General features: G+C 63.2%; 105 protein-coding genes and 2 pseudogenes (2 of these 107 cut by a window edge). 73 read left to right on the top strand and 34 right to left on the bottom strand.

The features are described 5' to 3' along the window. The 9 genes from hutG to OYT13_RS12250 form a co-directional block, all read right to left on the bottom strand. A protein-coding gene (gene hutG / locus OYT13_RS12290) for a formimidoylglutamase (protein ID WP_017232151.1) crosses the window boundary here: on the bottom strand, window positions 1-265 show its 5' portion. The gene continues 698 nt to the left of window position 1, outside the view; only the first 265 of its 963 coding nucleotides appear in the window; it begins with the start codon at window positions 263-265; the stop codon falls past the left edge of the window. 26 nt (window positions 266-291) lie between these two features. Next, on the bottom strand, window positions 292-1,509 hold the full coding sequence (gene hutI, locus OYT13_RS12285; protein WP_261938550.1) for an imidazolonepropionase: 1,218 nt from the start codon (window positions 1,507-1,509) through the stop codon (window positions 292-294). A 7-nt stretch (window positions 1,510-1,516) separates the two neighbouring features. Further along, window positions 1,517-2,896 carry an amino acid permease gene (locus OYT13_RS12280; RefSeq protein WP_017232149.1) on the bottom strand — a complete coding sequence of 460 codons (1,380 nt, stop codon included), beginning with the start codon at window positions 2,894-2,896 and terminating at the stop codon, window positions 1,517-1,519. Window positions 2,897-3,037: 141 nt separating this feature from the next. Beyond that, complete coding sequence (gene hutH, locus OYT13_RS12275) at window positions 3,038-4,579, bottom strand: histidine ammonia-lyase (RefSeq protein WP_268566302.1); 1,542 nt, start codon at window positions 4,577-4,579, stop codon at window positions 3,038-3,040. 41 nt (window positions 4,580-4,620) lie between these two features. After that, the gene (gene hutU / locus OYT13_RS12270; protein WP_017232147.1) at window positions 4,621-6,300 is read right to left on the bottom strand and encodes a urocanate hydratase; all 1,680 of its coding nucleotides are present in this window, start codon (window positions 6,298-6,300) and stop codon (window positions 4,621-4,623) included. A gap of 162 nt (window positions 6,301-6,462) precedes the next feature. Next, window positions 6,463-7,218: a histidine utilization repressor gene (hutC, locus tag OYT13_RS12265; RefSeq protein WP_026131635.1), complete on the bottom strand. Its 756-nt coding sequence runs from the start codon at window positions 7,216-7,218 to the stop codon at window positions 6,463-6,465. A gap of 165 nt (window positions 7,219-7,383) precedes the next feature. Further along, window positions 7,384-8,541, bottom strand: a complete 1,158-nt coding sequence (locus OYT13_RS12260; protein WP_017232145.1) for a DSD1 family PLP-dependent enzyme — start codon at window positions 8,539-8,541, stop codon at window positions 7,384-7,386. 236 nt (window positions 8,542-8,777) lie between these two features. Then, window positions 8,778-10,055, bottom strand: a complete 1,278-nt coding sequence (locus OYT13_RS12255; RefSeq protein WP_051060065.1) for an MFS transporter — start codon at window positions 10,053-10,055, stop codon at window positions 8,778-8,780. A 78-nt stretch (window positions 10,056-10,133) separates the two neighbouring features. Then, window positions 10,134-11,108, bottom strand: coding sequence for a LysR family transcriptional regulator (locus OYT13_RS12250; RefSeq protein ID WP_017232143.1), 975 nt, complete (start codon window positions 11,106-11,108; stop codon window positions 10,134-10,136). A gap of 145 nt (window positions 11,109-11,253) precedes the next feature. On the opposite strand from OYT13_RS12250, the gene OYT13_RS12245 reads away from it, so the two are divergent. Together OYT13_RS12245 and OYT13_RS12240 are read left to right on the top strand one after the other, a co-directional pair. Next, the gene (locus OYT13_RS12245; RefSeq protein ID WP_268567833.1) at window positions 11,254-11,988 is read left to right on the top strand and encodes an SDR family NAD(P)-dependent oxidoreductase; all 735 of its coding nucleotides are present in this window, start codon (window positions 11,254-11,256) and stop codon (window positions 11,986-11,988) included. An 81-nt stretch (window positions 11,989-12,069) separates the two neighbouring features. After that, the gene (locus OYT13_RS12240) at window positions 12,070-12,279 is read left to right on the top strand and encodes a tautomerase family protein (RefSeq protein WP_268567832.1); all 210 of its coding nucleotides are present in this window, start codon (window positions 12,070-12,072) and stop codon (window positions 12,277-12,279) included. Window positions 12,280-12,306: 27 nt separating this feature from the next. Here OYT13_RS12240 and OYT13_RS12235 read toward each other — a convergent pair whose 3' ends face one another. Then, on the bottom strand, window positions 12,307-13,608 hold the full coding sequence (locus OYT13_RS12235) for an aspartate aminotransferase family protein (RefSeq protein WP_268567831.1): 1,302 nt from the start codon (window positions 13,606-13,608) through the stop codon (window positions 12,307-12,309). A 93-nt stretch (window positions 13,609-13,701) separates the two neighbouring features. On the opposite strand from OYT13_RS12235, the gene OYT13_RS12230 reads away from it, so the two are divergent. The 3 genes from OYT13_RS12230 to epsC all read left to right on the top strand — a co-directional run bounded on the left by OYT13_RS12230 (window position 13,702) and on the right by epsC (window position 16,383). Beyond that, window positions 13,702-14,592 carry a LysR substrate-binding domain-containing protein gene (locus tag OYT13_RS12230; protein ID WP_026131634.1) on the top strand — a complete coding sequence of 297 codons (891 nt, stop codon included), beginning with the start codon at window positions 13,702-13,704 and terminating at the stop codon, window positions 14,590-14,592. Window positions 14,593-14,775: 183 nt separating this feature from the next. Next, complete coding sequence (locus OYT13_RS12225) at window positions 14,776-14,904, top strand: hypothetical protein (protein ID WP_017232138.1); 129 nt, start codon at window positions 14,776-14,778, stop codon at window positions 14,902-14,904. A gap of 537 nt (window positions 14,905-15,441) precedes the next feature. Continuing rightward, a complete protein-coding gene (gene epsC, locus OYT13_RS12220) occupies window positions 15,442-16,383 on the top strand; it encodes a serine O-acetyltransferase EpsC (protein WP_261938553.1) in 942 nt (313 codons plus the stop codon). 71 nt (window positions 16,384-16,454) lie between these two features. Here epsC and chrA read toward each other — a convergent pair whose 3' ends face one another. Further along, window positions 16,455-17,690: a chromate efflux transporter gene (gene chrA, locus OYT13_RS12215; protein ID WP_442796489.1), complete on the bottom strand. Its 1,236-nt coding sequence runs from the start codon at window positions 17,688-17,690 to the stop codon at window positions 16,455-16,457. Between the two features lie 347 nt (window positions 17,691-18,037). Between chrA and OYT13_RS12210 the strand changes: the two genes are divergently transcribed. The 14 genes from OYT13_RS12210 to OYT13_RS12145 all read left to right on the top strand — a co-directional run bounded on the left by OYT13_RS12210 (window position 18,038) and on the right by OYT13_RS12145 (window position 37,469). Continuing rightward, window positions 18,038-18,727 carry a hypothetical protein gene (locus OYT13_RS12210; RefSeq protein WP_268567830.1) on the top strand — a complete coding sequence of 230 codons (690 nt, stop codon included), beginning with the start codon at window positions 18,038-18,040 and terminating at the stop codon, window positions 18,725-18,727. Window positions 18,728-18,729: 2 nt separating this feature from the next. Then, on the top strand, window positions 18,730-20,856 hold the full coding sequence (locus OYT13_RS12205; protein WP_268567829.1) for a deaminase domain-containing protein: 2,127 nt from the start codon (window positions 18,730-18,732) through the stop codon (window positions 20,854-20,856). Between the two features lie 166 nt (window positions 20,857-21,022). Further along, window positions 21,023-22,762, top strand: coding sequence for an ATP-binding cassette domain-containing protein (locus OYT13_RS12200; protein ID WP_268567828.1), 1,740 nt, complete (start codon window positions 21,023-21,025; stop codon window positions 22,760-22,762). A 317-nt stretch (window positions 22,763-23,079) separates the two neighbouring features. Then, on the top strand, window positions 23,080-26,841 hold the full coding sequence (locus OYT13_RS12195) for a nitrate reductase subunit alpha (RefSeq protein ID WP_268567827.1): 3,762 nt from the start codon (window positions 23,080-23,082) through the stop codon (window positions 26,839-26,841). Then, complete coding sequence (gene narH, locus OYT13_RS12190) at window positions 26,838-28,364, top strand: nitrate reductase subunit beta (protein WP_017234418.1); 1,527 nt, start codon at window positions 26,838-26,840, stop codon at window positions 28,362-28,364. The genes OYT13_RS12195 and narH overlap by 4 nt, the downstream gene beginning before the upstream one ends. 1 nt (window position 28,365) lies before the next feature. Further along, the gene (gene narJ / locus OYT13_RS12185; RefSeq protein ID WP_268567826.1) at window positions 28,366-29,091 is read left to right on the top strand and encodes a nitrate reductase molybdenum cofactor assembly chaperone; all 726 of its coding nucleotides are present in this window, start codon (window positions 28,366-28,368) and stop codon (window positions 29,089-29,091) included. A 24-nt stretch (window positions 29,092-29,115) separates the two neighbouring features. Next, window positions 29,116-29,799, top strand: coding sequence for a respiratory nitrate reductase subunit gamma (gene narI, locus OYT13_RS12180; RefSeq protein ID WP_017234420.1), 684 nt, complete (start codon window positions 29,116-29,118; stop codon window positions 29,797-29,799). Between the two features lie 73 nt (window positions 29,800-29,872). Continuing rightward, a complete protein-coding gene (locus OYT13_RS12175; RefSeq protein WP_268567825.1) occupies window positions 29,873-30,676 on the top strand; it encodes a peptidylprolyl isomerase in 804 nt (267 codons plus the stop codon). Window positions 30,677-30,686: 10 nt separating this feature from the next. Continuing rightward, window positions 30,687-31,955 carry an MFS transporter gene (locus OYT13_RS12170; RefSeq protein ID WP_017234422.1) on the top strand — a complete coding sequence of 423 codons (1,269 nt, stop codon included), beginning with the start codon at window positions 30,687-30,689 and terminating at the stop codon, window positions 31,953-31,955. An 82-nt stretch (window positions 31,956-32,037) separates the two neighbouring features. Continuing rightward, window positions 32,038-32,949 (top strand): LysR family transcriptional regulator, encoded by a 912-nt coding sequence (locus OYT13_RS12165; protein WP_017234423.1) that lies wholly within the window; start codon window positions 32,038-32,040, stop codon window positions 32,947-32,949. A 187-nt stretch (window positions 32,950-33,136) separates the two neighbouring features. Continuing rightward, entirely contained in the window at window positions 33,137-34,279 is a 1,143-nt protein-coding gene (locus OYT13_RS12160; protein ID WP_268567824.1) for a porin, read from the top strand. Window positions 34,280-34,304: 25 nt separating this feature from the next. Further along, window positions 34,305-35,675, top strand: coding sequence for an MFS transporter (locus OYT13_RS12155; protein WP_017234425.1), 1,371 nt, complete (start codon window positions 34,305-34,307; stop codon window positions 35,673-35,675). A gap of 38 nt (window positions 35,676-35,713) precedes the next feature. Beyond that, a complete protein-coding gene (locus OYT13_RS12150; protein ID WP_268567823.1) occupies window positions 35,714-36,394 on the top strand; it encodes a DUF4286 family protein in 681 nt (226 codons plus the stop codon). A 46-nt stretch (window positions 36,395-36,440) separates the two neighbouring features. Continuing rightward, the gene (locus OYT13_RS12145) at window positions 36,441-37,469 is read left to right on the top strand and encodes a zinc-dependent alcohol dehydrogenase (RefSeq protein ID WP_268567822.1); all 1,029 of its coding nucleotides are present in this window, start codon (window positions 36,441-36,443) and stop codon (window positions 37,467-37,469) included. A gap of 56 nt (window positions 37,470-37,525) precedes the next feature. Here the strand turns inward: OYT13_RS12145 and OYT13_RS12140 are convergent, their stop codons facing one another. Both OYT13_RS12140 and OYT13_RS12135 read right to left on the bottom strand, forming a co-directional pair. Continuing rightward, a complete protein-coding gene (locus tag OYT13_RS12140) occupies window positions 37,526-37,825 on the bottom strand; it encodes a DUF1488 domain-containing protein (protein ID WP_017234428.1) in 300 nt (99 codons plus the stop codon). Beyond that, entirely contained in the window at window positions 37,815-39,272 is a 1,458-nt protein-coding gene (locus OYT13_RS12135; protein ID WP_268567821.1) for an MBL fold metallo-hydrolase RNA specificity domain-containing protein, read from the bottom strand. Before OYT13_RS12135 ends, OYT13_RS12140 begins: the two co-directional genes overlap by 11 nt. A 285-nt stretch (window positions 39,273-39,557) precedes the next feature. Here OYT13_RS12135 and OYT13_RS12130 point away from each other — a divergent pair, with 285 nt between their 5' ends. From OYT13_RS12130 to OYT13_RS12110, 6 genes and pseudogenes are all read left to right on the top strand, one after another. Next, window positions 39,558-40,061 (top strand): universal stress protein, encoded by a 504-nt coding sequence (locus tag OYT13_RS12130; RefSeq protein ID WP_017234430.1) that lies wholly within the window; start codon window positions 39,558-39,560, stop codon window positions 40,059-40,061. A 4-nt stretch (window positions 40,062-40,065) separates the two neighbouring features. Next, window positions 40,066-40,533, top strand: coding sequence for a universal stress protein (locus OYT13_RS12125; protein WP_017234431.1), 468 nt, complete (start codon window positions 40,066-40,068; stop codon window positions 40,531-40,533). 168 nt (window positions 40,534-40,701) lie between these two features. Further along, window positions 40,702-41,346: a response regulator gene (locus tag OYT13_RS12120; protein WP_017234432.1), complete on the top strand. Its 645-nt coding sequence runs from the start codon at window positions 40,702-40,704 to the stop codon at window positions 41,344-41,346. A gap of 151 nt (window positions 41,347-41,497) precedes the next feature. Beyond that, a pseudogene (locus OYT13_RS25280) lies at window positions 41,498-41,875 on the top strand (cyclic nucleotide-binding domain-containing protein); the annotation flags it as partial. A 78-nt stretch (window positions 41,876-41,953) separates the two neighbouring features. Beyond that, window positions 41,954-42,286, top strand: coding sequence for a helix-turn-helix domain-containing protein (locus tag OYT13_RS25275; RefSeq protein WP_442796488.1), 333 nt, complete (start codon window positions 41,954-41,956; stop codon window positions 42,284-42,286). Between the two features lie 36 nt (window positions 42,287-42,322). Then, window positions 42,323-43,315, top strand: coding sequence for a zinc-dependent alcohol dehydrogenase family protein (locus tag OYT13_RS12110; RefSeq protein ID WP_039830436.1), 993 nt, complete (start codon window positions 42,323-42,325; stop codon window positions 43,313-43,315). Between the two features lie 6 nt (window positions 43,316-43,321). Here OYT13_RS12110 and OYT13_RS12105 read toward each other — a convergent pair whose 3' ends face one another. Further along, on the bottom strand, window positions 43,322-45,307 hold the full coding sequence (locus tag OYT13_RS12105; protein WP_268567820.1) for a PAS domain-containing sensor histidine kinase: 1,986 nt from the start codon (window positions 45,305-45,307) through the stop codon (window positions 43,322-43,324). A gap of 230 nt (window positions 45,308-45,537) precedes the next feature. On the opposite strand from OYT13_RS12105, the gene OYT13_RS12100 reads away from it, so the two are divergent. Both OYT13_RS12100 and OYT13_RS12095 read left to right on the top strand, forming a co-directional pair. Next, window positions 45,538-46,380 (top strand): universal stress protein, encoded by an 843-nt coding sequence (locus OYT13_RS12100; protein ID WP_268567819.1) that lies wholly within the window; start codon window positions 45,538-45,540, stop codon window positions 46,378-46,380. Between the two features lie 24 nt (window positions 46,381-46,404). Then, window positions 46,405-47,439, top strand: a complete 1,035-nt coding sequence (locus OYT13_RS12095) for a zinc-dependent alcohol dehydrogenase family protein (RefSeq protein WP_268567818.1) — start codon at window positions 46,405-46,407, stop codon at window positions 47,437-47,439. 50 nt (window positions 47,440-47,489) lie between these two features. On the opposite strand, the gene OYT13_RS12090 is transcribed toward OYT13_RS12095, so the two are convergent. Beyond that, on the bottom strand, window positions 47,490-48,356 hold the full coding sequence (locus OYT13_RS12090; protein ID WP_268567817.1) for a ribose-phosphate diphosphokinase: 867 nt from the start codon (window positions 48,354-48,356) through the stop codon (window positions 47,490-47,492). 38 nt (window positions 48,357-48,394) lie between these two features. Continuing rightward, window positions 48,395-49,999, bottom strand: a complete 1,605-nt coding sequence (locus tag OYT13_RS12085; RefSeq protein WP_268567816.1) for a thymidine phosphorylase family protein — start codon at window positions 49,997-49,999, stop codon at window positions 48,395-48,397. A gap of 423 nt (window positions 50,000-50,422) precedes the next feature. Between OYT13_RS12085 and OYT13_RS12080 the strand changes: the two genes are divergently transcribed. The 6 genes from OYT13_RS12080 (at window position 50,423) to OYT13_RS12055 (ending at window position 56,611) form a co-directional block, all read left to right on the top strand. Continuing rightward, complete coding sequence (locus OYT13_RS12080) at window positions 50,423-50,932, top strand: hypothetical protein (protein WP_268567815.1); 510 nt, start codon at window positions 50,423-50,425, stop codon at window positions 50,930-50,932. 86 nt (window positions 50,933-51,018) lie between these two features. Next, window positions 51,019-51,726, top strand: a complete 708-nt coding sequence (locus tag OYT13_RS12075; protein WP_261938574.1) for an ABC transporter ATP-binding protein — start codon at window positions 51,019-51,021, stop codon at window positions 51,724-51,726. Next, window positions 51,723-52,808, top strand: a complete 1,086-nt coding sequence (locus OYT13_RS12070; RefSeq protein WP_017234442.1) for an HlyD family secretion protein — start codon at window positions 51,723-51,725, stop codon at window positions 52,806-52,808. The genes OYT13_RS12075 and OYT13_RS12070 overlap by 4 nt, the downstream gene beginning before the upstream one ends. A gap of 31 nt (window positions 52,809-52,839) precedes the next feature. Then, complete coding sequence (locus tag OYT13_RS12065) at window positions 52,840-53,982, top strand: ABC transporter permease (protein WP_017234443.1); 1,143 nt, start codon at window positions 52,840-52,842, stop codon at window positions 53,980-53,982. 203 nt (window positions 53,983-54,185) lie between these two features. Then, window positions 54,186-55,223, top strand: coding sequence for an Acg family FMN-binding oxidoreductase (locus OYT13_RS12060; RefSeq protein WP_268567814.1), 1,038 nt, complete (start codon window positions 54,186-54,188; stop codon window positions 55,221-55,223). A 74-nt stretch (window positions 55,224-55,297) separates the two neighbouring features. Continuing rightward, a complete protein-coding gene (locus tag OYT13_RS12055) occupies window positions 55,298-56,611 on the top strand; it encodes an NRAMP family divalent metal transporter (RefSeq protein WP_410007541.1) in 1,314 nt (437 codons plus the stop codon). Between the two features lie 62 nt (window positions 56,612-56,673). Here the strand turns inward: OYT13_RS12055 and OYT13_RS12050 are convergent, their stop codons facing one another. After that, window positions 56,674-57,501, bottom strand: a complete 828-nt coding sequence (locus tag OYT13_RS12050; RefSeq protein ID WP_157211495.1) for a universal stress protein — start codon at window positions 57,499-57,501, stop codon at window positions 56,674-56,676. Window positions 57,502-57,815: 314 nt separating this feature from the next. On the opposite strand from OYT13_RS12050, the gene OYT13_RS12045 reads away from it, so the two are divergent. The 3 genes from OYT13_RS12045 to OYT13_RS12035 all read left to right on the top strand — a co-directional run bounded on the left by OYT13_RS12045 (window position 57,816) and on the right by OYT13_RS12035 (window position 59,526). Next, window positions 57,816-58,469, top strand: a complete 654-nt coding sequence (locus OYT13_RS12045; RefSeq protein WP_017234448.1) for a BON domain-containing protein — start codon at window positions 57,816-57,818, stop codon at window positions 58,467-58,469. A 66-nt stretch (window positions 58,470-58,535) separates the two neighbouring features. Next, window positions 58,536-59,009: a pyridoxamine 5'-phosphate oxidase family protein gene (locus OYT13_RS12040; protein ID WP_017234449.1), complete on the top strand. Its 474-nt coding sequence runs from the start codon at window positions 58,536-58,538 to the stop codon at window positions 59,007-59,009. A gap of 55 nt (window positions 59,010-59,064) precedes the next feature. Next, window positions 59,065-59,526 (top strand): universal stress protein, encoded by a 462-nt coding sequence (locus tag OYT13_RS12035; protein ID WP_017234450.1) that lies wholly within the window; start codon window positions 59,065-59,067, stop codon window positions 59,524-59,526. Window positions 59,527-59,587: 61 nt separating this feature from the next. Here the strand turns inward: OYT13_RS12035 and OYT13_RS12030 are convergent, their stop codons facing one another. Continuing rightward, window positions 59,588-60,547, bottom strand: coding sequence for a universal stress protein (locus tag OYT13_RS12030; protein WP_017234451.1), 960 nt, complete (start codon window positions 60,545-60,547; stop codon window positions 59,588-59,590). Between the two features lie 167 nt (window positions 60,548-60,714). Here OYT13_RS12030 and OYT13_RS12025 point away from each other — a divergent pair, with 167 nt between their 5' ends. After that, complete coding sequence (locus OYT13_RS12025; protein WP_261938579.1) at window positions 60,715-61,965, top strand: MgtC/SapB family protein; 1,251 nt, start codon at window positions 60,715-60,717, stop codon at window positions 61,963-61,965. Between the two features lie 125 nt (window positions 61,966-62,090). After that, window positions 62,091-62,519 (top strand): Hsp20/alpha crystallin family protein, encoded by a 429-nt coding sequence (locus tag OYT13_RS12020; protein WP_017234453.1) that lies wholly within the window; start codon window positions 62,091-62,093, stop codon window positions 62,517-62,519. A gap of 51 nt (window positions 62,520-62,570) precedes the next feature. Here the strand turns inward: OYT13_RS12020 and OYT13_RS12015 are convergent, their stop codons facing one another. Beyond that, window positions 62,571-62,948 (bottom strand): hypothetical protein, encoded by a 378-nt coding sequence (locus tag OYT13_RS12015; protein WP_261938580.1) that lies wholly within the window; start codon window positions 62,946-62,948, stop codon window positions 62,571-62,573. 31 nt (window positions 62,949-62,979) lie between these two features. After that, window positions 62,980-63,144: a hypothetical protein gene (locus OYT13_RS12010; RefSeq protein WP_017234455.1), complete on the bottom strand. Its 165-nt coding sequence runs from the start codon at window positions 63,142-63,144 to the stop codon at window positions 62,980-62,982. Window positions 63,145-63,609: 465 nt separating this feature from the next. Here OYT13_RS12010 and OYT13_RS12005 point away from each other — a divergent pair, with 465 nt between their 5' ends. Then, entirely contained in the window at window positions 63,610-64,257 is a 648-nt protein-coding gene (locus OYT13_RS12005) for a response regulator (protein WP_268567813.1), read from the top strand. A gap of 64 nt (window positions 64,258-64,321) precedes the next feature. Here OYT13_RS12005 and OYT13_RS12000 read toward each other — a convergent pair whose 3' ends face one another. Beyond that, complete coding sequence (locus OYT13_RS12000; RefSeq protein WP_017234457.1) at window positions 64,322-65,107, bottom strand: helix-turn-helix domain-containing protein; 786 nt, start codon at window positions 65,105-65,107, stop codon at window positions 64,322-64,324. Between the two features lie 367 nt (window positions 65,108-65,474). On the opposite strand from OYT13_RS12000, the gene OYT13_RS11995 reads away from it, so the two are divergent. From OYT13_RS11995 to OYT13_RS11950, 10 genes are all read left to right on the top strand, one after another. Continuing rightward, entirely contained in the window at window positions 65,475-66,101 is a 627-nt protein-coding gene (locus OYT13_RS11995; RefSeq protein WP_150564700.1) for a phosphoribosyltransferase, read from the top strand. A gap of 70 nt (window positions 66,102-66,171) precedes the next feature. Beyond that, complete coding sequence (gene polX / locus OYT13_RS11990) at window positions 66,172-67,962, top strand: DNA polymerase/3'-5' exonuclease PolX (protein ID WP_268567812.1); 1,791 nt, start codon at window positions 66,172-66,174, stop codon at window positions 67,960-67,962. Window positions 67,963-68,111: 149 nt separating this feature from the next. Beyond that, a complete protein-coding gene (locus OYT13_RS11985; protein WP_268567811.1) occupies window positions 68,112-68,486 on the top strand; it encodes a DUF883 family protein in 375 nt (124 codons plus the stop codon). Between the two features lie 13 nt (window positions 68,487-68,499). Next, on the top strand, window positions 68,500-68,877 hold the full coding sequence (locus OYT13_RS11980) for a TraR/DksA family transcriptional regulator (protein WP_268567810.1): 378 nt from the start codon (window positions 68,500-68,502) through the stop codon (window positions 68,875-68,877). Further along, window positions 68,874-69,683, top strand: a complete 810-nt coding sequence (locus OYT13_RS11975; protein WP_442796477.1) for a polysaccharide deacetylase family protein — start codon at window positions 68,874-68,876, stop codon at window positions 69,681-69,683. Before OYT13_RS11980 ends, OYT13_RS11975 begins: the two co-directional genes overlap by 4 nt. After that, window positions 69,676-70,944 (top strand): putative glycoside hydrolase, encoded by a 1,269-nt coding sequence (locus tag OYT13_RS11970; RefSeq protein WP_026132037.1) that lies wholly within the window; start codon window positions 69,676-69,678, stop codon window positions 70,942-70,944. Before OYT13_RS11975 ends, OYT13_RS11970 begins: the two co-directional genes overlap by 8 nt. A gap of 246 nt (window positions 70,945-71,190) precedes the next feature. Further along, the gene (locus OYT13_RS11965; protein ID WP_268567809.1) at window positions 71,191-71,694 is read left to right on the top strand and encodes a BCAM0308 family protein; all 504 of its coding nucleotides are present in this window, start codon (window positions 71,191-71,193) and stop codon (window positions 71,692-71,694) included. Between the two features lie 16 nt (window positions 71,695-71,710). Next, the gene (locus OYT13_RS11960; RefSeq protein ID WP_268567808.1) at window positions 71,711-73,516 is read left to right on the top strand and encodes an adenosylcobalamin-dependent ribonucleoside-diphosphate reductase; all 1,806 of its coding nucleotides are present in this window, start codon (window positions 71,711-71,713) and stop codon (window positions 73,514-73,516) included. 164 nt (window positions 73,517-73,680) lie between these two features. Then, window positions 73,681-74,334 (top strand): nitroreductase family protein, encoded by a 654-nt coding sequence (locus OYT13_RS11955; RefSeq protein WP_017234466.1) that lies wholly within the window; start codon window positions 73,681-73,683, stop codon window positions 74,332-74,334. 165 nt (window positions 74,335-74,499) lie between these two features. Further along, complete coding sequence (locus OYT13_RS11950) at window positions 74,500-74,706, top strand: dodecin family protein (RefSeq protein WP_017234467.1); 207 nt, start codon at window positions 74,500-74,502, stop codon at window positions 74,704-74,706. 34 nt (window positions 74,707-74,740) lie between these two features. On the opposite strand, the gene OYT13_RS11945 is transcribed toward OYT13_RS11950, so the two are convergent. The 3 genes from OYT13_RS11945 to ftsH all read right to left on the bottom strand — a co-directional run bounded on the left by OYT13_RS11945 (window position 74,741) and on the right by ftsH (window position 79,283). Then, window positions 74,741-76,357: a methyl-accepting chemotaxis protein gene (locus OYT13_RS11945; RefSeq protein WP_017234468.1), complete on the bottom strand. Its 1,617-nt coding sequence runs from the start codon at window positions 76,355-76,357 to the stop codon at window positions 74,741-74,743. A gap of 201 nt (window positions 76,358-76,558) precedes the next feature. Beyond that, window positions 76,559-77,365 carry a polyphosphate kinase 2 gene (gene ppk2, locus OYT13_RS11940; protein ID WP_017234469.1) on the bottom strand — a complete coding sequence of 269 codons (807 nt, stop codon included), beginning with the start codon at window positions 77,363-77,365 and terminating at the stop codon, window positions 76,559-76,561. Continuing rightward, window positions 77,337-79,283, bottom strand: a complete 1,947-nt coding sequence (gene ftsH, locus OYT13_RS11935) for an ATP-dependent zinc metalloprotease FtsH (RefSeq protein WP_268567807.1) — start codon at window positions 79,281-79,283, stop codon at window positions 77,337-77,339. The genes ppk2 and ftsH overlap by 29 nt, the downstream gene beginning before the upstream one ends. Window positions 79,284-79,505: 222 nt before the next feature. On the opposite strand from ftsH, the gene OYT13_RS11930 reads away from it, so the two are divergent. Both OYT13_RS11930 and OYT13_RS11925 read left to right on the top strand, forming a co-directional pair. Next, window positions 79,506-80,366 (top strand): TPM domain-containing protein, encoded by an 861-nt coding sequence (locus OYT13_RS11930; protein ID WP_268567806.1) that lies wholly within the window; start codon window positions 79,506-79,508, stop codon window positions 80,364-80,366. Further along, entirely contained in the window at window positions 80,360-80,866 is a 507-nt protein-coding gene (locus OYT13_RS11925; protein ID WP_268567805.1) for a TPM domain-containing protein, read from the top strand. The genes OYT13_RS11930 and OYT13_RS11925 overlap by 7 nt, the downstream gene beginning before the upstream one ends. An 18-nt stretch (window positions 80,867-80,884) precedes the next feature. On the opposite strand, the gene OYT13_RS11920 is transcribed toward OYT13_RS11925, so the two are convergent. The 8 genes from OYT13_RS11920 to OYT13_RS11885 all read right to left on the bottom strand — a co-directional run bounded on the left by OYT13_RS11920 (window position 80,885) and on the right by OYT13_RS11885 (window position 90,057). Then, window positions 80,885-82,279 carry a heavy metal sensor histidine kinase gene (locus tag OYT13_RS11920; protein WP_268567804.1) on the bottom strand — a complete coding sequence of 465 codons (1,395 nt, stop codon included), beginning with the start codon at window positions 82,277-82,279 and terminating at the stop codon, window positions 80,885-80,887. A 2-nt stretch (window positions 82,280-82,281) separates the two neighbouring features. Continuing rightward, the gene (locus OYT13_RS11915; protein ID WP_026132039.1) at window positions 82,282-82,953 is read right to left on the bottom strand and encodes a heavy metal response regulator transcription factor; all 672 of its coding nucleotides are present in this window, start codon (window positions 82,951-82,953) and stop codon (window positions 82,282-82,284) included. Window positions 82,954-83,075: 122 nt separating this feature from the next. Beyond that, on the bottom strand, window positions 83,076-83,999 hold the full coding sequence (gene copD, locus OYT13_RS11910; RefSeq protein WP_268567803.1) for a copper homeostasis membrane protein CopD: 924 nt from the start codon (window positions 83,997-83,999) through the stop codon (window positions 83,076-83,078). Window positions 84,000-84,004: 5 nt separating this feature from the next. Next, complete coding sequence (gene copC, locus OYT13_RS11905) at window positions 84,005-84,391, bottom strand: copper homeostasis periplasmic binding protein CopC (RefSeq protein ID WP_150549852.1); 387 nt, start codon at window positions 84,389-84,391, stop codon at window positions 84,005-84,007. 75 nt (window positions 84,392-84,466) lie between these two features. Continuing rightward, window positions 84,467-85,357: a copper resistance protein B gene (locus tag OYT13_RS11900; protein WP_232424651.1), complete on the bottom strand. Its 891-nt coding sequence runs from the start codon at window positions 85,355-85,357 to the stop codon at window positions 84,467-84,469. A gap of 17 nt (window positions 85,358-85,374) precedes the next feature. Further along, on the bottom strand, window positions 85,375-87,291 hold the full coding sequence (locus OYT13_RS11895) for a copper resistance system multicopper oxidase (RefSeq protein WP_268567802.1): 1,917 nt from the start codon (window positions 87,289-87,291) through the stop codon (window positions 85,375-85,377). A 246-nt stretch (window positions 87,292-87,537) separates the two neighbouring features. Further along, window positions 87,538-88,908 (bottom strand): APC family permease, encoded by a 1,371-nt coding sequence (locus OYT13_RS11890; protein ID WP_261938599.1) that lies wholly within the window; start codon window positions 88,906-88,908, stop codon window positions 87,538-87,540. A 228-nt stretch (window positions 88,909-89,136) separates the two neighbouring features. Next, on the bottom strand, window positions 89,137-90,057 hold the full coding sequence (locus OYT13_RS11885) for a LysR family transcriptional regulator (RefSeq protein ID WP_150608255.1): 921 nt from the start codon (window positions 90,055-90,057) through the stop codon (window positions 89,137-89,139). Between the two features lie 224 nt (window positions 90,058-90,281). Between OYT13_RS11885 and OYT13_RS11880 the strand changes: the two genes are divergently transcribed. From OYT13_RS11880 to OYT13_RS11815, 14 genes and pseudogenes are all read left to right on the top strand, one after another. Continuing rightward, window positions 90,282-91,742: an aldehyde dehydrogenase family protein gene (locus OYT13_RS11880; RefSeq protein ID WP_268567801.1), complete on the top strand. Its 1,461-nt coding sequence runs from the start codon at window positions 90,282-90,284 to the stop codon at window positions 91,740-91,742. 120 nt (window positions 91,743-91,862) lie between these two features. Beyond that, window positions 91,863-93,191 (top strand): NAD(P)/FAD-dependent oxidoreductase, encoded by a 1,329-nt coding sequence (locus tag OYT13_RS11875; protein ID WP_017234482.1) that lies wholly within the window; start codon window positions 91,863-91,865, stop codon window positions 93,189-93,191. Window positions 93,192-93,367: 176 nt separating this feature from the next. Next, window positions 93,368-94,321 (top strand): LysR family transcriptional regulator, encoded by a 954-nt coding sequence (locus OYT13_RS11870; RefSeq protein ID WP_268567800.1) that lies wholly within the window; start codon window positions 93,368-93,370, stop codon window positions 94,319-94,321. A 63-nt stretch (window positions 94,322-94,384) separates the two neighbouring features. Further along, complete coding sequence (gene tcuA, locus OYT13_RS11865; protein WP_261938601.1) at window positions 94,385-95,794, top strand: FAD-dependent tricarballylate dehydrogenase TcuA; 1,410 nt, start codon at window positions 94,385-94,387, stop codon at window positions 95,792-95,794. Then, window positions 95,781-97,004, top strand: a complete 1,224-nt coding sequence (gene tcuB, locus OYT13_RS11860) for a tricarballylate utilization 4Fe-4S protein TcuB (protein ID WP_017234485.1) — start codon at window positions 95,781-95,783, stop codon at window positions 97,002-97,004. The genes tcuA and tcuB overlap by 14 nt, the downstream gene beginning before the upstream one ends. Window positions 97,005-97,062: 58 nt before the next feature. Then, window positions 97,063-98,382 carry an MFS transporter gene (locus tag OYT13_RS11855; RefSeq protein ID WP_017234486.1) on the top strand — a complete coding sequence of 440 codons (1,320 nt, stop codon included), beginning with the start codon at window positions 97,063-97,065 and terminating at the stop codon, window positions 98,380-98,382. Window positions 98,383-98,982: 600 nt separating this feature from the next. Continuing rightward, window positions 98,983-100,257, top strand: a complete 1,275-nt coding sequence (locus OYT13_RS11850; protein WP_261938602.1) for a ferredoxin reductase family protein — start codon at window positions 98,983-98,985, stop codon at window positions 100,255-100,257. Further along, complete coding sequence (locus OYT13_RS11845; RefSeq protein WP_017234488.1) at window positions 100,254-100,643, top strand: cytochrome b5 domain-containing protein; 390 nt, start codon at window positions 100,254-100,256, stop codon at window positions 100,641-100,643. Before OYT13_RS11850 ends, OYT13_RS11845 begins: the two co-directional genes overlap by 4 nt. Before the next feature lie 42 nt (window positions 100,644-100,685). Then, the gene (locus OYT13_RS11840) at window positions 100,686-101,216 is read left to right on the top strand and encodes a DUF4087 domain-containing protein (RefSeq protein WP_268567799.1); all 531 of its coding nucleotides are present in this window, start codon (window positions 100,686-100,688) and stop codon (window positions 101,214-101,216) included. A gap of 292 nt (window positions 101,217-101,508) precedes the next feature. Next, window positions 101,509-102,799: pseudogene (locus tag OYT13_RS11835) on the top strand (IS701 family transposase); the annotation flags it as partial. A gap of 526 nt (window positions 102,800-103,325) precedes the next feature. Further along, window positions 103,326-103,616, top strand: a complete 291-nt coding sequence (locus OYT13_RS11830; RefSeq protein ID WP_017234491.1) for a tyrosine-type recombinase/integrase — start codon at window positions 103,326-103,328, stop codon at window positions 103,614-103,616. Window positions 103,617-103,669: 53 nt separating this feature from the next. Further along, entirely contained in the window at window positions 103,670-103,924 is a 255-nt protein-coding gene (locus OYT13_RS11825; protein ID WP_017234492.1) for an AbrB/MazE/SpoVT family DNA-binding domain-containing protein, read from the top strand. After that, a complete protein-coding gene (locus OYT13_RS11820; protein WP_017234493.1) occupies window positions 103,924-104,286 on the top strand; it encodes a type II toxin-antitoxin system PemK/MazF family toxin in 363 nt (120 codons plus the stop codon). Before OYT13_RS11825 ends, OYT13_RS11820 begins: the two co-directional genes overlap by 1 nt. 67 nt (window positions 104,287-104,353) lie before the next feature. Then, window positions 104,354-104,548: a YqaE/Pmp3 family membrane protein gene (locus OYT13_RS11815; RefSeq protein ID WP_017234494.1), complete on the top strand. Its 195-nt coding sequence runs from the start codon at window positions 104,354-104,356 to the stop codon at window positions 104,546-104,548. Between the two features lie 151 nt (window positions 104,549-104,699). On the opposite strand, the gene OYT13_RS11810 is transcribed toward OYT13_RS11815, so the two are convergent. Then, a protein-coding gene (locus OYT13_RS11810) for an IS3 family transposase (RefSeq protein ID WP_181762485.1) occupies window positions 104,700-105,898 on the bottom strand; the annotation gives its coding sequence in 2 pieces (ribosomal slippage) (window positions 104,700-105,583 and window positions 105,583-105,898; 1,200 coding nt in all). Between the two features lie 80 nt (window positions 105,899-105,978). On the opposite strand from OYT13_RS11810, the gene OYT13_RS11805 reads away from it, so the two are divergent. The 8 genes from OYT13_RS11805 (at window position 105,979) to OYT13_RS11770 (ending at window position 114,929) form a co-directional block, all read left to right on the top strand. Further along, window positions 105,979-106,314 (top strand): DUF2513 domain-containing protein, encoded by a 336-nt coding sequence (locus tag OYT13_RS11805; protein WP_268567798.1) that lies wholly within the window; start codon window positions 105,979-105,981, stop codon window positions 106,312-106,314. 19 nt (window positions 106,315-106,333) lie between these two features. Continuing rightward, a complete protein-coding gene (locus OYT13_RS11800; protein WP_017234496.1) occupies window positions 106,334-106,840 on the top strand; it encodes a superinfection exclusion B family protein in 507 nt (168 codons plus the stop codon). 21 nt (window positions 106,841-106,861) lie between these two features. After that, window positions 106,862-107,119, top strand: a complete 258-nt coding sequence (locus OYT13_RS11795) for a hypothetical protein (RefSeq protein ID WP_017234497.1) — start codon at window positions 106,862-106,864, stop codon at window positions 107,117-107,119. Window positions 107,120-107,241: 122 nt separating this feature from the next. Continuing rightward, window positions 107,242-107,940 (top strand): response regulator transcription factor, encoded by a 699-nt coding sequence (locus tag OYT13_RS11790; protein WP_017234499.1) that lies wholly within the window; start codon window positions 107,242-107,244, stop codon window positions 107,938-107,940. Then, the gene (locus tag OYT13_RS11785) at window positions 107,921-109,192 is read left to right on the top strand and encodes a sensor histidine kinase (RefSeq protein WP_017234500.1); all 1,272 of its coding nucleotides are present in this window, start codon (window positions 107,921-107,923) and stop codon (window positions 109,190-109,192) included. The genes OYT13_RS11790 and OYT13_RS11785 overlap by 20 nt, the downstream gene beginning before the upstream one ends. Before the next feature lie 119 nt (window positions 109,193-109,311). Then, window positions 109,312-110,709 carry a TolC family protein gene (locus tag OYT13_RS11780; protein WP_026132045.1) on the top strand — a complete coding sequence of 466 codons (1,398 nt, stop codon included), beginning with the start codon at window positions 109,312-109,314 and terminating at the stop codon, window positions 110,707-110,709. Then, a complete protein-coding gene (locus tag OYT13_RS11775) occupies window positions 110,706-111,770 on the top strand; it encodes a hypothetical protein (RefSeq protein ID WP_017234502.1) in 1,065 nt (354 codons plus the stop codon). Before OYT13_RS11780 ends, OYT13_RS11775 begins: the two co-directional genes overlap by 4 nt. A 39-nt stretch (window positions 111,771-111,809) precedes the next feature. Then, window positions 111,810-114,929 (top strand): efflux RND transporter permease subunit, encoded by a 3,120-nt coding sequence (locus OYT13_RS11770; protein ID WP_268567797.1) that lies wholly within the window; start codon window positions 111,810-111,812, stop codon window positions 114,927-114,929. A gap of 76 nt (window positions 114,930-115,005) precedes the next feature. Here OYT13_RS11770 and OYT13_RS11765 read toward each other — a convergent pair whose 3' ends face one another. Next, a protein-coding gene (locus OYT13_RS11765) for an MFS transporter (protein ID WP_026132046.1) crosses the window boundary here: on the bottom strand, window positions 115,006-115,343 show its final stretch. Its footprint extends 907 nt past the window's final position; the window shows 338 of its 1,245 coding nt (coding positions 908-1,245); the start codon falls outside the window, past its right edge — the gene reads right to left on this strand; the stop codon is at window positions 115,006-115,008.

Here is a 115,343-nt window from a genome sequence, read left to right as displayed (position 1 = left end):
CGATGTCGTGGGCGGGCAGGTTCGCCAGCGCCCGACGGATCGCTTGCGGACCCTCACCGGCGCCAACGCGTCCCTGGTTGCGTTTGACGCCCGCATCGCAGGCGAAGCCGAGCAGCACGGGCGCGCCGCCCGCCGCCGCATCAGTGCGCGCATCGATCTCGCGCACGACGTTGAACAGCCGGCGCGTGTCGCCACGCTCGCCGGTATCCGTGCGCCCGCGCCAGATCGGGGGATCGCCCGGCACCGATTGCCAATGAATTGCCATGCAAGTCTCCTGTGCGCCGTGCGAGATCAAACCGAGGTCAGGTCGCGCCACTCGCCGTGGCGTACGGTCCGAGACGGCAACTCGCCGCCCAGCCAGTAGGCCAGTTCCGCGGGTCGATCGATTTCCCACGCCACGAAGTCCGCCGTCTTCCCGGCTTCGATCGTGCCGTGCGTGCCGAGCATGCCCAGGGCTTTGGCCGCATTGCGCGTGACGCCCGCCAGTGCTTCTTCCGGGGTCAGACCGAACAGCGTGCAGGCCATGTTGAGCATCAAGCGTAGCGAGAGGGCGGGCGACGTGCCCGGGTTCAGATCCGACGCCACCGCGATGTCGACGCCGTGACGACGCAGCAGATCCACCGGTGGGCGACGCGTCTCCTGCAACATGTGGAACGCGCCCGGCAGCAGAACGGCAACCGTGCCCGCGCGTCCCATCGCGGCGGCATCGTCAGCGCTCATATATTCCAGATGATCCGCCGACAGGGCACCCATCTCGGCCGCAAGACTTGCGCCGCCGAGCGGCGAGAGTTGCTCGGCGTGCAGCTTCACCGGCAGCTTCAGTTTCTGCGCGCGCAGCAGCACGCGCATCACCTGCGACGGTGAAAAGGCAATGGTCTCGCAAAAGGCATCGACCGCATCGACCAGATGCTCCTCCGCGAGCTTGGGCAGGATGTCATTGCAGACGTAATTCACATACTCGTCCGCCTTGCCCGCGAATTCCGAAGGCACCGTGTGCGCAGCCAGGCACGTGGTCTTCACCGTGACCGGCAACGCCTCGCCCAGGCGACGTGCCACGCGCAGCATCTTGCGCTCGCTGTTCAGATCGAGGCCGTAACCCGACTTGATCTCGACCGTGGTGACGCCGTCGCGCATCAAGGCAAGCAGCCGTTTGCGCGCCGATTCGAAGAGCGCATCCTCGGTGGCGTCGCGTGTGTGCCGCACCGTGTGCTTGATGCCGCCGCCGGCGGCCGAGATGTCCGCGTAGCTCACCCCCTGCAACCGTTGCTCGAATTCGAGGCTGCGGTTGCCACCGAACACCAGATGCGTATGGCAATCGATCAGGCCGGGCGTGACCCACGCCCCTTGCAGATCGACGCATGCGTCGGTGCCCGAGGCGGAGCGCTCGCTGCGCGCGCCGACCCACTCGATATGCTTGCCGCATGTGACGATCGCGGCATCTTCGATGGCGTGGTAACGGCCGTCGCGCATCGTCGCGACGTGACAGTGTTTCCAGTAGGTCCGTTTCATGAGAGGCTCATTCCAGGCTCATTGGGCCGCGCACCTGCGCTTCCTTGGGTTTCACGCCGAACTGATAGGCCACCGACATCAGTACGATCCAGCCGGCACCGACATACAACGCGACACGGGTGTCCTCCATGAAGCCGAGCACCCCGATCACAAACAGCATGAACGCGATGGCCAGCGCCGGACCGACCGGCCATAGCGGCACCTTGAACTTGAGCGCGGCGACCTCCGTGGCAGAAAGGCGACGGCGCATCGCCACCTGCGAGAGCAGGATCATCAGCCACACCCACACCGTGGCAAACGTGGCAATGGACGCGATGATCAGGAACACGCCTTCCGGGATCAGGTAGTTGAGCACCACGCCGCCGAGCAGCGCGGCCGTCATCACCAGCACCGTGACCCACGGCACCCCATGGCGAGACATCGCCGAGAACGCGGCAGGCGCCTGACCCTGTTCGGCCATGCCGAACATCATGCGACCCGCGCCGAAAATGTTGCTGTTGATGGCCGAGATGGCGGCGGAAATCACGATCACGTTGAGGATGGCTGCGGCGGACTTGATGCCCAGCCCCGAGAAGATCTGCACGAACGGACTGCCCTGGCTGCCGATGCCCGTCCACGGGAAGATCGCCATGAGCACACACATCGTCAACACATAGAACAGCAGAATGCGCATCGGCACGGCGTTGATGGCGCGCGGGATCACGGTTTCGGGACTCTTGGCCTCCCCGCCGGTAATGCCGATGATCTCGATCCCGCCGTACGCGAACATCACCACAGCCAGCGACGCCACGAGTCCGCCCCAGCCATTGGGCAGGAAACCGCCGTGCGACCAGAGATTGCTTACCGCAGGGGCATGCTCGCTATGGAGTTGCACGCCCGCAAACAGAATCACACCGCCCCCCACGATCATCGCGACGATGGCGAGAATCTTCACCAGCGCCAGCCAGAATTCCATCTCCCCGTACACCTTCACGTTGCACAGGTTGAGCCCGCAGATCAGCATCACGATGCCAAGCACCCAGATCCATTGCGGCACGTCCGGGAACCAGAAGCCCATATAGATGCCGAACGCGGTCACGTCCGCCAGGCAGACGATGACCATCTCCAGAATGTAGGTCCAGCCCGTGAGAAACCCGGCCAGGGGGCCAAGGTTGTCGCTCGCATAGCGGCCGAACGAGCCGGACACGGGCTGGCGCACGACCATCTCGCCCAGCGCGCGCATCACCATGTACACGGCGGCGCCGCCCAGAATATAGGCCAGGATGACCGCCGGACCGGCCAGTTGGATGGCGGACGCCGAGCCGTAGAACAGGCCCGTGCCGATGGCGGAGCCGAGCGCCAGAAAGCGGATGTGTCGCGCGCTCAGATTGCGTTGCAGGTTTTTCAAGCTGTCTCCTGAATGCGTGATGAGCCAGCCCGCGATCGCGGGCGGCAAGGGAATGCGGGGGGACGGGCAACCCAGTCCCCAACCGCCGGTGGCGCGAATCGCAGTTCGCTTCGCCCCGGCGGGGGAAGAGGCCTGTGCGATTTAAGCGACTGGCGCGCTAGGCAACGTGCCTGAGGGCACCAGCGCACTGAGCTGGCGCTGGGCGATCAACGCGCTTGCGCCCTCGATGTCGGGCGCAAAATAGCGGTCCTTATCGTAGAACGGAACCGACTGGCGCAGGAGCGCGCGGGCGCGCTCAAGTGCCGGGGTCGACTTGACCCCCTCGCGGAAGTCCAGCCCTTGGCAGGCGCCAAGCCATTCGATCGCGATAATCCCCTTGACGTTATCGGCCATCTCCCAAAGCCGCTTGCCGGCGTTGGGGGCCATCGACACATGATCTTCCTGGTTGGCCGAGGTCGGCAGACTGTCGACACTGGCTGGATGCGCCAATGCCTTGTTCTCGGAGGCGAGTGCGGCGGCCGTCACCTGCGCGATCATGAAACCGGAGTTCACGCCGCCGTTGGCCACGAGAAACGCGGGCAATTGCGACATGTGCTTGTCCATCATCAGGGAGATGCGACGCTCGCTCAGCGCGCCGATTTCGGCCAGCGCGAGCGCGAGGTTGTCCGCCGCCATGGCGACCGGCTCGGCGTGGAAGTTGCCGCCGGAGATCACGTCGCCTTGTTCCCAGAACACGAGCGGGTTGTCCGACACCGCATTCGCTTCGACGGCGAGCACCTCGGCCGCCTGACGGATCTGCGTGAGACACGCGCCCATGACTTGCGGCTGGCAGCGCAGCGAGTAGGGGTCTTGCACCTTATCGCAGTGCGCGTGGGACTCACCCACCTCGCTCGTCTCGCCCAGCAGATGGCGGTACAGCGCGGCGGCATCGATCTGGCCACGCTGGCCGCGCGCGGCGTGAATGCGGGCGTCGAACGGGGCGCGCGAACCGAGCATCGCTTCCACGGTCAAGGCGCCGCAGACGCTGGCGGCGGCGAACATGTCCTCAGCTTCGAACAGACCCCGCAGGGCATAGGCCGTCGAGACTTGCGTGCCGTTGAGCAGCGCCAGGCCTTCCTTGGCGGCGAGCGTGAGCGGTTCAAGTCCGGCCACGGCGAGGGCTTCGCGGGCGCTGATCCACTGACCGCGATAGCGTGCCTGACCTTCGCCCAGCAACAGCAGCGACATGTGGGCGAGCGGGGCGAGATCGCCGGAGGCGCCGACCGAGCCCTTGAGCGGGATGCACGGGTAGACCTCGGCGTTCACCAGCGTAATGAGGGCATCGATGACCTTGCGGCGAATCCCCGAATAGCCGCGCGCCAGACTGTTGATCTTGAGCACCATGATGAGGCGCACGAGCGCGTCATCAAGCGGTGCGCCCACGCCGGCGGCGTGCGAGAGCACGAGTGAGCGTTGCAGGTTCTCGAGATCGTCTTTGGCGATGCGCGTCGTGGCGAGCAGTCCGAAGCCAGTATTGATGCCATAAGCCGTGCGGCCTTCGGCGACGATGTTTTCCACGCAGGCCACGCTCTGGTCGATGGCTGCGTAGGCGGTCTCGTCGAGCGTGAGGGCGGTCGGGTGTTGATAGACGTCGCGCAGTTGCGCGAGCGTGAGCGCGCCGGGCGTCACAAACAGGTGTGCCATGGACGGATTTCCTTGATTCGACAGTTTTTGGAGTATCTCGCTTACTTCGCGTCGCCCAGCATGGGCAGGTTCAGGCCATGTTCGCGCGCGCAGTCGACGGCGATGTCATAGCCGGCATCGGCGTGGCGCATGACGCCCGTCGCCGGATCGTTGTTCAGTACACGGGCAATGCGCGCGGCCGCCGCGTCGGTGCCGTCGCACACGATCACCACGCCCGAATGCTGCGAGAAGCCCATGCCGACGCCGCCACCGTGATGCAACGACACCCAGGTCGCGCCGCTCGCCGTGTTGAGCAGCGCGTTGAGCAGCGGCCAGTCGGAGACGGCGTCCGAGCCGTCACGCATGGCTTCCGTTTCGCGGTTCGGGCTGGCGACCGATCCTGAATCCAGGTGGTCGCGGCCGATCACGACCGGTGCCGAGAGTTCTCCTGAGCGTACCATTTCATTGAAGGCCAGTCCGAGCTTCGCGCGCAAGCCCAGCCCGACCCAGCAGATCCGCGCGGGCAGGCCCTGGAAGCTGATGCGCTCACGCGCCATGTCGAGCCAGCGGTGCAGGTGCGCGTCGTCGGGAATCAACGCCTTGACCTTTGCGTCGGTCTTGTAGATATCTTCCGGATCGCCCGACAGCGCCACCCAGCGGAACGGCCCGACGCCACGGCAGAAGAGCGGACGGATATAGGCGGGCACGAAGCCGGGGAAATCGAAGGCGTTCTCGACGCCTTCTTCCTCGGCCATCTGGCGGATGTTGTTGCCGTAGTCGAAGGTCGGCACGCCCATCGCCTGGAAGTCGAGCATGGCCTTGACGTGGACCGCCATCGACTGCTTCGCGGCCTTGACGACTTCGGCGGGCCTGGCGCGGGCGCGTTCGCGGTAGTCGTCCCAGGTCCAGCCGATCGGCAGATAGCCGTTGAGTGGATCGTGGGCGCTGGTCTGGTCGGTGACCATGTCCGGACGCACGCCACGGCGCACCAGTTCCGGCAGAATTTCGGCCGCATTGCCGCACAGGGCGATGGACACGGCCTGACCGGCCGCCGTGTATTTGGCGATGCGCGCGAGGGCGTCGTCGAGATCCTTGGCTTGCTCGTCGACGTAGCGCGTGCGCAAACGGAAGTCGATGCTGGTCTGCTGGCACTCGATGTTCAGCGAGCAGGCGCCGGCCAGCGTAGCGGCCAGCGGCTGCGCGCCGCCCATGCCGCCCAGGCCGGCAGTGAGCACCCAGCGGCCCTTCAGATTGCCGTCGTAGTGCTGGCGGCCGGCTTCGACAAAGGTCTCGTAAGTGCCTTGCACGATGCCCTGACTGCCGATGTAGATCCACGAGCCGGCGGTCATCTGGCCGTACATGGCCAGCCCCTTGGCGTCGAGTTCGTTGAAATGCTCCCAGGTCGCCCAGTGCGGTACCAGATTCGAGTTGGCGATGAGCACGCGCGGCGCGTCGGCATGCGTCTTGAACACGCCCACCGGCTTGCCCGACTGTACGAGCAGCGTCTCATCGTCACCCAGCGTCTTGAGCGCTTCGACGATCTTGTCGTAGCACTCCCAGTTGCGGGCGGCGCGGCCGATGCCGCCGTACACAACGAGCGCGTTCGGGTTCTCGGCGACGTCCGGGTCCAGGTTGTTCATGAGCATGCGCAGCGGGGCTTCGGTAAGCCAGCTACGGGCATTGAGCTGCGTGCCGCGCGGGGCGCGGATCGTGACATCGCGGTATCGGGTGACTTGGCTCACAACGTGTTCCTCAAATTCGGAGCGGAGAATGACTTGTACAGTATTGTATATACAAGTTGTCGTGAACTAGGGTTTTTACGTACGTCAGTGAGCCGAGGGGACGGCGTTACAGGGGATGGCCGGCGCTGGCTTATCGGTGCCTGATCGTTGGCTTGCCGGGGCTTATTCTGGCGCGCCGAAGCGGCCTTCGAGGCGGTGGCGAGAACCGGGGTGCAGCAGCCGGGCAACCGAGACCACGCGTTTGCCCGTCCACGTGCGCCGACGGATGAGCAGGCACGGTTCCGTGCGTGCGATGTGCAGCAGTTGCGCTTCTTCGGGGGTGGCCGTCACGGCTTCGACCACATGCTCGCCCGATGTGAGCGGCGAGAGCCGCTGCAGATAGGCGTTGGGCGTCAGTTGGGTGAAGTCTTGTTCGAGGTAGTGTGGCGCGAGCGTGGGATTGACGCAGCGATCCTCGATCTGCACCGGCACGTTGTCCTGGTAGTGAACGATCACCGAGTGGAACAGCGTTTCGCGCTCCTGCAGGTCCATCGCAAGCGCGCGTTCGGGGCCGGCGAGTTCTTCGCGCAGCAGCTTCACTTCGGCGCGATGGCGATGGCCATGCTCGGCGATCTCGTCCGCGATATTGTTGACGGCCAGCAGCGGGGAGTGCGATTTCGGCTCGGCTACGAACGTGCCGACGCCCTGCATGCGTACGAGACGTCCCTCGACGGTGAGTTCTCGCAGCGCGCGATTGACCGTCATGCGACTCACGCCCGAGAACTCGACCAGCTCGTTTTCCGAGGGGATGCGGTGATGCGGCGGCCAGGCGCCACTGTCGATCTGACGGCAAATGAACTGCTTGAGTTGCAGGTAGCGCGGTGCCGGCCCTTGTTCGTTGAGCGTTTCGACAGTCGGTTGGGCAGATTGACGTGGCACCTTGATGGCTTCTCCGGTCACTGACGTGCGGGTGGGAAAGCCTGAAGCATAAGCCAATCGCTCACTGCGGAGGAGAAAAAACGCGACCCGCTGCGCACGGCATCGGTCAAGGCGAAGCCGCGCCAAAGGTGCACTGCGGCGCGCCGCGAAGCGAGCCGAATCCGCTCACCAACCGTGCAATCTCGACCAGACCGCCAGCTCGCGATCTGGAGCGATGGCGTGGTATTCGGGGAATTGCGCGCCGGTGGCACAGGCGTGATTCGGCAGTATGCGCAACAGCGTGCCGATTGGGAATCGCGCGACGATGTCGAGGTCCGGCTCACCTTCGTGCGACAGAATGCCGTGTTCCTGATTGGCGCCGCTCAACTGGTACCCAGGCAGGAGGCTGCCGTCGATGCGGCACACTTGTCCGTAGCCGAAATCGCGTTTCTGCTTTTGTGTGCCGCGGTCGCGGCTCATGGCCATCCAGCCGGCGTCGACAATGGCCCAGCCCTTCTCGGGCTGATGCCCGATCACGGTCGTGAGCACGCTCAATGCCAGTTCGTCGGTCGTACACACGCCGATGTTATGCATGACGAGATCGAAGAACACGTATACGCCCGCGCGCACTTCGGTGACGCCATCTAAATGCGGTGCGGTGAGGGCAGTGGGCGTCGAGCCGACGCTGACCACCGGGCACGGCAGTCCGGCATCGCGCAAACGGGTGGCGGCGCGCACGCAGCCGGCGCGCTCCTGTTCCGCGATGGCGGCGAGCGCTTCGGGCGTGTCGACGTCATAGCTGGAGCCGGCATGGGTCATCACGCCGCCCAGCGTCGCACCGCCCTCATGCAGCACGCGCGCCACGTCGAGCAGCGCATCATCTTCAGGCGCAATACCCGAGCGGTGGCCATCGGTGTCGATCTCGATCCACACGTTGAATGTCTCGCCGAACTCGGCGCCGAATGCCACGATGGCCTGCGCGGAGGCGATGCTGTCCGTGAGAATCTTCAGGTCGCAGCCGCGGCGTCGCAACGCGAGGGCCGCCGGCAGTTTGCTCGCAACCATCCCCACGGCATAGAGGATGTCGGTCACGCCATCGTCGAAGAAGCGGGCGGCTTCCTTCAGGGTGGAGACGGTGATGCCGGCGGCTCCCGCTTCGATCTGAGCGCGTGCCACTTCCACGCACTTGCTGGTCTTGACGTGGGGACGAAAGCGCACACCCAGGGCGTCCATGCGGGACTGCATCCGGCGAATGTTGTGCTGCATGCGCGGCACGTCGATCACGGCGGCCGGCGTGTCGAGTGTCGGCAATGAGGGCGGGGGAAGGGGCGGCTTGGCGGTCATGGTGCGATGTCTCGGACGGTGGGGAGGGACATGGGCGCTGGCCACCGCCGTTGCGCATTCGCGGGATGGCAGGGCACAGCGCCGTCGTCGAAGGAGGCAGTGTAGGAACGATAGGGGGCCTCGTGGTTAAACGTCGCAACATCAAACATTAAGCGTCGGTGAATGATACCGATTGAGACCCTGCGTCGGGTCGAGCCGCCGGCGCAATCGGCGCCGCTCAGTGCGGCGTCACGCCGTCAGGCGAGTCGACGCGCGCCTTCGGCAGTTCGGGTTCGTGCGCCGTTCGCCAACAGACTGCAGGCAAGGAGCAACACTGCCGTCATGAAAAACACCGACGGCAGCCCGAACGCGACGGCAATCTGGCCGCCGACGACGGGCCCGATCACCTGGCCGCTGAATTGTGCCGACTGAAGGTAGCCGAGCATCTTGCCGGTATTGCGCTCGCCGACCGAGTGACGGGCGAGTTTGCCGATGGCGGGCAGCAGCCCCGCGAGCGTCATGCCCATGAGCACACGCAGGGCGGCCAATTGCCACCATGCGGTGACAAACGCTTGCGGCACCATGACCAGTGCCGTCGCGACAAGGCAACCGACGATAACGCGCCAACTCCCGACACGATCCGCGAGCGCACCCAAGCGGGCTGCGGTGAGCATGCTGCCCAGCGCCGAGCTGGCCATGACGACGCCGGCGACGCGCGTGAGGTGCGCGCTGTCAACGCCCAATTGCCCGATGTAGACGGTAATGATCGGTTCGATGGACATGTTCGCCAGCAATACCATCATGGCCGTGGCCAGAATGGCCGCGATGCTGCCGGCGTGCGGCGAGTGATCGTCGGTCGGCGTTACCGATGGGGCGTGGCGTTTCCCATCGCGCGACGCATCGAAGTCTTCGCGAACCCCGAAGATCGTGAGCAGTGCCGTGACCGCAATCATCGCACCGCCGGCGAAGAAGGTGCCACGAATCCCGAGCAACGGTGGCAGCAATCCGCCGACCAGCGGCCCGACCAGACTGCCCGCGAGGGCGCCCGTCGACAGCACACCCAGTGCCCAACCCGCGCGTTCACGCGGTGCCTGTGTGCCCACCATCACCGTCGACGCAGACGCATAACCCCCGACCAGACCGGCAATCAGACGCAACCCCACGAGTTGGTAGACATTGTGCGCGACGCCGATGAGTGACATCACGATGGCCATGCCGACGGCCGCGCGGATGAGCATTGGCTTGCGGCCGAAACGGTCCGCGAGGTGGCCCCAGAGGGGCGCGGTGACGGCGGTGCCGAGAAACGTCGCACTGAACGCTACGCCTGACCATTGAATGACGGCCGCCTCCGATGCAACGCCAAGCTGCTGGACGTAGAGCGGCAGGAATGGCAGCAACAGGCTCAGGCTGACCAACGTAGTAAACGATCCGAACACAGCAATAGTCAGATTACGGCGCCAGTACCGAATGTTGCGCTCGGCATAACTGGCGCCATCGGCTGCGTGGGCGGCATCGGCCGAGGCGAATTGGGACACGTCGACGGGGGGCTTCACAGGAACCTCAGCATTGCGCAAGGAATTGGCGTGGACCGTGGGAGCGGGCTACGACCGAGTCTAGTCCGAGCGCCGGGGGGCGGGAATGGCCGCCGCGCGGAAGTCAGTGTTGCGAAGCGCGGACGAATGCCCCAACGTTTGCAGCAAGTATTCGACAAAGACTCGGGCGCGAGACGGCAACGTCTTGCCGTGCGGGTACATCAGACTCACCGGGCGCGAGCGTCCCCCATAAGCGGCCAGCACCTCGACCAGACGCGCGGCGGCCAGATCTTCCTCAACGATGAAGCGGTAAGTCTGGAACAGCCCGGCACCGGCCTTCGCGAGTGTGACGCCCGAGAGCACGTCGTCACTGCAACGAAAGTGGCCATTCACGACATGCTCGATGTCGCGGCCCGCCTCGCGGAACAGCCACGGTATCGCTCGCCCCGTGCTCGGCAGGTCAAATTCGATGCAGTCGTGCTCGGCCAAGTCGTCAAGGGTTCGGGGTGTTCCCACGCGATTCAGGTAATCCGGGTGGGCGACGACCACGAGTGCGGCGTCTTCGAGCGGGCGCGCCACCATACTCGACTCGGGCTGGGCGCGAAAGCGGATGGCGAAGTCGAAGCGTTCCTCATGAAGGTCGACGTTGCGGTTGCTCACATGCACGTGCACCTTGATGCGCGGATATTGCGCCTGGAACGCGGGCAACAGCGGCAGCAGTCGATAGTGCGCGTAGGTCGTCGGCACACTGATACGCAGGGTGCCGGACGGCTGCGACTGGGCGCCTGAGACACGATGCTCAGCTTCGGAGAGCATGCCAAGGGCGGATCGGCATTCGTCGTAGTACGTGCTACCGCTTTCGGTCAGACGGATGCGCCGTGTCGAGCGGACAAAGAGACGTACCCCGAGGCGTTGCTCGAGCCGGGCGATCGACCGGCTGACGGCGGCCGGCGTCACCCCCGCCAGGTTCGCGGCCGCCGTGAAGCTGCCCGCTTCCGCTGCCAGGCAGAACAACTCGATGCTGCCGAGCAGGATGTCGCCGAATTGCCGCTGCATATCGATTCTTTACATCATGTAAAAAGACAAGTGTATTCGTATGTGTTTTTCGCGTCATCATTCACGAATAGAGTGGTGCTCAACCCGCGGGGCGTGTGGATGATCCGCCGTCCCGGCAGGCCACTTCAAGTCGAGGATAGACATCATGAACCATTCGGAACGCACGGCCATTATCACGGGTGCCTCAAGTGGCATCGGACTCGGGTCGGCGGAAGCTTTCCTGAAGGCGGGTTTCAACGTCGTGGGGACCGGGCGGAGCAGCGCTCGGCTCGACGCGGCGCGCACGGCGCTGGGGATGGGCGAGCGATTCCTGCCGGTCGCGGGCGATGTGGGTGACCCCAGGGTGGCCGAAGCGGCCTTCGCGCGCGCCATCGAGGCGTTCGGTCATGTCGATGTGCTCGTCAATAACGCAGGCATCTTCACGGCGAAGCCGTTTGTCGATTTCACACCGGACGAGATCGACGAGCAGATCGCCACGAACCTGAAGGGCGCGTTGTACTTTTCACAAGTGGCGGCGCGCCACATGAGCGAGCGCCGTCGCGGCGCGATCGTCAACGTGACCGCGTCGATCGCGTTGCAGGCGCATTCGAGTGTTCCCGCCTTGATGGCGGCCGCGCTCAAGGGAGGCCTCAATCAGGCGACACGCGCACTGGCGCTGGAGTTGGCGCCGTACGGTGTAACGGTCAACGCCGTAGCCCCCGGGGTCGTGGACACGCCGATGCATGCCCCTGAAACGCACGACGCGCTGGGGCAGATGCATCCGCTCGGACGCATTGCCGATGTATCGGACATCGCGCGGGCGGTGCAGTACCTTGTGCAGAGCGAATATGTGACGGGGACGATTCTTCCGGTGGACGGCGGTTTCAGCGCCGGACGCTGATCGACACGGCGCTTCGCCTTCGTTGTTCAAGGCACAGCGGTTCGGTGAATTCACCGGCCGCGGCCTCTTGAGGAGTCAATCATGCCGTTCGTCAGCATTCGTATCACTCGGGAAGGCAATACCGCCGAGCAGAAAGCACAGGTGATCCGTGAAGTCACCGAGACACTGGAGCGCGTGTTGCACAAGCCGCCGCACCTCACGCACATCGTGATCGAGGAGATCGACACGGATAACTGGGGCTATGCGGGACAAACCACGACGGTCGTGCGCCGTCAGTCGCCGACGGGGTGAGGGGGGGCCTTGACGACGCCCTCGACCTCATAGCGATCGCTCGATGGCCTGTCCGAGCAACGCCAGCCCGAGGTCGATCTCGTCTTCGCTGACGGTCAGCGGCGGGGCGATGCGGAACACGCCGCCCATGCCCGGCAGTTGCACGATGTTCATGCTCAGGCCGAGGTTCATGCACTCGCGTGTGATCTTCGCGCCGAGTCCGTCGGCCGGGGTTTTGGTGTGACGATCCTTGACGATTTCCATGCCGAGCAGCAGGCCGCGTCCGCGCACATCGCCCACGCATTCGAAGCGCTCCATCAGCCCCAGCAATCCGTTGCGCAGACGTTCGCCCATGACATTGGCGCGCGCGACAAGCCCATCGCGCGCGACGACGTCGAGCACGCGCAAGCCGACGGCGGCGGGCAGTGGATCGGAGACGTGGGTGGTGTAGAAGAGGTAGCCGCGTTCGTGGGCGCGTTCCTCGATCTCGGCGGACGTCACGATGGCGGCGAGCGGCAGTCCGGCGCCGAGGGTTTTCGAGAGCGTCAGGATGTCGGGAGTGACCCCGTGGCGCTCGAACGCGAACATCGTGCCGGTGCGGCCGATGCCGGTCTGCGCTTCATCGAGAATGAGCAACATGCCGCGTTCTTCGCACTTGCGCTTGAGGGCTGCGAGATAGCCCGGCGGCAGTTCGATGATGCCACCCGAGCTGAGGATGGGTTCCGCGATGAAGGCCGCGAGGTTGCCGCTGGACTGGCGATCGATCAGGTCGAACGCGTAGTCGAGTTCGGCGAGGTAGTCGTACTGACCGGCCGGGCCGAAGCGGGGACGGTAGGTAAACGGCGCGGGAATTGCAAACGAACCGACGGCGGCCGGCCCGACGCCTTTGCGTCCCGCGCTGTAGGTCGCTGCGGCGGCGCCACCGGTCATGCCGTGCCACGATTGGGCGAACCCGACGATTTCGAATTTTCCGGTGACGAGCTTGGCCATGCGAATGGCGGCTTCGTTCGATTCGGCGCCGGTGCTCAGCAGCATGACCCGGTCGAGGCCTTCGGGGGTGATGTCGGCGAGCCGCGTGGCGAGATCGACGACGGGCCGGGAGAGCATGCCGCTGAACAGGTGGTCGAGGGTACCGATAGACTCAGTGACGACGGCGACGATGTCCGGATGGCAATGGCCAAGCACGGCGCTCATCTGTCCGGAGGTGAAGTCGAGAATGGCGCGGCCGTCGGCGTCGTAGACAAAGCTGCCTTGCGCCCGCTCGATGATCATCGGCTCGAAGGTGCCGCCGTAACGGATCAGATGTTGCCGGGCGTTGCGCCAGAAGTCGGCGTCTTGGTTCTTGGACATGCAGGTGTCTCCGATGGGCAACGGCGATGGGGCGGGGCATTTACCGCTTGCAGTCTAGGCAGCGCTCTGATTTCATGGAAGCGAATAGTGCTAATGGAAGATAGAAGTGAGTCTAATATCTTGAGCCTGTCCCTGGAAATCGATTTGCTGCGTTCGTTCGTCGCCATTGCGCAGGCGGGTTCGCTCAGCCGTGCGGCGCAGCGCATCGCGCGAACGCAATCGGCGCTGAGCCAGCAGATGAAGCGTCTGGAAGCGATCGTCGATCAGCCGTTGTTGCAGCGCACGGGCCGCGGTGTGGCGTTGACGAGCCCTGGCGAGCGTTTGCTAGGGCATGCCCAGCGGATTCTGCGGGTACACGACGAGGCCATGGCGGAGATGTCGGGCCGGGGGTTGAGCGGCACGATTCGATTCGGGTGTCCGGACGATTACGCTGCCGCGTTTCTGCCCCATCTGTTGCGTGAGTTTGCGGTGGCGCATCCGCACGCGTTGGTGGAGGTGATTTGCGAGCCGACACCGCGCTTGATGGAGCAACTGTCGCGCCATACGTTGGATCTGGCGCTGATTTCGGTGCCGGACGGCGTGGACGATGAGGGCGTCATCCGACGGGAACCGTTGGTCTGGATCGGGAATCCGGGCCTGGAGGCGGTGCTTTCGAATCCCGACGTGGCGCTGCCGCTGGCATTGTCCGACCCGGATACGCTGGATCATATGGCGGCATGCGAGGCGTTGACGCGCGCGGGCAGGGCGTATCGCATTGCCTACGCGAGCAGCAATCTGGCGGGATTGACGGCGCTGGCACGCTCGGGGCAGGCGTTCGCGGTGATGACGCAAACGGCGGTGCCCCAGGATTTACGCATTGTTACAGGTGATACGTTGCCGCCATTGCCGTCGGTCGGGATTACGGTAAAGTTCGATCGCGCGCGTCCGAATCACTTGAGCGTGGCGTTTGCCGATCACATTCGGCGAACGCTGGCGGTGTTGTAGGGCGGGGACGTGGGGTTTTCATGTTTGCCCCTGTTCAGGTGAATTTGACGCACAATTGCGCATCGTTTTGAGGCGGGGGTAGTCGCTTCCCTGCTCATCAACAAGAAGCCGGGTTCCGTGCCCTGGGAGGCTCCGAGGGGGCCGGAAACTCGTGGTTATTACGTTTTTTGTATCGAGGTCGATATGTTGGCGCGTATTTTGGCGGTTTTCCTGGTGGTCGGTTCGCTGCTCTCGTTGGCAGGCTGCAATACGGTCGACGGCGTCGGGCAGGATATTTCAGGCGCGGCGCGCACCGTCAAGCGGGCCCTGTAAGGGGCTGGTCCGGGCGAAGGGGACGTTTGCGCCTTCGCCAAAATCGATCAGCATGCCGCGTCCACTCGGTTCAACGCCGGATCGCCCCACTGCGATCTGTAGGGAACGTTGAGGTGTCGGAATTGACGCTTCATACCTGGTATCTCCGCTTCTTCCCACGCGATGTACGCAACGATCGTCTGCCACTCGGCGCGTCCGTTGCGATGGTTGTCCGCCTCGTTGGCGCCTCTTTGACGCGTTTTGACGCGTTTTGACGCTTTCCACACCTGCCCCCCAGACGGACCGGGGCCCCTTTCCGCCTCTCAAACATAAACCCAACTCGCTGCAGAAAGGGGCCCCGGTCCGTCTCCCCTCCGCGCCCCCAGTCCCTCCACCCAACGACCCAAGCCCGGCACCGCCCAAATAAACCACTTCGCCACTGATGCTTTGGAAACCCGTTATCCTTCTTTGGTTGACGCGCTTTCGGGCGCCCCCGTTTCTTTCGCTTTCCGCCGACGACACCGTCCCCGGCACCCGCTTTTCAGGAGTTCCCCCCTCGTGGCCGCTTTCGACATCGACGATATCGTCTCCTCCCTGCACTCGGCTCGCCTGCGCTGGCGCGACGGCCAACGCCGCCTGCTCGAATCCGGTGGGCGCGATCTGCCCTCCCGTGAACACCTCGCCGCCATCATCGGCGCCCTCAAAGGCGTGCTCTTCCCCATGCGCCTCGGCCCGCCAGACCTGCACCAGCAAGGCGAGAACTATTTCGTCGGTCACACGCTGACCAGCGTGCTCAACGGTCTCGCCGAACAAGCCCGCATGGAATGGCGCCATAAAGCCCGCCACGACGCCAACCTCACGCCCGCACGCATCGAGGAACGCGCCCACGCCACCATCCAGCAATTCGCCCAACGGCTCCCGACAATCCGCGAATTGCTCGACCGTGACGTGCTCGCCGCCTATCAAGGCGATCCGGCCGCCGGCAGCGTCGACGAGGTGCTGATCTGCTACCCAGGCATTCACGCGATGATTCACCACCGCGTCGCCCACGAACTCTATCGACTGGAATTGCCTCTGCTCGCCCGTATCATCGCCGAGCAAGCCCATTCGGAAACAGGGATCGATATTCACCCAGGCGCCCAGATCGGTGCCGGCTTCTTCATCGATCACGGGACAGGGGTGGTCATCGGGGAAACCGCGATTCTCGGCGAGCGCGTGCGCGTCTACCAAGCCGTCACGCTTGGCGCCAAGCGCTTCCCGGCCGACGACGACGGCAATCCGCGCAAAGGCCTACCGCGTCACCCGATCGTGGAAGACAACGTGGTCATTTACGCCGGCGCAACGATCCTCGGTCGCGTCACTATCGGACAAGGCTCGGTGATCGGCGGCAACGTCTGGCTCACGCAAGACGTCCCGCCGTTCAGCAACATCACGCAAGCAAGATCGCGCACGGAAGCCGGCTCGCCCCCGGTGTCCGGCTGCGATAACGAATCGTCCTGACGCATCCCGCCTGGCCCACGCCGCGCTCGGATCGGTCAGGCGGTATTCAACATCGAGGCCCCTCAAGCCCGTCAGGCAAGCCCCGCCGCGCCGGCGACAGCGCATAGCGCAACCACGGCAAGCGGCGGCGCTTTCCACCGCGTCAACAGCACGAACGCAATCGCGGCTACCGCGAAATCGGCGGCGCTGTGCACGGCGCTCGTCCACACCGGGGAGTACAACGCCGAGGCCAATATGCCCACGACGGCCGCATTCACCCCGGCAAGCATGGCCGCCGTCGATGCACGCTCACGCAGCGCCTGCCAATGCGGCAGCGCAGCCACGACGAGCAACAGCCCGGGAAGAAAGATCGCCGCCGTCGCAAGCACGGCGCCAAGCCACGGATGCAGCGGGCTCCCCGAGCGCCACCCAAGGTAGGTCGCGAACGTGAAGAGCGGGCCCGGCACCGCCTGCGCCGCACCATACCCCGCCAGGAAGTCGCTGTTCGACACCCATCCCGTCGCCACCGTCTGCTCTTGAAGCAGCGGCAGCACGACATGGCCACCGCCGAACACCAACGCGCCGGATCGGTAGAAGCCGTCGAATATGGCCACGGACCGCTCGTCGGTGAGATGGCGCAGGAACGGCAACCCGGCCAGCAGCACGCAGAAGAGGATCAGCGCCACAGCGCCCGCTGTACGTGAGATTCGGAATCGCGCGGGCGAGGGCAACGGCGGTGCCGCCATCGCGTGGCCCGAGCGCAGCAGCAGAACCCCAAGCCCCGCGCCCAGCACGATCACGATGAGCTGCGCAAACTGGGTGGTCGTCAACGCGAGCACAGTCATGGCGGCCAACGCGATCCCCGCGCGGCGCGTGTCGGGACATAATCGTCTCGCCATGTCCCATACGGCCTGCGCCACGACGGCGACCGCCACCAGCTTCAAGCCATGCAGCACGCCATCGCCGACCGGACCGCCCAGGTGCGGTGCCACGACGGCAAAGACCAGAAGCAGCAGCACCGACGGCAGCGTGAACCCGCACCACGCGGCGATGCCGCCCAACCATCCGGCCCGCTGAAGGCCGATGGAAAACCCAACCTGGCTGCTCGCCGGTCCGGGCAGAAACTGACACAACCCCACCAGATCGATGAAGCTCGCGTCGTCGAGCCAGCGACGCTGCTCCACGAATTCACGCCGGAAATAGCCGATGTGGGCGACCGGTCCGCCGAAGCTGGTCAGGCCCAGCAGGAGAAACGCGCGGAGCACTTCGAGGGCCGCGCGCGGACGCGTGGCGGCGGGACCGGGGACGGTCTCGATGTCGGTTTTCAAGGGGGCCAACTCACGTTATCCAGCAGTACAAGGTTCGCCATCATAGCGCTGAGGCAATGACCTCAGCATGACGTGAGCACGCTGGGGGCATCGCAAGCCTACGCCACGCCAGCCGTGGACGCTGCCGCTCAGCGTTGCGCATGGTAGAACTGCCATTTGCGGCATGGGCGGCGATTTCCGAATTTCTCGCTAGCGGCGGTGGCGACGGTGAGGCCTGCCACAATCGCCGGTTCGTTTCAGCAATCGCGTCTGCGCGGGCCGCGTTAGCGTTCTCCCCCTCGCTGCGGATGTTGTCCTTCGCAATCTCGCGATGGTACAACGCCGCCGAATTCATGGAGAAACGCTGAATGACTCGATTGCATTACGCCATGCCGCACCACGCGCATCGACCGACCGCCAATGCGCACCATACAAGACGGGGCATCGCTCGCCCCGCATTCGTCGACGACTGGCGGGCCGGTCTGTCGATGCCCTGTCGTCGCCCTGTCCAGACGCAGGCGCCTCTGCGTCCGGCGCCGCAGCCGCTGCCGACCGGATCCGTCGCTCGCGCAGCGGTTGGCGCAACGCGCCGCGAGATCCCCAATGCGGCCTTCGCGCTGGGCTTGCTCGCCGTTGTCTGTACGACCGGCGTGGCGGTCGCGGCCGTCGCCCCGGGGGCATCCGTTGCCGGGCCACGGTCGATCAGTCGTAGAGAGGTTCGTACCGAAGCGGGTCCAGCCACCGCACCGATAGCCTTGCCGCATTCGGACACAGTGTCCGGCATTCATGCGTTGCTGCGTGTATGGCCTTACCGCCCCGACGGCGGTGGCGTGATGGCGCAGTGCCTGCCGGCGCCGCACGCCAGGTCGCTCGGTCGGCCGCCAGCGCCAGCCGACAGCCGCGAGGCCCTGAGAGCGGGGCTCGAAGCGTACCGAGGGGATATCCAGTGCGCTATCGTCGCGTTGATTCGGGAATCCGTCGCCGTATCGGACGCGCAAACGCGTGCGGCGTTTGCCGATGCCGAGGTCCTGCGCCCAACCCATTGGCCTCTCGCCTGACGATGTCCGGGCTTGAATGTCTGGCCGCCATGGTGCGCGCCGATACGCTCCACCAGGATGCCATCGCGCTGCTCCAGCACCTTTGGCCGGACAACCCCATAGAAGCCTCTACTCATGCCACGCCGACGCCGACGCCACCGCCGTTTCCGAGATTTATCAAACACGAGCCATTCTCCGGTCCGCTGGGCCGAGGCGTGCAATGGTCGTTGCCGCCGGATGTCTACGTGGAGTACCTCCCGGACCTGACGCAGAACGGCGTAAAGGTGTTCGACATCGACGGTGTCCTGTACGGCGCGACCGTGGCGCACTCGCGCAAACACGCGTCAGACCTCCGGCCACTTGAGGACATCCGTCGCGAGCGTGGGCCGGAGTCGCTGTGCCGCATCTCGCGGGGAACGGGGATCGACATCGACGGCATGTGTCTCGAATGCCACTCCGAGCGACCCGACGAGGTCACGGTCACGGAGCAGGGCGCAACGCTTACGCAGCATCAGCCAATGAACGCGTCGCCACTCGCTCGCCTGCGTGTCGCCGTCTATTCCCGTTTGTCTCGAGCGGAGGACGGTAGCCACGTGTTCTTTGCCTTTGGGCGTATGGGGCGTCTGGACGAGCATGGCGTGCCGCACGTCTCGCCGGACTCGCCACTCGTCGATCCGTCGGTGTATGCGCCGGAGCTGGACGGCGAATTGTCCTTCTATGAGCAGTCGACGACGGAGGGGCCGGTCGGTGGGCGTCGCGTGCGTCTCACGCTTGGCGACATGCGCATCGCGGCGCCATTCGGAACGTATCGGGACACGGATGGCGCGCTGCATGGTGTGGTGCAACTGACGAGCGACGTTTATTACCGCTTCGGGTTGCCCGACAGCGACGAGGGCGAATCGTCACGTTCGTCACGTCGGGTGCGCCTGCACTTGCGCGAGGCGAAGCACCGCGACATTCGCGCGTACCGCACGGCGCAGCACCATCGCGCGGCCGCCGAGAACGCGACGGTGCTGCCGACGATCGCCTACGGCGATGCGCGCACGTTTCTGCAGTTGTATCTCAAGCTCTGGCAGCAGGCGCCGTCTCCGGGGGACGTCTGGCGCGGGCTTGAGGACGTTTCACTGTCGGTGATCGAGGCGCGGCAAGCGATTCGCGACCTGACGCTAGCCATCGAACATCGGGTCGTCGCCGCCAGAACACCGCCGGCGTCGCCCGGCGCCAGCGGCTTTTCTCCGCCCCCCGGCATCGATGCGTCGTTGATGCCGATGTTCAACCGACTGTGGAGCCACTGGCAACACTATCCGGCGCAAGCCGAAGCGTTCATCAATGCGATCGCGAGGGACTTTGTCTCGCGTCCCGCCCCGTTGGCCGTATGGTCGCAGTTGCCCTTCGTCGGCGACGTGGAAACGACACGCGATGTGCTGTCGATCTTCGAGACGCTGTTTCCCGGCATGTCGGGGATCCAGGCGCTGGTCGGCGGCACAGCGCGCGCGGCACGCGATGTCGGCGACCGGATGCGCGCCGTCTCGCGCAACGCGAATATCGCGGTGGCGGAAGTGACGCTCGTCGACGGCACGAGAACGATTTACTACTGCCTGTCGGGACTCCAGCGCACTACGCTGCGTACGAACACGCCGAGCGTGCGCATCGTGGACGCGGGCCGGGCGTATGCGCGGCGGGACCACAATGTCATCGCCCAACGCCGCACAGCAGCCCGCTCGGGAGAGGAGGTCATTTTCACCGAGCCGCCCGAACTGCGTCTGGCAATGGCCGACGCGGACCTGCCGACGTTCAACGCCGCCACGGGCGGGGTGCGGTCCCGCACGCTCGATACGGAGCGGATGATTCTGGCGCAGATCTATGCGGATCACCCGGTGGGCGAGAACGTCGTTCGCTCGATCGTGCTGTGCTCGCGTCTGCCGTTCTGCGACTCGTGTGCCGTCAATCTCGCCATGGTGCCGTACCACTATCCCGACGCTGAGCTGCGCTTCTACTATGTGGCCCCATCGCCGCGCGATCGCCGAACACAACCCGATGCCACGCCGGCGCCCCTTGCGGTGACGGTGTCGGCCGCGCTGGCCGGGCAGGCGAGAACCCACGCACACGCGCGCGACCCGGATGATCGGCACGCGCATTCCAGCCTGTAAGCGCGACGCTTGATCGATTTTCCAATATATTGACCGCTCGCGACGCCGCTTTTGGCGCCACTTCTGGCACCCTTTGCGGCGCCTGACGACTTCCCGGTTCGCCGTCCGCCCGTCGAGGGGCATGCGGACCGGGGGCTGAGCCTAACGGCAAAGGAACGATGCACGCATGACGGTGCCCGACGCTCCAGCACAAGCGCCCGCCATCGGGTTGGGCGGTGCGGCGCGAGATCTCTACCGCGCGCTCTGGCGTCACGCCCACGGCGTGCGGCTGCATTTGCTCGGCGCCGCCGGCCTGTTGTCGGCTGCACAGTTGTTGCGTCTGACCATGCCGTGGCTGGCGGCACAGGCGATTAATGCGCTGCAACAAGGCGACATGACGACGGCGGGCCGCTGGATCGTCTATCTGGTCGGTGTCTATCTGGTGTCGTGGCTGCTCCACGGCCCGGGCCGGATACTCGAGCGCAACGTCGGGGTTCGCGTGCGTGTCCGGCTGGCCGATCAACTGTATGCACGGATCGCCACCGCACCGCTCGCATGGCGCGATGGCCGCCACTCGGGCGAGTTGCAGCACCGCGTCGTGCAATCCAGTCGCGCCCTGTCCGACTTCGCCCAGAATCAATTCGGCTATCTACAAAGCGCCTTCAATTTCGTCGGGCCGCTGGTGGCGCTCGCATTGCTGTCTCGCACCAGCGGTGTGATTGCCGTGACGGGCTATGTCGTCGTGGCGCTCATCATCCTGCGGTTCGACCGTGTTCTGATGCAGCTCGCGCGCGCAGAGAACGACGCCGAACGGCGCTACGCCGCCGCATTGCTCGACTTCGTCGGCAATGCGGGCACGGTGATCGGCCTGCGCCTGCAGGCAGCGTCTCGCAAAGTGCTGGGGCGTCGCATGGAGACGGTGATGGCGCCGCTGCGTCGCGCCGTCGTGGTGAACGAGGGCAAATGGTTCGCCGTCGATATTCTCGGCATGGGGCTGACTTGGATCCTGGTCATCGTCTACGTGTTGCAGTCGCGCCAGCCGGGGCAGGCGGTGTTGCTCGGCACGGTATTCATGATCTACCAATACGCACAGCAGGCGGCGACGGTGGTCGGCGCGATGGCGTCGAACTTCCAGAGCTTCGCCCGCATGCACACGGATTTCGGCAGCGCCGCGCCGATCTGGGCGGCACCGGGCGAGCCCGACGCGATCGCCCCCGCTGTCGTGCCTGATGCGCCGTGGGACACACTGACATTGCGCGGCGTGTCGTGGCATTACGCCGACGACACGCGTGGCGGACTTCATAGCGTTGACCTCGTGCTCCGGCGCGGCACCCGCGTGGCGCTCGTTGGCCCCAGCGGTGGCGGCAAGAGCACACTGTTGCGCACGCTCGCCGGACTCTATCTCCCGCAGCACGGCCAATTGCTGCGCGACGGCGCGTCAACGCCGTGGGCCGATCTGCGCACGCTGGCCACACTGATTCCGCAGGAAGCCGAAGTGTTCGAGGCGAGCGTGGAGGAGAACCTGACGTTTGGGGAACCGTCCGACGCGCAGTCCGTGCAGGCCGCCGTGCATGCGGGGGCATTCGACGACGTCCTCCAGCATCTTCCTGAGGGCCTGGCCAGCACCCTCAACGAGCGCGGCGGCAACCTTTCTGGCGGTCAGCGACAACGGCTCGCGCTCGCGCGGGGCGCGCTGGCAGCGCGAGGGAGTTCGCTATTGCTGCTCGACGAACCGACCAGCGCGCTCGACCCGCTAGCCGAGGCACGGGTATTCGATCGCCTGTATGAAGCGTTCCCGAACGCCTGCATCGTCGCGTCGGTGCACCGGCCGAGTCTGCTCGATCGATTCGACACCCTCGTGGTCATGGACGGGGGACGCGTTGTCGACGCCGGCCCGCGCGACGAGGTGCTGGCCCGACGGACCTAGTCCAAAGCGCTATATCAGCAAGGATATAGCGCTTTGCGCCGCCATCCGGGCGGGCAACGTCAAGCAGAAACGGGGCACGGCTTATATAGCACTACAAGAAATATCGACACGTGTTGAGCCAACGCAAACCTTCGATGCGACGCGCTTTACATGACGCAGGCGAAGGAGAATAATCGCCTCGTATTCGAAGACCCGACTGCGCAGTCGTTGCCTTAAGCCGGCGGGAACCGCCCCCCAACACTTCGGAATCGTGTGGCGTTCCCGCTTTCGCTCGCCTGTCGGCGCAGTCTTGCGCCGACTCATGCCAGGGAAACGCCATGAGTCATTTCGTTGACCGTCTTCGTTTTTTCACGTCTTCACGTCCCCAGTTCTCCGAGGGGCACGGCGCCACGACCGATGAAGACCGCCACTGGGAAGACGCTTACCGTCAACGCTGGCAATTCGACAAGATCGTGCGCTCGACGCACGGGGTCAATTGCACCGGGTCCTGCTCCTGGAAGGTGTATGTCAAAGGCGGCATCGTCACTTGGGAAACGCAGCAGACCGATTACCCCCGCACACGCCCTGACATGCCGAACCATGAGCCACGTGGCTGCTCGCGCGGCGCATCGTACTCCTGGTATCTCTACAGCGCCAATCGTCTCAAGTATCCGCTCGTGCGCAGCGCACTCGTGTCGCGCTGGCGCGACGCGCGCAAGTCGCTCGCGCCGGTCGAGGCGTGGGCCTCCATCGTGGAAAACGAGGCGTCACGCCGTGCCTATCAGGCCCGTCGCGGCCTCGGTGGCTTTGTGCGTGCCTCGTGGGACGAGGTCAATGAGATCGTTGCCGCCGCCAATGTCTACACGGTCAAGCGCTATGGCCCGGATCGCGTCACCGGCTTTTCGCCGATTCCGGCGATGTCGATGGTGTCGTATGCCGCGGGCGCGCGTTATCTGTCGCTGATTGGCGGCGTCTGCCTGAGCTTCTACGACTGGTACTGCGATCTGCCGCCGGCCTCGCCGCAAACGTGGGGCGAGCAGACGGACGTGCCTGAGTCGGCCGACTGGTACAACTCGACGTTCATTGTGATGTGGGGCTCGAACGTGCCGCAGACGCGCACGCCGGACGCCCACTTCATGACCGAGGTGCGCTACAAGGGCACCAAGATCGTGTCGATTTTCCCCGACTACGCGGAAGGGGCGAAGTTCGGTGACCTGTGGCTGCATCCGAAGCAGGGCACCGATGCCGCGCTGGCGCTCGCCATGGGACACGTGATCCTCAACGAGTTTCATCTGGCCGGCAAGAGCGATTACTTCATCGACTACTGCCGACGCTTCACGGACATGCCGTGTCTCGTTCGGATGGTCAAGCAGGGCGACGGCTACGTGCCGGAGCGCCAACTGCGCGCGGCCGACTTCGACGGCGCGCTGGGCCAACCGCACAACGCCGACTGGAAGACGGTCGTGATCGATGAGCTGAGCGGTGATTTCGTCGCGCCGGTCGGCTCGATCGGTTATCGCTGGGCACAGGGCGACGACGCCAACCAGGGGAAGTGGAACCTGCGCGAAGAGGGCCCCGATGGCAAGCCCATCCAGCCGTGCCTCACGCTGGTGAAGGGCCACGACGAGGTCGTGCCCGTGCTCTTTCCCTATTTCGGCAACCAGCCTCATGCGCATTTCACCTGCACGTCGCACGCCTCCGTGCAGCGCCGCAATGTCGGTGTGCGCCGCATCCAGACCACCGAAGGCGAAGTGCTGGTGGCAACCGTCTACGACCTGTTCATCGCGAACTACGGGCTCGATCAGGGCCTCGGCGGCGAACACATCGCCCACACCTACGACGACGATGTGCCCTACACCCCGGCGTGGCAGGAAGCGATCACCGGCGTCAAGCGGGAAGACGTGATTTCGGTGGCCCGCCAGTTCGCCGAGAACGCGCACAAGACGCAGGGCAAGTCGATGGTCATCATCGGGGCCGGTATCAATCACTGGTTCCACATGGATATGTCGTACCGCGCGATCATCAATATGCTGGTGATGTGCGGATGCATCGGGAAATCCGGCGGCGGCTGGTCGCACTATGTCGGCCAGGAAAAGCTCCGCCCGCAAACGGGCTGGACGCCGCTTGCGTTCGGGCTCGACTGGCACCGCCCGCCGCGCCAGATGAACGCAACGTCGTACTTCTATGCGCACACGGACCAGTGGCGTTACGACAACAGCGATCCGTCGGGTCTGCTCTCGCCGCTGGCGGACAAGACCCCGTTCCACGGACGCCCCATCGATTACAACGTGCGCGCCGAGCGCATGGGCTGGCTGCCGACGGCGCCTCAACTGCAGACCAATCCGCTCGATGTCGGCCGCTCGCTGCCCGACCCGTCGAAGGCGGGCCAGTATGTGGCGAACGCCCTCAAGGACGGCACGCTGCGCATGGCGTGTACCGACCCGGATCACCCCGACAACTTCCCGCGCAATCTGTTCGTGTGGCGCTCGAATCTGCTCGGGTCGTCAGGCAAGGGGCATGAGTACTTCCTGAAGCACCTGCTGGGCACCACGCACGGCGTGCAGGGCGAAGACATCGGCAAGAGCCACGGTGCCCGTCCGGAAGAAGTCAAATGGCGCGACGAAGCGCCCAAGGGAAAGCTTGACCTGCTCGTGACGCTGGACTTCCGGATGTCCACCACATGCATGTATTCCGACATCGTGCTGCCCACCGCCACGTGGTACGAGAAGGACGATCTGAACACGTCCGACATGCATCCGTTCATTCACCCGCTCTCGGCCGCCGTCGATCCGGCGTGGCAGGCGCGCAGCGACTGGGAGATCTTCAAGGGCATCGCGAAGCGCTTCTCCGAATTGTGCGACGGCCATCTCGGCAACGAGACGGACGTGGTGCTCGCGCCCATTGCGCACGATGCCCCCGGCGAACTCGCGCAGCCGTATGAGGTGAAGGACTGGGGCGCGGGGCAGTGTGACCCGGTGCCGGGCAAGACCGCGCAAGGCGTGGTCGTCGTCAAGCGCGACTATCCGAACACCTACCGTAAATTCACGTCGCTCGGCCCGTTGATGGATTCGCTCGGCAACGGCGGCAAGGGCATTCAGTGGGAGACGCACGAGGAGATCGACCTGCTCGGGCAGCTCAATTACAAGGTCTCGGAGGCCGGGGTGTCGAACGGCAGGCCGCGCATCGAGTCGGCGCTCGACGCCGCCGAGGTCATTCTCACGCTGGCGCCCGAGACCAATGGCGAGGTGGCCGTGCGGGCGTGGCAGGCACTCACGAAAGTCACTGGCCTGTCGCACAAGCATCTTGCCGAAGCCCGCGCCGACGAGAAGATCCGCTTCCGCGATATTCAGGCCCAGCCACGCAAGATCATTTCGTCGCCCACCTGGAGCGGGATCGAATCGGAGCACGTGTCGTATAACGCCGGTTACGTCAATGTCCATGAACTCGTGCCATGGCGCACGTTGAGCGGACGTCAGCAGCTCTACCAGGACCATCCGTGGATGCGGGCGTTCGGCGAATCGCTGTGCGTCTACAAGCCACCCATCGACACGGGCAGCTATGCGCACATGCTCGGCCAGCGCAGCAACGGCAATCCCGAAAAGGTGCTCAACTTCCTCACGCCGCACCAGAAGTGGGGCATCCACAGCACCTACACCGACAACTTGCTGATGCTGACCATGTCGCGCGGCGGACCGATCGTATGGATGTCGGAGGCCGACGCGCGCGAGTTGGACATCGTGGACAACGACTGGATCGAGTGCTTCAACGCAAACGGGGCGTTGTGCGCCCGTGCCGTGGTGAGTCAGCGGATTCCAAGCGGGGCCGTGATGATGTACCACGCGCAGGAGAAGATCGTGAATACGCCGGGCTCGGAGATCACCGGCACGCGCGGCGGCATTCACAATTCGGTCACGCGCATCAGCGTCAAGCCGACCCATATGATCGGCGGGTACGCCCAGCTTTCGTACGGCTTCAACTACTACGGCACTGTCGGCTCGAACCGCGACGAATTCCTGGTAGTGCGCAAGATGAATCGTATCGACTGGCTCGACGATACCGCCGACCAGGTGCTCGTGCCCCCGACCGGAGAACGCCAATGAAAGTGCGTGCGCAGATTGCCATGGTGCTCAATCTGGACAAGTGCATCGGCTGCCATACCTGTTCGATTACGTGCAAGAACGTCTGGACGAGCCGCGAAGGCATGGAATACGCCTGGTTCAACAACGTCGAGACCAAGCCGGGCATCGGCTATCCGAAAGACTGGGAGAACCAGAAACGCTGGCGCGGCGGCTGGACGCGCAAGGCCAACGGCAAGCTCGAACCGCTGCAGGGTGGCAAGCTCAAGCTGCTCGCCAGCATTTTCGCCAATCCGCATCTGCCGGAGATCGACGATTATTACGAGCCGTTCACATTCGACTACGGTCATCTGCAGACCGCCTCGGATGCGAAAGCCATGCCGGTGGCGCGGCCGCGCTCGCTGGTCACCGGCGAGCGCATGGAGAAGATCGAGTGGGGACCGAACTGGGAAGAGATTCTCGGCGGCGAGTTCGCCAAACGCTCGCAGGACTACAACTTCGAAGCGGTGCAGAAGGACATCTACGGCCAGTTCGAGAACACCTTCATGATGTACCTGCCGCGCCTGTGCGAACACTGCCTGAACCCGGCGTGTGTCGCATCGTGCCCCTCGGGCTCGATCTACAAGCGCGAGGAGGACGGCATCGTGCTCGTCGACCAGGACAAGTGCCGCGGCTGGCGCATGTGCGTGTCGGGTTGCCCGTACAAGAAGATCTACTACAACTGGCACAGCGGCAAAGCCGAGAAGTGCATCTTCTGCTACCCGCGCATCGAAGCGGGGCAGCCGACCGTCTGCTCGGAGACGTGCGTGGGCCGCATTCGCTATCTCGGTGTGCTGCTCTATGACGCCGACCGCATCAGCGAGGCGGCGGGTGTTGCCGACGAGAAAGACCTGTACGAGTCGCAATTGTCGGTCTTCCTGGACCCCAACGATCCGGCGGTGATCGCGCAGGCCAGGCTCGACGGCGTGCCCGATGCGTGGATCGAAGGCGCCAAGGCGTCACCGGTCTACAAGATGGCGGTCGACTGGCGCATCGCGTTCCCGCTGCACCCGGAATATCGCACCCTGCCGATGGTCTGGTACGTGCCGCCGCTCTCGCCGATCAACGCCGCGGCCAACAGCGGCGATCTCGGCATGAACGGCGCGCTGCCCGACGTGGCGTCGCTGCGCATTCCGCTGCGCTATCTCGCGAATTTGCTGACCGCCGGCGACGAAGCCCCGGTGAAGCTAGCCCTTGAGCGCCTGCTCGCCATGCGCGCGTTCATGCGCGCACGGCACGTCGACGGCGTGCAGGCCGACGACGTGCTGGCCCAGGCGGGTCTGTCCGTCGCTCAGGTGGAGTCGATGTACCGGTATCTGGCGATTGCCAACTACGAAGACCGGTTCGTGATTCCGACTGCCCATCGCGAATACGCCGAGAACACGTTCGACATGCATGGCGAATGCGGTTTTTCGTTTGGCAACGGATGCTCGTCGGGCAACGACACAGGCAACCTGTTCAACCCGGTCAAGAAGAACAAGCGGACCATTCCGATTCAGGAGATTTGAGATGTCCGCCTCCGATACCCCCCTCGGCTTGCAGTGCCGCCTGCTCGGCGCACTGCTGCATTACCCGGACGACGAAGTGGCCCTCGCATTGCCCGAGATCGAGCAGACGCTGCTGGGCAGTCCGCGCATTGGCGGCGCCGCGCGGCGTGAGCTCGACGCGTTCTTTGCCTACTGGCGCGAGCGCGATTTGCTCACGTTGCAGGAGAACTACGTGGCGCAGTTCGACCGTGGCCGCGTGACGTCGCTCTACCTGTTCGAACACGTCTACGGCGAGTCGCGCGATCGCGGGCAGGCGATGGTCGACCTCATGCAGACCTATGAGCGCAGCGGCATCTATCTGGCGCCCGGCGAACTGCCCGACTATCTGCCCGCGTTTCTCGAATACGTCGGGGTCCTGCCGGAGTCGGAAGGCTTGGCGCGTCTGAAGGACATCGAGCATCTCCTGCAGGCCATCGATGCCGGGCTCGCCAAACGCGGATCGCCCTATGCCGGACTCACGCGCGCGCTGCTCTGGCTGAGCGGTGCAACCGCGGCGCAGCGCGAGACGCAGACGCCGCCCGAACACATCGACGACGCGTCGCATATTCCGCGTGCGGCGGACTACGATGCCATCGACGCCAGCTATCAGGATGCCCCGGTGCGCTTCATGGGCGCGGGCCATCCGAGCGGGCAGGGCAATACCGTCGGTGAACCGATTCAGTTCCATGCGCGCCGTCCCGGGCGCTGAGTTCGGAAAGCAAGGAGTGTGACCATGCAAGCTTTCTTTCATCAGTTTCTGTTTGGCATCTATCCGTACATTTGCCTGACGGTGCTGCTCATCGGCAGCCTGATCCGCTTCGACCGCGAGCAGTATTCGTGGAAGAGCGATTCGTCGCAATTGCTCAAGCACGGCATGCTGCGCCTGGGCAGCAATATGTTTCACTGGGGCGTGCTGGTCGTCGTGGCCGGGCATTTTGCCGGATTTCTGGCGCCGCACTGGCTCGTTTCGCCGTTCCTGAACGCGTCGCAGCACCAGTTGATCGCGATGGTGGGTGGCGGAGCCGCGGGCGTGGTGGCCATCATCGGCCTGACGATCCTCATCGCCCGTCGCATCGGCACGCCGCGCGTGCGTGCCACGAGCCGCACGTGGGACATTGTCATCGTGTTCATGCTCTGGATTCAGCTCGCGCTCGGACTCGGCACGGTGTTGCTCTCCATGCGGCACATGGACGGCGCGATGTTCGAGCAACTGACCGATTACGTGAAAGGCATCGTGACATTCCAGCCGGGCGTGGCGACCTTGCTTGAAGGCGTGCCGCTGACCTATCGCGCGCATATCGCGCTCGGCTTCACGATCTTCCTCGTATCGCCGTTCACGCGCATGGTGCACATCTGGAGCGGTCTGGCGTCCGTGGTCTATTTGATCCGCCCGTATCAATTGGTGCGCAAGCGCTGAGGCGCGGCGTTAATGGTTGCACCTGAACGTCGATAAGCGTCGAATAACGTCCCTACGGCCAAGGACCCTCAACATGCAAACCTTGTTGGCAGATGCCCGCGCGCCGGTGCGCGTGAACGGTGTCGAGATCCCCACGAGCGCCATCGACGAGGCGGCGGCAGAACTTGCCGACGCGCCGATCGCCGGCGCCGATCCGACGGCCGATGCCGAGACGATGGCCCGCTACGCGCTCGCGATCCGCGAGTTGGTGCGCCAGCGTGCCGTCGAGTTGGGGCTGCCCATCGACGCCGACCGGCCCGATGCGATGGCCGATGCGGTGTTCGCGAAGGAAGTCGCGACGCCCGTGGCCACCGCCGAGGAATCGCGTCGTTATTACGAGCAGCATCGCGATCGCTTCACCAGCGGCGAACTGGTGCACGCCAGCCATATTCTGTTCGGTGTGACCGGTCGAGCACCGCTCGCGCTGGTGCGCGCCAAGGCGGAAGAGACGCTCAACGCGATCCTGCAAGCGCCCGACCAGTTCGAAACGATGGCGGCGGAGCGGTCGAACTGTCCGTCCGCGCAGGTGGGCGGGAGCCTTGGCCAGCTCGAGCGCACGAGCTGCGTGCCGGAGTTCGCGCAAGGCATTTTCGGTTCGGACGAGATCGGCGTTCTGCCGCGGCTGATCAAAACCCGCTTCGGCTTTCATCTGGTGCGAATCGATCACCGGGTGCCGGGTGCGCTGATTCCGTTCGAGGCCGTCCAGGACGACATCGCCACGATGCTAACGGCGCAGGTGCGCCTGCGCGCCACGCGTCAGTACGTGCAACTTCTGGCCGCGCAAGCCGACCTGGAAGGCGTGACGTTTGCGAGCGCCGACGGGCCGCTGGTCCAATAAAGGAGAAGGGATGGATATCGCACGCGTTGCCGCATCGCCATCGGTTGCCGGCAATCTGCCCGCGCCGGGCGCCAAGGCGTACTCGGTGTTGTTCGCGAGTACGTTCGCATTTCTCGTCTGTTTCGTGGTCTGGATGATGTTCGGCGTGCTGGGCATCCAGTTGCGCGAGGACCTTGGCCTGAACAGCACAGAATTCGGTCTGCTCACGGCGACGCCGGTGCTGACTGGCGCAGTGATGCGCCTGCCGCTCGGGATCTGGACGGACCGCTTTGGCGGGCGCCTCGTGATGACCGTGTTGCTGGTGACGTGCGCGATTCCCGTGTATGTCGTCAGCTACGCGACGCAGTTGTGGCAATTCCTCGTTATCGGGCTATTTCTTGGGTGCGTGGGCGCGTCGTTCGCCGTTGGTACACCCTATGTCGCGCGCTTCTTCCCGCCGGACAGGCGCGGATTCGCGATGGGTTTTTTCGGGGCAGGCACGGCGGGGGCGGCCGTCAACCTGTTCATCACGCCGAGCTTGGAGGCGGCGTACGGCTGGCGTGCGGTCCCACGCATCTATGCGGTCGTGCTGCTCGTCACGGCAGTGATCTTCTGGCTGGCGTCCGCGCCAGACCCGGGCGCGGGGAAGAAGGGCGGTTCGATCCTGGCGTCGTTCAAGGTTCTGAGCAATGCACGCGTATGGCGGTTGTGTCAGTACTACTCGATCACCTTCGGCGGGTTCACGGCGTTGTCGCTATGGATTCCCCAGTATCTCAAGGCCGAATACGGCATGACAGTGGTGATGGCCGCGGCGGTGGCGGCCGGTTTTTCGCTGCCCGGCTCGGTGCTGCGCGCGGTCGGTGGCGTGCTCGCCGACAAGTTCGGCGCGCACGCGGTCACGTGGTGGTGCCTGTGGGTGGCTTGGATCTGCCTGTTCCTCCTGTCGTATCCGAAGACCGATTTCGTGATCTACACGATCCAGGGACCGCAAACGTTCCACATCAGCGTATCCGTGGTGGGATTCGTGATGCTCGCGTTCGTGCTGGGTGCCGTGTTCGCTTTCGGGATGGCCTCGACGTTCAAGTACGTGGCGGACGAGTTTCCCGAGAACATGGGCGTCGTGACCGGTATCGTGGGGTTGGCGGGTGGCCTGGGCGGGTTCCTGCTGCCGATCCTGTTCGGCGCGCTGCTCGACATCGTCAAGATTCGCTCAAGTTGTTTCATGCTCCTTTATGGCGTCGTTTGGGTCTCGCTGATCCTGATTTATATCTCTGAAGTGCGACGCGCGAGGGTGATGTAGGCGGGCAGGGGTGGCGTTCGTGGGCGACGGGAGCGGCTATCTATACAATTCACCTCCATAAGAAGATGAGAGGTATGGAGCGATGGATAGTGTAGAGAACGTGCGAGCGTTCCTCGCGGTGGCCGACATGGGCAGCTTCACCGCGGCCGCGCGCAGGCTCGACGTGTCGGCGCCGGTGGTGACCAAGCGGGTCAGTGCGCTGGAAAAAGAGCTCAAGGTGCTGCTTTTCCAGCGCACCACCCGCAGCCTCACCCTGACGGCCTCGGGACGCGACATGCTGGGCGCAGCGCGCGAATTCCTGGCCGCCTACGAGCGACTGTCCGAACGCGCCGTGGTCGATGAACGCTCGCTTGGCGGGCGTTTGCGCGTCAAGGCACCTGCATCGTTCACTAACCACTTCCTCGGCAGGCTGCTCAACGCGTTCTTCCTGTCTCATCCCAAAGCCAGCATCGAGCTGCAACTGGCCAACCGCGCCGTCGACCCCGTGCTCGAGAACTTCGATTTCGTGATCACGGGCCTGCCCGTGACCTACGAGGGCGTCGAAGCATTCCCCTTGTGTCCGTTCAAGCGCCACGTCTACGCGTCGCCCGATTATCTGGCGCACCAAGGCACCCCCGAGCATCCGTCCGACTTGCCCGGCCATCGCTGCCTGCTCTACTCGTACCAGAACACCGTGCGCACGTGGACGTTTACCGATGCGCGTGCCGGCGACATCCAGGTCACTGTCGACGGTGGCTTCGCGACCAACGACATCGACGCCATGCACAACGCCTGCGTCGACGGCATGGGCGTGGCGATCCTGCCGCGCTATCGGGCGCGCGACAGCGTTCTGGCGGGTCGGCTGGTGCAGATTCTTCCGGGGTTCGGACTACCCGACTACTGGATCAAGGTGTTGCGTCCAGCGAACCATCACAATCCCAAACTGTTCCATGCGCTGCTGGATTTTCTCGTCGAAGGACTGGCGAGGCTGAAGGCGCAAGGGACCGACCTGTGAGCCCCGCCGCCGTATCGCTTGCCTCGCCCTGAGGGCGCAGCGCGATTATTTCCAAATCGCGTGTTCTGAACTTCCACTCCGCTGCTATGTCTGCGCGCCCCGTTCGGCCATGATCTGGCCGACCGGTGTACGGCATGCCCGATGCCCGGCGACATCCGACAGAAAATAAGAGATATAGGAGACAACCTTGAAGCACTGGATCGCTTGTCTGCCGCTCGCGGCATGCTCGCTGAGCGCGTTTGCGCAAAGCAACGTCACACTCTATGGCGCGGTCGACGCCGCCATGACCTACGTGAACAACACTGGCGGCAGCTCGGCCTGGCAGGCCGCGAGTGGCGGGCGCGCCGGTGACAAGTTTGGCTTGCGGGGTGTCGATAATCTCGGGGGTGGCCTGTCGGCCATCTTCACGCTCGAAGCCGGCTTCAACATCATGAACGGCACCGCGCAACCGGCCAACACGTTGTTCGGACGTCAGGCGTTCGTCGGTCTGTCCGACGCGCGACTCGGTACGCTGACCATCGGTCATCAGTACTCGATGACCAACGACTACTTCGTACCGCTGTCCACCTCGTTCATGTTTGCCGGGGGACTTGGCGCGACGTTGGGCGACATCGACGGCTCGTGGAACTACAACAAGATCAATAACGCCGTCAAATACGAGAGTCAGACCTACGGCGGTCTGAAATTCAGCACGATGTTCTCGTTCGGGAATGCGGCGGGCGATTTTGCCAAAGACCGGACGTACGGCGCAGGCGCTTCGTACACGAGCGGTGGCCTGTTGATCAGCGGTGCGTACATGAACATGCGCACCCCCGGCACGTCGATCTTCGGCGCGACGAGTGCGGCACAGCCCGGTGCCGCCTATAGCAACCCGGTCACCAACCCGATCTTTCAGAACTACGTCACGGCCACGAGCCAGCAGGTCGTCGGCGGTGGGGCGAAATACACGTGGGGTCGTTCGCAGGTCTCGGCCATGTACGAGAACGTGCGCTTTCTCGACATCGTGCGCACTGCGGCCAACCCATCGGCACCGCCCAACGCTGTCTTCAACAACTATCAGATCAACTACGGCTACAACCTCTCGGCGAACACAATGGCTGGCGTCGGTTACCAGTACAGCTTCGCGCCGGGTGGGCATTATCAGTCCGTCGAAGGCGGGGCCGCCTACAATTTCTCCAAGACCACCTACGTTTACGGAATTCTCGTCTGGCAGCACGCAAGCGGGCACGATTCAACGGGCAAAGCCGCCGTGGCCGACATCTTCGGGTTGAACGCGTCGACAACCCCCAACCAATTGGCCGTGCGCGTCGGATTGCGCAAGCTGTTCTGACGATATCGAAGGGGCCTGAACTCGCATGTCAAAGACTACTCATCTTCCGAACGCCCATTCGCCGCTCGATCTTCAGTCGTTCCTCGATGGACGCCGAATGTCGCGGCTGCAGTGGCGCGTCGTCGCCCTGTGCTTTCTGATTGTCGCCATTGACGGCATCGACATCGGACTGGCGGCATACATCGCGCCTTCGGTGCGGCGCGAATGGGGCCTGTCGGTGGCGCAACTCTCACCGATCTTTCTGTCGGCGCTGCTCGGCATGATGGCCGGCTCACTGGTGTTCGGACCGCTGGCCGACCGGCGCGGTCGCCGGCTCGTGTTGCTCGCGTCGGTCGCCACCTTCGGCCTGGCGACGTTGGCGACACTGTTCGCAACGAACGTTACCGAACTGTCGATCCTGCGCTTCGTCGCCGGCGCGGGCATCGGGGGGGCTTCGCCTGCCGCCGTCACGCTCACGGCCGAGTACGCGTCGGGCAAGCGCAAGCTGTCCATCATCACCTTGATGATGTGCGGCAACTCGATGGGGTCCGCCGTCGGCGGCGTGGTGGCCTCGCAGATCATCGATCGGCACGGCTGGCACGCCATGGTGCTCGTGGGTGGCGTGTTGCCGCTGTTGTTGTTGCCGGTCTTGTGGGCGCTGCTGCCCGAGTCGATGCGTTTTCTCGCACTGCGCCGCCCGCATGAGCAGGAGCGCCTCCGCGCGCTTGGACGCCGAATCGCGCCCGATGACGTGACGTTGCAGACGACCTTCGTTGCCCTTGAGACGAAGCCGAGCCGCTCGCCGGTGCGCGAGTTGCTGGTGGCGCCTTATGCGCGCGGCACGTTGCTGTTGTGGGCGACCTTCTTCATGGGACTGTCCGTGCTGTACTTGATGGCAAGCTGGCTGCCGACCATCATCACCAACGCCGGTGGCTCCATGCGCAACGCGGCACTCATCACCGCGCTGTGGTCCATCGGCGGTACGACCGGCGGTTTGCTGCTGGGACGCGTCATGGACAGTGCCAAGCCGACACGCGTACTGGGCGTGGCCTATGCCGTGGCCTTCGTCACCGTGATTTGTGTTGGCCAGACATTCGGCAAAGTTGCCATGCTCGCGCCGCTCGTATACCTGGCGGGTGTTTGCATCAGCGGCACGCAGGTTGGCCTCAACGGCCTTGCGGCGACGTATTACCCGACGGCGAACCGTGCCACGGGCGTGGCCTGGGCGACGGGCATTGGTCGCTTCGGCTCGATGCTGGGCTCCAGCATCGGCGGCATATTGCTCGGTTCAGGCATGGCGTATCCCGTGCTGTTCCTGATCGTCGGCATTCCCGCCTTGCTTGCCGCCTGCTGCATGTTTGCGATGCCACCGCTCCGGCGCGAGCCGGTACCGGTGCTGACGCCCGTGACGCGCTGAACGCGCGGCCCCTTTATCGACAACTGGACAAACGACTCATGGTATTTCCCGGCCCGGCGTTTCTGGCGCTCTGGAATGACGTTGCGCCCCAGCATGCGCAGGAATACAACCGCTGGCACATGCGTGAGCATGTGCCGGAACGCGTCGGCATCGACGGCTTCATCGAAGGGCGACGCTACCGGCACGCGGCGTCGGGGCAACGGGAATACTTCACCGCCTATGGCGTGACGGCTCCCGAAGTGTTCGAGTCGCAAGCCTATCTGAACGTGATCGATGCGCCGACACCGTGGTCTGCCAATATGCGCGACACGTTGACCCACGTTCTGCGGGCGCCGTGCCGCACGCTCGGTTCGGCGGGGCGCGGCACAGGGGGTGCGCTCGCGTGCGTCCGAATTCGCGCCGCAGCGCCGGCGGCACCCGCCCTAGCCGAGTTGATTACCGCCTGCGCCGCGCTCGACGGCGCGGTCGCCGCCCACCTGGGGGCGGTCTTCGCCGCGCAGCCGAATGCGTTCGCTCGCTGGACCGCGTCCGAGACGCCTACGCACGTCCTGCTTGTCGAGACGGAAGACCTGCAGGCCGCCGGCACCTTGAGCTCGGCGATTCGTGCCTTGGTGAACGACGCGCTGTCGGTCTCGCAGCCCCCCAGCGTCGACGTGTATTCGCTGATTTTTGCGATTGGTCACGCAGATGTCGACGACTCGCTACGCCGTGCCCGCTGACGCGCCGTCGGCAGTGACAACGAACGATGTTTTCCGGAGTTCCTCAATGAAAGCCCTGCAAAAAGCGAGCGCCGCCTTCGGTCTCGAGTGGCGCGATGTTCCCGAACCCGAACAGCCAAGCGCGCAAGAGGTCATTGTCGACGTGACTGCCGCTGGAATCTGCGGCAGCGACGTTCACATCTACGACTGGTCGGGTGGCTACGATTTCCTGCGAGGCGCGCTCCCGGTGACGTTAGGCCACGAATTCGCTGGCCGCATCGCAACGCTCGGTGCCGACGTCCACACGCTGCGCGTCGACGATGCCGTCTTCGTCATCCCCTCTGTCGAATGCGGCGTCTGCGAGCACTGCGTCGCCGGTCGCCTCGATGATTGTCGCGACCGTCGCGGTATCGGCATGCTGCGCGACGGTGCCTTTGCGCCGCGCGTACGGGTGCCGGCCGCGAATTGCCTGACGTTTCCGGCGGAGATCGATGCGAGTGTCGCATCGCTCGCGGAGCCCCTGTCCATTGGGCTGTCGGCGATCAAGACGGCGGAAGTGCGTGCAGGCGACCGCGTGCTGGTGATGGGCCCCGGGACGATCGGTCAGGCGATCGCGGTGCTGGCGAAGGCCCGTGGCGCGCAGGTGGCGATCGTCGGACATAACGACGCCGAACGCCTCGCAACGGCCCGCGCGCTCGGCATCGACGCGACACTGGATCTCGACGGTGCGCAAGAAGGCGCCATGCGCGCGGTGTTGGGCGGCAGCGAATACGACGTCGTTATCGAAGCGACGGGCGTTGGCGCAGCGGTGCAGGCCGGGCTTGATGTGCTACGTCCGTCGGGCGTATTTGTGGTGTGCGGGATTCACGGCAAGCCGATCAGCTTCGACGGCGCGAAGCTGGTCCGGATGCGCCATCAGATTCGTGGGACCTACCGTGCGGCACGCGCGACCTGGCAAGAGGTGCGCGACTTCCTTGTCGCGAATCATGTCTCGCTAGCGCCGATGGTCACGCACCGGCTACCGCTCGCGCAAGCGATCGAGGGATTCGAGATGGCGCGCCGGAAGATTGGGTCCAAGATCGTACTCGTTCCCTGACGCAGGGCGGCATGGGTGCGCGAAGTCCTCGCGCGTGCGAGCATGACTCGGGCACGCTAGCCATCCCGGGATGGCGGGCACTCCATGCCCCAGCGGAAATGGCCGCTGCGTAACAAGACCGGCGCGCCGAGGCAGAGCCCGAGATAGCGCTCGGTCATTTTTTCGATGGCCGGCCGATTCGCTCGGAATGCGGCCATCAGATCGTCGACGTTGCACGATTTCGCGCCAAAGTGATCCTCCAGCGCCTCGGCGGAGATGGCACACAGCACACGCTTGTGGTTAAGATCGGCCGCGAACTCGATCGTCAGGTCGTCGCCGTTATAGGCCGGCGCGACGTGCGGAAACTCAATCTTCATGACCCAACTCCTCGGATGCGCGCGGGCGGCGGTGGCGCTCGTCGGACTCGCCGGTCGCGGTGGGGGTGTGGCCAGGAATGGCTTCGTCGCCCTCCAGGTAGGCCTGTTCCATCGATTCCACGACATGGCACGGCCAGCCAAGGCGCTCTGCAATCCGCCGGCGGAGGCTGTCGGACGCGGCCGGCTCGCCATGATTGAGAAAGATGTGCCGGACCGGTTTGTCGAATTTCGAAAGCCAGGCGAGCGTCTCGTTGAAGTCGGCATGAGCGGACAGCGTGTCGAGCTGCACGACTTCGGCACCCACATGAACGTAATCACCGAAGATCTTGACCTCGCTGCCGCCGCTGACCAGCGTCGCGCCGCGGGTGCCGGGCGCCTGGAAGCCGGTAAAGAGCACGGTGTTGCGCCAGTCGCCTGCCATCGCCTTGAGGTGGTGCAGCACACGCCCGCCAGTGGCCATGCCGCTCCCCGCAATGATGACCAAGGGGACGGCGCGGGTATCGAGCCATTTCGACTGCTCCACACCGGAGACGAACGTCGCCGCGCCACACATGTCCGCGCATTCGACCGGGTTCAGCCGGTGATCGGTCCGGTGCGCCGCGTAAGTGTTCGTGACATTGATCGCCATGGGGCTATCGAGATAGACCGGCACGTCCGGAATGCCACCGGACGCCTTCTGCTTCGCAATCCAGTAAAGCAGGCTCTGCACACGACCGACGGCAAACGCCGGCACGATCACGGTGCCACCCCGGGCGAACGTTCGGTTCAGGATTTCCGCCAGTTGCGCACCGGGATCGGTCCGGTCGTGCAGCCGATCCCCATACGTCGACTCCAGCACCAGGAAATCCGGTGACTCGGGAACTGCCGGGGGCAGCATGATCGGATCGTCCTGCCGTCCCAGATCGCCCGAAAACAGCAGCTTCCGGCCACCGACATTGAACTGCGCCATCGCCGCGCCCAGAATATGGCCGGCATGCCAGAAGTGCAGCGTGATCTCGGGGGACACTTGAAACGGCGTATCGAATGGCAGCGGCTTGAGCAGCGCGATCGCGCGGTGTGCGTCTTCAGCGGTAAACAGCGGGAGGGCAGGCTGATGCTTGGATTTTCCGTGACGGTTCACGAACGCCGCCTGTTCTTCCTCGAGTCGCGCACTGTCGAGCAGCAGAATCTCGCATAAATCGCGCGTTGCGGATGTGCAGTAGACCGGACCCTTGTAGCCATAACGCGCGAGCACCGGCAGGTAACCGCTATGGTCGATATGGGCGTGCGTGAGCACCACGGCGTCGAGGCGCTGGACGTCGAACGCGGGCGCCGCCCAGTTGCGAGCGCGCAAATTCTTCACACCCTGAAAGGCGCCGCAGTCGATCAGAATTTGCCTGCCGGCGGCCGAAAGCAGGGTCTTGGAACCGGTCACGGTGCCGGCGGCCCCCAGGAAGCGCAACTGCATGAAAACACCTCGCACGATGTCCGGGAAGCCACATGGCGCCCGGTATTGGCAGGATAGTCCGCCGGTGCCGGATCAGCCCGCGACGTGGCCGTGGACGTTGATGTGTATCAAGGACCATGTTCGCGTTCGCCCATCGCTCGCTTAACTGCCGCTACCGTGTAATCGTCACGATGGCAGACGGTTGACTCGGCCCGCGCGCGAACTTCGCTGCTACCGCGTTTTTCGCGCTCGCTGTGCCCCGACCTGTCGTCGAGTTCACCCATTGACCTTAGTGAGGACGACGCAATGCCTCATCGAATCCTGCTTGCCACGGACGGTAGCGAGACGTCTTGGCGCGCCCTGCATGAAGCCATCCGATTCGCGATGCCCGACGACGTCGTTCGGGCGGTCAGTGTGATCGACGATCCTTTCGCCCACTATCAGGCGGCGTTCGCCTCTCATATCGATCTGGAAGCGGTCCGCGACGCCTTGATTTCAGAGAACCAGCAGACGTTGAGCGATACCTACAAGACACTGCGTGAAGAAGGGATCCAGGCCGACACGCGCTCCATCGATCTGCGCGCCTGGGGCGGCACGGTTGCCGACGCCATCATTCGGGAAGCCGAGCGGTGGCACGCCGATCTCCTGGTGCTCGGCACGCACGGGCGCAAGGGCGTGCGGCGGCTCTTGATGGGCAGCGTTGCCGAGCAAGTGCTTCGCCAAACGCATCGGCCTGTCATGTTGGTGACCGGGCCCGCCCCATCGCCGCAAGGCCCGTCCACGGCGGCAACCGCCACCGATCAGGGGTGAAATCATGTTGAAACGTATCCTGGTCGCCATCGACGGCAGCCCCACGGCCGATAAGGCGTTTGACTATGCGCTGGCGCTCGCCAAGGCGCGTGGCGCGCACCTGCACGTCGTGTTTGTCGTGGACATCCCGGTGGCCTACGTGGCCGATGCCGATCCGTTTCCCTTTATCGAAGCGATGCGGCTACAGGGCAAAGCGATTCACGATACGGCCACCCAACGGCTCAAGGGGGAGGGCGTTGACGGTGACGTCGAGATACGGGAACTCCTGCCGCTCGGGGGCGATGTCGCGCACCAGATCAACGTAGCGGCCGATGAAGACCAGGCCGATGTGATCGTCATCGGCACGCACGGCCGGCGCGGGGTTCAACGTCTGGCGTTGGGGAGTGTGGCGGAGAACTGCGCGAGACAGGCGCAGCGCCCCGTCATCCTCATTCCCCCGGCTGCGGCCGACGCGGGCAGTGCGGCGGCGTGAGTGTTCGTCGGTGGCGGTCGGCGCGGTCGCAGACGCTCGGCATGACGCGAAATGATCGCGAACGGCCCACGCGTGTAGAATTGGTCGGATGGATATGCTATCTCATACACCCGCGCGTATCGCGAAGGCGATACCTCCGAATCCAGTACGCGACACAGGGGACGGGGCATGACTCGCATTATCGTAGCGGACGATCACACGTTGGTCAGGGCCGGGTTGCAGCGCATCCTGGCCGGCAGCGAGAATCTGGAGATTGTGGGTGAGGCCGCGAATGGCGCACAAGCGATGGCGCTCCTCGAGCAGACCCCCTGCGATGTTCTGCTGCTGGATCTCTCGATGCCCGGACGTAGCGGCATCGACTTGATCGTGCAGATCAAGGCTTCGTTTCCTCGGCTGGCGATTCTCGTGCTTACCATGCACGGCGAAGAACAGTACGCCGTACGCGCGCTTAAAGCGGGCGCCGCCGGTTATATGACGAAGGAAAGCGCGCCGTCCGAGCTGGTGCTCGCCGTCAGGAAAGTCGTTGCCGGTGGCGTGTATCTGAGTCTGGCGATGGCCGAGCGGATCGCACAGGATCTGGCAAGTGCCGTTGGCGATACGCCGGGCTATCGGCGCCTGTCCGACCGGGAATTCGACGTGTTCCTGATGCTGGCGCGGGGTCTGAGCGTGAGCGATATCGGCGATACCCTGTGCGTGAGCGCCAAGACCGTGAGCACCTACAAGGCTCGCGTGTTGCAGAAGCTCGACCTCAGGAGCCAGACCGATCTGGTCCATTACGCGATCAAGCACAATTTGTTACGGGACAGCCTCTGACCGGGCGGTTTTACAGCGCGGTCTGTCAGCCACGGCCTACAGAGCGCCATCACGGCTGACAAAAGATCGCGTCGCGCGCTTATTTTCTTTCCGGTGTCCGTCTCCGATACTGAAGGCGTCGATTGCACAGGCCAGTCCGCCGGAGTCCGCCATGTATGCTTCCTTCCGCCCGCTCGATCCCGCCCCCGAGGCTTACGCACAGAGCATTCGCGTGCATCGGGCATTCAACGATATCGATGACGGTGTGCCCCGGTGCAGCACCTGCCTCCTGCGTCAGCTCTGCCTGCCGGAAGGCCTTTCCGATGCATCTGCTCGCGGCCTGGACGGCGTGACCCGGGTGCGTCGTACCATTCGCCGCGGTGAAGTGCTGTTTCGACCGGGCGACCCTCTCGAACATCTGTACGCCGTGCGTGCGGGCTCGTTCAAAACGGTCATCATGCATCCGGACGGCCGGGAACAAGTCACGGGGTACATGATGGGCGGGGAGCTGCTTGGGCTGGGCGCCATCGCCAGTGGCCGGCAGGTGTCGGAAGCGGTGGCGCTGGAGGATAGCCAGGTCTGCGCGATCAAGTTCGCGGATCTGGAAGCCGCTGCGGGACAAGTGCCCATGATCATGCGACAGATGCATCGGTTGATCGCGGCAGGCATTGTGCGAGAGCAGAACCAGTTATTGCGCCTGGGCACCGCGCGCGGCGAAGCCAGATTGGCCAGCTTCCTGCTGGACGTCTCGGCGCGGCTCGCCGCACGCGGGTACTCTCCCAGTTCGTTCCTGCTGCGCATGACGCGCGAGGAGATTGGCAGCTACCTCGGCCTGCAGTTGGAAACGGTCAGTCGAATGCTCTCGCGCATGCAGGCGCAGAATGCGCTGCGCGTCAGGCAACGCGAAATCACGCTGCTCGATACCAAGCGCCTTGGCGAGATGGCGGCCCTGTCGCATTAGCCGCGTCTTCCCCCCCCGTTTCCTTGGCACGCACGTATGCGAGCAATGCAGTTGTCGAAGCGGGACGGCACGCTCGCGCTCGTGGATATCCCGATTCCTGTCGCGGGGCCCACGCAGGTCTTGGTGCGCGTGAGCGTGTGCGGCGTGTGTCGCACCGACCTCCACGTCGTGGACGGTGACCTGCCGGACGTGCCCGACGCGATCATCCCTGGGCACGAGATTGTCGGGACGGTGGCGGCGCTGGGAGCAGAGGTTCGCGGACTGGAGATCGGGGATCGGGTCGGCGTGCCTTGGCTAGGCGCGACATGCGGCCAATGCCGGTTTTGCCAGAGTCATCGGGAAAACCTATGCGAGGCCGCACGTTTCACTGGATATACGCTTAACGGCGGTTATGCGGAATACGCGGTGGCCGAAGCCCGCTTCACCTTCAAGCTGCCAGCGCGCTATGACGACGCCACCGCCGCGCCGCTGTTGTGTGCCGGGTTGATCGGCTACCGGTCGCTGAGCATGGCGGGCGATGCACGACGGATCGGCCTGTACGGCTTCGGTGCCGCCGCCCATCTGATTGCCCAGATCGCCCAAGCCCAATCGCGGGAAGTCTATGCCTTCACACGCCCCGGCGACGAAGCGGCGATGGCTTTTGCGTTGGCCAACGGGGCTTGCTGGGCGGGCGCGAGCGACGCGCCGGCACCACGATGTCTGGATGCGGCGATCCTCTTTGCTCCGGTCGGCGATCTTGTCCCGCAAGCCCTTGCGGCTGTGGATCGGGGCGGCACCGTCGTGTGCGCTGGCATCCACATGAGTGATATCCCCGCGTTCCCCTACCGGCTGATTTGGGGTGAGCGGCAGGTCAGATCGGTCGCCAATCTGACGCGGGACGACGGGCTGGCGTTTCTGGCGCTCGCCGAACGAATCCCGTTGCACGTCACGACGAAAATCTACCCGCTCGAACAGGCGAACGTCGCCTTGAGCGATCTTCGTAGCGGCGCCTTTTCAGGTGCCGCGGTACTCCAGATTCGCGCGCCATAGCCGGATTCAGGCGTCGCGCGAGTGCGCCGGCGCCGACGTCTCCAGCGGAATCACGGTGGTGACAACCGTTCCGCCCTCGGATGGGCTGCGGACTTCCAGCGTGCCGCCCAGCAAGCGCGCCCGCTCGCGCATGCTGATGAAGCCGAGCGAATCGGATTTCGGGCGCGTTGGCGGCAGACCGCGACCGTTGTCGGAAATTCGAAGCCGGCATTCCCGGTCGCACGACAATTCGATCGTGACCGACGTCGCCCTGGCGTGTTTCGCGACGTTGTTGAGGGACTCCTGAACAATCCGGAACAGCGCCGTCGCGACCGGGGCGGGAATCGGGGGCAGACTGTGGGCCTCCGTAAAATCGACGGCCACGCCATACCGGCGTGCAAAGTCCCGGGTGTACCACTCGATTGCGGGACCGAGCCCCAAATCATCGAGCATCGGGGGGCGCAGGTCGGCGGCCATTTGGCGCACTGCGGCGACCATACCGTCGATGGATTGCTCGATTCTTTTGACATCGCCGCTGACGGGGGCCTGATCGCCCAGGGCGCGCTTGAGCAGCGCCGTGTCCATTTTCAAGGCAGTGAGCCGTTGGCCCAGGTCGTCGTGCAACTCCCGGGCGACCCGTAGCTTCTCTTCCTCCCGAACCGCTTCGAGACGGGCATTGAGCTTTTCGAGTTCAGTGCGAGACGTTTGCAGCGCGTTCGCAATTTGCCGTTGTTCGGTCACGTCACGCAACACCACCGTATAGAACTTGCCGGCCGCGTCGGCGCTTTGCGAAATCGACGCTTCCATCGGAAACTCCTCGCCGTCCGAGCGCAATCCCCAGAGCGGCCGGCCTCGCCCCATCAGGCGCTCCGACACGCCGGTCATGCCAAAACGCTCGATATGCTGATAATGCGCCTCCCGAAACCGCGCCGGGATGAACCGCGCGAGCGGCTCGCCGATCGCTTCCATGGCGCTGCATCGGAACACGCTCTCCGCCGTCGGATTGAAGATCTGAATCCGTTGCTGATCGTCGATGGTGATGATGGCCTCGCGCACGGATTGGATCACACTGAAAAGACGGCTTTCGGAGCGCCGCTTGTCCCCCGCGTCGCGTTCGCTGAGCCGTTGCGCGCGACGTCGCGCCAGCAAGGCGAGGGCCCAGGCGAACGTCGTCACCGCCGTCATGAACAGCCCCAGACCGAGGGCCCAATTGGCCACGCCGGCCCCGCGCAGCGAGGCAAATTCATTGGACGCGGTGAAGGTGAGAAACAGTGCGGGTTTTTCCCCGTACGGCAGACTCGCCTGCGTTTGGTAGTCAACGGGGGGGCGGGGCTCGCCGGGCGCCCGAGGGTAGAGGCTGTCGAAGATGGGGGTGGGTGGGTTCGTGCCGTCCCGGGTACTGACGGTCAACGCAATGTCATGGAGAAGCGGCCCGATGGCAACGTGTACGAGCGCGTCGATATCCGCAACGGCGTACGCGCATACCGACGGGCGGCTGGTGTCGGACAGGAAAATCCAATACGCGCGTCCCGTCGCCGGCGATGTCCTCGTAAAAAGGTTCCCTGTTGTTTTTGTACCAATTGGCAGTGCCATCGAACCGCTCGGACCGAACACCGTGTCATCGCCGATGGCGTAGGCGACGACGCGCTCGATGGTGTCGCCCGTGCGCTGACATCGGGCGAAGCTCACCAGACCGGGCAATCGCTCCGCCACCCGCATGTTTTGCGCATACGCTCCCCAGGCATTTTCGTCGGGGCGAGGCGCCATCGCCAGTCGGTCGAGCGCGCTATGCAAGGTGTCGCGATAAGCGGAGAGGGCGATCGCGAGCTTGTCCGTCGCGGCTGTTGTGCGCAAGTCGAATCGCGCGTCGACGTTGGCCTGCATCGTGGTGCGTACGGCGACCCAGTTCCATGCCGCAAGCGCGAGGCAGATCGAACACAGCAGGGCGAGGGTGATGCCATCGGTCTGCTGCGAAAGCGATTGTATTGCCCCGCGAAACGTCAACTTGGCCATGTACGTTGCCCCCTGTCGGTTCTCATGCCGAGGATTTCGTCTTTGTAGCACTGCTGGCGCAATTTTCCCATCCTAATCAATCCGTAAGGCATCGCGCCTGACAAGCGCAAAACCCCGGATCGCGGACGAAAAATCGGCGGCGGCGTCAAGTCAGGCCTTGATCCGCGTCAACGGAGGGGGGGCGGCGTCGAACTAGAGTACAAGGTGATCGCCCCCATTGGAGAGTCACCATGACCTACCGGACGCTGCTTGTACACGTCGATAACAGTCAGCAATCCCGCGCACGCGTCGAGCTTGCCGTGGACTTTGCCTGTCGGCTACCGGCCCACCTCACGGGCATCTACCTGCCGTTCCACATGCCACTGTTTTCCGACGTCACCGATATTGGGGGCATGGGGGTACCGCCACCGTCATCGCCGGAGAGCGACGCCAGGCGACTTGAGCAGGCGGAGCAGATGTTCATGGAGATCTGTCGCCGTCAGGCGGTCAGCCCCGAATGGCTGGCACCCCGGTTCGACACGATTCGCGAGATGCAAACCCATGCGCGCTATGCGGATCTGGTGATCGTCGGCCAGGAAGACCAAAGCAACCCCGAAACGATACCGGCCATGGGGTTCGTCGAGTCGGTCGTGCTCGCCGCTGGCCGGCCAGTCCTGATCCTGCCGTATGCGGGCAAGGTACCGCGTGCGTTCAATAACATTCTGCTCGCCTGGGACGGCGGGCGCGAATCGGCGCGCGCCGCCGCCGACGCCATGCCCTTCTTGCAGGCGGCGAAGACCGTCCATGTGATGCACGTCAGTCGAGGTGGCAAACCGGACGCCCTTGGGCCGATCCCGGGGCTCGATATCGCGATGTTCTTTGCCCGTCATGGCGTCAATGTGCGAGTGACACCCGAGCGCGGCGCCAACGACATCGCTGTGGGCGAGGATTTGCTCTCGCGCGCAGCCGACATGAATATTGACCTGATTGTGATGGGCGGCTACGGCCATTCGCGAATGCAGGAATGGGTGCTCGGGGGGGTGACTCGCACGCTGCTCGAAACCATGACGGTGCCGGTGCTGATGTCGCACTGACGCCATGCGAAATGGAGATTGCATATGAAAGCGCTGGTATTTCACGGTCCACGGCAAATCGCGCTGGAGGACAGACCCATACCCGAGTTGATCGCGCCGACCGATGCCATCGTCCGCGTTTCCAAGACGACGATATGCGGTACCGATCTGCATATTCTCAAGGGGGACGTGCCGACGGTGGAGCCCGGGAGAATCCTGGGGCATGAAGGCGTGGGCGAGGTCGTCAAGACAGGCGCAGCGGTGAGCGCGTTCAAGCCGGGCGATCGGGTGCTGATTTCCTGCATCTCCTCATGCGGGAAGTGCGAGGCTTGCCGCCGTGGCATGTATTCGCATTGCGCCGCCGGAGGCTGGATTCTCGGCAATCGGATCGACGGCACACAAGCCGAATATGTCCGCACGCCACATGCCGACACCAGTCTTTACCATGCGCCTGTCGGCATCGATGACGAAGCGCTGGTCATGCTCAGCGATATTCTGCCGACCGGATTCGAGTGCGGCGTGCTCAACGGCAAAGTCAAACCGGGCGACAGTGTGGCGATTGTCGGCGCAGGTCCGATCGGCCTTGCGGCGCTGTTGACCGCGCAGTTCTTCACGCCCGCCCAACTGATCGTCGTCGATCCGGATGCCTCGCGGCTGGAAGTGGCAACGCGACTCGGCGCCACGACGGTGCTGTCGCCCGGGCAAGCCGCCGAGGAGACCATCCGCAACCTGACCGGCGGGCGCGGCGTCGATACGGCCATCGAAGCCGTCGGCGTGCCGGCGACGTTCGAGCTATGCCAGGCGATCGTCGCCGCCGGGGGCGTCATCGCGAATGTCGGGGTGCACGGCAGCAAGGTCGATTTACACCTCGAATCGCTGTGGGACAGGAACATCAGCATCACGACCCGGTTGGTCGACACGGCGGCGACGCCGATGTTGCTCAAGACCGTGCAATCGGGACGCCTTTCTCCCGGCGTGCTGATCACCCACCACTTCTCGCTTGCCGAAATTCTCGACGCGTACCGGACGTTCGGCGACGCCGCGAAGACGCATGCGCTAAAGGTCATCATCTCGCCGTGAGGTGCGCGGCGCACGGCAGCGCGGATGTCTCGTCCGCCTGCCGCCGTCGATCATGGCGCGTTCGGAAGTGTATCGAGCAGGTCGCGCAACGCCTCGGCCAGCGCCGGCGTCACATCGATGGCGTTAGAGGCGTGCGCCACCGTGTTGGCCGTCACGACCCGGCTGGCACCAGCGGCGACGAGATCGTCGACGCTGATGCCGTCGAACAGTCCATGCACGGCAATGCAGATCGGGTTGCCAAAGCCGGCGCGAACCAGCGCCTTGACGGTGGCCACCATCGTTTGCCCGCTCGCCAGAATGTCGTCGACGATGACTGCCGTGCGTTTCGACAACGTCGCTGGCACCTGCAACCGGACACTGACCTTGGCGTCGGCCTCTCGGGTCTTGTGTGCGACGACCGATGGCGCGCCGATGCGCTCGCCGATCTGTGCCACCCACGCTTCGCTTTCGTCGTCCGGCCCCACGATAAGCGGATTCGTCACGTTCGCCGAGATCCACTCGGCCGTGGCGGCGACGGCATGGGGAGAGCGCAGCGGAACGGCATAGGCCGCCGAGAGCGACGGCAGCCGGTGCAGGTGCGGCTCAATCGTCACCAGGCCATCGATGTGGGCGCTGAGCAGCCGGCCGAAGCTGTAGGCGGACACGGATTCGCCCGGATGGAACCGGGCGTCCTGACGCAGATAGCACAAGTACGGCGCCACGAGGACGACGCTCCGCGCGCCGAGGTCTCGCGCAGTGTCCGCCGCGAAAATCAGGGGCAATATCTTGGCGTCGGGGCGGTGGAGCGCGCAGACGATGACGACCGCCTTCCCGCTCAGAGGCCCTTCGAGCGCCACCCGTTGTTCGCCATCCGGAAAGCGATGGATATCCAGGCGCTGCACCGGACAAGCAACGGCGTGAGCGAGCGATCGTGCCACGGACTCATCTCCGGGCATGGAATAGACCACGACATCCTTCATGATTCCCCCACAGCGACGATGGCTGGAAAGCGGCACGCGTACTCGTACGCGTAGTCGAGTTCTCCCTCGCTTTCCGCATAGATAGTGAACAAGGGCTGTCTCGAAACCACGTGGGTTCCGATGGGGGCTTCGAAGACCACCCCCGCCCTCGGCGCGGCCGGTGCGCCCGCCAGCTTTGCCACCCGCGCCAGATGGCGATTGTCGATGGCGGTGACCACGCCGCTGTGGCGGGCCGTTACGGGTTTGCTATGCCGCCCGACCAATGGCTCGCGCATGCCGCCCTGGGCCTCGCAGATTCTCTGGAATTGCCGCCATGCGAGCCCACTGGACAGAATGCGGTGTGCACATGCCTGGCCTTCGCCCGGCAGGGCCTTGCCGCCCATTTCCAGGAGTCGGCCGGCGATATCCACGCTCTTGTCCGCGAGATCGGCCGGGGCGTTGCTGCGATTTTGCAGCACGGACAGCACGTCGCGCGCCTCCAGACTGGGGCCGATACCGCGGCCGACCGGTTGGTCGCCGGCGCACACATAGGTCGAAACATCGAGTCCGAGCGCCCGGCCGATTGTGCGCAGCCGTTCGGAAAACAGGGTGCTGGCGTACTGAGAGCGAATCTTGGCGGTCAGGCCGACCGGCACGTCGATCAGCACGTGCGTGGCGCCGACGGCCAGCTTCTTCGACAGGATGGACGCCATCATCTGCGCTTCGCTGTCCAGATCGAGCGGGCGCTCCACCTGAATCAGAATGTCGTCGGCCGGGCTGAGGCCCGCCGCGCCGCCAAAGACGATGCAGCCCCCGACGGCGTCCACGACCCGGCGCATCTCGTCGGCACGCAGATCGACCGGGGCCAGCGTTTCCATGGTGTCGGCGGTCCCCGCGGGCGACGTGATCGCGCGAGACGACGTCTTCGGCATGATGAGTCCTTGCGATGACACGATTGCGACCACGATCGGTGTGGTGCGATTGCCCGGCAGGCCTCCAATGCTGTGCTTGTCGACGATGCAGTCCGCCTGCCAATGGAGGGTCTCGCCCGTAGCCACCATCGCGCGCGTGAGGGAAATGATCTCGTCGTCCGAGAGCCGATTCCCCGTGCATGCGGTCAGAAATGCCGAGATATGGATGGAGGAATAGCGGCCGGCGGCAATATCGCCGATCACCTCATCGAGTTCTGCGGGCGTAAACGCTTCGCCGAACATCCGGCCTCGCACGTGGCGAAAGGACTCGATCGGCGGCATGTGACGCACGCGCACCCATTCGCCCTCGGACACGTCGAGCGCGGCCAGGGCGGCTTCGCTCAAACCGATCTCGTCGAGTTCCACCCAATCGCCCGTCACGGTCTGTAGCGTTGCGACGACGCTTGCCGCCCCGTATTCAAGCTGCAGACGCGTCTGCGCCGCGAAACCTTCCGAGCGGCAGATCAGGCTATCGCGCCGAAGGTAGGCAACGGCCTCGCGCAATGTGTCGATTTGGACGCTGCGGGCGCGCAGCCGGCGTCCGGTGAACGGAAGGTCGGCGTGGGTATCGGCTTCTCCCGGCGACGAGCCTCGCAGGTCGGGACGACCGACGGCCTCTGCTTCCGGTGACTTCTCGATGTCGTCTGACACAGTGCGTATTCCTTGCAGAGCGCTACGGACGAGCGTCCCGTCAGCGCGGATTCAGGGCGGATATCAGCGGTGCCTTAGCTTCCCAGCGTAGTGCCGGCAGGCGCGGTAGGCGGCGGGTGTCCGGTGAGACGTTGACGTGCATCAAACGGTGCCTCTCCCCGTGTTTCTTGTGAACAACGCATCGGCCGACGTTGAGATATGTCAAGGCCTGGGCCGCGGCAACGGACTATCGTGGAGACATCGCCGGTTCCAACACAACCGACGCAAGCGACACCCGATCTTGCCGGTCCTCCGGCACTTGCGTTCGGATACGGCCCCGTTCCGAACGCAGGCAAGTTGGGTTTCTGCCCGCTTCGGCGGGCGATTTTTTTCGCGCGTTGCGGTCACGTGGTGTGACCCGCAATCCATTCGGGAGACGCGACGATGTCCAAGGCCCTGACTCCCCCCTTGAGTCTGTGCAAGGCGCAAGTGTTCGCGGCGCTCGATGCTCACAGGAACTGGGTTGAGAACGTGCAGTGTCTGCGGCAGATGCAGCTAAAGGCCGACGAAGGTCTGATCGAGGCCGACAAGGCGTTCGCCAGTGCACTGGAAAGTGCGTCGGATTTCAGCGCGCTCTTCAATAGCCAGCTTGCCTTCATAAATCAGCAGTTGGCAATGCAGAACCTGATCTGGCAAGGGCTGGTGAAAATGAGTGCCCGCGGGCCCACGGTCTGGGCCGAGCAGTACTCAGCGGCGCAGAAGGCATGGCAACAGGTGTTCTCCGAGACGGCAGGCGAGGCGATGGATACGCAAAGCCCCGCCAATTGGTGGACGGCGTGGGGCGAACTGACCCAAACGGCGATGAGCGCGTTCGGCTCACTCTCGGATCCGGTCGATCAGGGCGCGCCGAGGGCAAGGCCGGCGGCGTCGGCGCAAAACGCCGCGCGCGGCTGATCGGCGGCGGGGCGTCGTCGTTGATCGCGTGAGTCCCCCTCGCGTCCTGACGCTACGCTCGCTCGTCACCGTGGAAGCTCATCCATATGCCCGGCGCACCCGTCACCGAAGCCATCGTCGCCACCGGACTGACCAAAGGGTTCGGGGAAGGGCCGGCCCGCACGACGGCCGTCAATGCCGTCGACTTGGTCGCCCATTTTGGCGAGATGCTCTTCATCGTCGGACCGTCGGGAAGCGGGAAAACCACGCTCCTTAGCCTGCTCTCCGGCATCCTGCGTCCCGACGCCGGCAAGGTGTGGGTGGGCGGCAGCGATATCTGGACGTTGTCGAAAGACGATCTGGCGGATTTTCGGCTGAACACGATCGGATTCGTGTTCCAGGACTATCACCTGTTCCCGAGGCTGACGAGCGCGGAAAATGTGGCGATACCGCTCATTCTCAAGCACAGGAACTGGAACGATGCGCTCGAGGCGGCCCGCCAGAGTCTGGCGATCGTCGGACTGAAGGACCGTACCGAGGTGGTGCCCGTCAAGCTCTCGGGCGGCGAGCAGCAACGCGTGGCGATTGCCAGGGCGATCATCGGCGCCCCTCAGATACTGGTGCTCGACGAGCCGACGGCGTCGCTGGACGGCGATACGGGCCGGATGATCATCGCTTTCGTCAAGCAGAAGATCCTGGACCGGAACCGATGCATCGTCATCGTGACGCACGACGCCCGCATCAACGAATACGCGGACCGGATCATTCATATGGAGGACGGACGCATCGTCTCGGCGACTGGGGGGCTTTCGTGAAAAACCCATGGCTCTTCATTGTCTCCGGCGCGGGCATTCTTGCCGCCGTGCTGGGCGCTTACGTTTTCTCGATCGAGCGTAAGCCGGAAGCGCCCGTCTTCACGCCGGTGAGCAATCCGTATCCGGCCGCGATCTACGCGACCGGTATCGTGGAAAGCGAGCAGGGCGGGGGCGCCAATATCAACCTGTACCCGGAGGTCTCGGGCGTCATCACTCAGGTGCTTGTGCATGAAGGCGACAAGGTGCGCGCTGGCGCGACGTTGCTGCGTATCGACGATGCGGTTCAACGGGCCACGACCGAACAGCTGCACGCCCAGATGCTCGCAGCCGGTGTCGTGCTCGACCAACTGAAGGCTGAGCCAAGGAAGGAAACCCTGGCCGTCGCCAAGGCGCAGGTCGACCAGGCGCGCGCGAATCTGACGGCCGCGCAGGACCAGTACGACAAGCGGCGAGCCTCTTATGAGATGGACAACCGCTCGATCAGCAAAGACGTGCTCGATACGGCCCGCGACGCGGTCGGTCAGGCCAGCGCGGCACTGGAAGTCGCACAAAGCCAATATGCGCTGATTCGCGCAGGCGCGTGGCGCTATGACGTGGACAATCAGGCGCACCAATATGACGCGCTGTCCCAAGCCTATAGCGCGGCCAACGCCCTATTGCAGAAATATGCGATCACGGCCAAATCGGACGGCGTGGTGTTGGCACTGAACGCCACCGTGGGCAGCTATGTCTCCTCGCAGGGTGTCTACGATACGTACACGGCCGGGTTCGATCCCCTGATTGTCATGGGCGGGCCCCAAGACTATCTGGCGGTACGTTGTTACATCGATGAAATCCTGGTGTCGCGGCTCCCGGCGGCCGATCACATCCGCGCGCAGCTCTCCGTGCGAGGCACCGATCTGAAGGTACCGCTGGAGTTCGTTCGCGTACAGCCGCTCGTATCGCCGAAAATCGAGTTGGCCAACCAGCGCCGGGAAAAGGTCGATCTGCGTGTCCTGCCCGTCATTTTCCGGTTCAAGACGGCAGACTTGCCGAGGATTTATCCGGGACTGCTCGTCGACGTCTTCATTGGGCAGCAATGATGGGTGCCTCCGATATCCGGGGAGGGTGAGCATGCAATCCACCGGCATCATGCGTATCGGCTTCCGGTTGCTCGTGAACGACAAGGCCAAGTTCTCGGCCCTGTTGGTGGGCATCGTGTTCGCAGTCTTCCTGATGACGCAGATGACGGCGATGTTCGCGGGCATCCTGAACCGTGCCTACTCGACCGTCACGAATGTCGGCGCCGAGATGTGGGTCATCGATCCCGCGGTCAATACACCGAACTCCGCCTTTCCGCTGCCCAATTTCCTGCTGGACGCGGTACTGAGCATGGACGGTGTCAAATATGCCGCGCCGTTGTACATCGGTGGCGCGCAGGTCAGGCTGGCCAGCGGCGTCTACCAGTCGGTGAGCGTGGTCGGCCTCGACGATGCGAGTCTGTTTGGCCGCCCGCATATGGAAAAGGGGGACATTCTGGACATCTATGCCGACAACGCGTTCGTGGTCGTCGACGATCCGGAAATCGCCAAGCTGGAACATCCGGCGATCGGCACCACGTTCGAAATCAATGACTTTCGCGGCGTGGTCGTGGGCCTGGCGAACGTCTCCGCGAACGGTTTGAACGGCGTGCCAACGCTCTATACGACGTACAGCCGGGCCGTCGAATACATCCCGGGTACGCGCTTCACCATCTCCTACATTCTCGTGCAGCCCAAGTCGCCGGCGGCGATCCCGGCCATCAAGCGGCAGGTGGCCAAGCTGGGCTACATCGCGCTCACCAAGGACGAGTTCAATCAGCGCGTTGCGAACTTCTACACGTACCGGACCGGCATCGGTACCAATATTCTGCTCATGACCATCATCAGTTTCATCGTGGGGGTCTCCATTTCGGGCCAGACGTTCTATTCGTTCGTGCTCGAAAACCTGGACAAATTCGGCGCGCTGAAAGCGATCGGCGCAAAAGGCAGCGAACTGGTGAAGATGATTCTGTTCATGGCCGCATTTACCGCATTGACGGGATATGGCATCGGCGTGGGCCTGGTCACGCTGGTGATTGCCCTTGCCAAGCGCACGTTGCCAAACTACGCCGCCATCACCACGTTCTGGAATCTCGCGTTCTCCTTTACGATGGTGCTGCTGATCGCGGCGATTTCCAGCTATATCGGCATTCGCAAAGTGTTGCGGATCGAGCCGTTCGACATTTTCCGCGGATAAGCCCGCGGCGCCTCGCGGGCGGCGCTGTCGCCCATTGACGTTCGTCAATGCGCAATCGCGCCCATTGCACCAGACTTCAGGCAATACGATCAATACGCTTGAAACGCTCGATAAACTCAATAAGCTCGCTCACCAAGCGCCTGCCGGGCCGATTTCACGTCGCGCTACCCGTGTCGTCGTGCCCTAGACCAAAGGAGGTTTTCGTGCCCCGATCCAAGGACAACTTACGCCAGGCGTGGACCGTCGACGATCAGGCGTTCGCCAGAACCGCGACGGCCGCCGAGCGGCTGAGATTCTGCCTGCAATACGCCGTCCTCGCGCCCTCCACGCATAACACGCAGCCGTGGCGCTTTGTGATCAGCGACGACACGGTCCTGTTGTGTGCCGACCGCACCCGGGCGTTGCCGGTCAGCGACACGTATGACCGCGAGCTGGCGATCAGTTGCGGGGCGGCCTTGTTCAATCTGCGCGTCGCCCTCAGCCACTTCCGTTGCCCGTATGTGATCCGGATCATGCCATCGAGCGCCGAGCCCGACGTGCTCGCGAGTGTGCAAATCTCGGACGAGGGGTTCGTGGACGGACAGATTGCAGCGCTGTTCGCGGCCATCCCCAATCGGGTGACCAATCGTCAGGCCTTCGACCCGGCGCCGCTGCCGCAAGCGACGATCGCGTCGCTACAGGCGGCGGCCGAGGCGGAAGGCGCCCAACTCGCCCCGACAGCGAACGACGCGGAGCGCTTGCGACTGGCCGACCTGATCGATCAGGCGGATCGAATCCAACTGGGAGATCCGCGCTTTCGCCGCGAACTGGCATTGTGGATCAATGCCGCGCGGCGCGATGACGGCATGGCAAGCTACTCGGCAAGCGCGGCAAGCCTGCTCGACTTCGCGTCTCCGATCCTGGCCACCGTCGTGCGTACATTTGACGTCGGCGGCGGACTGGCGGCAAGCCACCGCCGTCTTGTGGAGGGTTCGCCCTTGCTCGTCTGCCTGGCAACGCGCTCGGACGACCCTGAAAACTGGCTGTTGGCCGGGCAGGCCATGCAGCGGGTGTTACTGACGCTCACGTCCCAGGGGTTTGATGCCTCGTTCCTCAACCAGCCGATCGAAGTCGAGACATTGCGCTCGGCCATCGGTGCCATGACAGGCAGCGGGGACTATCCGCAGATCCTGCTGCGCGTGGGCCGAGGCCCCTCGCAGGCCCACGCGCCAAGGCGCGCCCTGGAATCGGTGGTTTCGTAAGTGTGACGTTGCCCGAAATCACGAGTCCGCGCCAAGGGCAGGCGCGCGAGGCGTCTTGAGTCGCGAGGGCGGGAATGGGGCTGGAAACACAGGGTGAGCGGTCGTCGATGTGGCTACAGGGGCTGCGCAAACGGCTGAACGAGCATCCGCTCAGGCGCGTGGGCCCCGGGCTGATCACGGGCGTCGCGGACGACGATCCGAGCGGTGTCGTCACCTACACCCAGGCGGGCGCGCAGTATGGGCTCAACATGCTGTGGACCATGCCGCTCGCATTCCCCTTGATGGCGGCCATGCAGTTGATCTGCGCGCGCATCGGTCGCGTCACGGGCAAAGGGCTTGCCGCCAATATCGAGACGGCATTTCCGCCGATTGTCCTGCGCGGCGTGATCGTCCTGCTCCTCTTTGCCAATACGCTCAATATTGCGGCCGATCTGGCCGCGATGGGCGAGGTGGCGGAACTGACCAGCGGCATCGATCGACATTGGATGACCATCGGCTTCGCGCTCGGCTCGCTGCTCCTGCAGGTCTTCGTGCCTTACCACCGCTACGTTGTCTTCCTGAAATGGCTGACCGTGTCGTTGCTCGCCTACGCCGCCGTCCTGTTGACGGTGCATGTACCGTGGCGACAGGTGGCCATGCGTACGCTATGGCCCGATCTCACCATCGATTCGGCCAGCGCGGCCGTCATTGTGGGGGTGTTCGGCACGACTATCAGCCCCTATCTCTTCTTCTGGCAGACCTCGGAGGAGGTGGAGGAGATGGAACGGGACCCCACGGCGTTGCCGCTGAAGGACGATAACGTGGCCGCCGTTGCTGCCAGCGGCGAGCTTCGGCGAATCGGATGGGACACCTGGACCGGGATGTTCTACTCGGACATCACCGCCTTTTTCGTGATGCTGGCGACTGCCGTCACGCTCCACGCCAGCGGCATCCGGAGCATCGATACCGCGGCGCAGGCGGCTAGCGCGTTGCGGCCGCTGGCCGGCGACCTGGCGTATGCGCTCTTCAGCGTTGGTATCGTGAGCGTGGGTCTGATCGGGGTGCCGGTGCTGGCGGGGTCCGGCGCCTATGCGATGGCCGAGGCCATGCACTGGAAGGAGGGGCTCGAGCGCAAGCCCAGCGCCGCGCACGGCTTCTACGGCATTATCGCGCTCAGCATGCTCGCTGCCACCGCGATCCAGTATTCGCCGATCAGCCCAATGAAGGCATTGTTCTGGAGTGCCGTCATCAATGGCGTCGTGGCGGTGCCGCTGATGGTTGTCGTACTACTACTCGCGTCGAGGAAATCGGTGATGGGTCAATTCACGGCGCGTTGGCCCATTCTCGTCTTGGGCTGGATGGCTACCGGAGTGATGGGCGCGGCGGCTGTGGCGATGCTGCTGATGTAGTCGGTGGGAGATCACCGCAGCCGACAGCGCTGGCGCGCCGACGACTGCAGTGCGGGATCACGTCAGTGGGACAGCAGCACCGGCGTGGACATGTGCTTGAGCACCGTGCGTGTTGCGCCACCGAACACGAGTTCACGCGTCGGGCCGTGTCCGTAGGCGCCCATGACCAGCAAGTCCGCTTCGTACTCCTCGGTAACGGCCAACAACTGAACACCATCGCTGGCTTCGGTGTCCTGTCGGATCGACACCGGCTTCGCGCGCAATCCGTGTTTCTCCAGCAGGTGCACGATCTCCGTCAGTGACGGGTCGTCGCCCGCCGGGGAGCGGTTGATGCCGACGACGAAGATGTCCTGTGCGCGCCCGAGCAGTTGCCAGGCGTCGCCGATCGCACGTCTGGCTTCACGCGAGCCGTTCCAGGCAATCACGATGCGCCGGATTTCCTGTGGCAGCGTCACGTTGTGCGGAAGTCCGAGCACCGGTACGCCTGCCGAGACGACGATGTCGCCGATGCCATCGACACCGAGGGCGGCGACCCCACCCGGTGAGTCGGGTTGCCCGACGATGCACAGGTCGGTGCCTTTGGCAAAGTTCGACAGGATGGTCGTCGGCGCGCCGAACGGCGCATGCCAGTCTCCGGCGATGTCGTGTTCGGCACAAACCTCCTGGAACAAATGCTCGGCCGCGTGCAACGCCGTCTGAGCGCGCCCCTCCGTCCGGTAGTGGTCACCGGACGATTCGCGTTGTCCTGAATGCACCGCGCCCGGGCGGTGGGGCACGTAGATTCCCGCGAGACTGGCGTCATGGTGGCGGGCAAGCAGCCCGCTGAAGCGCAGCCGTGCCGCGCTCGTCGCGGTGTCGTCTATGTGGACACAAATTCTCCGTAAGCTCATTTCCTTCCTCCTCGCATGGGTCACCCGCGCATTCGCCTGCGACAAGACGGATTGCCGCGCAGGCATGTTTTGTTATAACGCGGCCCGCCCGCTCGGCGGCGAGATTCCCGCCATCGGGTTGATGCGAATCAAGCTCGCGCGGCTTGCGTGCGGCGCGTGACGTCCTGCATGAAATTGATGTCGGTCAAGCGCTGCCGAGAGAGGCCGGCAATGCGCCCACTCAGGCGCTAAGGTGAAAGAACCCGGCGCGATACCCGCAACTGTCAGCGACGTTTGCGATGGCGCCATCCCTATTCTGTGGCACGGAGTACCCCATGAAGACTGATGCTCAACTGCAGCGCGACGTGATGGACGAACTCGCGCGCGACACTAACGTTCATGCCAGCGAGATTGGCGTCGAGGTGCGCGACGGCATTGTCACGCTCTCGGGCGAGGTCGCGAGTTTCTTTGAGAAGTGCGAAGCCGAGCGCGTCGCGGCGCGGGTCGCGGGGGCGCGCGCGATTGTGATCGGACTGGAAGTCGTGCCGATGTCGAAGGATCGTCATACCGATGCCGATATCGCAAGAGCCGCGCTTGCCGTGCTGAAGTGGCACGCCGGCCTGCCGGACGACGGCATGCACGTCAAGGTCGAGAACGGCTGGGTGTCCCTGGCCGGCGACGTCGAGACCTACACGCAGCGCGTGTTGGCCGAGAGTGCCGTTCGTACGTTGCGCGGCGTCAAGGGCGTCATCAACGACATCAAGGTGCTCAGTGGGCCCCATCGCACGGAAATTGTCGGGCATATCGCCGCCGCGCTGGCGCGTCAGGCGCAGCGCGAGGCGCGCCACCTCGACATTTCCATCCTGGGCAATGGCGAGGTGCTGCTGACCGGCACGGTCCATTCGCTGGCGGAAAAGGAAGCCATCCGGGGAGCGGCCATGACCACGCATGGCGTATGCGCCGTCGTGGATCGGCTAACGGTCGAGTAAGCGCGCCGGGTAATGCCCATGGGGCGGCACACGCAACGCGAACACGATAGACGCAGGAGAAGCCTGATGAACGCAGACCTGGAGGCCGTCATCCTGGACGTGCTGGACTCGTGTCGGGAGTTGTCGCTCGCGACGCTCATGGCGGACGGGAACACGCAGTCCGATGTCGTTTGTTTCGTCCATCACGGACTCGACATCTATTTCGCCACCGGGCGCGATAGCCGCAAGATGGCGAATATCGAGCGCGCCGCACAGGTCTCGTTCTGTCTTTACAAGCCCTATGTGGGATGGCCGGACATCAAGGCGCTGTCGGGCCACGCCTTTGCCGAAATTTTGCCGGACGAATCGTCCGAGCGTGTACTGGCGATGCGACTGCTCGATGAGCGTTTTCCAGACGCGTGGACGCGCGTTCCCGAACACGGTTCGAGTCGCTCCACCATCGTGAAGCTCGAATGCTGGGCGCTTCAGGTGCTCGACTACAGCCGCGGGTTTGGTCACGCCGATATCGTTACCGTTCCATCGAAACGTCGCTGCGAATAGCGCGAATAGCCGTGGCGTCGGTGGTTGAAGGAATGCAAAACAAGGGGAAGAAATCATGTACCGCAACATACTGGTGGCTTTCGATGCCAGTCCGCCCTCGGAAACCGCGCTGATCCACGCCGCGAGGCTCGCCAAGGCGCTCGGGGCCAGGCTTCGCGTCGCTTACGTCGAAGTCGACCCGGCACTTTATTTTCCCTTGATGGCGGCAGCACTGCCGTCGGTGGCCGACATGCAGAACGCGCTCAACGCCGAGACGTTGGCCGTTCGGGAAGCGGCATTGGACATTCTGGCGCGCGAGGGTGTTGCGGCCGATTTCGCGACGCTACCGTTGATGGACAGCCATATGCACATTGCCGATCGCTTGCTGACGGAGGTTCGGCGGGTGGGCGCAGATCTCGTGGTCACCGGCTCGCACGGACGCCGCGGCCTCGCGCGCGTCACGCTCGGTAGCGAGGCCAACCGCCTGCTGCAGCGAGCCGACCGGCCGGTGCTCATTATCAAGTCGCCCGCGCCATAGCGCGTGCGTGGTGTGCGGCGGTGCGATCAACCCCGGGACGCGGGGGGCTCGCCCCGACGCGTCAGCCCGCCTGATTGACGACCAGCAGCGGGCGATCGATCGCGCGGGCAACCCGCTCGTTCTCATGACCGTTGAACCATGAGAACAACCCATGACGATCCTGCGCGCCCACGACGACGAGATCCGCCTCCCATTCCTGCGCTTCCCGGAGTAGGGCGGCGGCCACGTCTTCCGCCAGGCGCGTGTGCGACACACGGCGCTCGATGTTCCCCTTGGCGCCCAGTTCGGTCATGATCGCCGAGGCTTGCGCGAGTGCATTTTCAGCCCGGGGGACGGCGGGCGTTGGCGTGAGCAGGGATTCCTCCAATTCGGACACGTCGACCCCGCGGTCCTCGACATAAATAGCCAGCAGGCTCGAATGCGGCGGGGCCACCTGCATCCCCACGCGCACCGCGTGCAGCGATGCCTCGCTACCGTCGACCGCAAACAGGATCCGACGCGCGTGGTGCAGTGACGATTCCGTCGCTTTCTTGGGAATCATGAGGATGGCGCGGTGGGTGTGCTCGGCCAGTGCGGCGGAGACCTTGGTGCCCAACAGGGCGGCGATGCCGGCGGCCGGTTCGGCGCCGACGACCACCAGGTCGGCATTCCATTCGTCGGCCACTCGGGCAATACCCGCCGAGATCTCGCGATTGCCCAGCGCAGGCCCGAGCAGCCGCTTGTGCACCTGTGCGCCAGTACGTTGCAATACCGCCTGCGCGCCCTCCAGCGCCACGAGTTCGTCGCGGCGGAGTTCGTCGAACGCGGCGCTGACATCGGCCGGCGTACGGGAGTGGGGCGTCAGGTAGGCCTCGGGGTCCTCGAAGAATCCCAGGACCAGCACCTGCGTGTCCGGCGAACAGAAATGGCCGGCATACGGAATGGCGTTCAGCGACGCGCCGCTGGGATCGACGGCAACGAGGATCCGCTGGAATGGCTTGGGAAAGCCATGGGGCGACAGCAGTTGGGAGACAGGTTCCATGGTCGAAGTCGCCGGGCACGGCGATCCTTATCGATGAATCGTTAATAGCATAGACGGTACACAGGCAGCGCCATTGCGTTCGATCAACATCGCACGCCACGACGCGGCGCCGACGCTCCCCGTCACTTATGCTATACCGTGCACTGAACGAAATAAACGGGCGCGCGATGACCGAAGCCATGCTCGACATTTTGCCGTATGCGACCGCACTGGCGATCGGCTTGCTCATCGGTGCCGAACGTGAGCGGCGCAAGGGGGCGAGCCGCGAGCGGGCGGCGGCAGGCATCCGGACGTTTGCGCTGACGGCCGTGCTGGGGGCGGTCGCCTTGGCCTTGGGGGGCGTTTGGCTGCTGGCTGCGGTGGTGCTGGCGCTCAGCGCCGTGTTGATCGCCGCCTACCTGCGTCCCCACGACGATCCGGGGATCACGACCGAGATCTCGCTGATCCTGACGCTGCTGCTCGGTGCGATGGCGCAACGCCACCCCGCCTTGACGATCGCCATCGCCGTGGCCGTCGCGAGCGTGATGCAGGTGCGCTTTCACTTGCATCGGCTCGTGACGCGCGTCGTGACGGAAGCCGAGTTGCAGGATGTGCTTCTGCTCGCGGTGGCTGCCCTCGTGATTCTGCCTATCCTGCCGAATCGGCCTATCGATGTCTTCGACTCGGTCAATCCGTCCACGATATGGCGCTTCACCGTTGTCATGCTCTCCATTGCCGTGATCGGTCATTTTGCCCAACGCGCGCTTGGGCCGAACGCGGGATTACCGGTCACGGGGTTCGCTTCCGGGTTCGCGTCCAGTATCGCCACGATCAGCGCGATGGGCCTGCAGGCCAGGCAAAATCCGGCCTTGTTGCTGCCCGCCGTCGCGGGAGCCGCGCTCTCCAGCGTCTCGACCATGGTGCAGTTGGCCATTGTGATTGGCACGGTCTTCCCGACCGTGTTGCTCCATCTTGCGTTTCCGCTCGGCGCTGGCGCCGTTGCCGCGCTGTCGTACGGCCTTTGGGCGCTTTGGCGCGCGAACCGGTGCGCCACGCCGCAAATGGTCCACATTGGAACCGCCATCGATTTGAAGTCCGCGTTGGTGCTGACCCTGAGTGTGTCCGTCGCCATGTTCGCTTCGGGGGCACTCTCGCATTGGTTCGGGAAATCGGGCTTGCTGGCGGTCGCCTTGGTGGGCGGCTTGGCGGACGCGCATTCCATCGCGGCCAGTGCCGCCGCGCTGGCCGAACAGGGCCGGCTCAGCGTCACGGACGTTGGCCTTCCGATACTGGCCGGGGCCTCGACAAACGCCATGGTCAAGGGGATTGCGGCGTTCGTATCCGGGGGGCCACGTTTCGCGAAGCTCGTCGTTCCCGGCATCGTGCTGGTGATCGCCGCGCTCTGGCTCGGGTACGCCTTCGCGCCGTCGATTTCATGATCGACGCCGAGGTTTCTCTTGATGTCAGTCAATTCGTCGGCGCGCTCGCGATCTAGATTAGACAACGTGCGACATGGATCGCAGCCCCCTGGGCGCACTGCGCCCCTTACCCCACGGAGTCAGCTATGGCAAACCTCACCCGATTCGATCCATTGAATTTCGACGAGCCGTTCGAGAACCTCATTCGTAACGCGTTCTGGCGTCCGCTTGCGCTGGAGAGCTCGAAGCGTATGCAAATCAAGCTCGATGTCGAAGAGGACGACAAGCAATTTACCGTACGCGCCGATATACCGGGTGTGAGCAAGGAAAACATCAAGGTCGCGCTCGACGGCAATCAGGTGTCCATCAGCGCGCACCTCAGCAACACCACGGAAAAGAAGGACAACGGCAACTTCGTGCATCGGGAACGGTATGAAGGCGATATGTACCGCAGCTTCTCGTTGTCACAGGCGGTCGACCGAGACAAGGCCGTTGCGAATTATCGCGACGGGGTATTGGAACTGGTGCTGCCAAAGCGGGCCGATGCCGGTCAACGGGAGTTGACCATTCAGTAAGCCGCACAGGCGGTATGGGAGGGTGCCGCTCAGGCACCCTCGCGAGGCGGGCTAGTGCAGCGTTTGCGGAAGCGGGATGAACGCGACGCCGCGCGGCATATCTTCAAATTCGGGCGACCGCAGCCCGTCGATCACCTGACACGCATAATCGATCGCGCATCGGAGCGCGCGATAGGGGTCTGCGTCCAACCGCTCGTTCAATGTGATCTGTATCACAACGCCTTCAGTCGGCGTGCCATCCGACAGAGGGCCGTCGTGCTTTGCGGTTGCGCCGCGCACGATCGCCACAGGCAGATAGCGCCGGTCGTGGCTCGGTACGGCAAATCCACCGCAACCGACAAGTTGCGCGTGAGCTTCGATAACGAATGCCTTGTAATGTTGTCGCAGCGTAGACATGAGAACCTCATAAGCACTTGGGATCGCTGGCACGATCCAGAGGGATTGACGAGCGCGTCTGCATTCAGCATTTGTAATGCCTGTGCGAGGGAGGCGCCATGACACAAGTCAATTCGTCACGATGCAGCGTCTTGGAAACGTTGCGCAGGACCGCATCGACGCCAGCAGCGCCCCAAAAAACGGCATTCGGCTGCGCCAGGCGTGTGTTCGATGGATTGACGACTTTCATTCGCCAATCAGCTCGTCTTGGCGCTCGGATTCGCAGCGATTCTCCCGTGTACCGGGACGAACCGCCCGCTGGGTACACTTACTCGATGCAATAACGCCGGATCGTGCTTCCCATTTGTTGTTTGGAGGGTTTCCTCTCATCTTTTCGGCTGATACGCCTGCCGATCCTGGACGGTAATATCTCTTGAAAGCTGAGAGAAATACGCTTTAGTTAACAAAAGAACGGCTGCGGGTCGGAATAGCATTCGCAGACCGTTGCAAAAGCCAATCCCGAGCGGTGGGTGGTTTGCGCTCGTTGGTTGCCGCCCTATATCAGGGGCATAGGTCACTGAATGGCTCAAAATCGGTCCGATGCGGTTCATCCGCAATGTGCCACCGCCTCGCCGGTGTCGCTGGGTACGCGAATCGAAGGCTCTGCCGGGCAGCCTCTCAGGGAAACGGTTGCCACCAAATTCGGAGGCAAGGCATGACGCGTATCATGATCGCGGACGATCACGCCGTAGTGCGAGACGGACTCAAACATATCCTGGAGGGGGCGGGCGTGTTTGACGTCGTCGGCGAAGCGGCGGACGGCGCTGCGATCCCGTTGATGGTCAACGATTGCTCTCCCAACGTATTGCTGCTCGATCTGTCGCTGCCAGGAAGAAGCGGTCTGGAACTGATCCGGCTGCTGCGCGATTCCCATCCGGCGTTGCGCATACTGGTGCTGACCATGCATTCGGAGGAGCAGTACATCGTACGTGCTTTCCAGGCGGGGGCAGCAGGATACCTGACCAAGGAAAGCGCGGCGGAAGAACTCGTCACGGCCATCAATCATGTGGCCGTGGGCGGCACCTATGTCAGCCAGTCGATCGCGGGCAAGTTGGCATCGAGCTTCCAGGGAAATGGCGACGACGTGCCGCATCGGCGCCTGTCCAATCGCGAACTGGAAGTCTATCGTCGTCTGGTGCGTGGCGAACCGCTCACCACCATCGCCAATGCGCTGTGTGTCAGCCCCAAGACCGTCAGCACGTACAAGATGCGTCTCATGGAGAAAATGCAGCTGCCCAATGAGGTGCAACTGGTGCGCTACGCGCTTCGCCATCATCTCTTCGACGAGGGCGATAACCTCTGACGTCTACGCGACCAGGCTCGCATGGCAAGGCGTCGCACGTTCGACCGCCCTCATGTCGGCACCGTCAGCATGCGCCAAGCGCTTCGCGGTCCAGCAGCGTAATCCGCTTTCCCGCAACCAGAATCAAGCCACCGCGCTGAAACCGCGATAACGACCGGCTGACCGTCTCGAGCTTCATGCCGAGATGGCTTCCGATGTCTTCGCGCGTCATGCGCAATGTGAACTCGCGGGGCGAGTACCCTCGCTGCTCGAAGCGATTCGAAAGATTCAGAAGGAAGGTCGCGACCCGCTGATCGGCACTCATGCTGCCCAATAACACCATCTGCGCCGTCTCTCGGACGATCTCGGCGCTCATGAGCCGGTGAATATGCTGTTGGAGCGGCGACAATTCGCGGCACAGCACCTCCAGGGGCTGGAATGGGATCACACAGACGGCGCTATCTTCCAGGGCGAAGGCGTCGCAGGGATGTGACTCGGCGACGATGCCGTCCAGCCCGAGCAGTTCGCCGGGAAGATAAAATCCCGACACGTATTGGCGCCCCAGCGAATGCTGCGCCACGGTCTTGAACGACCCCGAGCGGACCGCGTAGAGACTCTGGAACGAATCGCCGGTCCGGTAAAGCGCATGGCCCTGCCGGACCATCCGCCAGGTACGCACGACAGATTTCAGGCGTGCCGCATCGTGGTCATTCAGCTTCGACGCAACACAGAGGTGTCGCAATACGCACGTACCGCACTGGGCGGGGGGATGCGAGATCAGCCCGCTCGACATGCCGTCATTGACCGTTGAAAACGCCTCGACGGCACCGAAGCGACGTTCGGCGTCTGCCAAATAATGTGATTCGTACATCGCCATCTCCCGGCCAGCCGTTGGCCTGCATGCACCGATTGCGCGCACCCGGGCGCCCAATGTTCCGGTTGTCTTCCTGCATGTGCCTACCCGCACTCGCGCGCTGTCTGGCGCTGCCCTCAAGGGGCATGTTTTGTCGTCGGGGTAGGGGCTTGAAACCAAGTATCGCGACGGCCGCGTCGGGGGGAAAGCAGGCGCGGCTGAGATCTTTGTAGGCAGACGCACGCCCGGTGTCAGGCAATCCTTACGCAGACCGTTTCGTGCGAACGCCTGACGGGAATGCTTGACCTTGGCTAAACCGGCGCCGCCCCCGATGACTAGGATGATCTTATGGGGGGCGCTTAGCCGCCGTTCGAGGAGAACGTCAATGCCATTTATCGACCGGGCCGATGCCGCACGCCAGCTAGCCAAGGCACTCAACGCGTACTCGGGCAAGCACCCGTTGATTTTGGCCGTGCCACGCGGTGGGGTTCCGATTGGCGCCATCGTGGCCGATGCCCTCGGCGGCGATCTGGACATTGTGCTGGTTAGGAAGTTGGGCGCCCCTGGCAATCCTGAACTGGCGGTCGGCGCCGTGGACGAGAGCGGCTGGACGTACCTGACGCCATACGCGAAGCTGGCGGGCGGCGAGAGTGCCTATGTCGAACACGAACGAATGGTGCAACTCGACACCCTCCGGCGTCGCCGGGCCCGCTTTACGCCGGGAAGACAGCGGACGAGCGCCGACGGGCGGTTGGCGATTGTCGTGGACGACGGCATCGCCACGGGGGCATCGATCATCGCGGCGTTGCACTCGGTGCGACAGCTTGGGCCAGCACGATTGATATGCGCAGTGCCGGTGGCCCCGCCAGATGCCTTGCGCGACATCGCGCCCTATGCCGACGAAGTGATCTGTCTGGAGACACCGGCCGATTTCAGCGCGGTGGGCGCCTTCTACCGAAAATTTCCCCAAGTCAGCGATGACGAGGTCGTTGCTTGCCTGCGCTCGCGCTAATGGCCCACGCCTCGCCTGTGCAATACCCGGTGTCCTGCGTGTCGCGCCCCATGTCTGCTGGAGTCAAGGCGTGAGAGAACCCTCCGAAAAGCCTGAAATCATCGCGAAGGAAATTGCCGCCACCGTGGTACCGCGCGCGGGCGTGACCAACGACCGGATCGTTGCGATCTTCGACGAAATCGCCGACCTCCTCGACGTCGAAAACGCGAATCCGTTCAGGGTTCGGGCCTACCGCAACGCGGCCAGGTCGATCGGTGCGCTGACCGAAGACGTGGGTGTCCTGCTGGCGCGCGGCATCGACCTCACGACACTGCCGGGCATCGGCGCCGATCTCGCGGGAAAGATGCGCGAGATTGCTGAAACCGGCGCAAGCGAACTACTGACGCGTCTGCGCCGCGAAACGCCTGGACAGATTCAATCGTTGCTCAGTCTGCCGGGCCTGGGGCCGCGTCGTGTACACAGGCTCGAGCACGACCTGGACGTGCATACGATGGAGGATCTGGCCGCCGCAGCCCGTGAACACCGCATTGGTACGCTGCCCGGATTCGGGCCGCGCACGGAACAGCGCCTGCTTGACGCCGTGCAGGCGCGGCTCGACCGGCACCGCCGCTTCAGCCTCGATATCGCGATGCGCGCCGTCGATCCCCTCATGGCATATCTGCGCGAGACCGGCACCGCGCAGGCGATGGCGGTCGCGGGCAGCTACCGGCGGGGCAGGGATACGGTGGGGGACCTCGACATCGCTGTGGCGTCTGGCCGGCCTCAAGCCGTGATTCACGCGTTCCTCGCCTACGATCAGACGCGATCGGTGATCTCCGCCGGAAGCACGCGGGCAAGCACGGTGCTGATGAATGACATGCAGGTCGACCTAAGAGTGGTGGCCGCGTCGAGCTATGGCGCGGCGCTCGTTTATCTGACCGGTTCGAAGGCGCACAACGTGGCGCTTCGCAAGATGGCGCAGGCACGCGGGCTGAAACTGAACGAATATGGTGTGTTCCGGCAAGGGCGAAAAATCGCTGGCCGCGACGAGGCGTCGATCTACGAAGCGCTCGATCTGCCATGGATTGCGCCGGAGTTGCGAGAGGACACCGGGGAACTGGAGGCGGCGCGCGATGGCACCTTGCCGCGCCTTGTCGAAGCCCGCGAGATCCGGGGCGATCTTCACGTCCACACGAACGAAAGCGACGGTGTCGACAGCCTCGAAGCCATGGCCGTAGCGGCCGGCCGTCAAGGGCTTCAGTACCTGGCCATCACGGATCACTCGCCGCGTCTGGGCATCACGCATGGGTTGAGCGCCAGCCGTCTCGCCGCGCAGTCGGACGCCATCGACGCGCTGAATGCAAAGGGCGGATTGCCGGGGATTCTCAAGGGCGTCGAGGTCGATATCCTGGAAGACGGATCGCTCGATCTTCCCGACGCTGTGCTGGGGCGGCTCGATCTGGTCGTTGGCGCGGTTCACAGCCATTTCGATTTACCCGCCGACAAGCAGACCGCGCGGCTGTTACGGGCGATTGACCACCCGCACTTCAGCATCCTCGCACATCCCTTTGCTCGTTTGATCGGCGAGCGCGACGCTTGCCGGTTCGACGCCGCCCGCGTTTTCCAGGCGCTTGCCGAGCGCGGTGCTTTCGTGGAAGCCAACGCACAGCCGCGCCGGCTGGACCTGTGGGACACCGGCTGCCGGCTGGCGAAGTCGATGGGTGTGCGGGTGAGCATTGCCTCGGACGCGCACCGCACGGCCGACTTCAACCATCTGGCGTTGGGCCTCATGCAGGCCAGACGCGGCTGGCTCGAGGCCGCCGACGTCCTCAACACCCGCCCGCTGTCCCGGCTGCGCGCCATGCTCAAAAAGACGATGTAGCCGTGGCGGGCGAGCGTCTGCCCTGAACCTCATACACGAAGATCACGCCGATTTGCGCCATGTCATGGCACGCCGTGCGCAGATGGCTATAGTGAACCTGGCCCGCGCCGACCACGGCGGCGCATTGTCGAATTCGATGGGAGCAAGAGATGAACGACATTCGGACTGAATTCATGAATCACCGTCAGACCTTGGTCAACGACGCTGAGGCCCTCCTTGCCGATATCAAGGCGTTGCTGCGTGATATCGCCGACGAAGCCAATCCGGCGTCCGATGAAGCGCGTCCCGCACGCACTGCCAGGCTTCAGCAACTGACCGCACAGCTCGATACGCTGCGCAAAACGAGCCGGCAGCGCGTGTCGGGATGGGCGCGAACCACTGACCATTACGTGCACGACCATCCCTGGCAGAGTGTAGCGGCCGCGGCATCCATCGCCGCGTTGGCGGCCGTCGCGGGCGCGGTGGTGGCCCCCATGATCGCTCGAGGCCGGCGTACGCCGTCGGATGCCGACCTGCGCCTTTGATGGGAGACCAACGATGGAAAGCCGCAAAAACCCGGGACTTGGCGCGTTGGAGACGCTGATGGATACGGAGGAAAAGCGCATTCAAAGCGTGATGGCCACCACCGAATCGCCGCTCGGCGAACGCTCGGCATCGGAGCCCCATGACGACGCCGACCTCGCGAACGAGGAAACCGCCGAACGCGTGCAAGATGCCATGCTCGATCGCTTTCGCCAACAGCTCTCGGATATTGAAGCGGCACGCGATCGCATACGCCGTGGCGAGTACGGCATCTGCATCGATTGCCGCCAGAGTATTCCGTATGCCCGGCTGAAGGCGTATCCGACGGCGAAGCGATGTGCCGCTTGTCAGCATCGCCACGAGCAACTTTTCGCGATCGATCACGCGAGGTGACCGGCGTGCGCAGGGGCGCTCGCCGCCGCGCGCTTGCCCTCCTGGCCGGCGGGCTGATGGGCTTGACGTGTGCTGGCATCACGAATGCCGCCCCCGCGCAACATGACGTCCTGATTCTCGTCTATCACCGCTTCGCGGAGCGCGTCACCGATTCGACCACGGTGCGCACGGAGACCTTCGCGTCGCAACTGCGCTTTTTCGAGGAGAACGGCTATCGGGTGGTACCGCTGGCCGACGTCATCGCCTGGCATGCCGGCGGGCAGGACAACCTGCCGCCGCGCGCACTTGTCCTGAGCGTGGACGATGGCCACCGGTCCGTCTACGAGGTGCTGTGGCCGATGTTGAAGGGGCGCTCGGTACCCGTCACACTCTTCGTCTACCCGTCGGCCATCTCCAATGCGTCCTACGCCATGACGTGGGATCAGTTGCGCGCGCTTGCGCAATCGGGGACTTTCGACATCGAGTCTCACACCGAATGGCATCCCAATTTCAAGACGGAGCGCGCGCGGCTGGCGCCTGCGGCTTACCGGCGCTTCGTGCACGATCAGCTTCGCCGTTCCCGCGATCGGATCGAGGCCGAACTGCATCGGTCCGTTCGTCTACTGGCGTGGCCGTTTGGCATTTACGATACTGAATTAGAGGCCATGGCGCGCGACGAGGGCTACACGAATGGGTTCTCTCTCGATGCGAAACCCGTCACGCCGCAGTCGAATGCCATGGCGTTGCCGCGATACCTCATGACGCAGCACTGCGGCATGACGTGCCTGCGCGGCATGTTGCGCAATGCACAAACGCATCATGATTAGCCGATGGATCGTCTGGAGCCTTTCGCTCCTGTGCCTGCAACCCGTGCCGCCGGCCACGGCAGACACCGTCGCAGCGACGGTCGTCGATGTGGCGACCCGCGAGCCGATTGCGGGCGCGACGCTCGTGAGCGGGGACCGCGCCTGGATAAGCGACCGCAAAGGCGAGATCGTGCTCCCCGATATGGCGCCGGGGGCGCCGATGGCCGTCTCGGTGCGCGCGCCGGGGTATGCGAGAGTGCAAGCCTCGCTGCGCGGGGGAGGTCGCGCGAGCGTTGCCATGACGCGCATCCACCCCAAAGCCGTCTATCTCTCCGTGTACGGCATCGCGAGCCGTGCATTGCTCGATGCCGTGCTGGCGTTGCCCGAACGTAGCACCATTAACGCGCTTGTCATCGATGTCAAAGGCGATCGCGGCATGACGCCGTATCGCAGTCCTGCGCGGGAAGGCATCGGTGCGCAGGCGCATGTGCCCGCGAATACGCCACGGGTCAAGGATCTGCCGGCACTGGTGAAATCGCTGCACGATCGCGGCCTGTACCTCATTGCCCGCATCGTGGTCTTCAAGGACGATCCTTTGGCGCGAGCCCATCCGGAGTGGGCGGTGCGCGATGCCGAGGGCAACGTGTGGCGTGACCGCGAACAGCTCCGATGGATCGATCCGACGATTTCCGCCGCATGGACGCACAATCTTGACGTCGCCGAGGAGGCGGCGCGCATGGGGTTCGACGAGATCCAATTCGACTACCTGCGATTCCCGGACGCACCCGGGTTGCAATTTCATGAGACCAACACCGCCGAACATCGGGTCGGCGCCATCACCGGCTTCCTGAGCGCTGCGCGCGAGCGTTTGCTGCGCTATAACGTCTACCTGTCGGTCGATATCTTCGGCTACGTCTGCTGGAACCTCAACGACACGGCGATTGGGCAGCAGCTCGAAACCCTCGCCGAGCAGGTCGATTACGTGTCCCCCATGCTCTACCCGTCAGGATTCACCCGGGGACTTCCGGGATCCGACCCGCCGACCGACCATCCGGGTGAGATCGTGTCGCGCTCTCTCGCGCAGGCGATGCGCCGCACCGGATTGCCCGGCGTGCGTTTCCGCCCCTGGCTGCAAGCGTTTCGGGACTATGCTTTCGATCGTCGTAATTTCGGCGCGGCCGAGATTCGTGCCCAAATCGATGCGGCCGAGGCGGCGGGGACCGACGGGTGGATGTTGTGGAATCCACGCAATCGATACGACCCGATGACCTTGCCGCGCTGAAGGCGCCGCGTGTGCCGATGGTCCATGCGAGAGGGACCTAGGCGCTCGCATGACGAGGCGTCGCGAGAGATGTCGCGCCATTTGATCCAGGCCAAGTTCTCGCGCGCGCAACCGCTTACTGTATCTATATCTGGCGGGCACTCATGGCGAGTCGCGTTGATGTCGACCGCCTGGCATGTCCCGGTGGCGTCTGCGGCGGACGCACCTTCGACACGAGCCTGCGCCAGCGTTTCAAGGAGTCACAACATGAAAGTCAGAGCTAGGTCTGCCATGGTCCGGCCCACGAGGTGGGATCGCTTTCCGGACGAGCACGTCCCCGACAGTTACAAGCAACCCTCAGCGTCCCCTGCACTCGCGGCTTGCCCGGTGTGTCACGCCGTCTACCTGCGCGGGCATTGGCAATGGCGCGCCGTCCCGCCCGATGCGGTCACCGTCACTTGCTCGGCCTGCCATCGCAGCGCCGACGGCGTGCCCGCGGCCCGTCTGGTACTGGATGGCACCTTCGAGGCCGCGCATCGACAGGAAATTCTCGGACTGGTGAATCACCGCGCGCAGCGGCTGCACCGCGAACATCCGATGGAGCGCGTGATGGCGATCACGTCGGACGAGGACGGTACGGCGATCACGACTACCGGAATGCACATTGCGCGCGATATCGGCAATGCCATTCACCATGCGTATGGCGGGAAGCTGGATCTCGACTACGGGCACGCGGAATCGGAACTTCACGTGCGCTGGCATCGATCCTGACGCAGGAGCCATCCCCATGCCGGTCATTCACGATTCGGCGTCGACGGTCTGCGATGCGGTGCTGGCGGATCGCTATCTTGCGCCGGGGGAGGCGGCGCGCGACGATGTCTTCCGACGGGTAGCGCGCGCGCTGGCCGAGGCCGAGCCACCGGATCGACGTGGCGATGCGGCACGGCACTTCTACGGCAACATGCTGCGGGGCGCGATCGGCGCGGGCCGGATCATGGCCAATGCGGGCACCGGCAAAAACGCCACGATGGTGAACTGCTTCGTGCACCCGATCGTCGGTCCGGACGTGCCCGTGGCGCGTCAGACCGACATCGCGCGCGCGCTCGCGCAGGCCACGACGACCCTGCGCATGGGCGGTGGTGTCGGGTACGACTTCTCGTCAGTGGCGCCCGCCGACGCACTGGTGTGTGCGTCGGATCATGGCACGGGCGATGTTTGCGACGTTATCGATCGGTTCGATCTGGCCTGCCAATCGTTGGCCTTGACCGATACGCGCGGCGGCGCGCAGATGGCGGTGTTGCGCTGCGATCACCCCGATCTGGACGAATTCATCAATGCCAAGCGCGGACGCCGGCGCTGGGCGACATTGAATGTGTCGGTGGCGGCGACCGCCGAGTTCATGCACGCCGTTGCCCGCGATACCGAGTGGCGGCTTCAGCATCGTGCGGCCCCCAATCGGCAACGACTGGCGGCGGGCGCGCATTTGCTCGATAACGGCAACTGGTGCTACGCCAGGGTCCCCGCACGGCAATTGTGGGCGCGGATCGTCGACGCGGCCCACGGAAGCGCCGAGCCGGGCTTGCTGTTCATCGACACGATCCGTGAATCCAATGACCTTGCCGACATCGAATCGATTGCCGCGACGAATCCATGCGGTGAACAACCGCTCCCGGCGTGGGGGAGTTGCGTGCTCGGTCCGATCGATCTGTCGCGGCGAGTCAGGCATCCGTTCGGCGTGGGGGGAATGCCGACGTTCGACTTTGCGGGTCTGGCACGGCTCGTCCATGTCCAGGTCAGAATGCTCGATAACGCAATCGACGTCACGCGATGGCCGTTACCGGAACATGGACACGAAGCCCGAAGCAAGCGAAGGATCGGCGTGGGCGTCACGGGGCTGGCCGATGCGCTGACGATGATGCGTGTGCGTTACGACGCGCCGCAGGGTAGGGACCTCGCCAGCGCCATCGGGCGATGCCTGCGCGACAACGCTTATGCGGCGTCGGCGGCATTGGCGCGCGAGCGCGGGGCGTATCCGCTGTTCAGCGGCGAGCGCAGCCTGTCGACGGGAAGCTTTGCGTCGGCGTTGCCGGATGCCGTGCGCGCCGAGATTGCGCGTTATGGGCTGCGCAATAGCCATCTGCTGTCGATAGCCCCCACAGGCAGCGTCAGTCTGGCGTTCGGCGGAAACTGCTCAAGCGGTATCGAGCCGGCCTTCGCCTTGGCGTACCAGCGTCAGTTGCGCTTGCGGCATCAGGCACCGCGCGCATACCGTATCGAGAATCACGCCTACCGACGCTTCCGTGCGTTGTGTGGCGAGCCGGCGGCATTGCCTGACTACTTCGTCACGGCCAGTCAGGTGAGCGGCGACGATCACCTGCGCATGGTGGCGGCCATACAACCGTTCATCGATGCCGGCATCTCGAAGACGGTGCTGGTCGCCAACGGGGTGTCACGCGAGCGAGTCGGAGATCTGCTGTATCGTGCGTGGCAATTCGGACTCAAAGGCGTGACGATTTTCCGACCTGAGCCTGGTGCGGACGAGGTGCTTTCGGTGTTGCCAGCGTCGGCAGGGCGCCCGGCATGCTTTTGCTGAGCGACACTGAATGAACCGAATGCGCTAACGGTGCAATCTGCGGCCCGGAGCCTGCTGCGGCTTCGCCCCTAGTTGACCCGTATCAAGGCCGACCGAGATCGGCTGCCTATGCTCGAAGCAGCCGGGCATGACCGCCCGCCATCGGTCTTTCGAGGGTTCCCACGATGAATGAGGCCAAGCTTCCTGCGTACGCCGTCGTGCGCAATGCATCTCCTGTTCCGCTCGCCAGTGAGTCACTGCCGCTCATAGCGCTGCCGCCGCCGAGTCTCGAAGGCGGCGCCAGCTTGATGATGTCACTGGCACGTCGCAAGAGCGTGCGAGACTTTGCGCCGACCGCGCTTTCCCGCCAGCAACTCGGCGATCTGCTGTGGGCGGCGGACGGCGTCAATCGCGCTGATACCGGCGGGCGCACTGCGCCGTCGGCGCGCGGCGTGAACGAGATCGACGTGTACGTCGCCCTGCCCGAGGGCGTGTATCGCTATGACCCGGCGTCGCACCAACTGCACCTCAAGCATGCCGTCGATGCGCGCAATCTCACCGGCTACCAGGACTTTGTCGGTCAGGCGCCGCTCGATCTGGTGTACGTAGTCAATCACGCCCGCGCCGACGCGTTTCCTCAGTCACAACGGGATTCGTTCGCCGGCATCGCCGTGGGCGCGATTGCGCAGAACGTGTCGCTGTACTGTGCGTCAGCCGGACTGGCGTGCGTCGTGCGCGGTTGGTTGAATCATCGAATGCTGGCCAACGCCATGTCGCTCAACGAAGACGAGATACCGGTGCTGGCCCAGACGGTGGGCCATCCGAGGGTGACGGGATAACGCAATCCGTGTCGCTGGCGTTGCTGGGCGGGGAAGCGGCGAGCGGATGCGTTTGACATCGGTCAACACGGCGCATGCGCCAGCGACCATGCTTGGCTCATGGCAGTCGCACACCTTGGCCGGGAGACATCCCACGAGCTGCCATGCACCTTTGCGAGAGCCGTCATGTCAAAAAACATCGTCAAAGTTATCGAAGTGCTCGCCGAATCCCCCAAGAGTTGGGAGGATGCGGCGACGAAAGCCGTCGCCGCGGCCCAAAAGTCCCTTCGCGATGTCAAATCCATCTACATCGAGGACTTTTCGGCCGAGGTGGCCGACGGCAAGATCGTCAACTATCGAATCACCGCAAAGCTGAGTTTCAAACTCGAGTAGTGGCAGGGCGAGCTTGCCTGGACGACCTCCGGCCTCACGCTGCCAGCCTTTTATCCCCAACCAGATAGGGGCGCTCGGTGATTCGCTGCGCTGCGGAGGCGGGCGCGGGCGCGATCTGGAACTCGGTTACGGCCTCTTGCAGGCGCGTTGCCTGCTCCTCCATGGACGAGGCGGCGGCGGCAGCCTCTTCGACCAGGGCGGCATTCTGTTGCGTCACCTCATCCATCTGCGTAACGGCACGGTTGACCTGTTCGATGCCCCGGCTTTGCTCGCTGGAGGCGGCGGAGATCTCGCCCATGATGTCGGTGACTCGCTTCACTGCCTGGACGATGTCCGTCATGGTCTGGCCCGCTTGCCCGACCAGCACCGAGCCTTCGCGGACTTGCTGAGCGGAACTCTCGATCAACGCCTTGATTTCCTTGGCGGCGGCAGCGCTGCGCTGGGCGAGGGTTCGGACTTCGCCGGCCACCACGGCGAAGCCGCGGCCTTGCTCGCCGGCGCGCGCCGCTTCCACGGCGGCATTCAGGGCAAGAATGTTCGTCTGGAACGCGATGCCGTCGATCACGCTGATGATGTCGACGACCTTGCCCGAACTGTCCGAGATGCCGTGCATCGTGCCGACGACCTGTCCGACGACATTTCCGCCGCGCTCTGCGATTTCCGAGGCATTCACCGCCAGCGCGCTGGCCTGCCGCGCATTGTCGGCATTCTGTTTGACCGTGGCGGTGAGTTGCTCCATGGACGATGCCGTTTCCTCCAACGACGCCGCCTGTTCTTCGGTACGCGCCGACAGATCGGTGTTGCCGGCGGCGATCTGGCGTGCGGCCGACGTGATCGATTCGGTACCGCCGCGAATACGGTCGACCGTGGACGAGAGGCTTTCCTGCATGGCGCGCATGGCGGCAAGCAGGCTGGTGGTATCGCCGGGCTGCGTTTCGATCGTCATGGCAAGATCGCCCTGGGCAATGCGCCCGGCAATCTCAACGGCGTAGTGCGGCTCTCCGCCCAGGCTCTTCTTGATGTTGCGAATGATCAACAACATCGCCGCCGAGACAATGGCGCCGAGCACGACCAGCAGTCCGGCCCATTCGGCGAGAGAGCGGTAAAAGGCGTCGTTGATGTCGTCGGTGTAGACCCCGCCTGTAATGCACCAGTCCCACGGCGCGAAGTATCCGACACGGCTGATCTTGCCAACCGGCTTATCGTGACCAGGCTTCGGCCATTGGTAAGTAAAGTACCCCCCTCCGGCCCGGCCGACGTTGGAGATCTCCCGGAACACGTATTGGCCCGACGAATCTTTGAAGTCGGAGAGGTTCTTGCCATCCAATTCCGGCTTGATGGGATGCATCACCACGTTGGCGTGGGTGTCGGAAATGGAGAGGTAGCCACTGTCGCCAAAGCGCATGGCGCGCACTTCGGCGATCGCATCGCGCTGTGCTTCGGCTTTGGTGAGCGTGCCTTTGTCGGCAGCATCTGCATATCTTTTGATCACGCTGGTCGCGGAATCCACGACGTTCTTGAGGCCGAGTTCGCGCTCCGCGAACATGGTCTGACGCGTGTTGATCGAGCCCCAGGCGCAAATGACCAGGAGGCTGATCCACATCAGGCCCAAGGCCAACAACAGTTTGGTGTTCAGGGTAAAACGGTGCACGACTACCTCCAGGACTGGCAGTGGGGGACAAGAGGTTGACTTTGGGAGCGCGGCATCGCGATGGCGCGCCACGAATGGCGGACGCTTTGCAAGTCAGTTGGCCGACACTCTATCGACAGGTGACGCAAACGTCTGCGGGTGTTTTCGCTCATAGACTGAATTGCCGGGGGCGCGGACGCCCACGTCGTCACTGGCGCCGCATTACTTCGCGATCGCGCCGCTCAGCAGATGCGCCTCGGCATAAGGAAACACGATGTCCGGATTCGGACGAATCAGCTTCGTGTCCTTGCCGGCGTAGTGCAGGCGCGTGAGCAGGTCCTTGATGACATTGAGGCGCGCGACCCGCTTGTCGTCGGCGCTGACCACATTCCACGGCACGCTGTCGTTCGTACGGGAGAACATCTCGTTTCTCGCCTTGCTGTATTTCTTCCACAGCGCTACCGCTTGTTCATCGATGGGGCTGACCTTCCACTGCTTGAGGGGGTCCCGACGCCGCGACGCAATGCGCCGTTGCTGTTCGTCCTTGGTGATGTCGAGGTAATACTTGATAAGGCGTATTCCCGAACGTACCAGCATGCCTTCAAATGCCCCGACGCTCGACATAAATTCTTCATGCTCCGTCTTGGTGCAAAATCCCATGACGTGCTCAACGCCTGCGCGGTTGTACCAACTGCGATTGAACAGCGTGAATTCGCCGGGGGCGGGGAGTTCGGCAACGTACCGCTGGAAGTACCACGAGCCACGTTCGCGGTCGGAGGGCTTTCCAAGCGCGACCACGCGTGTCTCCCGCGGGCTCAGATGTTCGACGATCCGTTTGATGGTGCCGTCCTTCCCGGAGGCGTCGCGCCCCTCAAAGATCACCAGAATTCTTTCGTTCACATGACTGAGGAAGTGCCGCTGCAGCTTGACCAGTTCAATTTGCAGCAAACGCAGCTCCCGCTCGTAGTCGTCCGCCGTGACGGAACTGACCTCCGCCTCGTCAGGATGATCGCGTGTCTTCGTCTTCATGCGGGTGCCCCGATTCGCGCTGCACGGACACCACGGGCCCCGACGGCCTCGTGGGCGATAACTGAGTCACCTTTTCGGACAGCAGGAGCTCAAGCTCGCTGCGGCCTACGACTTCCTGGACAAGGAGGCGTTTAGCCAACGCGTCGAGCTTGGGGCGACAGGCCTGAAGCGTTTGTCGCACCCGGGCGCTGGCCTGCGCCAGAATCGTCCGAACCTCCGCGTCGATCAGTCGCGCGGTTTCCTCGCTGCACGCCCTGCGCTCGTGCGGCATCATGCCGATGCCGTTGAAGAGCGGATTCGGCATATCCTCGTAAGTGGCCAGCCCAAGCGGCTCGCTCATGCCGAACTGGGTAATCATCTGGCGCGCAATATCCGTCGCGCGCTGTAGATCGTTCTGGGCCCCGGTGGACACGTCGCCGAAAACAATCTGCTCAGCCATGCGCCCGCCGAGCAGCACGTCGAGCCGGTCGAGCAGCTCACTTTGCTTGAGCAGATAGCGATCCTCGGTAGGTGTCTGCTGGGTATAGCCGAGCGCCGACACGCCACGTGGAATGATGGACACCTTCGACACGCGGTCGGCATGGGGGCGCATTTCCGCCACAATGGCGTGACCGGCTTCGTGGTAAGCGATGGTCTCCTTCTCCTGGGCGTTCATCACGCGATTTTTCTTTTCCAGGCCACCGACGATGCGGTCCAGCGCCTCGTCGAAATCGACCATTTCCACCGCATCCTTACCCTTGCGGGCGGCCAGCAGCGCAGCCTCATTGACGAGGTTGGCGAGTTCGGCACCCGCGAAGCCGGGGGTGCGCGCCGCGAGCACGGACAACTCGACGGTGGGCGCCAGGACGACGTGCCTGACGTGAACCTTGAGAATTTGCTCGCGACCCTTGAGGTCGGGGCGGTCCAGCGCAACATGGCGGTCAAAGCGCCCGGGGCGCAACAGCGCCGGGTCCAGAATCTCGGGCCGGTTGGTTGCCGCCATGATGATGACGCCCTTGTTGGTATCGAAGCCATCCATCTCGACCAACAACTGGTTCAGCGTCTGTTCGCGTTCGTCGTTGCCCGTAAAAGTGCCAAGGGCACGGGTCTTGCCGAGCGCGTCGAGTTCATCGATGAAGATAATGCAGGGGGCCTTGGTTTCGGCCTGGTTGAAGAGGTCACGAACTCGCGCCGCCCCGACGCCGACAAACATCTCCACGAACTCCGAGCCACTGATGCTGAAGAACGGGACCGCCGCCTCGCCCGCGACCGCCTTGGCCAGAAGTGTCTTGCCGGTGCCGGGGGCGCCAAGCAGCAACACCCCCTTGGGAATCTTGCCTCCGAGGCGCCGGTAGCGGTCGGGATCTTTCAGGAAGTTGACGATTTCGGCGAGTTCGTCCTTCGCTTCGTCGATGCCGGCGACATCGGCGAAAGTCACGCCGGTCTCCTGCTGCATGTAAACCTTGGCCTTGCTCTTTCCGATCTCCATCATGCCCCCCGCGGCGCCGCCGACGCGCTTGATGAGGAAGCTCCAGAAGGCAAAGAACAGCGCAGCGGGGACAATCCAGGACAGCACTGCGCCGATCCACTTGTTGTCGGCCTGGCCGACGAAGCGCACCTTTGCGGCTTCGAGTTCCTGGACCAAGGCGGGGTCATTGACGCGGATCGTCGAAAAGGCATGCTCGCCCTTTCCCTGATGCTGCATCGCGTCAGCCTGGGGTTTGGGGAGCAAATTCTCGATGCCGTCGGTATTGAGCGTCCCCGTGATGGCGCCTTCGCCGAGCGTAATGTTCTTGAGCTTACCCGCCTTCAAAAGCACCTTGAAATCGCTGTACGGCAGCGTCTCGACGTCCGAAGGGGAAATGAAACTCTGAAGGATCAGCATCGCCGTGACGGCCGCGAGCAGGTACCAAAGGGAAAACTGTTGGCGTGTTTCCATGGAATCCTTCCATCTTGCGGTCAGATTCATCATAGTCAGCGCGCCAAGCGCACCGCTTGACGGAGGTCAAGCCCCGATCTCGCCTGTCGCGGCGCATGTCGCCTGGCGTGGCTCACCTGGGGCACTCGCCGTCTCTGTCATGGAGATGCCGACGTTTGACACGCGTCAATGTGAGCGGGTGGGAAGCGGCGATAGTGAATAGGTTCGCCCCGGGAGGTCAACGTGAAATGGCATCTGGCCGTCAAAGGCTTGTTTCCGGCGCTGCTGCTTTGCCTGTGCCTTGGGGCAAGTGCCGAGGTGGGCATCCCCCCATTGAGCGCTCGAGTCACCGACCTGACCGGTACATTGACCCGCGAACAGACGGCCGCCCTGGAGCAAAAGCTGCAAGCCTTCGAGGCCGCAAAGGGCAGTCAGATCGGGGTGTTGATGGTACCGACCACGCAATCCGAAGACATTGCGCAGTACTCCATCCGCGTCGTCGAACAATGGAAGCTCGGGCGCAAGGGCACGGATGACGGTGTGCTGCTGATTGTCGCCAAGGATGACCGGCGAGTTCGCATCGAGGTCGGCTACGGTCTCGAGGGCGTGCTCACCGACGCCATCAGCAACCGGATCATCAACGAGGACATCGTTCCACGCTTCCAGCAAGCCGACTTCTATGGCGGCGTGACCGCTGGCGTCGAGCGCATCATGAGTGTTGTCAACGGCGAGCCGCTACCGCCGCCGAAGCGCGCCAGCGATGAGGGAAGCGGCTCGGTGCGCGCCTTCCTGCCCGTCCTTCTGGTGCTCACGCTCGTCCTCGGCGGCGTGCTTCGATCGATCCTCGGTCGTGGCCCCGGCGCCGTCGCCACGGGCGGTGTTGTCGGCGTCATCGGCTGGATTCTGTCGGGCACCGTCGTCCTGGGTGTGCTCGCCGGCGCGATCGCACTTTTCTTTACGATGTTTGGCGGCTCCCATCTCGGTTTCAGGGGGATCGGTGGCATGGGAGGCTTCGGCGGGTCAGGGCGAGGTGGATTCGGTGGCGGCGGCGGTGGATTCGGCGGCGGTGGATTCGGCGGCGGCGGCGCCTCGGGGAAATGGTGATGCCAAACTTCCGGCGCATGGGGCGACACCTGCTGATGACGCATTGGAAAGTCGGGCAAGCCTTCCCGCGCAAGGCGCTGCAGGCGATCGAGCGGGCCATCTCGGCGGGCGAAGCCAGCCATATCGGTCAGCTCTGCTTTGTCGTGGAGGGGGCGCTGAGCTGGGCCGGATTGCTCAAGGGGCTCACCGCCCGCGAACGTGCCATCGAAGTGTTCTCCCAGCAACGCCTATGGGATACCGAACACAACAATGGCGTTCTGATTTACCTGCTACTGGCAGACCGCAGCGTCGAGATCGTGGCAGATCGCGGCATCCATCAAAAAGTCGGGGCGAGAGAGTGGAACGCCGTGTGCCGGCAGATGGAAGCCGCTTTTCGGAAAGGCGAATACGAAGCCGGGGGCATCGCCGGCGTCGAGTCCATTGGTCAGCATCTGCGGCAGCACTTCCCGGCACGGGACGTCGGCACGAACGAGCTGAGCGACAAGCCGGTGGTGTTGTAACGGGGCGAGGGAGCGGCGTTATGCGCTCGGTTGACGCGGAAATAGCAAGCTGAAGGTGGTTTTGCCCTCCGCGCTCACGACCTCGACCTTGCCGCGGTGAAGTTCCACGATGGATTTGACGATCGCCAGGCCGAGCCCCGTGTTTTTCGCGGATCCGTGGCGAGACGGATCGACGCGATAGAAGCGCTCGAAGATTTTCTCGATATGCTCGGGGGCAATACACTCCCCGTGGTTCGTCACGCTGACGACGGTCTGGCGCGTGGATTCACGTGCACAAAGCGTAATCGCAGTGCCGGCAGCGGCATGCGTCAGTGCGTTTGACACAAGGTTGCTCACGGCACGGCGAAACATGCCCGCGTCCGCCCAGATGCGGGCGTCTGCCTCGACTGCGATGTCCACGCCAGCCTCCTCCGCCAACCCCTGAAAGTAAGACGCGAGCCTGCGCAGTTCGCTTTGCGCATCGAGCATGCCGAGCGCCAAGTGCTGTGTGGCATTGTCGGTGCGAGCGAGGAACAGCATATTCTCGGTCATGCGTTGGAGCCGCTCGCATTCTTCGATGTTGGAATCGATCAGCGCCTCGTATTCTTCGATCGTGCGCGTGCGCGATAGCGTGATTTGCGACGAGCTGATGACATTGGCAAGTGGCGTGCGCATGTCGTGCGCGAGATCGGACGAGAATTGCGAAAGTCTCACAAACGCGCGCTCCAGCCGGTCCAGCATCCGATTGACAGAAAGTGCGATGTCCTGAAGTTCCAGCGGTGCGCCCCGAATGTCGAGTCGCTCGCCGAGGTTATGCGCTTCGATGCGAGAGGTCTGGCGACCGATGCTCCTGATCGGCCGGAACCCGCGTCGGGTAACGGCATACCCCAGTATGCCGACCAGCACCGCCCCGGCGGCCATCGCGAGAAGTACGTCAATGCGGTATCTGTCGAGGAGCGATCGGCGATCGGACGCGGCGCGCACGAGCGAGACACGAACCGTGTCGCCCCCCGGCAACACCTCCTGCCCGGTGATACATCGCGACAGGCCGATCCCCGCGGGCTCGCACGTATAGGCCACGCCAAACGCGCGGTGCGACGTCGCAACCGGCAACAGGTCCACCGCGTCCGCGTCTGAGTGTTCCACCAGCGGCGTGTTCTTCTCGTCAAAGATGCCGAGATAAACCCCGGGGTGAGACAGCAGCACCTCGTGGAAGAGCGTGGGATTGGACCGTATCGCAGCTATCGACCCCTGATCGCGAATGAGCTGGAGGAACTGGTTCAGCTTGCCGGTAATTTCGATGTCGTCGCGCCGCTGCAGCTCCGTTGCCAACGAATCATAGAGGAACGTCCCCACCAGGGCGAATACGGTAATGGCGACCGTCGAAAACGCCACCGTGAGACGACGCAGCAGGGAGTAGGGTCTGCCGGCCACGCTCACGAACGATCCTCGAGTACGTAGCCCATACCACGAACCGTGTGCAGCAGCTTGTTCTCGAATGTGCTGTCGATCTTGGCTCGCAGCCGCTTGACGGCGACATCAACGACGTTCGTGTCGCTGTCGAAGTTCATGTCCCATATCTGCGAGGTAATGAACGTTCGCGTCAGCACCTCGCCCTGGCGCTCAGCGAGCAACTGGAGCAGAGAGAATTCCTGCGCCGTGAGCTCGACCCGGAACTGCCCCCTGCGGACCCGGCGCTTGATAAGGTCGATCTCCAGATCTGCAATGAGCAGTGTGTCTCGCACGCTACGCGGCGCACGTCTCAGGAGCGATCGGATCCGCGCCAGGAATTCGGCATAGGCGAACGGTTTTGACAGGTAGTCGTCGGCGCCCAGCTCCAGACCGGTCACCTTGTCATCCACGGTGTCTCGCGCGGTCAGCAGAAGCACCGGCGTGGGCTTTTGCATCCGCAGGCGCTTGAGAACTTCGAAGCCATCCAGTTCGGGGAGCATGACGTCAAGGACGATCAGGTCGAAATCTTCGTGCAGCGCGAGGAACAGGGCGTCTTTGCCGTTGTTCGCTGTGTCGACCGTATAGCTTGCCTCCGTCAGGCCCTTCCTGAGGTAGGCGGCCATTTTGGGCTCGTCTTCGACTATAAGTATGCGCATATCAGAAATAGGCGGACACGCGGGCGATCCCGCACAGGCAGTGGGTGAGCGTCAGCCGCAAGCGAGGCATTATCCCATGCCGGACTTGGGCATCCGGCGCTCATGCCTGACCTTCGTCCCGTTCATTCGGGGCTCAACGTGCCGAGCGCCGCGACCACAGCGAGAATTGCCGTGGCAGCGTTGGCTTCGATAAAGAGACTTCGGCGCAGCGCGGATATCGCCCCCTGGTAATCCCCGCTTTGTACCCGGATCTCGAGCAAAGGCGCCAGATGATAGCGATTCGCTGCCGCGAGGCCAAGCATCAGGCCAAAGAGCGCCAACTTCACGACGAGCAACTGCCCATAGGAGGTGGTGAACAGACCGCTCAACGTGGGACCGACGATCATGCCGTAGTTGATCAGGCCGGTGGCGACGAGCGTCACGACGATCATAGCGCCGACGACCGCAAAACTGTTCAGCGTTCGGCTCAACAGCGCGATGCGCGCTTTCGGTGTGGAATGACTGACGCGCAGTAGCAGCCCAAAGGCCGTCAATGCGCCGACCCATCCGGCGGCGGCAATGAGGTGGAAAACGTCGGACGTGAGGTGGAGGATGCCTTTATCTCCCTCGTCCATCACCCCGTGGCCGCCCCAGGCAAGCGTAATCAGCGCAATCCCACCCGAGACGGTTGCCACAGCAAGCGCGGTCGTAGGGCGGCGTGCGAGGGCGAGCAAGGCAGCAAGACATGCCCCCAGGGCAGCGATGCGAACCAGCCACGCCGCCCCGAAGGCTGTACCGGAAATCAGCATCGAAATCGCGTGCGCCCCGATCGAAGCGTAATCGGACGCCCCGGTCATGGCTTTGCCCATCACGATCATGCTGCCGACAGACAACGCCATGCCGACGGCAACCAGCATCGCGAGCAGCGCGCGCAGCGGCCTCACGAAATACGTGGAACGTCGTTCATGGCGCCGCAATGCGTAAAGACCGAAGAGCGGCAATCCAAAAAGCAGCATGAGATCCAGGTAGAGCGCGAACCGGACGGCGATGTTGATCCAACCATCCATGCCGATCACTTCACCGTGAACATGAGCTTGCCGGTCACCGGATGCGTGTCGGAAGAAATGGCGCGCCAATCGACGCGATAGGTGCCGGCCGGCAGGGGTTGCGACGGCGCGATGACCATGACCTTGGGATCGTCGCTGCCCGACACTTTCGCGGCAACGCGCATCGGCGCATGGCTGGACATGCCCGGCATGCCCGTCATGACGAGCGCCGCGCCGGAAAATTGCGTCATCAGGTTCTCGGAAAAATGCAGCTCGATCTTTTCGGGGGAAGCGCCTTCGGCGTTGTCCTGCGGCGTCGAGGACAACAGCTTGGGATGCGCATAGGCGACCGAGGCAAGGGCCGCCGTGGTGGCGATCACCGCGAGACGAGAGGCAACGTGTCGAAGATTCATCGGTAACTCCGTGGGTAATTTGGGGGTGAGAATTAGGGGGACGAACGTCGTGCGTCGGGCGCACGAACGTCGACATCAGAACCAGGCGCGAACGCCTGCGACAAAGGACACTTCGCTGCGTCGCTGGCCCTCTTGTTCTGCGAAACGCGCCGTATTTCCGTAGCTTCGGTCCCAGTTGACGCCGATATAAGGGGCGAACTGGCGATCGAGTTCATATCGCAGGCGCAAGCCGAGCGAGGTGGACGACAGGCCCGCACCGATACCCCGGCGCGCATCGTTCTTGCCGTAGATATTGATTTCCGCAGTCGGCTGAAGCACCAGGCGATTGGTAATGAGCAACTCGTACTTGCCCTCCAGCCTGGCGGCGGTCTGCCCGGCCTGCCCGACATAGGCGGTTGCCTCCACATCGAAGTTGTACAGCGCGAGTCCCTGCAGGCCTAACGCGGCCCACGTCTGGGAACGTCCCGGCTTGAAATCGTGGCGAACGCCACCGACCACATCCCACCACGGACTGATCGCATGGCCCCAAAGTGCCTGGATCTCCGCGTCCTCCAATCCATGCTCCGTCCGCTTGCCTTCCGAACGGATCCATAAGCGGTCGATATCGCCGCCCACCCAGGCGGTCCCTTCCCAATTCAGCGCGTTGCCACCGCCGGCGTGTTGCCACTCCAGTTTGTCGAACAGCACCAGGTAGTTGATCTCCGTGTCGCCCATGTCGTGCATGTGTCCGCCATGGAATACGGCGTTGCGATCCGCGTCCGTGAGCGGCGGCACCGGAGATGCGGTCGGGGTCGATGCGGTGGGTTGCATGGGTTGAATCTCCACGTCTCCCGAGGCGGCCTCATCGTGCGTGTGCGCCGGCGAGGCCACCGACTGCGCAAGGGCAGGAACGGCATGTCCGAAGGCGGCCGCCAGGCCGAAGACCACGGCGGTTCGCTTGAGGGTCCGCGGGATCGTCGATGACATCGGCTTATCCATTCGCATCATTCTTCCACGCGCACTTCGCGAAACATTCCCGTCTCCATATGGAAAAGCAGGTGGCAGTGGTAGGCCCATCGTCCAAGGGCGTCGGCCGTGACGCGATAGCTTCGCTTCGACCCGGGGGCGATGTCGATCGTGTGCTTGCGCACCATGAACTTTCCGTCCTCGTCCTCCAGATCGCTCCACATGCCATGGAGATGAATCGGGTGCGACATCATGGTGTCGTTGACCAGCACCAACCTGACCCGCTCGCCGTACTTGAGGTGAATCGGCTTCGCGTCCGCGAACTTCACGCCATCGAACGACCAGGCAAACTTCTCCATGTGGCCGGTCAGGTGCAGTTCGATCGTACGCGTCGGTTCGCGTCCGTCGGGATCGGGAAATGCGCTCTTGAGGTCCGCATAGGTCAGCACGCGTCGTCCGTTGTTGCGCAGTCCGATCCCTGGATCCGAGAGTCGTGGCGTGGGGCTCATGGCTTGCGCATCGACCAGTGGATTTCCGTTCTCCGTTGCGGGATGCGATTGCATCGCCCCCATTCCGGACATGGCGCCGTGATCCATGCCGGACATGCTTGCCGCTGCGCTGGTGGTCGATCCCGACATGCTGTCCATGCCCGGCATTGCCGCTGGATCCGTGGCAGGCGTGCCGTCCATGGTCTGCAGGGTTTCACCGCTCATGCTCGACATATCCATGCCCGGCATGGCGTTGTGATCCGTGGCAGGCGTGCCGTCCATGGTCTGTATCGCCCCGTCGCCCGTGCTCGACATGTCCATGCCGGGCATTGCGCCGTGATCCATGCCACCCATGCCCATGTCGTCCATCGTGAGCAGCGGGCGTGGGTCAGGGGAGGGCACCTCGGCCGCCATGCCTTCGCGCACGGCCAGCGTGCCGCGGGCAAAGCCCGTTCGATCCATCGACTGGGCGAAGATCGTATAAGCCGATGCGTTTGCCGGTTCGACGATTACGTCGTACGTTTCGGCGACCGCAATCCGGAACTCGTCCACGCTGACCGGATTGACGTATTGACCATCGGCAGCCACGACAGTCATCTTCAAGCCGGGGATTCGCACGTCGAAATAGGTCATGGCCGACCCATTGATAAAGCGCAGGCGAATGCGCTCGCCCGGGCGAAAGATGCCCGTCCAGTTCCCGTTGGGCGCCTGGCCGTTCATCAAATACGTGTACGTGTAGGCGCTGACGTCTGCCAGATCGGTCGGGCTCATGCGCATCTCGGCCCACATCTTTCTGTCGGCGATCGTCGCGCTCCAGCCTTGGGATTTGACGTCGTGAAAGAAGTCCACGATCGTGCGCTGGTGAAAGTTGTAGTAGTTGGACTGCTTCTTGAGCTTTGCCTTGACTCGCCGCGGGTCCTCATCCGTCCAGTCGGAGAGCATGACCACGTAATCCCGCTCATACTTGAACGGCTCGGGGTCCTTCGCGTCGATGACCAAAGGGCCGTACACGCCCGTCTGCTCCTGCATGGCCGAATGACTGTGGTACCAATAGGTGCCGTGTTGCTTCACCGTGAAGCGATAGGTGAACGTTTCGCCTGCGTCGATACCGTTGAAGCTCAGCCCCGGCACCCCATCCATGTTGCTCGGCAGCAGGATGCCATGCCAGTGAATGGACGTCTGCGCCTGAAGCTTGTTCGTGACGCGCAGGGTGACGTCATCGCCTTCGCGCCAGCGCAGAATCGGGCCGGGCAGGGTGCCGTTGATCAGCGTGGCGGTTCGTGCCTGGCCGGTAATGTTGATGGGGGCCTGACCAATATCGAGATCGAACTGGGTGCCCGCGAGCACATTGGGCTGGCCCGGGCTCGAAATCGCCCAGACGGGGGGACGCCACAGTCCAAGCCCGCCAGCAAGACCGGCGGCCCCCAATCCCTTTACGAAGGTTCGTCTGCCGAAATGGGTTTGCATGTATCCGTATCCGAATGTCTCGACAACGCCATACGGCGCAATGTCCCTCAGTCGGTACCGCGGTCTTCGCCCGGTCGGTACCTTGTGGTATGGGGCAAGATTATCCGGACGTCGCCATCGATCCCATGACGGCAAAATGACGAATTTGTCATGATGGACGGCTCCGCGCGGAGGGGATGCGCGAATTCCACCGTCCGCACGGGGAAGCCTGAGCCCCGCGCGGCCAATGTCAGAGCGCCCGCCGGATCAACCTTGCCGGGCCACCCAGATCTTTTTGCGGTTCAGCAGCAGCGGAACGATACCGATGACAATGCCCCCCATGCCGACGACATTGGTGGCCCAATCGAAGGTCGGGATGCTGTAGACCGCGATGAAGAATAGGAAAAGCCCGCTTGCCACCGGCCAGATGACATGCGTCACGGCGGCCCACGGGCCCTGCGTCAACACCTTGCGGTAGTACCAGCCGCAGGCGAGTCCGGTCAGCCCAAGGTAGAAGCAGATCTGGAAGCCGATCGCGGTAATCGAATCCTGCAGAATGACGTTGATCGTCGGCAGATAAGACGACATGAACAGCAGCGCCAGCCCGATGATCCAGATAAAGAAGATCGCAACGTGGGGCGTTTGCCAACGCGGATGCAGCCGCGCATAGCGATGGTGGAGGGCGCCGTCGCGGCTCTTGGCGAAGAGCGTGCGGGTGAACTGCAGCATCTGCGTCTCGACCGTTCCCACCGTGCTCAGCAAGACCGCGATGATCGCGACGTAGCCCCAGGTCGGTCCAAACAGCTTCTCGGCAATGGCGAAGATGATATTGGTGTTGAAGTGCTGGATCTCGGCGTCCGACAGCCCCAGCAGGGCGATGACGATGAAGACAAGGAAGAACACCATCAGGAACACCATCGACCAGAACGCCGCCCGGCCGGGAATGCGGTTCGAGTCGCGCGTCTCCTCGCTGAGGTTCATGGTCACGTCCCAGCCGTAGAAGAAGAAGATCGCCACCAGGGCACCGCTGGCGAACTGCGCGGGCGTGAACGCGAGGGGCGAAAACCAATGCCACGAGAACGCGTGCTGCTGCGCGTGAGGGAACACGAAGAAGCTCGCGACGATGATCACCAGCAGGATGATGCCCTCGATGATGGTCATCACCACCTGCACGTAGCTGGTCAGCTTGACGCCCTTGACGACGATTGCACTGACGACCGTGAGCCACGCGGCTGCGATCAGCGTCACGTAGTGCACGTTGTTCATCATGGGTCGATCGAAGATGAGCAGCGTGGCATTGGCCGCTGGAATCATGGCCGACACCATGAACACGCAGCACAGCACCAGCAGCGCCCAGCCGGCAAAAAAGCCCAGCGTGCGCCCGAAGACCATGCTCACCCATGAATAGGAGGTCCCGGCACTGGCCAGCGCACGATTCATGTTGATGAACGCGTATGCGATGCCAAACATGATCAGCCCGCACACCAGGATGCTCGCCGGGGAGAGCGTGCCGGCCGTCCCGATGATGGTCGACGTCGTGATCTCGACGCTGTAGGCCGGTGCAGTGCCGGCGATGCCCATAATCACCGATTCGACGATGCCCAGCGAATCGGCGTTGAGCTTGGCGGGTTGGTCCATAAGCGTGGGGTTCTAGGCTAGGTTGACATGGATGGATCGACGTTTTACTCCATGCCGGATGTCCAAGCAAGAGGGGGATGTCATTCTTGCGTTCGCCGTTGATTTTCCAGTCCCGGCGGGTCGCAATTCGCTGTCCTGCCGGACTTGCCTGGCCTTCCTGGGGGCACCCGCGGTCCACTTTGGTGCAAGGTGCGCTGAACCACGGGATGTAGGGTCGCTGTCAGAGCGTCACCGACGCCACGGCGGTGGGTCGAAGGCACGCTTTGCCGTTTCGAGAAACACCCGCTGACGGCTCGAAAGTCCGTGACGCGTTGGCACCAGCGCCATGATGGGGGCGGGCGCCAAGCGCCATTCCGGCAGTAGGCGAACCAGTTTTCCAGCGGCAATCAGTCGTGCGGCATCCCACTCGGACCGCTCCATCATGCCAAGTCCGGCGACCGCCCAATCGCTGATGACCGTGCCGTCGTTTGACGACAATGCGCCGGTCATTCGAATGGTGGCGGCCTTGCTTGCCCCCGTTCCGCGATCGTTGTTACGCATGAATCGCAAATGCGTGGCGTCTTCGTCGTTCTCGCGCAAGCATAGACATTCATACCGATCGAGCTCGGACGGATGCACGACGGCCGGCAGGCGGCGCGCAAACGCGGGAGACGCGCAGAGATATCGTTCATTGGGCGCCAGGTAATGCCCCACCCAGGAAGACGCTTTGACGTTGCCAATTGAAATGACGACATCCGCGCCTGACGCTGCGGTGAGCGGACTGTCGGCGAGCACCAGTGAAATCGAAAGGCCTTGGTGAGCCCGATGAAGCTCGCGAACCAAGGGCGCAATGTGCGCGCGACCAAAGCCAAGCGGCGCAACGATGCGCAGATTGCCGGTGAGGCTGCCGGGTTCGCCCGAAACTCGGGACGGAATTGCATCTATCCGTTCAAGGAGTTCAGACGCCTCATGCAAAAAACGCTGGCCTTCATCGGTCAGCGAGATACCTTTCGCGCCACGTACCGCAAGGCGAACGCCCAGCCGCTCCTCCACGCGCTGTAGGCGGACTGTGACCGCGGGGGGCGTCAGGTTCAGCAACCGCGCGGCGGCGGCGAGCGATCGCGACGCGCCCAAGGCACGGAACAGACGCAGATCGTCCAGATCGATCATTAAGTCACCATTAATGTCATGTTCCCTCGATATTACACAGGACAAAATCCTGGCGGCGCTCGCGATGCGAATCGGCGGCGGCCGACGGCGCGAGGTCCTGGCTGGATGGTGCGTCCATTAATATAGATTTAATGTCGAATTTACCGCGTGTTACACACCGCACCCGTTTGCTTCTTTATCTTGAGCCCATCTGAATCACTTTCCGCTTTTGAGAGGTCGGAATCATGACTCGCACCGCTACGACGATGGACAACGTTGCAATGGACAACACGCGCACGCTGTACATCAATGGCGAGTGGTTGGCGCCGGCGAATCCCCGCACGGTGCCCGTCGTCAACCCGGCGACTGGCAACGCGATTCGCCAGCTGGCGGTCGGGTCGCGCGAAGATGTCGAAAAGGCAGTTGCTGCGGCCCGAAGGGCGTTCGTCCCGTGGTCAGATACGCCGGTGGCGAAGCGCGTCGAGTTCCTGGACAGAATGTATCGCCTCATTCTGGATCGTAAGGAACTGCTCGCACAGACGATCATGTCGGAAATGGGCGCAGCAATATCGTTCGCCCGTGCCTCGCACGTTCCATTTGCCGCGGAGCATATTCGTGTGGCAAGCGAAATCGCGGCTGGCTATGCTTTTCTCAAGGTTGACGGTCACACCGCCATTGCACGTGAACCCATCGGGGTATGTGCGCTGATCACCCCCTGGAACTGGCCGCTGTATCAAATTACGGCAAAGGTGGGCCCCGCGCTTGCCGCAGGATGCACGGTGATTCTCAAGCCCAGCGAGTTATCACCCCTGAACGCCGAGATATTCGCGCAGATCGCTCACGATGCCGGGGTGCCGGCGGGGGTATTCAACCTGGTGCAAGGCAGTGGCCCGGAAGTGGGCGAAGCCCTTGCGGCGCATGAGCAGGTCGACATGATCTCGATCACCGGCTCCAACCGGGCCGGCGCGCTCGTGGCGAGGGCGGCGGCAGACTCGGTCAAGCGGGTCACACTGGAGCTGGGAGGGAAGTCACCGAACGTTCTGCTACCGGATGCCGATTTTGGGCGGGTAGTGGCCTTGGGCGTCATGGCCGCGTTTCGCAACGTAGGGCAGTCGTGCAGTGCGCCCACGCGAATGATTGTCCCTCGCGATCGTCTCGCCGAAGTCGAACGCATGGCCTGCGCCACCGTTGAGTCGATGGTCGTGGGGGATCCTGGTTCGGCGCAGACAACGCTCGGGCCGATTGCAAACGAAGCACAATTTCACCGCGTACGGGCCATGATCGATGTGGGTATCGCGCAGGGTGCTAGGCTCGTCTGCGGTGGTCCCGGATTCCCGCCAGGTTTGAGCCACGGTTACTTTGTTCGGCCGACGATTTTCTCCGACGTGACGGCCGACATGCGCATCGCGCAGGAGGAGATTTTCGGGCCGGTCCTGAGCCTCATGGCGTACGACACCGTCGATGAGGCGGTTGCGATCGCGAACGATACGAAGTACGGCCTGGGTGCGCACGTCCAGAGCGAGGACCTGATGCAGGCGCGCGCGGTTGCCTCGCGTATCCGGTCGGGGCAAGTGCATATCAACCATCCGGCGTGGGACGCCCATGCCCCGTTTGGCGGCTACAAGCGCTCGGGGAACGGTCGCGAATACGGCATCCATGGGTTCGAGGAGTACCTCGAGACGAAAGCGATCCTGGGTTACGCCTGATGGCGATCGCCGAGCGCGTCGCATGCCATTCCGAATCGCGCAACGTAGGGAAGGGAATGCGGCACACGGGTCGCCCTGAGGCAAAGGGCGGCGGACAACGGAACTTCAAACAAGATATCCATGTTGCAAATCGACAGAGTCAGCGATAGTCCCGTCATGCCCACCGATGTGGACGTTGTGATCGTCGGCGGCGGCATCATTGGAACCACTGCCGCGTACGAGTTGGCGCGTCAGGGGGTGTCGGTCGCCCTGGTGGAAAAGGGCTTCATCGGCGCCGAGCAGTCTGGGCGCAACTGGGGATGGGTGCGTCAGCAAAATCGCAGGCATGACGAATTGGTCATGGCAATGCGCAGCTTGACGCGGTGGTCGGAGATCGGAAACGAGATCGGTCGCGACCTCGGTTTCCGCCGTCAGGGCAGTCTGTATGGGACGACGGCGGAGGCAGACATTGCGAAATGGGAAAAGTGGGCGGTCGGCGCAAAGGCGATGGGCTATTCGTTCGATCTTCTCTCGGCAGCGGAGCTTAAATCCCGCATTCCGACGGGGACGGCGCGGTGGGTGGGCGGCCTCTGGTCGCCGACGGACGGGCTGGCCGAACCGAGCAAGGCCGCGCCAGCCATCGCCGAGGGGGCAAAAGGACTGGGCGCCTATGTGTTGCAGACATGTGCCGCGCGAGGATTCGACATCAGCGCTGGCCGTATCGCCGGCGTGTGGACGGAGCGCGGTCTCATTCGCGCGACGACGGTCGTGTGTGCCGGAGGCGCGTGGAGTTCGCGCTTGTTGAAACGCCATGGCGTTGAGTTGCCGGTCGCCAATGTGGTGGGCACCGCGATGCGCACGTCGCAAGTGCCGGCGTTGCCCGGCGGCACATTCAACGGTCCCGGGTTTGCGTTGCGTCGTCGTCTCGATGGGGGCTACACGCTTGCCGTACCCGGCTATGGTCGTGTCGAGCTGGCCCCGCAAGGGATTCGGTACGCCTTGAAGTTCTATCAGACGTATCGCTCCGAGCTGACGAAGAAGTTGAAGATCCGCATAGGGAAGAGTTTCTTTAATGGACCCGAGGCGTCGGCAAGCTGGGCGCTTGACGACATCTCGCCGTTCGAGCGTATTCGGGTGCTGGAGCCGGCCATTGACGAAGAATGGTTGGCGCAGGCGGTCAGCAACCTGACGACCTGCTTTCCTGAAATGAAAGGGGTGCGGATATTGCAGGCGTGGGCGGGCCTCATCGATACCACGCCGGATCTCGTGCCGGTGATTTCGACCGTCGATGAAATCCCGGGCCTGATCGTCGCGTCAGGGTTCAGCGGACACGGGTTTGGCCTAGGCCCGGGGGCCGGGTTGCTCGTGTCCGAAATGGCGCAGAATAAAACGCCTTACGCCGATATCACCCCCTTCAGTCTGAATCGATTCAAGAAAGGAGGGCAGTTGCTTCGTCCGGAGATGATGTAGGGCAGCTCAGGACATCCTTCAAGCCATTCTGCGGAACCGAGTTCCATGAGGCCGAGGTTGTGCCGTCAATTCGCCAACCGGCGGGCGAGGATTGTCACTGCCAACGGCGGCGTTGGGACTTGCCAATACCGTCGCCTTCGACGCATGCTAGCCAAAACTTCTCGGTCGATCGCGAAATGGAATTGAGACAACTCCGGTATTTTGTCAGTGTGGTGGAACACGGAAGCATGGGGCGGGCCGCCTTGGACCTCGGTGTGGTCACCTCCGCATTGAGCCAGCAGATCAGCCGTCTCGAAGGGGAACTCTCGACCCGCCTGTTGCAGCGCACGTCCGCCGGCGTGGTGCCGACTGACGCCGGCATCGCCTTTTGGCGTCAGGCACAACTCGCGCTGCGCCATATCGACGACGCCGCGGTTGCCGCGCGCTCCGCCCGTCTGTCTGGACACGTGAGCGTTGGGATGGCACCAAGCACGGCGAGCGTGCTCGGCGTCGCATTCGCGCAAGCCATGCGTGCACGATACCCCGATGTTCGGCTGCGCATCGTCGAAAGCCTCTCCGGCTATCTCGCCCCCATGCTTAGCGCGCGTCAGATCGATCTCGCGGTGCTCTTTCGCGAGGAACCCGCGCAGCGGTGGAGCGTGATGCCACTGCTCGACGAGCAGCTGTTCCTGATCGGCGCCAACGGTCTCGATGGCATGCCGACAGGCACATCCGTGCGACTCAAGCACCTCGGCAGGCTGGCACTCATCCTTCCCAGCGGCACGCATGGGCTGCGCTCGCTGCTGTCGTCGGCGTTTCGACGCGCCGCTTACGAACCCAACGTGGTCGCCGAAGTGGACGGTCTCGCGCTGCTCATGGACCTGGTACAAACGGGGATGGGCGCGACGATACAGCCCGGCGCCGCGCTTGCCAGATCCGCGAACGGAATGCTGGCGAGCGTGCCCGTCGCAGAGCGCTACGCCACGCGGCCCAACATGATCGCCAGTGTCTCCGATGACGAACTGTCGCCCGCGGGTCTCGCCGCGCGCGTCGTCCTCGCCGATATCGCGCGGCAACTCGTGCACGAAAGCCGCTGGCCCGGCGCACGTCTGCGCCTGCCGCAGTCTTCACAAACAGTGAAGACCCCTTGAGGGGACACGACTGGCAGAACCGACTTGGCATCCCTATGATGCGTCCGAAAGGAGCCAAGTCAAATGGTCGATGTATTGGTAATTGGAGGAGGCAATGCGGCGCTATGCGCTGCGTTGATGGCGCGTGAAGCCGGCGCGTCGGTCCTGCTTCTCGAATCGGCACCGCGCGAATGGCGCGGCGGCAACTCGCAACACACGCGAAATCTGCGTTGCATGCACGATGCGCCGCAAGACGTGCTCGTGGATGCCTATACGGAAGAAGAATTCTGGCAGGACCTGCTCAAGGTCACGGGCGGCATCACCAACGAGGCGCTTGCACGTCTGACGATCCGCGCATCGTCGTCGTGCCGGCCGTGGATGCAGCGACATGGCGTGCGTTTCCAGCCACCACTCTCCGGCGCGCTACACGTGGCACGCACGAACGCGTTCTTCATGGGGGGCGGCAAAGCGCTTGTCAACGCGTATTACCGAAGCGCGGAAGCGCTCGGCGTGGACATCCGCTACAACACCCCCGTCGAATCACTTGAACTCGATGGCGCTCGCTTCGTCGCGGCACACAGCGGTGCCGAGCGGTTCGAGGCGCGCGCTTGCGTGCTCGCCGCGGGGGGCTTCGAATCGAATCGCGCCTGGCTGCGCGACGCTTGGGGGCAGAACGAACGCGGCGAATGGCCTGCCGACAACTTCCTGATTCGTGGTACGCGCTTTAACACGGGCGTGCTGATCAAACATATGACGCAAGCCGGCGCCGATTTGATCGGCGATCCGTCGCAATCGCATTGCGTTGCCATCGATGCGCGTGCGCCGCTCTACGACGGCGGCATCTGCACACGTATTGACTGTGTGTCGCTGGGTGTCGTGGTGAATCGCGATGGCAAGCGATTTTACGACGAGGGCGAGGATTTCTGGCCCAAGCGCTATGCGATCTGGGGACGGCTCGTCGCCCATCAGCCGGGACAGATCGGCTATTCGATCATCGACTCGAAGGCGATCGGCCGATTCATGCCGCCGGTGTTTCCGGGCGTGAAGGCCGACACGCTGCCAGAACTTGCGCGTCAGTTGGGGCTGCCGGAGACGCCGTTCATGAAAACGATCACCCGCTACAACGACGCCTGTCGGATCGGCACCTTCGACCACACCGCGCTCGACGACTGCCACACCGAGGGCCTCACGCCAGCCAAGACGCACTGGGCACGCCGGATCGACACGCCGCCGTTCTACGGCTATGCGTTGCGCCCAGGCATCACGTTCACCTACCTCGGTCTGAAAACCAACGACCGGGCGCAGGTTCACTTCGGCGGCGAGGCGAGCGAGAACCTGTTCGTCGCGGGGGAAATGATGGCCGGCAACGTGCTTGGTCAGGGCTATACGGCCGGCGTTGGCATGTCGATCGGCACAGCGTTCGGACGCATTGCCGGCACGCAGGCCGCGCGCGCCGCACACAAGACAACGGAGGCTCACAGTGCAGCAGTCTGACGTGCTCACGCCCGAACGCACGCGGACCGCGTCGCCGTTCGATACCAAGGCAACCCAACACGGCGCATCGGGCAGCGCGGCGCGCGTGATTCCCATTGTGCCGTTGAGCAACAGCGAAGCCGAAGTGGCGAGGCAGATGCAGATTTGCAACGCGTGCCGCTATTGCGAGGGATTTTGCGCCGTATTTCCGGCCATGACGCGCCGTCTCGACTTCGGCAAGGCGGACGTCAACTATCTGGCGAACCTTTGCCACAACTGTGGCGCGTGCTATCACGCTTGCCAGTACGCGCCGCCGCATGAATTCGCGGTTAACGTGCCCAAATCGATGGCGCAGGTCCGCCTCGAAACGTATACCGAATATGCGTTTCCCAGGGCGTTCGGCGCGCTGTACAAGCGTAACGGCGTGACCTTGTCGGTCGCGCTGGCGGCAGGTCTCGCGCTCTTTCTGATGCTCGGGACGGCATTGCGCGGTGGTCTTTCCGCAGACGCCACGCCGGCAAACTTCTACGCGATCTTTCCGCACAACCTGCTCGCGGCAATGTTCGGCACGGTCTTTCTGTTCGCGATGCTGGCGTTGAGCGTGGGCGTTACGCGCTTCTGGCGCGACGTCTCGGCGGGAACCGCGAGCGCAAGCATGCCTGCCGCCGTCGAAGCCGCAAAGCACGCGCTGACGCTCAAGTATCTCGATGGTGGACACGGCGACGGCTGCAACGAATCGGACGATGCATTCACGCTTGCGCGACGCCGCTTCCATCACCTCACGTTCTACGGGTTCATGTTGTGTTTCGCGGCAACCGCGGTTGCAACGTTGTATCACTATGCGTTCAGTCTGGAGGCGCCATATCCCTACCTGAGTATCCCGGTGTTGCTGGGCACGGTGGGCGGCATTGGACTGTTCGTCGGGCCGGCGGGGTTGTGGTGGCTGAACCTCAGGCGCAATCCCGAACGCACTGATGCCCGTCAACGTCCGATGGACCGCGGCTTCATCGCGCTTCTGATGTTGACGAGCGTATCCGGACTCGCGTTGCTCGGGTTCCGTGCAACGCTCGCGATGCCGCCGCTGCTCGCCATCCATCTGGGCATTGTCATGGCGCTGTTCGCAACGCTGCCTTACGGAAAGTTCGCGCACGGCATTTTTCGCTCGGCGGCGTTACTTAAATCATCGATCGAGAAGCGCCAAGGCAAGACGTTAAGTCTGGGCGCGGATTAGGTCCCGCAGGGTCCCGTCGCTACCCACTAAGTACACATACCCATAATCAGGAGACACCATGACCCCCACAGAACCCATCTCCGTCAGTGGCGGCAGCTCGCGCGCGAACCGGGCCGCTGCCGTGCTACGGGTCACAAGCGGCAACTTTATCGAACAGTTCGATTTTTTTCTGTTCGGCTTCTACGCGACATCGATCTCGAAGATTTTCTTCCCGTCGACCAGCGACTTCGCGTCGTTGATGCTCACCTTCGCGGTATTTGGCGCGGGCTTTCTGATGCGTCCGCTGGGCGCAATTTTTCTCGGCGCATACATCGACAGGGTGGGGCGGCGCACCGGACTGATCGTCACGCTGTCGATCATGGCGAGCGGCACCATCCTGATCGCGTGCGTGCCAGGGTATGCGACGATCGGGCTGCTCGCGCCCGCACTTGTGCTGCTGGGACGCCTGTTACAGGGTTTTTCGGCGGGAGCGGAACTGGGGGGCGTATCCGTCTATCTGGCCGAAATGGCAACGCCCGGCAACAAGGGCTTCTACACGAGTTGGCAGTCGGCCAGTCAGCAAGTCGCGATCGTGATGGCGGCGGCGATCGGCTACGGCCTGAATCATTGGCTTTCCGAGCATCAGATTGTCGCGTGGGGTTGGCGCGTGCCGTTTTTCATCGGCTGCGCAATCGTGCCGTTCCTCTTCGTGCTGCGCCGTTCGCTGCAGGAAACCGCGGCATTCGAAGCGCGGCGGCATCGTCCGCAGGTGCGTGAAATCTTTGCGATGCTGTGTGTCAACTGGCGTATCGTCATTGGCGGCATGCTGCTCACGGCGATGACGACCACCACGTTCTATCTCATCACGGTCTATACGCCCACGTTTGGCAAGTCTGTGCTCAAACTCTCGACGTCAGACAGTCTGATGGTGACATTGCTCGCGGCCACGTCGAATTTCATCTGGCTGCCGATCGGCGGCGCGATCTCTGACCGTGTGGGGCGCAAGCCGGTTTTGCTCGCCATCTCCGTGTTGGCGATCTTCACGGCCTATCCTGCGCTTTCGTGGCTCGCCGGCGCGCCGAGCTTTGCACGCATGCTGACCGTGCTGCTGTGGTTCTCGTTCTTCTTCGGGATGTACAACGGCGCGATGGTCGCTGCGCTGACGGAAGTGATGCCCGTGGAAGTGCGGGTGGCGGGCTTCTCGCTGGCGTTCAGTCTCGCGACCGCGGTGTTCGGTGGCTTTACTCCCGCCATCTCGACGTACCTGATCCAGGTCACGCACGACAAGGCTTCACCCGGGTACTGGTTGAGTTTCGCCGCGTTCTGCGGGCTGGTTGCCACGCTCGGGCTGTACCGGCGCGGGCGAGGGCACACGGCGGCGGCCGCCACGTCAGCCTGACCCAGCGCAATGATGTCGGCGGCCGGTGCAAGACGACTGGTCGCCGTTTTGTTTGGGGCGGTCGTCCTCCGAAATATGCTGCCGGAATCCGTCTGTTGTTTCTGGGGCGCTGGACGCAGTGGGGTAGGGCGCCTGCCCGTCGGAAGCAGCCGGAAGCAGCCGGAAGCAGCCGGAAGCAGCCGTTACGCGATCGGTCGGCGCGTGCGCGGTACATGCCTTGATGCAAGTCAAGGCATGCACCGCGCCGTTCGCACGGGTCACAGCATCTGCATTAACGTGTAGACGGCGGCGAACCTCAGGCTCACCCCCATCTCTTGAATATCACCAAGTTGCGCCGGGTAACGCGTCGATTGGCGCCCCCGCGTAGTACGAACGCGCGATACGACTTGCGTGCCACCTCTGTCAGGAGCAAGTCAATGAAAAACATCGAGGTCGTCATGGGCAACGTAGTTCCGGTCGGCGTAAAAACGAATCGGCTGTGACCTTCGCGCGAAGCGAAAACGCGTTGCGGTTTCGACGTATGCCTGCGCACATGGATTCCGTCGCTATCGGGCACCAGCGCCTTACGCACGAGCGATTGCCGACACGGGGACGCTTGCAATGAGCGCACGGCACCGGCGTCTCCGGGCGCGTGACCTGGGCGCGCCGATCTTCCTCGTCACGCTAAGCCTCGCCGGCATAGGGTGGGCCTTCCGGGAAAATTTGTCGCTCTGGCGTTCCATCTCGATCATCGCGGCCTGGGCCGGAACCGGTCTGTTGGTGGGTAGCCTCGCCCTGATGGTGCGCGAGCCCCGCTGGTCTGGCATGCTGGGCGGCCTGGACACCATGTACCTCTGGCATCACCGCGCCGGCGTCATCGGCTACGTGCTGCTGCTGTGCCATCCGTTGGCGTTGGGAATGTCTGGGCTAGGGGAGTCGGCCCGTGCCGCATGGCTGGCCATTGCGCCTTGGTATCTGAGTTGGCCTGAGTGGCTCGGATGGTTCGGGCTGCTGTTTCTCATGGGGGGCCTTGCAACGACGTTCAGTCGACGCATGGGCTACCGGCGCTGGCGCGCGTTGCATTACCTCGCTGCGCTGGGTGCGATCAGCGGACTGGCGCACGTCGTTGTGATCGTTGGCGACGCTGGAGCGTTTCTCGCATTCATTGGACTGGCGACGGTAGCGCTCGCTTGGCGACTGTTGGCAACGGATCGCGGCTTGAGTGCACATCCCTATCGGGTCACACACGTTACGTCGAAGGCATTGGATACGATCGAGGCGTCGCTCGCTCCGTGCGGCGGTGCGTTACCGGTCAAGCCTGGACAATTTGTGCTTGCGGCCTTTGGCGATGGCCCCGTCTACCGCGGCTGTGGGGAATTCCATCCCTTCTCAGTCAGTGGGATCGGTCGAGGTGGCGTGCTCACTGTCGGCGTCAAAGCCCTCGGGCCGTGCACCCGACGCATCCAGTCTCTGGAGCCAGGCACGCTGGTGCGGCTGCAAGGCCCCTTCGGGCGTTTTTTGGCGGACAACGCCGAAAAGCCTCAGCTCTGGATTGCTGGCGGCATTGGCATCACGCCCTTCATGGCGGCAATCCGGAGCGGGAAGCTTGCCCGAACAACGACATTGATCTACCTGTACCGTGAAGCGCGCGATGCGGCCTTCCTCGACGAGTTGAAGTCCCGCGCCGACGTCGACCCGGATTTCGAGCTGATCGCCGAAGCCAGCGGCGAGTCGTTTCCTGATGTGTCAGCCATGTTGTCCCGGGTAAGCTGCATCGGGCAACGACAAGTGGAGATCTGTGGCCCGAAAGGGTTGGTAACGGCAGTTACGGCGAGGCTGCGCGAACTCGGTCAGCCTGCACAATCCATCCAGTTTGAGAGCTTCGACTTCCGATGATGCGCCGACTTTTCATTGTCTCCACGATGCTTTTCTTCCTCGCTCTGGGAGGATTCTGGGCGGCCAGCGTTTGGCTGCCCGACGCGCCTGCGGCGTCCCCTGCACCGGATACCCCGGCAACGACCGCGCGCGAGACAAATTACACATTATCGGAAGTCGCGCGGCATGCCACCCGCAACGACTGCTGGATGGCGATTCGTGGGCAGGTGTATGACTTTACCCGCTACGTGCCCCAGCATCCTTCGGATCCTTCTGTCTTCTTGCCATGGTGTGGCAAGGAGGCCTCACTGGCCTATCAGACGAAGACCAAGGGACGCTCGCACTCGTCCTACGCCGATCAGTTGATGATCCCATACCGAGTGGGCGCGTTGCAGCAGGCGAAGTAGGGGGGGTCTTCGGGTTGTACGTTGCCGCTTCCAGGCGTGGACATGGGCCTCGTTCGGGAACACGAACGCTTGCGAGCGGGTAAATTTGCCAGGGATATCGCCGGAGTGGCTATATTGATAGCGTTTGCGTCGCTGAAGGTTTCGGCCACCGCCTTGCACAGGTGGTACCTGGATCAGAAGGTCTTTCCCATGAAAATCGTTCGCTCTCGCCGCGTGGCGCCCGCGCTTGCCGTTTGCCTTTTGATGGCACTCAGTGCCCATGCGGTTTCGAGCAACCGGGAAAATCGCTGTGGTTGGTTGCAGAACCCGACGCCTGGCAACTGGTGGCTCGACGACAAGGACGGCAGTTGGACGCTTTCCGTGATGGGCGAGCCGCCGGTTCCGGGGTTCGACGAGATTCCCGACATGTCGACAAAGGGCTGGGTTGTCACTAACGCGGGAAGTCACGGATACGGCTGCGCGTGCGTGGATATGGAAGTCGAAAGAGGAACCGGCAAGGTCGTGCGGATCTTTGCAGCCAAGCCGCTTTCGCTGAAACGCTGCAAGGCCGATCGCGCGCTACCAGCCCCTTGAAGTTGGCGGACACAAAATAGGGCACTCGCAGCCAGCAAAAATAAATAATAAAATCAATCGCTTACAAATTAACGAACGGCATCGACACCCAGATTTTTGTCCATCAACGCAGACACAAATTAAGTGCATTTCTGTGGCGCGACAGAAAATAGGTGAAAAACGGTTGCGGACTCTGCCGTGGACAGAATATGGGTTCAATTCTGCCAGCCGATTCAGGTCATGATGTCTAGTCTTACTGTGTCAATAAATTCATGCCATTATAGAAACTTTTTCATCCACGGCGTGAGGAATGATGGACTGGGAAACGTCATTCGAGTCGTATCTGGAACATTTGTGTGAAGCGCTTGGGCATAACGATCGCGAATCAGGATTGAGGGGGCTATTGCCAAGGGCTGATGCCGCCAATTCGGCGCAAGAGCGTCGAGCCGCTGGCGGCGCATCTGGAACCGGAGCACGTGAGCGCGCGGCACCAGTCGTTGCATCATTTCGTGGCGAAGTCGGAATGGTTCGATACGGCGCTGCTCGAGCAGGTGCGGCGCTGGGTGCGGCCGCATATGGACCCGGCTGGCGGGTTGTATTGGATCATTGACGACACGGGATTTCCCAAGAAGGGCAAGCATTCGGTCGGCGTGGCGCGGCAATACTGCGGTCAGTTGGGCAAGCAGGACAACTGCCAGGTTGCGGTGAGCCTGTCGGTGGCGACGGAAGATGCGAGCCTACCGGTGTCGTATCGACTGCATCTGCCGCGTGAATGGAGCGACGATCCCGCGCGACGACAGAAAGCCGGCGTGCCCGAGGAAATTGAGTTTGCAACCAAACCGGAGATTGCGACCGGGCAGTTGCACGAAGCACGGCAAAGCGGCGCGCCCGACGGTATCGTGTTGGCCGATGCGGGCTATGGAGACGACACCTCGTTTCGCGAGGCCGTCAGCGAGCTCGGGCTGCAGTATGCGGTGGGCATTCGCTCGAACACGCGCGTATGGGCACCGGGCACCGCTCCTCTACCACCCGAATCCTCCGCGGGGAAATCGGGCCGGCCGCGTAGCTTGTTACGGCGCGCGCCAGGGCATGAGCCGATCGGAGTCAAAGATCTGGCCTTGACGCTCGATGCCTCGCGCTATCGCAACGTGATCTGGCGTGAAGGTACCTGCGCCGCGCTCAGTTCGCGCTTTGCCGCCGTGCGCGTGTGTGCTTCACATCGCGATTACTGGCGCTCCACACTGCGCGATGAGGAATGGCTACTGATCGAATGGCCCGAAGGTGATGCGGAGCCACTCAAATATTGGCTTTCGACTTTGCCCCCAGACACGACGCTCGAACGCATGGTTCATGTTGCCAAGCTGCGCTGGCGTATCGAGCGGAATTATCAGGATCTCAAGCAGGAATTCGGCCTGGGACACTTCGAAGGACGTGGCTGGCGTGGATTCCATCACCATGCATCGCTGTGTATTGCCGCCTATGGGTTTCTTGTTGCTCAACGCCTCATTCAAGGCGACAGTAAAAAAAACTCCTCGATCCGCGACCCATTTGCCTTACCCTCGGATTACGTGCCACGCGGGTCCGCAGCGCACGCAGCGCCACGTGGCTGATTCCATCACCACGCTGCGCTGGCGTATCGCTGCATACATCGCGCGCCGGATCCAGCGATGTCCGTTTTGTTCAGCGGTCAATGCTGGTTTATTGACACAGTAAGACTAGTGTGCACCGACGCTGATTCACAGATGATGTTGGATCGGAAGCGATAGCTAGGTCGGCTGCCGAGATCATCGTAAGCCCCAAGGGGACACGGCCGAGAATCATCGGATATCGCGAGCTGGCCGCTGATTTACTGTCAGCTGCGAAGCGGGGGCTTGTGGTCACTGCCGTCGCCGGGGGCGGTGTGCTATTGCGCGAGATCAGTCGAGATCTCCGAGAGTTTGTGTCGCCCGCACTTCCCTGTAATTTTCTCGTTGGCGCTGGGCTTCCACAAACCAAGGAAGCATGGGAGAGGTTTCTGCGCCATTTTCCGAGGACGGCAGAAACCACGGGCGTTTATAGTGAAAAGGAGCGCCCGGCGTTTCTCTCTCGTAACAGGCTCAATTTCGAGCGCATTACGAGGACCGAGAAACCATGCACATCAAACGCGCCAAGACACTCAAACCTGCCCAAATCCGCCACCTGCTCCGCGTGACCGAGGCCACCAGTCGGCACCCCGAGCGTGACGCGCTTATTCTGCTGCTCGGCTTCACCTGCGGGATGCGGATCTCCGAAATTGCCCGCATCGAAATGGCGAACGTACTCCAGCCCTCCGGACTAATTCGAGAAGAAGTGAGCCTGCGGGCAGCGATCACGAAAGGCTGCCGCCAGCGCTGCGTGTACCTGAGCCATCGATTGATGATGCGAAAAGTAGATACGCGTTGAAACTCCGAAAGATTATGTCTATACTTGTAGATACGTAATGGAGGTGAATCATCATGGCAAAGACGGCAACACTGACTATTCAGCAATGGGGAAACAGCTTGGCGGTACGGATTCCTGCCGCAGTCGCGCGCTCGGCGCACTTCGAGGTCGGTCTTGAGGTGGAGGTGACAACCGATGAGGTTGGCGTCACCGTGAAGCCTGTCGGCCCTCGGAAGCTCACCCTTGCTGAAAAGCTCGCCAAGTTCGACCTGTCGAAGCATGGCGGAGAAGCTATGGCGGCGTCCCCTGTTGGCGCGGAGGCTTTTTGATGTCGAAGGTCGCTTGGGCACCGGATCGCGGCGACATCATCTGGATCGACTGCAATCCACAAGTCGGTCGAGAAATGAAGAATATGCACCCGATGCTCGTCCTGTCGCCTAGAGCGTTTAACGAGACAACCAGCATCGTCATCGGCCTGCCTATGACGACGGCAGAGTACAACGACACCAATCCGTTCGCTATCAAGTTCAAGGGGCCGAAAAACGTCACCAGCTACGTCTTGGGGCATCAGCCGAAGTCCTTCGACTGGCGGGCGCGCGGCGCGAAGCCGCATCCGTGGAAGCAGGCACCTCAGGAGGTCTTTTTGGCCGCCTGTGAGCAATTAAACCAGATCATTTCGATCTGCGAGTAAGGGTTTGCCTGGCGTGAAACGCCCCGAACCGGCCGGAAGCCGGGACTGACATCGTAAGAGGAACTACATGCGTCTGCTGCTTGCGTTGATTTTGCCTTGGCTTCAATTTTTCACGATCGGACGTCCCTTCGCGGGGATCATCTGCTTGCTTCTCCAACTCACGATCGTCGGTTGGATTCCGGCTGCGATCTGGTCTGTGTATGCGCTGAGCCAGTACAAGACCGACAAGAAAATCGAGCGCGCCCTGGCTAGTCGCGGGTGACGAGGAAGCCAATGAAGCGAGACTGGGACCTACTGCGCAAACAGCTGACGGACATAGAGGCCGGGAATGATGCGCTGGCAGATATTCCGGATGCGCCGAAGTGGACAGATGATCTGGAGTTGCCCCTGTAACTCAGGACACGCGGACACCGTTAGGTTGATGACACCGCATTACGCCTGAACTCGCGAGGCGAGCGGTATTTCAGGGCTTTGTGCGGATGGCGCTCATTGTAGTGTTCAAACGCGATAGCCAGACGCGAGAGCGCTGTTGGTGCGTCAGACTTGTCCATATAGGCGACGTAATTGTGCTTCATGGTCTTCACGAACGATTCGGCCATGCCATTGCTCTGCGGCGAACGAACCGGCGTGGTCAGCGGCTCAAGACCCAGTTCGCGAGCGAAGCTGCGCGTGCGGTGGTCGATGTAGGCCGAGCCGTTGTCCGTCAGCCATTCAATGGGCTGCGCGGCCTGCGTGGTGCCGAAGCGCTGTTCGACGGCGGCCAGCATCACGTCGCGCACCACATCACCGCTATGCCCGCTGGTCGTCGCTGCCCAGCTAATCGCCTCGCGGTCGCAGCAGTCCAGCGCAAACGTCACGCGCAGCGGCGTACCATCGTCGCACCGGAACTCGAAGCCATCGGAGCACCAGCGGGTGTTGCTGCGGTCCACGGCAACGCGACCGTCATGTCGCCGCTTGTCTCGCCGCACGCCAGGGCGGCGCAGCAGCAACTGATGCTCCCGCATGACCCGATACACGCGCTTGGCGTTGATGCACGGCGCACCGGTCTGCTCCCGACTGCGGCGCAGCAGCGCCCAGACACGCCGGTAGCCGTAGGTCGGCAGATGCGCCACATGGGCCTGAATCTCCTCGACCAGCCCGGCATCATTGGTCATGCGGGCACGGCGACCATCGCGCCAGTCAGACGAGCGAGTTCGCTTCACCGCCACGGCAGAGCGCGCCACGCCGAGAACTTCGCAGACCGTCTTCATCGGTCGTCCCCCGGCAGCAAGGGCGAGCGCGCAATCAGGTTTTTTGAACGGCCCCATTCCACGGCTTCTTTCAGGATTTCGACCTCCAGCGTCTTCTTCCCGAGTAGCCGTTGCAGTTCCTTGATTTCCTTGATGGCGGCGGCCAGCTCAGATGCCGGCACAACGGTTTCGCCTGCCTTCACCGCCGCCAGACTGCCTTCCTGGTATTGCTTGCGCCAGCCGAACACCTGGTTGGCATTGACGCCGTGCCGACGTGCAACGGCCGACACCGACGCTCCCGGCTCCAATGTTTCCTGCACGATGGCGATTTTTTCTTGCGCCGTGCGCCGGCGACGGCGCTCCGGCTCGGTCAGAATTTCGATGCTTTCCACGTAATGACTAGGCTTACTGATAGGCACAAGACTATCCCTTATTTTAAGAGAGTCCTCGTGTCCTCAGATACGTGGGGCCGCTCCATGATCTGACTTGGGAGTCATATGACGCTCTTGCCAGAGAGCGGCGGAAAATTGAAGAGCGAATCGCAGGGCATCTCGAACTGCTAATCGACAGTGGATATGTTGATGGTCTTCATGTGCTCCGTGGGGCAGACAACCATTTCTCGTTCGCTTGTTCCGCGCCTAGGCTTACGATGTCCGGGCACGATCTACTCGATACTATGCGGTCATCGTCAATCTGGGATTCGATTAAATCCAACGCCAAGAAGAAGGGCATCGAGCTGACGTTTGATGCCATTAAGGCACTCGGTGCTTACGCCTTGAAGCAGGCACTGGCTGGATAGGAAAAGGGGAAACGCTAACATGGGCATGATCGGGGATGCCGCCGAGGGTATAAAAGCAGTTGGCCAAATTGCCGTGAAGCCTCTACTTGCCATCGCGTTCGCTAGCGGGGCTCTGCTATACGCTCCGGCACATCTTGTTGACGCAGCGGGCCTCGTCGACTTTCTCACGAAGTACCGAATGTGGGTCGGAGTCGCGTTGCTGGCGTCCTGCGCTTATCTGCTCGCGCATGGACTCACTTGGATCTTCAACGTCCTCGGCTCCTGGCTCGGCGATGCACGGATGCGAAAGGTCAGACGAAAGTGGCTCACGACGCTTACGCCAGACGAGAAGGCAGTTCTCGTTCCCTATATCCGCAACCAAGCGGCATCAATCGATTACAGCCTTAACGATGGTGCCGTGCGCGGCTTGGAAGGGAAGGGAGTGCTATACCGAGCGTCGTCCGTTTCATATGGCCTTAATTTTCCGTTCAATATGCAACCGTGGGCCCGTGAAATTCTGGTCGCGGAGCCTGAGCTTCTGATGTAGGAAAACGTTAGGGGGATAGTAATGGCTACAACCGAAAATCCCGGCCCGAAGGGCGAGTTGGTGTTGGTGGACTACTTTCACGAGTCGTCGAGCGGACATTTTGACAAAAGCAACCGCGCCGTACTTTTGCCAGGCAATGGGACGATGGTCACTCTGGATGTATTCGCCGATTCCTGCAATCACTTCAAAGGGCCGCGAGAAGAAAGTCGGGAGCTGTGGGAGATCGATCGCGAAGCATTGATCGGTCTCATCAACCAACACGGTAAGCGAGTCGGATAGGAAAACTGGAATGGAACTGATCTACTGGCGCGAGTTTGACGAAGGCGAGGAGCGGTTCTCAGGTAGGGCGCTTTGGGTACCGTTCGTCCGTTTCCCAGTATTGCAGTGTTAGCAACCTCAACATGAAAGTACTTATCATCGAAGACGACGCAGCCATTGCAGCGAACGTCTACGACTACCTGGAAAGCCGTGGTTTTCAAGTCGATCTCGCAGCGAACGGTCCCGCAGGACTCAAGTTCGCGCTTTCCGACGCCTGGGATGCGATCCTGCTTGATATTTCGCTGCCGGGTATGGACGGGCTGGCACTGTGCCGTGCGCTGCGTCAGCAGGCGCATCGCGATACGCCTGTGCTCATGCTAACCGCGAGGGATTCGCTCGATGACAAACTAATGGGCTTTAGTCACGGAGCGGACGACTACCTCGTCAAGCCCTTTTCGCTCAAGGAAGTCGGCGCGCGTCTCGACGCATTGATTAAGCGCTATCGCGGCAGGGTGGCCGCACAGGCGCTGCGGTTCGCCGACCTGACGCTCGATTTGCAGACGCTCGCTGTCGAGCGCGCCGGCCGCCCGATCAAGCTCCAACCCAAATGCCTTCACATTTTGCGTTTGCTCATGTTGGCGCCCGATCGAGTGCTAACGCGCCAGGAACTCGAAACGGAAGTGTGGGGAGGCGAACCGCCAGGAAGCGACACATTGCGCACCCACATCTATATGTTGCGCAAGGCTTTGTCGAAGCCCGGCGACGCGGAACTCGTCGAGACCGTTCACGGACTCGGCTATCGACTCTCTACTGGCAACGCCAATGCACCTCAGTCTTCGTAAGAAAGTCGCGCTGGCATTCTCGGCCGTCACGATTGTGTTGCTGGTGACACAAGCACTCGGTGTCCGGCTTCTCGCAGAGGCGCAAGAAGAACGACTGATCACCGCGTTGATTCGTGACGATATCGCGAGTGTGGTGCGAGGTTACGAAGCCGCGCCGTCGACGTTACCCCCTCTCGATGATCGCCTCAACGGCTATCTCTCCGCGGCCGACAGCTCCTCTCCGGCACTGCCCACCACTGTCGCTCAGCTTCCTCCCGGCACGCACGAACTGATTGCCGACGGGCGCGAAATCCACGTGACCATTGTCCCATTCAATCACGTACGACTCTACCGAGTCTATAACTTCAGCGTCTACGAGAAACATTTCAAAGAAGTCATTAACGCACTCATGGCGACCACGGGTGTGTTCGCGCTAGTCGCGATCTGGCTGGCATTTGGCTTGTCAGGCATGTTAGTTCGTCAGGTCGCCAACCTGGCAAATCAGGTCACAAAGCTCCGTCAGGATTCCGAGCCCTCAATCCAGTCGGGCGAGTTCGATGAGCAGGAATTGATCGGCCTTGTCGACGCCTTCAATGACTACCACCGGCGCATGGCCGATATGGTCGCGCGAGAAAAGGAGTTCACCGGCAACGTCAGCCATGAGTTGCGCACGCCGCTAACCGCCATCAAAACGAGCTGCGAACTGTTGGATCAAGCCCCGGGGCTCGACGACAGAGCACGTGCGCGGATTGCACAGATCGAGCGCGCGGCAGACCATATGCGGGAACTGGTCAGCGCCTTGTTGCTATTGGCTCGCGAGGAAACATCCTCAACAACACAGCCTGTGGCACTTGCCTCACTTGTCACGGAAGTGCTTCAGCCATTTGCAGAAAGGATCCGGGCAAAGGATATCGACCTCGTTGTCCAAGTGCCAATGGACCTACGCGTCGACATCAACGACGCCGCGCTGACGATCGTATTATCCAACTTGATCGAAAACGCGGTGCGTTATACCGATGTCGGTCACATCCGCTTGGCGTGGAAAGACAGACGATTGTGCGTGGAGGATAGCGGGAGCGGCATCGCCAAGGAGGCGCAGCCGCACATTTTCGATCGACTTTATCGCGGCGATCAAGCCGAATCCGTCGCACGTGGCTTCGGCATCGGCCTGGCGATCGTGCAGAAACTCTGCGCGCGTTACGGCTGGCCGGTCACCGTTGACAGCGCACTTGGCCAAGGGACCCGAGTCTCCCTGCGGCTCCCGGTAGTTTAACCCGCCAACGCGACGTGACATTCAATCGCTGACGTTCTTGACGAAAATTTCACATCGCGTTGCGTAGCATCCCGCCTTGACCGCCCCATTGGGCAGCAACGAGACGCGAGGGTGCTGACGTGCGCCAAACACCGCTCATTCTTTTACTTTGTCTGGCAGGCTGCGCCACCTACCACGCGCAGCCAATCTCGCCGGCGAAGCTCGCGCACCAATTCGAGGTGCGCACGCTTTCCGATGAAGGCCTACGTGAATTCATGCGGCGCGAACTGGGCCGCGACGTCCCGCCATCATCCCAGGCTAGCTGGAATCTCCCAATGTTGACGCTGGCGGCGTGGTATTTCAGTCCGGAACTCCGCGTCGCACGCGCCCAGTGGGCGACAGCAAAAAGTGGAATCGACGTTGCCGACGCGCTGCCAAACCCCGTGTTGCAGTTGCCGTTCCAGCGCTCGTCGCCGAATCCTGGGCCTGGGACCGCCTACACGTGGGGCCTTGCGCTCGACATCCCCATAGAAACTGCCGGAAAGCGAGGCTATCGGGTCAAGCAGGCCGCACACCTTGCAGAATCCGCTCGGTTGAGCGTCATGAACACCGCTTGGAAAGTGCAGGCACGGGTGCGCGATACGCTGCTCGCGATATACGCCGCTCGTGAGAAGGCGACTTTGCTCTCGCGCAAGGCCGATGCCCTCCGGGAGATCGTCGCGATGGTGGAGAAGCGCCGTGCCGTCGGCGAAAACGCCGGACCGGACGTCGACGCTGCCATCGTAGCAGCCACGCAAGCACAAGCAGAGCTCGCGACAGTTCGCGGCGCGGAGCAGGGCGCTCGCGCGCAACTCGCCTCCGCCATCGGTGTTCCGACGCGATCGCTGGACGCTGTTCAGCTCGATCTCCAAATGTTCGGCATGATTCCGGCGGCACCGCCCGACGCCGATGTGCGTCAGGCGGCGATCCTCAATCGTCCGGATCTGCGCATGTCGCTTGCCGACTACGCCGCCGCCGAATCCGCGCTACAGCTTGAAGTGGCAAAGCAATATCCCGACATTCATTTGGGGCCTGGCTACACCTACGACACCGGCACACACAAAATCGCGTTCGGTCTCGCCGGTATCAACCTGCCGATCTTCAATCAAAACCAAGGCAGCATCGCTCAAGCCGAAGCGAATCGCAAGGAGGCGGCTGCGCGAACGGCAGCACTGCAAGACACGATACTCGGCGAGATCGACAGGGCGCTCGACCTCTATCAGGCGAACGTGGAAACGCTGCGCATCGAGGACGCGCGCCTCGCAGCAGCCCGCCGACGGCTTGACAGTACGGCCGCGGCGTTTGCGGCCGGGGATGCCGGCCGACTGACCTATGCACAGGCCCGTGCCGATTTCCAGACGAATCAGCTCGTCCGGCTCGATGCCGCCATCAGTGCCCAACAGGCGGCGGGTCGGCTCGAAGACGCCGTGCAGCGTCCTCTTACTGGCGACGCCCCCGCATTGAAGCCGTCTGTGACTGAAAAGGAGTTGCGCAAATGAAGCTACGTTGGATCATTCTCTGCGCCACGACGATCGCATTGGCAACTGGTGCCATCTGGTACGTCTATCGGACACTTTCCCTTCAGCCGTCGGCTGCCGGCACTGCCGTGAAGGACACTTCACAACCTTCCGTACGTACGGTCAACGGGGAAACCGTCGTCGTGGTTGCGCCGGATGCTCAACGCGCGAGCCATATCGAGGTGACATCGCTTATCGACGCGCCACGCGAACAGACGCGCCCGGCCTACGCGACAGTGCTTGATTTGCAGCCCCTTTTCGATTTGCGCAGCCGCTTCGCCGCCGCGCAAGCGGATCTCGACACGCTCACCGCGCAGGCGGACAATTCGCGCGACCAATATGCACGGAGTCGGACACTATTTGAAGATGATCAAAATGTGTCCCGCAAGTCCGTCTCAGATGCCAATGCCATGATGCGGGCGAACGACGCAAAACTGCGTTCCGCCAAGATCGCAGTGGCCGGACTCGGCGCGACGTTACGCCAGCAATTCGGCGAGGCGCTTGCCGCGGCTGCGCAGGCACCGACATCCCGCGTCATGGAGCATCTCCGGGCCGGGCAAGCGACTGTGCTGCGTGTCACGCTTCCGGCGGGCAACGGCACCGATGCCCCGCCACAGATTACCGTCGATTCGCCGGATGGCAAGACGTTGCCAGCGCAGCGACTCTCGGCGGCGCCGAGCACCGATCCTGCCCTTCAGGGCCAGCCTTGGCTTTACCTCGTCTCCCAGATGCTCCCGGCCGGCACGCGAACACTCGCCAATCTTCCTGCAACTGGCGCGGCGAAGGCGTCACTTGTCGTTCCGGGGGGCGCCGTTCTCTGGTATGGCGGACAGCGGTGGGCGTATGTCAAGACCGCGCCTGACAGCTTCACGCGCCGCTTCGTTCCCGGATCGGGCGACGGTGATCCCAGCGTGAGCCATACGCCGGGCTTCCACGCCGGTGATCAGGTCGTCATTCAAGGCGCGCAGTTGCTGCTTTCCGAAGAACTCAAGCCGCGAGGTATCGCCACCGTCTGCAAAGACCCTCCGGAGTGCGACGACTAATTCGCCCACCGCAACGCGCACCGACCGATACGTTCCCTCATGCTTAACGCGATCATTCGCTTTTCACTGCGCTTTCGAGGCGTCATTTACGCGCTGGCCGTCGTCGCGGCCGGTTATGGCGTTTATTCGCTCACGCGCGCGAAGCTCGACGTCTTTCCCGAGTTCGCTCCGCCGATGAGCATCGTGCAAACAGAAGCACCGGGCCTGACCAGCGAGCAAGTCGAGACGCTCGTGACACAGCGGCTGGAGAACGGTCTGGGCGGCCTTGTCGGACTCCAGTCGATGCGATCTAGGTCGATGCAGGGCCTGTCGGCCATCACGCTCGTATTCAACGAGCATACGAATGTGATGCAGGTCCGTCAGCTCGTGTCCGAGCGGGTCAATGAATTGGCCGCGACGCTACCGTCGGGCGTCCATCCGCCACGACTGTTGCCGCTGACGACGACGACAAGCGTTGTGCGAACGATTGGCCTGACATCCAACACGCGCTCACTTCAGGCGCTATACGATATCGCGCAGTGGACGTTGCGACCGCAACTCATGAGCGTTCCCGGTGTTGCCGATGCCATTGTTTTCGGTGGCCAGACCCGGCAGATGCAGATCCAGGTCGATCCGACCAAATTAATACGTTATGGGCTATCGATCCAGGACGTGGTCGCCGCCGCGAAAGCATCAACGGGAGTGAAGGGCGCCGGGTTCATCGAGGGGGACAACCAGCGTATCGCGGTGAACGCGGACGGTCAGATCGCCGAGCCGCAGACGCTGGCCAACGTGGTGCTGCATTGGAGCCATGGTGCTGCCGTCCGCATTGGGGACGTCGCCACCGTGGCGTGGGGCGCTGCGCCGGCGGTCGGCGCAGCATCGATCATGGCGCATCCCGGCGTAATGGTTGTTCTGGAAAGCCAATATGGCACCAATACGCTCGAGGTGACAAAAGGCATCGAGACATCGCTGGCGTCGATCAAGCCGATTCTCGCGAAGCAAGGCGTCGAGGTCAACGCCGAGGTATTCCGGCCCGCCAGCTTCATCGATGCGGCGCTGAGCCACCTCCGCACTGCGTTGCTCGTTGGCGCGGCGCTTGTGATCTCTGTCCTTTTCCTGTTCCTGCTCAATGTGCGCACGGCCGTCATTTCAGCGGTAGCGATTCCGCTGTCACTGCTCGTTGCGATTATCGTTCTGACCGCATTCGGCGTCAGTCTGAACACCATGACGCTCGGCGGGCTCGCGATCGCGCTGGGCGAAGTGGTCGACGACGCCATCATCGACGTTGAGAACATCTATCGGCGGCTGCGGCAGAATCAGACCCTCCCGACGCCGCAGCCGGCCTATCGCGTCGTGCTGCGCGCCTCGCTTGAAGTGCGCAGCGCCGTGGTGTTCGCGACGTTCATCGTGATGCTGATCTTCCTGCCGGTGCTGACGTTATCGGGTGTCGCTGGAAAATTGTTCGCGCCGCTTGGTATTGCGTACATCCTGGCCGTGCTCGCGTCGCTTGGCGTGGCACTCACCGTCACACCCGCGTTGGCCTTGGCGCTACTGGTAGGCGGGCCATTGCCACAGCATGAGCCGCGTCTGATTGCCCGCCTGAAGGCTCGTTATGCAGCGCTGCTCCTGACGGTCGAGCAGCACGTGAAGTCCGTGATGATCGCCGTTGGGCTGATGTGCGTCGTCGCGCTCGGATCGTTACCGCTTCTGAGCGGCAACTTCATCCCCGAACTTCGCGAAGGTCACTATATCGTGCACATGGGGCTTGCGCCCGGCACGTCGCTTGCAGAATCGATGCGCGTCGGCGCCCGAGTGTCGCAAGTGTTGATGAAGGTGCCCGGTGTTCGGTTGGTCGCACAACGGGCGGGGCGTGCCCATGGCGTCGTCGACCCGACCGGCGTTCAGCTTTCAGAATTCGAGGTCGATCTTGAGCCAATGAGCGCGACTGGCCAAAGCTGGGCCCTCTACCGCATCCAACAGGCACTCGCTCGCTTTCCGGGATTGACGACTTCGGTCAATACGTTTCTCGTTGAACGGATCGACGAGACGATATCGGGTGCGACGGCGCCTGTGGCCGTGAACGTGTTCGGCGACAATCTCGACGTCATCGACCGCAAGGCGCAGGAGATCGCTCAACTACTGGGTTCGATTCGTGGTGCGGCAAGCGTCCGGGTCGAATCTCCCCCGGACATTCCTGAGCTGGAAGTGAGGCTCAAACCCGAGTCATTGAGCCGCTGGGGCTTCCGGCCGCTCGACGTGCTCGACACCATCCAGGCGGCGAATGAGGGCACCACCGTCTCCCAGATCTACCGAGGCAGCCGAACATACGATGTCGTCGTCGTCCTGGCGCCATCGGCCAGGGCGACACCTGACGATATCGGTGCGCTGAAGTTGCGCAATCCGGATGGACTTGCCGTGTCGCTTCGAGACCTGGCGTCGATACGTCAGGTGTCGGGCCGGTATCAAATCACGCACGACAACGGTCGACGCATGCAAACCGTCTCAGTCAACCTCGGCAACCGGGCGGTCAGTGATTTCGTCAAGGAGGCGCAGGCGCGTGTGAGCCGGGAAATCAAGTTGCCGTCGGGAACGTATGCCGTGTTCACGGGCGAGAACGAAGCGCGTACACAATCTCAGCATGACCTGGTCGTGTACGGAGCGATTTCGCTCCTCGGCATTGCGATGCTGTTGTTTCTCGCGATGAAGAGTCGTCGAGGGGTGGTCCTGGTAATGATCAACCTGCCGTTTGCCTTGGTGGGTGGCGTCCTGAGCGTAGCGCTCACGGGCGGTACTCTGTCGTTAGGCGGCATGGTAGGTTTCGTGACGCTCTTCGGGATTTCGTTGCGCAACTCCATCATGCTGATCAGTCACTACGAACACCTGGTGCACGTGGATGGCCATACCTGGGGACCGGAGACCGCAGTGCAGGGCGCATCCGAACGGTTAATTCCGATCCTGATGACAGCGCTCGTGACAGCACTCGCGCTCGTGCCGCTCGCGCTGACCAGCGGTGCCGCTGGCAACGAGATTGAAGGGCCGATGGCCATCGTGATTCTCGGGGGGCTGGTTACGTCAACGGCACTGAACCTTCTCGTTTTACCCACACTTGCATTGCGATATGGCCGATTCGAACGCGATCTGCTTGCAAAACCTTCGGAGAACTCGCCGGGCATATAACCTGCGCGTACCCGCAATACGCCTCGTCTCGCATGCCGCTTTTTCGGCCGTTCATAGCCGTTCGCCCGTGTGTTGCTCACGAGGCACTCTTGACCAGGGTTTCTTTCATCCGCGCGACGACGATCACGCCGGACAAGAAGGTGAGTCCGGCGATCAGCCACACTGCAGCCGCCAAACCGAAGAAGTCGGCTGTGACACCAGCCAGGAGTGCACCGACTGCATAGCCCAGGTCGCGCCACAGCCGATACACACCCACGGCCGAGGCCCGCCAAGCAGGATGCGCCACGTCACCAATGGCGGCCAGCAACGTCGGATAGACCATCGCAGTGCCGACGCCCAAGAGTACGCCGCCCACACCGAAGCCCAGGAAGCCGTTGCTTGATGCCGTGATTGCAATGCCTGCCGCCTGCGTCC

Origin of the sequence: Pandoraea sp. XJJ-1, assembly GCF_026802345.1 — a bacterium.
In the GTDB taxonomy this organism is placed as follows: domain Bacteria; phylum Pseudomonadota; class Gammaproteobacteria; order Burkholderiales; family Burkholderiaceae; genus Pandoraea; species Pandoraea cepalis.
The sequence above is the reverse complement of the archived record's forward strand: the minus strand, read 5'-3'. Positions and strand labels throughout refer to the sequence as shown.

What these genes read in the sequence shown, in the direction of transcription:
- hutI (WP_261938550.1), bottom strand. Translation starts at nt 1,509, where the DNA reads ATGAAACGGACCTACTGGAAACACTGTCACGTCGCGACGATGCGCGAC.
- hutH (WP_268566302.1), bottom strand. Translation starts at nt 4,579, where the DNA reads ATGGCACACCTGTTTGTGACGCCCGGCGCGCTCACGCTCGCGCAACTG.
- OYT13_RS12260 (WP_017232145.1), bottom strand. Translation starts at nt 8,541, where the DNA reads ATGACCGCCAAGCCGCCCCTTCCCCCGCCCTCATTGCCGACACTCGAC.
- OYT13_RS12250 (WP_017232143.1), bottom strand. Translation starts at nt 11,108, where the DNA reads ATGCAGCGGCAATTCGGCGACATCCTGCTCGGCAGCATCGAGTTGTTC.
- OYT13_RS12245 (WP_268567833.1), top strand. Translation starts at nt 11,254, where the DNA reads ATGAACCATTCGGAACGCACGGCCATTATCACGGGTGCCTCAAGTGGC.
- OYT13_RS12240 (WP_268567832.1), top strand. Translation starts at nt 12,070, where the DNA reads ATGCCGTTCGTCAGCATTCGTATCACTCGGGAAGGCAATACCGCCGAG.
- OYT13_RS12235 (WP_268567831.1), bottom strand. Translation starts at nt 13,608, where the DNA reads ATGTCCAAGAACCAAGACGCCGACTTCTGGCGCAACGCCCGGCAACAT.
- OYT13_RS12230 (WP_026131634.1), top strand. Translation starts at nt 13,702, where the DNA reads ATGGAAGATAGAAGTGAGTCTAATATCTTGAGCCTGTCCCTGGAAATC.
- OYT13_RS12225 (WP_017232138.1), top strand. Translation starts at nt 14,776, where the DNA reads ATGTTGGCGCGTATTTTGGCGGTTTTCCTGGTGGTCGGTTCGCTGCTC.
- OYT13_RS12210 (WP_268567830.1), top strand. Translation starts at nt 18,038, where the DNA reads ATGACTCGATTGCATTACGCCATGCCGCACCACGCGCATCGACCGACC.
- OYT13_RS12205 (WP_268567829.1), top strand. Translation starts at nt 18,730, where the DNA reads ATGTCCGGGCTTGAATGTCTGGCCGCCATGGTGCGCGCCGATACGCTC.
- OYT13_RS12200 (WP_268567828.1), top strand. Translation starts at nt 21,023, where the DNA reads ATGACGGTGCCCGACGCTCCAGCACAAGCGCCCGCCATCGGGTTGGGC.
- OYT13_RS12195 (WP_268567827.1), top strand. Translation starts at nt 23,080, where the DNA reads ATGAGTCATTTCGTTGACCGTCTTCGTTTTTTCACGTCTTCACGTCCC.
- narH (WP_017234418.1), top strand. Translation starts at nt 26,838, where the DNA reads ATGAAAGTGCGTGCGCAGATTGCCATGGTGCTCAATCTGGACAAGTGC.
- narJ (WP_268567826.1), top strand. Translation starts at nt 28,366, where the DNA reads ATGTCCGCCTCCGATACCCCCCTCGGCTTGCAGTGCCGCCTGCTCGGC.
- narI (WP_017234420.1), top strand. Translation starts at nt 29,116, where the DNA reads ATGCAAGCTTTCTTTCATCAGTTTCTGTTTGGCATCTATCCGTACATT.
- OYT13_RS12175 (WP_268567825.1), top strand. Translation starts at nt 29,873, where the DNA reads ATGCAAACCTTGTTGGCAGATGCCCGCGCGCCGGTGCGCGTGAACGGT.
- OYT13_RS12170 (WP_017234422.1), top strand. Translation starts at nt 30,687, where the DNA reads ATGGATATCGCACGCGTTGCCGCATCGCCATCGGTTGCCGGCAATCTG.
- OYT13_RS12165 (WP_017234423.1), top strand. Translation starts at nt 32,038, where the DNA reads ATGGATAGTGTAGAGAACGTGCGAGCGTTCCTCGCGGTGGCCGACATG.
- OYT13_RS12155 (WP_017234425.1), top strand. Translation starts at nt 34,305, where the DNA reads ATGTCAAAGACTACTCATCTTCCGAACGCCCATTCGCCGCTCGATCTT.
- OYT13_RS12150 (WP_268567823.1), top strand. Translation starts at nt 35,714, where the DNA reads ATGGTATTTCCCGGCCCGGCGTTTCTGGCGCTCTGGAATGACGTTGCG.
- OYT13_RS12145 (WP_268567822.1), top strand. Translation starts at nt 36,441, where the DNA reads ATGAAAGCCCTGCAAAAAGCGAGCGCCGCCTTCGGTCTCGAGTGGCGC.
- OYT13_RS12140 (WP_017234428.1), bottom strand. Translation starts at nt 37,825, where the DNA reads ATGAAGATTGAGTTTCCGCACGTCGCGCCGGCCTATAACGGCGACGAC.
- OYT13_RS12135 (WP_268567821.1), bottom strand. Translation starts at nt 39,272, where the DNA reads ATGCAGTTGCGCTTCCTGGGGGCCGCCGGCACCGTGACCGGTTCCAAG.
- OYT13_RS12130 (WP_017234430.1), top strand. Translation starts at nt 39,558, where the DNA reads ATGCCTCATCGAATCCTGCTTGCCACGGACGGTAGCGAGACGTCTTGG.
- OYT13_RS12125 (WP_017234431.1), top strand. Translation starts at nt 40,066, where the DNA reads ATGTTGAAACGTATCCTGGTCGCCATCGACGGCAGCCCCACGGCCGAT.
- OYT13_RS12120 (WP_017234432.1), top strand. Translation starts at nt 40,702, where the DNA reads ATGACTCGCATTATCGTAGCGGACGATCACACGTTGGTCAGGGCCGGG.
- OYT13_RS25275 (WP_442796488.1), top strand. Translation starts at nt 41,954, where the DNA reads ATGATCATGCGACAGATGCATCGGTTGATCGCGGCAGGCATTGTGCGA.
- OYT13_RS12110 (WP_039830436.1), top strand. Translation starts at nt 42,323, where the DNA reads ATGCGAGCAATGCAGTTGTCGAAGCGGGACGGCACGCTCGCGCTCGTG.
- OYT13_RS12105 (WP_268567820.1), bottom strand. Translation starts at nt 45,307, where the DNA reads ATGGCCAAGTTGACGTTTCGCGGGGCAATACAATCGCTTTCGCAGCAG.
- OYT13_RS12100 (WP_268567819.1), top strand. Translation starts at nt 45,538, where the DNA reads ATGACCTACCGGACGCTGCTTGTACACGTCGATAACAGTCAGCAATCC.
- OYT13_RS12095 (WP_268567818.1), top strand. Translation starts at nt 46,405, where the DNA reads ATGAAAGCGCTGGTATTTCACGGTCCACGGCAAATCGCGCTGGAGGAC.
- OYT13_RS12080 (WP_268567815.1), top strand. Translation starts at nt 50,423, where the DNA reads ATGTCCAAGGCCCTGACTCCCCCCTTGAGTCTGTGCAAGGCGCAAGTG.
- OYT13_RS12075 (WP_261938574.1), top strand. Translation starts at nt 51,019, where the DNA reads ATGCCCGGCGCACCCGTCACCGAAGCCATCGTCGCCACCGGACTGACC.
- OYT13_RS12065 (WP_017234443.1), top strand. Translation starts at nt 52,840, where the DNA reads ATGCAATCCACCGGCATCATGCGTATCGGCTTCCGGTTGCTCGTGAAC.
- OYT13_RS12055 (WP_410007541.1), top strand. Translation starts at nt 55,298, where the DNA reads ATGGGGCTGGAAACACAGGGTGAGCGGTCGTCGATGTGGCTACAGGGG.
- OYT13_RS12050 (WP_157211495.1), bottom strand. Translation starts at nt 57,501, where the DNA reads ATGAGCTTACGGAGAATTTGTGTCCACATAGACGACACCGCGACGAGC.
- OYT13_RS12045 (WP_017234448.1), top strand. Translation starts at nt 57,816, where the DNA reads ATGAAGACTGATGCTCAACTGCAGCGCGACGTGATGGACGAACTCGCG.
- OYT13_RS12040 (WP_017234449.1), top strand. Translation starts at nt 58,536, where the DNA reads ATGAACGCAGACCTGGAGGCCGTCATCCTGGACGTGCTGGACTCGTGT.
- OYT13_RS12035 (WP_017234450.1), top strand. Translation starts at nt 59,065, where the DNA reads ATGTACCGCAACATACTGGTGGCTTTCGATGCCAGTCCGCCCTCGGAA.
- OYT13_RS12030 (WP_017234451.1), bottom strand. Translation starts at nt 60,547, where the DNA reads ATGGAACCTGTCTCCCAACTGCTGTCGCCCCATGGCTTTCCCAAGCCA.
- OYT13_RS12025 (WP_261938579.1), top strand. Translation starts at nt 60,715, where the DNA reads ATGACCGAAGCCATGCTCGACATTTTGCCGTATGCGACCGCACTGGCG.
- OYT13_RS12020 (WP_017234453.1), top strand. Translation starts at nt 62,091, where the DNA reads ATGGCAAACCTCACCCGATTCGATCCATTGAATTTCGACGAGCCGTTC.
- OYT13_RS12010 (WP_017234455.1), bottom strand. Translation starts at nt 63,144, where the DNA reads ATGAAAGTCGTCAATCCATCGAACACACGCCTGGCGCAGCCGAATGCC.
- OYT13_RS12005 (WP_268567813.1), top strand. Translation starts at nt 63,610, where the DNA reads ATGACGCGTATCATGATCGCGGACGATCACGCCGTAGTGCGAGACGGA.
- OYT13_RS12000 (WP_017234457.1), bottom strand. Translation starts at nt 65,107, where the DNA reads ATGTACGAATCACATTATTTGGCAGACGCCGAACGTCGCTTCGGTGCC.
- OYT13_RS11995 (WP_150564700.1), top strand. Translation starts at nt 65,475, where the DNA reads ATGCCATTTATCGACCGGGCCGATGCCGCACGCCAGCTAGCCAAGGCA.
- OYT13_RS11985 (WP_268567811.1), top strand. Translation starts at nt 68,112, where the DNA reads ATGAACGACATTCGGACTGAATTCATGAATCACCGTCAGACCTTGGTC.
- OYT13_RS11980 (WP_268567810.1), top strand. Translation starts at nt 68,500, where the DNA reads ATGGAAAGCCGCAAAAACCCGGGACTTGGCGCGTTGGAGACGCTGATG.
- OYT13_RS11970 (WP_026132037.1), top strand. Translation starts at nt 69,676, where the DNA reads ATGATTAGCCGATGGATCGTCTGGAGCCTTTCGCTCCTGTGCCTGCAA.
- OYT13_RS11965 (WP_268567809.1), top strand. Translation starts at nt 71,191, where the DNA reads ATGAAAGTCAGAGCTAGGTCTGCCATGGTCCGGCCCACGAGGTGGGAT.
- OYT13_RS11960 (WP_268567808.1), top strand. Translation starts at nt 71,711, where the DNA reads ATGCCGGTCATTCACGATTCGGCGTCGACGGTCTGCGATGCGGTGCTG.
- OYT13_RS11955 (WP_017234466.1), top strand. Translation starts at nt 73,681, where the DNA reads ATGAATGAGGCCAAGCTTCCTGCGTACGCCGTCGTGCGCAATGCATCT.
- OYT13_RS11950 (WP_017234467.1), top strand. Translation starts at nt 74,500, where the DNA reads ATGTCAAAAAACATCGTCAAAGTTATCGAAGTGCTCGCCGAATCCCCC.
- ppk2 (WP_017234469.1), bottom strand. Translation starts at nt 77,365, where the DNA reads ATGAAGACGAAGACACGCGATCATCCTGACGAGGCGGAGGTCAGTTCC.
- ftsH (WP_268567807.1), bottom strand. Translation starts at nt 79,283, where the DNA reads ATGGAAACACGCCAACAGTTTTCCCTTTGGTACCTGCTCGCGGCCGTC.
- OYT13_RS11925 (WP_268567805.1), top strand. Translation starts at nt 80,360, where the DNA reads ATGGTGATGCCAAACTTCCGGCGCATGGGGCGACACCTGCTGATGACG.
- OYT13_RS11915 (WP_026132039.1), bottom strand. Translation starts at nt 82,953, where the DNA reads ATGCGCATACTTATAGTCGAAGACGAGCCCAAAATGGCCGCCTACCTC.
- copD (WP_268567803.1), bottom strand. Translation starts at nt 83,999, where the DNA reads ATGGATGGTTGGATCAACATCGCCGTCCGGTTCGCGCTCTACCTGGAT.
- copC (WP_150549852.1), bottom strand. Translation starts at nt 84,391, where the DNA reads ATGAATCTTCGACACGTTGCCTCTCGTCTCGCGGTGATCGCCACCACG.
- OYT13_RS11900 (WP_232424651.1), bottom strand. Translation starts at nt 85,357, where the DNA reads ATGTCATCGACGATCCCGCGGACCCTCAAGCGAACCGCCGTGGTCTTC.
- OYT13_RS11895 (WP_268567802.1), bottom strand. Translation starts at nt 87,291, where the DNA reads ATGCAAACCCATTTCGGCAGACGAACCTTCGTAAAGGGATTGGGGGCC.
- OYT13_RS11890 (WP_261938599.1), bottom strand. Translation starts at nt 88,908, where the DNA reads ATGGACCAACCCGCCAAGCTCAACGCCGATTCGCTGGGCATCGTCGAA.
- OYT13_RS11885 (WP_150608255.1), bottom strand. Translation starts at nt 90,057, where the DNA reads ATGATCGATCTGGACGATCTGCGTCTGTTCCGTGCCTTGGGCGCGTCG.
- OYT13_RS11880 (WP_268567801.1), top strand. Translation starts at nt 90,282, where the DNA reads ATGACTCGCACCGCTACGACGATGGACAACGTTGCAATGGACAACACG.
- OYT13_RS11875 (WP_017234482.1), top strand. Translation starts at nt 91,863, where the DNA reads ATGTTGCAAATCGACAGAGTCAGCGATAGTCCCGTCATGCCCACCGAT.
- OYT13_RS11870 (WP_268567800.1), top strand. Translation starts at nt 93,368, where the DNA reads ATGGAATTGAGACAACTCCGGTATTTTGTCAGTGTGGTGGAACACGGA.
- tcuA (WP_261938601.1), top strand. Translation starts at nt 94,385, where the DNA reads ATGGTCGATGTATTGGTAATTGGAGGAGGCAATGCGGCGCTATGCGCT.
- OYT13_RS11855 (WP_017234486.1), top strand. Translation starts at nt 97,063, where the DNA reads ATGACCCCCACAGAACCCATCTCCGTCAGTGGCGGCAGCTCGCGCGCG.
- OYT13_RS11850 (WP_261938602.1), top strand. Translation starts at nt 98,983, where the DNA reads ATGAGCGCACGGCACCGGCGTCTCCGGGCGCGTGACCTGGGCGCGCCG.
- OYT13_RS11845 (WP_017234488.1), top strand. Translation starts at nt 100,254, where the DNA reads ATGATGCGCCGACTTTTCATTGTCTCCACGATGCTTTTCTTCCTCGCT.
- OYT13_RS11840 (WP_268567799.1), top strand. Translation starts at nt 100,686, where the DNA reads ATGGGCCTCGTTCGGGAACACGAACGCTTGCGAGCGGGTAAATTTGCC.
- OYT13_RS11830 (WP_017234491.1), top strand. Translation starts at nt 103,326, where the DNA reads ATGCACATCAAACGCGCCAAGACACTCAAACCTGCCCAAATCCGCCAC.
- OYT13_RS11825 (WP_017234492.1), top strand. Translation starts at nt 103,670, where the DNA reads ATGGCAAAGACGGCAACACTGACTATTCAGCAATGGGGAAACAGCTTG.
- OYT13_RS11820 (WP_017234493.1), top strand. Translation starts at nt 103,924, where the DNA reads ATGTCGAAGGTCGCTTGGGCACCGGATCGCGGCGACATCATCTGGATC.
- OYT13_RS11815 (WP_017234494.1), top strand. Translation starts at nt 104,354, where the DNA reads ATGCGTCTGCTGCTTGCGTTGATTTTGCCTTGGCTTCAATTTTTCACG.
- OYT13_RS11800 (WP_017234496.1), top strand. Translation starts at nt 106,334, where the DNA reads ATGGGCATGATCGGGGATGCCGCCGAGGGTATAAAAGCAGTTGGCCAA.
- OYT13_RS11795 (WP_017234497.1), top strand. Translation starts at nt 106,862, where the DNA reads ATGGCTACAACCGAAAATCCCGGCCCGAAGGGCGAGTTGGTGTTGGTG.
- OYT13_RS11790 (WP_017234499.1), top strand. Translation starts at nt 107,242, where the DNA reads ATGAAAGTACTTATCATCGAAGACGACGCAGCCATTGCAGCGAACGTC.
- OYT13_RS11785 (WP_017234500.1), top strand. Translation starts at nt 107,921, where the DNA reads ATGCACCTCAGTCTTCGTAAGAAAGTCGCGCTGGCATTCTCGGCCGTC.
- OYT13_RS11775 (WP_017234502.1), top strand. Translation starts at nt 110,706, where the DNA reads ATGAAGCTACGTTGGATCATTCTCTGCGCCACGACGATCGCATTGGCA.
- OYT13_RS11770 (WP_268567797.1), top strand. Translation starts at nt 111,810, where the DNA reads ATGCTTAACGCGATCATTCGCTTTTCACTGCGCTTTCGAGGCGTCATT.